Source organism: uncultured Pseudoflavonifractor sp. (assembly GCF_944387275.1).
Classification (GTDB): Bacteria; Bacillota; Clostridia; order Oscillospirales; family Oscillospiraceae; genus Pseudoflavonifractor; species Pseudoflavonifractor intestinihominis.
In genome coordinates this window covers 1-114,641 of sequence record NZ_CALXEG010000002.1, presented here as the reverse complement: position 1 = coordinate 114,641, position 114,641 = coordinate 1, and the positions used below count along the sequence as shown (strand labels likewise).

Annotated in this window: 101 protein-coding genes, 4 tRNA genes, 1 pseudogene and 1 riboswitch (1 of these 107 running past the window's edge); of the genes and pseudogenes, 35 read left to right on the top strand and 71 right to left on the bottom strand. The window is 62.6% G+C overall.

Going from position 1 to position 114,641, the window contains the following annotated elements; all coding sequences use genetic code 11:
- Nucleotides 1-330 carry the beginning of a glutamate synthase large subunit gene (gene gltB / locus Q0K23_RS01245; protein ID WP_294516881.1) on the bottom strand. Its footprint begins 4,221 nt before the window's first position, so 330 of the gene's 4,551 nt are visible here — the first part of the coding sequence; it begins with the start codon at nt 328-330; its stop codon lies off the left edge, out of view.
- A 703-nt stretch (nt 331-1,033) separates the two neighbouring features.
- On the opposite strand from gltB, the gene Q0K23_RS01240 reads away from it, so the two are divergent.
- Nucleotides 1,034-1,564: a GNAT family N-acetyltransferase gene (locus tag Q0K23_RS01240; RefSeq protein ID WP_294516879.1), complete on the top strand. Its 531-nt coding sequence runs from the start codon at nt 1,034-1,036 to the stop codon at nt 1,562-1,564.
- A gap of 172 nt (nt 1,565-1,736) precedes the next feature.
- Entirely contained in the window at nt 1,737-2,372 is a 636-nt protein-coding gene (locus Q0K23_RS01235; RefSeq protein ID WP_294516877.1) for a DJ-1/PfpI family protein, read from the top strand.
- A gap of 125 nt (nt 2,373-2,497) precedes the next feature.
- On the opposite strand, the gene Q0K23_RS01230 is transcribed toward Q0K23_RS01235, so the two are convergent.
- The 3 genes from Q0K23_RS01230 to Q0K23_RS01220 form a co-directional block, all read right to left on the bottom strand.
- A complete protein-coding gene (locus Q0K23_RS01230) occupies nt 2,498-3,325 on the bottom strand; it encodes an HAD family hydrolase (RefSeq protein WP_294516875.1) in 828 nt (275 codons plus the stop codon).
- 91 nt (nt 3,326-3,416) lie between these two features.
- Entirely contained in the window at nt 3,417-4,367 is a 951-nt protein-coding gene (locus Q0K23_RS01225; protein ID WP_294516872.1) for a transketolase family protein, read from the bottom strand.
- 1 nt (nt 4,368) lies between these two features.
- Nucleotides 4,369-5,220 (bottom strand): transketolase, encoded by an 852-nt coding sequence (locus Q0K23_RS01220; RefSeq protein ID WP_294516870.1) that lies wholly within the window; start codon nt 5,218-5,220, stop codon nt 4,369-4,371.
- A 239-nt stretch (nt 5,221-5,459) separates the two neighbouring features.
- Between Q0K23_RS01220 and Q0K23_RS01215 the strand changes: the two genes are divergently transcribed.
- Nucleotides 5,460-5,738 (top strand): hypothetical protein, encoded by a 279-nt coding sequence (locus Q0K23_RS01215; protein WP_294516868.1) that lies wholly within the window; start codon nt 5,460-5,462, stop codon nt 5,736-5,738.
- Between the two features lie 48 nt (nt 5,739-5,786).
- On the opposite strand, the gene argS is transcribed toward Q0K23_RS01215, so the two are convergent.
- The 3 genes from argS to murI all read right to left on the bottom strand — a co-directional run bounded on the left by argS (nt 5,787) and on the right by murI (nt 8,932).
- Complete coding sequence (gene argS / locus Q0K23_RS01210; protein ID WP_294516866.1) at nt 5,787-7,535, bottom strand: arginine--tRNA ligase; 1,749 nt, start codon at nt 7,533-7,535, stop codon at nt 5,787-5,789.
- 53 nt (nt 7,536-7,588) lie between these two features.
- On the bottom strand, nt 7,589-8,032 hold the full coding sequence (locus tag Q0K23_RS01205; RefSeq protein ID WP_294516864.1) for a DUF1934 domain-containing protein: 444 nt from the start codon (nt 8,030-8,032) through the stop codon (nt 7,589-7,591).
- Between the two features lie 84 nt (nt 8,033-8,116).
- Nucleotides 8,117-8,932, bottom strand: a complete 816-nt coding sequence (gene murI / locus Q0K23_RS01200) for a glutamate racemase (RefSeq protein WP_294516862.1) — start codon at nt 8,930-8,932, stop codon at nt 8,117-8,119.
- A 219-nt stretch (nt 8,933-9,151) separates the two neighbouring features.
- Here murI and Q0K23_RS01195 point away from each other — a divergent pair, with 219 nt between their 5' ends.
- Together Q0K23_RS01195 and Q0K23_RS01190 are read left to right on the top strand one after the other, a co-directional pair.
- Entirely contained in the window at nt 9,152-9,568 is a 417-nt protein-coding gene (locus Q0K23_RS01195; protein WP_294516860.1) for a hypothetical protein, read from the top strand.
- Between the two features lie 79 nt (nt 9,569-9,647).
- Nucleotides 9,648-10,136 carry a phosphatase PAP2 family protein gene (locus Q0K23_RS01190; RefSeq protein ID WP_294516857.1) on the top strand — a complete coding sequence of 163 codons (489 nt, stop codon included), beginning with the start codon at nt 9,648-9,650 and terminating at the stop codon, nt 10,134-10,136.
- A gap of 47 nt (nt 10,137-10,183) precedes the next feature.
- Here the strand turns inward: Q0K23_RS01190 and Q0K23_RS01185 are convergent, their stop codons facing one another.
- Nucleotides 10,184-11,944, bottom strand: a complete 1,761-nt coding sequence (locus Q0K23_RS01185) for a copper amine oxidase N-terminal domain-containing protein (RefSeq protein ID WP_294516855.1) — start codon at nt 11,942-11,944, stop codon at nt 10,184-10,186.
- Nucleotides 11,945-12,261: 317 nt separating this feature from the next.
- Between Q0K23_RS01185 and selA the strand changes: the two genes are divergently transcribed.
- The 3 genes from selA (at nt 12,262) to Q0K23_RS01170 (ending at nt 15,666) form a co-directional block, all read left to right on the top strand.
- Nucleotides 12,262-13,659, top strand: a complete 1,398-nt coding sequence (selA, locus tag Q0K23_RS01180; protein ID WP_294516853.1) for an L-seryl-tRNA(Sec) selenium transferase — start codon at nt 12,262-12,264, stop codon at nt 13,657-13,659.
- Nucleotides 13,656-15,545, top strand: a complete 1,890-nt coding sequence (selB, locus tag Q0K23_RS01175; RefSeq protein ID WP_294516851.1) for a selenocysteine-specific translation elongation factor — start codon at nt 13,656-13,658, stop codon at nt 15,543-15,545. The genes selA and selB overlap by 4 nt, the downstream gene beginning before the upstream one ends.
- Before the next feature lie 25 nt (nt 15,546-15,570).
- Nucleotides 15,571-15,666, top strand: a tRNA-Sec gene (locus tag Q0K23_RS01170).
- A gap of 44 nt (nt 15,667-15,710) precedes the next feature.
- Here the strand turns inward: Q0K23_RS01170 and Q0K23_RS01165 are convergent.
- The 8 genes from Q0K23_RS01165 to Q0K23_RS01130 form a co-directional block, all read right to left on the bottom strand.
- Nucleotides 15,711-17,078 carry an MATE family efflux transporter gene (locus Q0K23_RS01165; RefSeq protein ID WP_294516849.1) on the bottom strand — a complete coding sequence of 456 codons (1,368 nt, stop codon included), beginning with the start codon at nt 17,076-17,078 and terminating at the stop codon, nt 15,711-15,713.
- Between the two features lie 117 nt (nt 17,079-17,195).
- Complete coding sequence (locus Q0K23_RS01160; protein WP_294516846.1) at nt 17,196-17,609, bottom strand: hypothetical protein; 414 nt, start codon at nt 17,607-17,609, stop codon at nt 17,196-17,198.
- Between the two features lie 398 nt (nt 17,610-18,007).
- Nucleotides 18,008-19,342 carry a glucose-6-phosphate isomerase gene (locus Q0K23_RS01155; RefSeq protein ID WP_294516844.1) on the bottom strand — a complete coding sequence of 445 codons (1,335 nt, stop codon included), beginning with the start codon at nt 19,340-19,342 and terminating at the stop codon, nt 18,008-18,010.
- A 1-nt stretch (nt 19,343) separates the two neighbouring features.
- Complete coding sequence (locus tag Q0K23_RS01150; protein WP_294516842.1) at nt 19,344-19,622, bottom strand: hypothetical protein; 279 nt, start codon at nt 19,620-19,622, stop codon at nt 19,344-19,346.
- 76 nt (nt 19,623-19,698) lie between these two features.
- A complete protein-coding gene (locus Q0K23_RS01145) occupies nt 19,699-21,057 on the bottom strand; it encodes a PFL family protein (protein ID WP_294516840.1) in 1,359 nt (452 codons plus the stop codon).
- 10 nt (nt 21,058-21,067) lie between these two features.
- Entirely contained in the window at nt 21,068-21,337 is a 270-nt protein-coding gene (locus Q0K23_RS01140; protein WP_006575283.1) for an ACT domain-containing protein, read from the bottom strand.
- 21 nt (nt 21,338-21,358) lie between these two features.
- Nucleotides 21,359-21,937, bottom strand: coding sequence for a 5'-deoxynucleotidase (yfbR, locus tag Q0K23_RS01135; RefSeq protein WP_294516838.1), 579 nt, complete (start codon nt 21,935-21,937; stop codon nt 21,359-21,361).
- 126 nt (nt 21,938-22,063) lie between these two features.
- A complete protein-coding gene (locus Q0K23_RS01130) occupies nt 22,064-22,309 on the bottom strand; it encodes an HPr family phosphocarrier protein (RefSeq protein WP_294516836.1) in 246 nt (81 codons plus the stop codon).
- A gap of 207 nt (nt 22,310-22,516) precedes the next feature.
- Between Q0K23_RS01130 and mtaB the strand changes: the two genes are divergently transcribed.
- Nucleotides 22,517-23,821 (top strand): tRNA (N(6)-L-threonylcarbamoyladenosine(37)-C(2))-methylthiotransferase MtaB, encoded by a 1,305-nt coding sequence (gene mtaB, locus Q0K23_RS01125; RefSeq protein WP_294516834.1) that lies wholly within the window; start codon nt 22,517-22,519, stop codon nt 23,819-23,821.
- Nucleotides 23,822-23,913: 92 nt separating this feature from the next.
- On the opposite strand, the gene Q0K23_RS01120 is transcribed toward mtaB, so the two are convergent.
- The 10 genes from Q0K23_RS01120 to rplM all read right to left on the bottom strand — a co-directional run bounded on the left by Q0K23_RS01120 (nt 23,914) and on the right by rplM (nt 36,535).
- On the bottom strand, nt 23,914-24,768 hold the full coding sequence (locus Q0K23_RS01120) for an EamA family transporter (protein WP_294516832.1): 855 nt from the start codon (nt 24,766-24,768) through the stop codon (nt 23,914-23,916).
- A gap of 178 nt (nt 24,769-24,946) precedes the next feature.
- Nucleotides 24,947-27,937, bottom strand: a complete 2,991-nt coding sequence (locus Q0K23_RS01115; RefSeq protein ID WP_294516830.1) for a glycoside hydrolase family 3 C-terminal domain-containing protein — start codon at nt 27,935-27,937, stop codon at nt 24,947-24,949.
- A 30-nt stretch (nt 27,938-27,967) separates the two neighbouring features.
- The gene (locus Q0K23_RS01110) at nt 27,968-28,813 is read right to left on the bottom strand and encodes a hypothetical protein (protein ID WP_294516828.1); all 846 of its coding nucleotides are present in this window, start codon (nt 28,811-28,813) and stop codon (nt 27,968-27,970) included.
- A gap of 118 nt (nt 28,814-28,931) precedes the next feature.
- On the bottom strand, nt 28,932-30,200 hold the full coding sequence (locus Q0K23_RS01105) for a putative Ig domain-containing protein (RefSeq protein ID WP_294516826.1): 1,269 nt from the start codon (nt 30,198-30,200) through the stop codon (nt 28,932-28,934).
- Entirely contained in the window at nt 30,170-32,671 is a 2,502-nt protein-coding gene (locus Q0K23_RS01100) for a glycoside hydrolase family 3 C-terminal domain-containing protein (RefSeq protein WP_294516823.1), read from the bottom strand. The genes Q0K23_RS01105 and Q0K23_RS01100 overlap by 31 nt, the downstream gene beginning before the upstream one ends.
- 319 nt (nt 32,672-32,990) lie before the next feature.
- Nucleotides 32,991-34,298, bottom strand: a complete 1,308-nt coding sequence (locus Q0K23_RS01095; protein ID WP_294516821.1) for an ATP-binding protein — start codon at nt 34,296-34,298, stop codon at nt 32,991-32,993.
- Nucleotides 34,298-34,561 carry a LytTR family transcriptional regulator DNA-binding domain-containing protein gene (locus Q0K23_RS01090; protein ID WP_294516908.1) on the bottom strand — a complete coding sequence of 88 codons (264 nt, stop codon included), beginning with the start codon at nt 34,559-34,561 and terminating at the stop codon, nt 34,298-34,300. Before Q0K23_RS01090 ends, Q0K23_RS01095 begins: the two co-directional genes overlap by 1 nt.
- Nucleotides 34,512-35,012, bottom strand: coding sequence for a LytTR family DNA-binding domain-containing protein (locus Q0K23_RS01085; protein ID WP_294516818.1), 501 nt, complete (start codon nt 35,010-35,012; stop codon nt 34,512-34,514). Before Q0K23_RS01085 ends, Q0K23_RS01090 begins: the two co-directional genes overlap by 50 nt.
- A 670-nt stretch (nt 35,013-35,682) precedes the next feature.
- Nucleotides 35,683-36,087 (bottom strand): 30S ribosomal protein S9, encoded by a 405-nt coding sequence (gene rpsI / locus Q0K23_RS01080; protein WP_006570737.1) that lies wholly within the window; start codon nt 36,085-36,087, stop codon nt 35,683-35,685.
- Nucleotides 36,088-36,103: 16 nt separating this feature from the next.
- Complete coding sequence (rplM, locus tag Q0K23_RS01075) at nt 36,104-36,535, bottom strand: 50S ribosomal protein L13 (protein WP_294516811.1); 432 nt, start codon at nt 36,533-36,535, stop codon at nt 36,104-36,106.
- Nucleotides 36,536-36,773: 238 nt separating this feature from the next.
- Here rplM and Q0K23_RS01070 point away from each other — a divergent pair, with 238 nt between their 5' ends.
- Entirely contained in the window at nt 36,774-37,547 is a 774-nt protein-coding gene (locus Q0K23_RS01070; RefSeq protein ID WP_294516807.1) for an ATP-binding protein, read from the top strand.
- Nucleotides 37,544-38,071 carry a DNA topology modulation protein FlaR gene (locus Q0K23_RS01065; RefSeq protein WP_294516805.1) on the top strand — a complete coding sequence of 176 codons (528 nt, stop codon included), beginning with the start codon at nt 37,544-37,546 and terminating at the stop codon, nt 38,069-38,071. Before Q0K23_RS01070 ends, Q0K23_RS01065 begins: the two co-directional genes overlap by 4 nt.
- A gap of 59 nt (nt 38,072-38,130) precedes the next feature.
- Here Q0K23_RS01065 and Q0K23_RS01060 read toward each other — a convergent pair whose 3' ends face one another.
- Nucleotides 38,131-39,222 (bottom strand): glycerol dehydrogenase, encoded by a 1,092-nt coding sequence (locus Q0K23_RS01060; RefSeq protein ID WP_294516803.1) that lies wholly within the window; start codon nt 39,220-39,222, stop codon nt 38,131-38,133.
- 208 nt (nt 39,223-39,430) lie between these two features.
- On the opposite strand from Q0K23_RS01060, the gene Q0K23_RS01055 reads away from it, so the two are divergent.
- Nucleotides 39,431-40,630 carry an ATP-binding protein gene (locus Q0K23_RS01055; protein ID WP_294516801.1) on the top strand — a complete coding sequence of 400 codons (1,200 nt, stop codon included), beginning with the start codon at nt 39,431-39,433 and terminating at the stop codon, nt 40,628-40,630.
- A 150-nt stretch (nt 40,631-40,780) separates the two neighbouring features.
- Nucleotides 40,781-42,694 carry a molecular chaperone HtpG gene (htpG, locus tag Q0K23_RS01050; RefSeq protein WP_294516798.1) on the top strand — a complete coding sequence of 638 codons (1,914 nt, stop codon included), beginning with the start codon at nt 40,781-40,783 and terminating at the stop codon, nt 42,692-42,694.
- Between the two features lie 62 nt (nt 42,695-42,756).
- On the opposite strand, the gene Q0K23_RS01045 is transcribed toward htpG, so the two are convergent.
- The 15 genes from Q0K23_RS01045 to Q0K23_RS00975 all read right to left on the bottom strand — a co-directional run bounded on the left by Q0K23_RS01045 (nt 42,757) and on the right by Q0K23_RS00975 (nt 61,701).
- A complete protein-coding gene (locus Q0K23_RS01045) occupies nt 42,757-43,968 on the bottom strand; it encodes a hypothetical protein (RefSeq protein ID WP_294516796.1) in 1,212 nt (403 codons plus the stop codon).
- Nucleotides 43,969-44,148: 180 nt separating this feature from the next.
- Nucleotides 44,149-45,621, bottom strand: a complete 1,473-nt coding sequence (locus Q0K23_RS01040; protein ID WP_294516794.1) for a polysaccharide biosynthesis tyrosine autokinase — start codon at nt 45,619-45,621, stop codon at nt 44,149-44,151.
- Nucleotides 45,614-47,104: a CpsD/CapB family tyrosine-protein kinase gene (locus tag Q0K23_RS01035; protein ID WP_294516792.1), complete on the bottom strand. Its 1,491-nt coding sequence runs from the start codon at nt 47,102-47,104 to the stop codon at nt 45,614-45,616. Before Q0K23_RS01035 ends, Q0K23_RS01040 begins: the two co-directional genes overlap by 8 nt.
- A 24-nt stretch (nt 47,105-47,128) precedes the next feature.
- Nucleotides 47,129-47,935, bottom strand: coding sequence for an immunoglobulin-like domain-containing protein (locus Q0K23_RS01030; RefSeq protein WP_294516790.1), 807 nt, complete (start codon nt 47,933-47,935; stop codon nt 47,129-47,131).
- A gap of 122 nt (nt 47,936-48,057) precedes the next feature.
- Nucleotides 48,058-48,819 (bottom strand): tyrosine-protein phosphatase, encoded by a 762-nt coding sequence (locus Q0K23_RS01025; RefSeq protein ID WP_294516788.1) that lies wholly within the window; start codon nt 48,817-48,819, stop codon nt 48,058-48,060.
- A gap of 22 nt (nt 48,820-48,841) precedes the next feature.
- Complete coding sequence (locus tag Q0K23_RS01020; RefSeq protein WP_294516785.1) at nt 48,842-49,597, bottom strand: hypothetical protein; 756 nt, start codon at nt 49,595-49,597, stop codon at nt 48,842-48,844.
- Nucleotides 49,598-49,619: 22 nt separating this feature from the next.
- Nucleotides 49,620-51,572: a nucleoside-diphosphate sugar epimerase/dehydratase gene (locus Q0K23_RS01015; protein ID WP_294516783.1), complete on the bottom strand. Its 1,953-nt coding sequence runs from the start codon at nt 51,570-51,572 to the stop codon at nt 49,620-49,622.
- Nucleotides 51,573-51,751: 179 nt separating this feature from the next.
- Complete coding sequence (locus tag Q0K23_RS01010; protein WP_294516781.1) at nt 51,752-52,243, bottom strand: S24/S26 family peptidase; 492 nt, start codon at nt 52,241-52,243, stop codon at nt 51,752-51,754.
- On the bottom strand, nt 52,240-53,481 hold the full coding sequence (locus Q0K23_RS01005) for a nucleotidyltransferase family protein (protein WP_294516779.1): 1,242 nt from the start codon (nt 53,479-53,481) through the stop codon (nt 52,240-52,242). The genes Q0K23_RS01010 and Q0K23_RS01005 overlap by 4 nt, the downstream gene beginning before the upstream one ends.
- Before the next feature lie 15 nt (nt 53,482-53,496).
- Nucleotides 53,497-54,363, bottom strand: a complete 867-nt coding sequence (locus Q0K23_RS01000) for a metallophosphoesterase (protein WP_294516777.1) — start codon at nt 54,361-54,363, stop codon at nt 53,497-53,499.
- On the bottom strand, nt 54,364-54,624 hold the full coding sequence (locus tag Q0K23_RS00995) for a PqqD family protein (protein WP_294516775.1): 261 nt from the start codon (nt 54,622-54,624) through the stop codon (nt 54,364-54,366). It abuts the gene before it with no gap.
- Nucleotides 54,625-54,633: 9 nt separating this feature from the next.
- Nucleotides 54,634-55,755, bottom strand: coding sequence for a radical SAM protein (locus Q0K23_RS00990; protein ID WP_294516772.1), 1,122 nt, complete (start codon nt 55,753-55,755; stop codon nt 54,634-54,636).
- Nucleotides 55,743-56,603: a hypothetical protein gene (locus Q0K23_RS00985; protein ID WP_294516771.1), complete on the bottom strand. Its 861-nt coding sequence runs from the start codon at nt 56,601-56,603 to the stop codon at nt 55,743-55,745. Before Q0K23_RS00985 ends, Q0K23_RS00990 begins: the two co-directional genes overlap by 13 nt.
- Before the next feature lie 63 nt (nt 56,604-56,666).
- Entirely contained in the window at nt 56,667-56,915 is a 249-nt protein-coding gene (locus tag Q0K23_RS00980) for a hypothetical protein (RefSeq protein WP_294516769.1), read from the bottom strand.
- A 16-nt stretch (nt 56,916-56,931) separates the two neighbouring features.
- Entirely contained in the window at nt 56,932-61,701 is a 4,770-nt protein-coding gene (locus tag Q0K23_RS00975) for a family 20 glycosylhydrolase (protein ID WP_367179027.1), read from the bottom strand.
- A 606-nt stretch (nt 61,702-62,307) separates the two neighbouring features.
- On the opposite strand from Q0K23_RS00975, the gene Q0K23_RS00965 reads away from it, so the two are divergent.
- Nucleotides 62,308-64,602, top strand: a complete 2,295-nt coding sequence (locus Q0K23_RS00965) for an S-layer homology domain-containing protein (protein ID WP_294516767.1) — start codon at nt 62,308-62,310, stop codon at nt 64,600-64,602.
- 81 nt (nt 64,603-64,683) lie between these two features.
- On the opposite strand, the gene Q0K23_RS00960 is transcribed toward Q0K23_RS00965, so the two are convergent.
- The 6 genes from Q0K23_RS00960 to Q0K23_RS00935 all read right to left on the bottom strand — a co-directional run bounded on the left by Q0K23_RS00960 (nt 64,684) and on the right by Q0K23_RS00935 (nt 72,307).
- A complete protein-coding gene (locus tag Q0K23_RS00960; protein ID WP_294516765.1) occupies nt 64,684-66,471 on the bottom strand; it encodes an ABC transporter ATP-binding protein in 1,788 nt (595 codons plus the stop codon).
- Between the two features lie 167 nt (nt 66,472-66,638).
- Entirely contained in the window at nt 66,639-68,075 is a 1,437-nt protein-coding gene (locus Q0K23_RS00955) for a hypothetical protein (RefSeq protein ID WP_294516763.1), read from the bottom strand.
- Nucleotides 68,076-68,087: 12 nt separating this feature from the next.
- Nucleotides 68,088-69,515 (bottom strand): MBOAT family protein, encoded by a 1,428-nt coding sequence (locus Q0K23_RS00950; RefSeq protein ID WP_294516761.1) that lies wholly within the window; start codon nt 69,513-69,515, stop codon nt 68,088-68,090.
- On the bottom strand, nt 69,512-69,757 hold the full coding sequence (locus Q0K23_RS00945) for a hypothetical protein (protein ID WP_294516759.1): 246 nt from the start codon (nt 69,755-69,757) through the stop codon (nt 69,512-69,514). The genes Q0K23_RS00950 and Q0K23_RS00945 overlap by 4 nt, the downstream gene beginning before the upstream one ends.
- Nucleotides 69,754-71,541, bottom strand: coding sequence for a hypothetical protein (locus tag Q0K23_RS00940; RefSeq protein WP_294516757.1), 1,788 nt, complete (start codon nt 71,539-71,541; stop codon nt 69,754-69,756). Before Q0K23_RS00940 ends, Q0K23_RS00945 begins: the two co-directional genes overlap by 4 nt.
- A gap of 22 nt (nt 71,542-71,563) precedes the next feature.
- On the bottom strand, nt 71,564-72,307 hold the full coding sequence (locus Q0K23_RS00935) for a DeoR/GlpR family DNA-binding transcription regulator (protein ID WP_294516755.1): 744 nt from the start codon (nt 72,305-72,307) through the stop codon (nt 71,564-71,566).
- Nucleotides 72,308-72,594: 287 nt separating this feature from the next.
- Here Q0K23_RS00935 and Q0K23_RS00930 point away from each other — a divergent pair, with 287 nt between their 5' ends.
- The 8 genes from Q0K23_RS00930 (at nt 72,595) to rhaD (ending at nt 85,024) form a co-directional block, all read left to right on the top strand.
- The gene (locus Q0K23_RS00930; protein ID WP_294516752.1) at nt 72,595-75,729 is read left to right on the top strand and encodes a glycoside hydrolase family 3 C-terminal domain-containing protein; all 3,135 of its coding nucleotides are present in this window, start codon (nt 72,595-72,597) and stop codon (nt 75,727-75,729) included.
- A gap of 2 nt (nt 75,730-75,731) precedes the next feature.
- Nucleotides 75,732-76,208, top strand: a complete 477-nt coding sequence (locus Q0K23_RS00925) for a hypothetical protein (RefSeq protein ID WP_294516750.1) — start codon at nt 75,732-75,734, stop codon at nt 76,206-76,208.
- Between the two features lie 146 nt (nt 76,209-76,354).
- Nucleotides 76,355-78,898, top strand: a complete 2,544-nt coding sequence (locus tag Q0K23_RS00920; RefSeq protein ID WP_294516747.1) for a family 78 glycoside hydrolase catalytic domain — start codon at nt 76,355-76,357, stop codon at nt 78,896-78,898.
- 15 nt (nt 78,899-78,913) lie between these two features.
- Entirely contained in the window at nt 78,914-80,377 is a 1,464-nt protein-coding gene (locus Q0K23_RS00915) for an MFS transporter (RefSeq protein ID WP_294516745.1), read from the top strand.
- Nucleotides 80,378-80,413: 36 nt separating this feature from the next.
- On the top strand, nt 80,414-81,730 hold the full coding sequence (locus Q0K23_RS00910) for a rhamnulokinase family protein (RefSeq protein ID WP_294516743.1): 1,317 nt from the start codon (nt 80,414-80,416) through the stop codon (nt 81,728-81,730).
- On the top strand, nt 81,723-82,979 hold the full coding sequence (locus Q0K23_RS00905) for an L-rhamnose isomerase (RefSeq protein WP_294516742.1): 1,257 nt from the start codon (nt 81,723-81,725) through the stop codon (nt 82,977-82,979). The genes Q0K23_RS00910 and Q0K23_RS00905 overlap by 8 nt, the downstream gene beginning before the upstream one ends.
- Before the next feature lie 42 nt (nt 82,980-83,021).
- Complete coding sequence (gene fucO / locus Q0K23_RS00900; protein WP_294516740.1) at nt 83,022-84,164, top strand: lactaldehyde reductase; 1,143 nt, start codon at nt 83,022-83,024, stop codon at nt 84,162-84,164.
- A 47-nt stretch (nt 84,165-84,211) separates the two neighbouring features.
- Nucleotides 84,212-85,024 (top strand): rhamnulose-1-phosphate aldolase, encoded by an 813-nt coding sequence (gene rhaD, locus Q0K23_RS00895; RefSeq protein WP_294516739.1) that lies wholly within the window; start codon nt 84,212-84,214, stop codon nt 85,022-85,024.
- Nucleotides 85,025-85,097: 73 nt separating this feature from the next.
- Here rhaD and Q0K23_RS00890 read toward each other — a convergent pair whose 3' ends face one another.
- The 4 genes from Q0K23_RS00890 to Q0K23_RS00875 form a co-directional block, all read right to left on the bottom strand.
- Nucleotides 85,098-85,427, bottom strand: a complete 330-nt coding sequence (locus tag Q0K23_RS00890) for an MGMT family protein (RefSeq protein ID WP_294516736.1) — start codon at nt 85,425-85,427, stop codon at nt 85,098-85,100.
- A gap of 157 nt (nt 85,428-85,584) precedes the next feature.
- Nucleotides 85,585-86,364: a hypothetical protein gene (locus Q0K23_RS00885; RefSeq protein WP_294516735.1), complete on the bottom strand. Its 780-nt coding sequence runs from the start codon at nt 86,362-86,364 to the stop codon at nt 85,585-85,587.
- A gap of 258 nt (nt 86,365-86,622) precedes the next feature.
- A tRNA-Arg gene (locus Q0K23_RS00880) sits at nt 86,623-86,699 on the bottom strand.
- A gap of 110 nt (nt 86,700-86,809) precedes the next feature.
- On the bottom strand, nt 86,810-87,328 hold the full coding sequence (locus Q0K23_RS00875) for a DUF6512 family protein (RefSeq protein ID WP_294516733.1): 519 nt from the start codon (nt 87,326-87,328) through the stop codon (nt 86,810-86,812).
- A 168-nt stretch (nt 87,329-87,496) separates the two neighbouring features.
- Between Q0K23_RS00875 and Q0K23_RS00870 the strand changes: the two genes are divergently transcribed.
- A complete protein-coding gene (locus tag Q0K23_RS00870) occupies nt 87,497-88,588 on the top strand; it encodes a ComEC/Rec2 family competence protein (RefSeq protein WP_294516731.1) in 1,092 nt (363 codons plus the stop codon).
- A gap of 74 nt (nt 88,589-88,662) precedes the next feature.
- Complete coding sequence (locus Q0K23_RS00865) at nt 88,663-89,223, top strand: rhomboid family intramembrane serine protease (protein ID WP_294516729.1); 561 nt, start codon at nt 88,663-88,665, stop codon at nt 89,221-89,223.
- Between the two features lie 47 nt (nt 89,224-89,270).
- Here Q0K23_RS00865 and Q0K23_RS00860 read toward each other — a convergent pair whose 3' ends face one another.
- The 3 genes from Q0K23_RS00860 to Q0K23_RS00850 form a co-directional block, all read right to left on the bottom strand.
- A complete protein-coding gene (locus Q0K23_RS00860; protein ID WP_294516727.1) occupies nt 89,271-90,062 on the bottom strand; it encodes a ZIP family metal transporter in 792 nt (263 codons plus the stop codon).
- Nucleotides 90,063-90,244: 182 nt separating this feature from the next.
- Nucleotides 90,245-91,168 carry a pseudouridine-5'-phosphate glycosidase gene (locus Q0K23_RS00855; RefSeq protein ID WP_294516724.1) on the bottom strand — a complete coding sequence of 308 codons (924 nt, stop codon included), beginning with the start codon at nt 91,166-91,168 and terminating at the stop codon, nt 90,245-90,247.
- A gap of 68 nt (nt 91,169-91,236) precedes the next feature.
- Nucleotides 91,237-92,316 carry a PfkB family carbohydrate kinase gene (locus tag Q0K23_RS00850; protein WP_294516722.1) on the bottom strand — a complete coding sequence of 360 codons (1,080 nt, stop codon included), beginning with the start codon at nt 92,314-92,316 and terminating at the stop codon, nt 91,237-91,239.
- 145 nt (nt 92,317-92,461) lie between these two features.
- On the opposite strand from Q0K23_RS00850, the gene Q0K23_RS00845 reads away from it, so the two are divergent.
- From Q0K23_RS00845 to asnS, 6 genes are all read left to right on the top strand, one after another.
- Nucleotides 92,462-93,211: a hypothetical protein gene (locus Q0K23_RS00845; protein WP_294516720.1), complete on the top strand. Its 750-nt coding sequence runs from the start codon at nt 92,462-92,464 to the stop codon at nt 93,209-93,211.
- Nucleotides 93,212-93,314: 103 nt separating this feature from the next.
- Complete coding sequence (locus Q0K23_RS00840) at nt 93,315-93,749, top strand: LytTR family DNA-binding domain-containing protein (RefSeq protein ID WP_294516718.1); 435 nt, start codon at nt 93,315-93,317, stop codon at nt 93,747-93,749.
- A 15-nt stretch (nt 93,750-93,764) separates the two neighbouring features.
- Nucleotides 93,765-94,616, top strand: coding sequence for a DUF3021 family protein (locus tag Q0K23_RS00835; protein ID WP_294516716.1), 852 nt, complete (start codon nt 93,765-93,767; stop codon nt 94,614-94,616).
- Nucleotides 94,613-95,137 carry a hypothetical protein gene (locus tag Q0K23_RS00830; protein WP_294516714.1) on the top strand — a complete coding sequence of 175 codons (525 nt, stop codon included), beginning with the start codon at nt 94,613-94,615 and terminating at the stop codon, nt 95,135-95,137. Before Q0K23_RS00835 ends, Q0K23_RS00830 begins: the two co-directional genes overlap by 4 nt.
- A 25-nt stretch (nt 95,138-95,162) precedes the next feature.
- The gene (locus Q0K23_RS00825; RefSeq protein ID WP_294516712.1) at nt 95,163-95,552 is read left to right on the top strand and encodes a hypothetical protein; all 390 of its coding nucleotides are present in this window, start codon (nt 95,163-95,165) and stop codon (nt 95,550-95,552) included.
- 129 nt (nt 95,553-95,681) lie between these two features.
- Complete coding sequence (gene asnS / locus Q0K23_RS00820) at nt 95,682-97,076, top strand: asparagine--tRNA ligase (RefSeq protein WP_294516709.1); 1,395 nt, start codon at nt 95,682-95,684, stop codon at nt 97,074-97,076.
- A gap of 55 nt (nt 97,077-97,131) precedes the next feature.
- Here asnS and Q0K23_RS00815 read toward each other — a convergent pair whose 3' ends face one another.
- From Q0K23_RS00815 to Q0K23_RS00805, 3 genes are all read right to left on the bottom strand, one after another.
- Complete coding sequence (locus tag Q0K23_RS00815; RefSeq protein ID WP_294516707.1) at nt 97,132-97,911, bottom strand: amino acid ABC transporter ATP-binding protein; 780 nt, start codon at nt 97,909-97,911, stop codon at nt 97,132-97,134.
- Nucleotides 97,912-97,924: 13 nt separating this feature from the next.
- On the bottom strand, nt 97,925-98,563 hold the full coding sequence (locus tag Q0K23_RS00810; RefSeq protein ID WP_294516705.1) for an amino acid ABC transporter permease: 639 nt from the start codon (nt 98,561-98,563) through the stop codon (nt 97,925-97,927).
- 75 nt (nt 98,564-98,638) lie between these two features.
- Nucleotides 98,639-99,496: a transporter substrate-binding domain-containing protein gene (locus tag Q0K23_RS00805; RefSeq protein ID WP_294516703.1), complete on the bottom strand. Its 858-nt coding sequence runs from the start codon at nt 99,494-99,496 to the stop codon at nt 98,639-98,641.
- A gap of 186 nt (nt 99,497-99,682) precedes the next feature.
- A riboswitch (Lysine riboswitch) is annotated at nt 99,683-99,852 on the top strand.
- A gap of 130 nt (nt 99,853-99,982) precedes the next feature.
- Here Q0K23_RS00805 and Q0K23_RS00800 point away from each other — a divergent pair.
- On the top strand, nt 99,983-101,710 hold the full coding sequence (locus Q0K23_RS00800) for a Na+/H+ antiporter NhaC family protein (RefSeq protein ID WP_294516701.1): 1,728 nt from the start codon (nt 99,983-99,985) through the stop codon (nt 101,708-101,710).
- 65 nt (nt 101,711-101,775) lie between these two features.
- On the opposite strand, the gene Q0K23_RS00795 is transcribed toward Q0K23_RS00800, so the two are convergent.
- The 6 genes from Q0K23_RS00795 to Q0K23_RS00770 all read right to left on the bottom strand — a co-directional run bounded on the left by Q0K23_RS00795 (nt 101,776) and on the right by Q0K23_RS00770 (nt 104,535).
- Nucleotides 101,776-101,910 carry a hypothetical protein gene (locus Q0K23_RS00795; RefSeq protein ID WP_294516699.1) on the bottom strand — a complete coding sequence of 45 codons (135 nt, stop codon included), beginning with the start codon at nt 101,908-101,910 and terminating at the stop codon, nt 101,776-101,778.
- A gap of 68 nt (nt 101,911-101,978) precedes the next feature.
- On the bottom strand, nt 101,979-102,620 hold the full coding sequence (locus Q0K23_RS00790) for an ABC-2 transporter permease (protein ID WP_294516697.1): 642 nt from the start codon (nt 102,618-102,620) through the stop codon (nt 101,979-101,981).
- On the bottom strand, nt 102,617-103,480 hold the full coding sequence (locus Q0K23_RS00785) for an ABC transporter ATP-binding protein (RefSeq protein ID WP_294516695.1): 864 nt from the start codon (nt 103,478-103,480) through the stop codon (nt 102,617-102,619). The genes Q0K23_RS00790 and Q0K23_RS00785 overlap by 4 nt, the downstream gene beginning before the upstream one ends.
- 1 nt (nt 103,481) lies before the next feature.
- Nucleotides 103,482-103,856, bottom strand: a complete 375-nt coding sequence (locus Q0K23_RS00780; protein WP_294516692.1) for a GntR family transcriptional regulator — start codon at nt 103,854-103,856, stop codon at nt 103,482-103,484.
- Nucleotides 103,857-103,997: 141 nt separating this feature from the next.
- The gene (locus tag Q0K23_RS00775) at nt 103,998-104,321 is read right to left on the bottom strand and encodes a sigma-70 family RNA polymerase sigma factor (protein WP_294516690.1); all 324 of its coding nucleotides are present in this window, start codon (nt 104,319-104,321) and stop codon (nt 103,998-104,000) included.
- On the bottom strand, nt 104,302-104,535 hold the full coding sequence (locus Q0K23_RS00770; protein WP_294516688.1) for a hypothetical protein: 234 nt from the start codon (nt 104,533-104,535) through the stop codon (nt 104,302-104,304). The genes Q0K23_RS00775 and Q0K23_RS00770 overlap by 20 nt, the downstream gene beginning before the upstream one ends.
- 311 nt (nt 104,536-104,846) lie before the next feature.
- Between Q0K23_RS00770 and Q0K23_RS00765 the strand changes: the two genes are divergently transcribed.
- The 3 genes from Q0K23_RS00765 (at nt 104,847) to Q0K23_RS00755 (ending at nt 105,924) form a co-directional block, all read left to right on the top strand.
- Nucleotides 104,847-104,922 (top strand) — tRNA-Thr (locus Q0K23_RS00765).
- 12 nt (nt 104,923-104,934) lie between these two features.
- Nucleotides 104,935-105,019, top strand: a tRNA-Tyr gene (locus Q0K23_RS00760).
- Nucleotides 105,020-105,558: 539 nt separating this feature from the next.
- Entirely contained in the window at nt 105,559-105,924 is a 366-nt protein-coding gene (locus Q0K23_RS00755) for a DUF6483 family protein (protein ID WP_294516686.1), read from the top strand.
- 70 nt (nt 105,925-105,994) lie between these two features.
- Here the strand turns inward: Q0K23_RS00755 and Q0K23_RS00750 are convergent, their stop codons facing one another.
- A complete protein-coding gene (locus Q0K23_RS00750; RefSeq protein WP_294516684.1) occupies nt 105,995-107,263 on the bottom strand; it encodes a 5-bromo-4-chloroindolyl phosphate hydrolysis family protein in 1,269 nt (422 codons plus the stop codon).
- Nucleotides 107,264-107,677: 414 nt separating this feature from the next.
- Between Q0K23_RS00750 and Q0K23_RS00745 the strand changes: the two genes are divergently transcribed.
- A complete protein-coding gene (locus Q0K23_RS00745; protein WP_294516682.1) occupies nt 107,678-109,603 on the top strand; it encodes a VanW family protein in 1,926 nt (641 codons plus the stop codon).
- A 220-nt stretch (nt 109,604-109,823) separates the two neighbouring features.
- Here Q0K23_RS00745 and Q0K23_RS00740 read toward each other — a convergent pair whose 3' ends face one another.
- The 6 genes and pseudogenes from Q0K23_RS00740 to Q0K23_RS00715 form a co-directional block, all read right to left on the bottom strand.
- On the bottom strand, nt 109,824-110,405 hold the full coding sequence (locus Q0K23_RS00740) for a dipicolinate synthase subunit B (RefSeq protein ID WP_294516680.1): 582 nt from the start codon (nt 110,403-110,405) through the stop codon (nt 109,824-109,826).
- 2 nt (nt 110,406-110,407) lie between these two features.
- Nucleotides 110,408-110,548: pseudogene (locus Q0K23_RS00735) on the bottom strand (dipicolinate synthase); the annotation flags it as partial.
- Between the two features lie 80 nt (nt 110,549-110,628).
- On the bottom strand, nt 110,629-111,831 hold the full coding sequence (locus Q0K23_RS00730) for a class I SAM-dependent rRNA methyltransferase (protein ID WP_294516678.1): 1,203 nt from the start codon (nt 111,829-111,831) through the stop codon (nt 110,629-110,631).
- 31 nt (nt 111,832-111,862) lie between these two features.
- Nucleotides 111,863-112,336 carry a methylglyoxal synthase gene (locus Q0K23_RS00725; protein WP_349231815.1) on the bottom strand — a complete coding sequence of 158 codons (474 nt, stop codon included), beginning with the start codon at nt 112,334-112,336 and terminating at the stop codon, nt 111,863-111,865.
- Between the two features lie 123 nt (nt 112,337-112,459).
- The gene (locus tag Q0K23_RS00720) at nt 112,460-113,908 is read right to left on the bottom strand and encodes a recombinase family protein (protein ID WP_294516674.1); all 1,449 of its coding nucleotides are present in this window, start codon (nt 113,906-113,908) and stop codon (nt 112,460-112,462) included.
- 186 nt (nt 113,909-114,094) lie between these two features.
- A complete protein-coding gene (locus tag Q0K23_RS00715; RefSeq protein WP_294516672.1) occupies nt 114,095-114,427 on the bottom strand; it encodes an NAD(P)-dependent oxidoreductase in 333 nt (110 codons plus the stop codon).
- Nucleotides 114,428-114,641: the final 214 nt, after the last annotated feature.

Here is a 114,641-nt window from a genome sequence, read left to right as displayed (position 1 = left end):
CTGATTGCGGCGCAGTTCTTCCTGCGGGAAAAAGAACATGCCCACGCCGTACTCCCGCTCTCCGCCCAGAGTGATGCCGGCTTCCGCCGCCACCTTGGTGAAGAACTTGTGGCCGATCTGCAACAGAATGCCCACGCCGTCGCCGGTTTTGCCCTCGGCGTCCTTACCGGCGCGGTGTTCCAGATGTTCCACGATCTGCAGCGCATCGTCGATGGTCTTGTGGCTCTTGCGGCCCTTGATGTCCACCACGGCGCCGATACCGCAGTTATCATGCTCAAATCTCGGATCATACAGCCCTGCGGGCTGCTTCCTTGTGGTAAAGTCTTGCACTGCTACTTCTCCTTCCCGGCGTAAAACGTCACGCTGCGGCGGCCTTTTGGGCCGGCACCGCAACAAAAAAGACGCTCGCATGCGGAGGCATACTCCCTCCGCAAACGAACGTCTTTGTTCTTCTTTACACTATATCATACTAAAGCCCGCTTGGCAATCGAAAAGCAAAAGAATCTTATAAAATTAAAGTCAAACCCTTTTCAAATTCAAAAACGCGCCATGGAACTCAATTTAATTTTGCACTTCCGGCGGTATTTTGTCCCTTGACCTCGTCCAGAAACTTCTTGGACGTCTCCGGTCCCTGCTGCGCATCCAGTTTTTCCCGTACAGGCACGGCAGCCTCCCGGTGTCACTTCAAGCAGGGTAACCATAGCCTCGGCAGCGCCGGCCAGATGATCCCCGGCGAAGGCCGCGATCATGAGCGCCCCCAAAAGCGCCGCACCTGCCGGAAGCGTACGGTTCATAAGTAGCGGATTGGACAACTGGTGTTGGAAAGGGCCAAGTCCATTGTGATGCGCGGCGCGACAATTGACTTTATCGCGGAAAAACCCTATAATACTGCCATTGCGCTGGGTTGCGATCTGGGTTTGGGCGCGGACTTGAACATGGGGCAAGGTTCGCATTGATCCGACACTGTTATACGCACGCACAAATGCGCCATCCCCCTTCCCTGCTCTTACATGGAATTTTTAACGGAGGAAAGATGATGGAAACGATTCAATACGAAAATTTAACCATCCGACAAGCCGAAGCCGCCGATGCAAAGCAGCTCGCCGCCTGGTGGAACGACGGTGCTGTGATGGCGCACGCAGGCTTCCCCAATGGCGTGGGGACGACTGAGGACGAGGTCATCAAAGGACTTAACAAGGGTTGCATCATCATTCAGGAAGACGATCGTCTGATCGGTGAGTGCAGTTATAGTAATGCAGGCGTGGGTGTGGCCGAAGTCGGCATCAAGCTCTGTGAAACCGATTGTCAAAATCGTGGTGTGGGCAGAAAAGTCCTGAGTCTGCTGATTGGCTGGCTGTTCAGAAACGGCTATTCCAAAATCATTCTCGACACGAATGTGAAGAACACACGGGCACAACATGTCTATGAATCCCTTGGTTTCCGCAAGGTGAGAACGAACGTGGATGCTTGGAAAGATCAGCTTGGCCGCCTTCAGTCTTCTATTGATTATGAATTGGTTGAGAAGGATTTTATAAGCTACGTAAAGGACGCATTTCAGTCTTAAGATCCCCTGCGCTTACACCGCAGCACCGCAAAAAGCCCGTGTGTTGTCCGTTCTGCTATCCTATTTTCCAAAGAGAGACGTGCTGAAAAGCCCGTCTCTCTTTTTGCTTTATTGTAAATTTCAGACGTCCATGCTAGAATAAATTTACATTATAATTTATAGAGGTGCTCCGATGAGAAAATTTTCCGTGCTATTATATCCCGACTTTTCCCTGCAAGAGATTACCTGTCTGACCTCTGCCCTGACGGTCTGGTTCGGCGAAACAGTCGATTATATTGCAAGCGAGAACAGAGAATACCGCAGCGAAGAAGGCCTGCGTGTTTTCCCTACCAAAACAACAGCAGACGTGACTATCACGGATTATGACTGCGTCATTCTCCCTGGAACCATCAATCCGATGCCCGCTTTGTTTGATGAAACGCTGATCGATTTTCTCAAAGGCGGAGTTAATACCCCCGTTGTCTTTGCGGCAATCTCGTCCTCTCCAGCCCTATTGTCAAAGGCAGGTATTTTAAACGGTAAGAAATTCACCGCAGGGTATTTTATGCAGTTTGCAGATACCTTCTCCTTTATCCAAAAAGAAAACTTTATACACAAGCCCATCATGGAAGACGGCAATGTCATCACTGGAATCGGAATGTTTTTCCGCGAATTTGCAGAAGCTGTGCTGAAAAGATTTGATTACGATATTGGCAGCAACTTTATGCGAGACACTCCGGCGGAGTACACGGAAGACGAATTGACATTTTATTGGTCTGAAGAAAACTATCAGGAATTTTTGAACGAACTAAAGGAATATCCCGTGTAGCCGCTCCTCCCTTTTTAAATCTGAAGTCTGACAGATCCGCAATATCTGTACATCGAAATTTACACACGGATTTACACATGAAAACAGCCATCCCTGGAGGGATGGCTGTTTTTCTTTTCCGGTGTTCAGTTCTGCTGTGCCAGCGCCCAGCGCTCTACGCCCTGGGCCACGCCGGAGTCGGAGTTGGTACCGGTTAGCCCTTTGGCGGCCGCCTTGGCCTTGTCCGTACCGTTTGCCATGGCAAAGGAGCAGCCCGCCCAGGCCAGCATCCCCAGGTCGTTGTCCGCGTCGCCGAAGGCCATGACCTCCGAAGCATCAATGTCCAGCTTCCGGCACAGCTCCTTCAGCGCCTCTCCCTTGTCCACGCCGGGAGCCGTGATCTCCATGTTGGACTCATAGGCGCAGGCGGACTCATAGGGGCCCACAGCTCTGAGCTCCTCCTCGATCCGCCCCTGGGTGCCCGGCTCCACATGGAATACATAGAGCTTCTCCACCAGCTTCTTCTCGATCACCGGCCGCAGGTCGTCCACGATCATGGCCTGCCGGCGGAACATGGCCCCATACGCAGCGGAGGGTGCCTCCTTCATGACAAGCGCCTCATACCGCCGGTCGACGTAGTTCTGGCCCTCGCAGAAGAGCTCAAAGCCCGCGCCGTACCGGAGCAGGATCTCCACGAATTTCAGCGCCTGCTCCTTGGGCATGCCCTTCTGGAGCACCCACTCCCCGGTCTGCCGGTCCAGCACGGCCGCGCCGTTGGACATGACCACATAGCGCACCACGCCCAGCTGGTCCGCGATCTCCTTCAGCAGGCTCCAGGTCCGCCCGCTGGAGATGACCACCTCAATGCCCTGCTCCGCCGCCCTGCGGAGGGCGTCCACGTTGCGCTGGGACACCATCGCGTGGTCATCATTCAACAATGTGCCGTCCATGTCAGTGGCAATCAGTTTGATCACAGCACATTCTCCTTTCTTACCGCCCGCTCGGGCATTGAAAGCGGCAGGCCGCAGCTGCGGCCTGCCGCTGGTTTTGGCATCGTCTCTGTTCTTACCGGTTCTTCAGGCTGACAGCCAGCCGCACCTTCTTGGCCAGGCCCTCGGCGTTGAGGCCGTAGGCGGCCAGCACCTTCTTGGCGGGGCCGGAGCGGCCGAAGCAGTCCTCCACGCCGTGGCGCACCACGGGCACAGGGCAGGCCTGGGACAGGTACTCGCACACGGCGGCACCCAGGCCTCCCACGATATTGTGCTCCTCGCTGGTGACAATGGCGCCGGTCTCCTTGGCGGCCTGGAGCACCAGCTCCTCGTCCAGGGGCTTGATGGTGTGCATGTCGATGACCCGGACGGAGATGCCCTCGCCGGCCAGGGTCTCGGCGGCCTTGAGGGCCTCCTGGACCATGAGGCCGCAGGCGATGACGGTCACGTCGCTGCCGTCGCGCATGGTGACGCCCTTGCCCAGCTCGAACTTGTAGCCGGGCAGCTCGTCGGTGACGTTGTCCACCGCCATGCGGCCCAGACGCAGGTAGGCGGGGGCATTCAGGTTCAGCAGGGCCTCAGTGGCAAAGGTCATCTCGTTGCCGTCGCAGGGCACCACCACGGTCATGCCGGGGATGACCCGCATGTTGCTCAGGTCCTCGATGCACTGGTGGGTGGCGCCGTCCTCGCCCACGGAGAGGCCGCCGTGGGAGCCCACCACGGTGACGGGCAGGCCGGGATAGGCGATGGAGTTGCGCACCTGCTCCCAGGCCCGGCCGGTGGCGAAAATGGCGAAGGTGTTGATAAAGGGGTGCTTGCCGCAGGTGGCCAGACCGGCGGCCACGCCGGTCATGTTGCCCTCGGCAATGCCCATGTCAAAGTGGCGGTCGGGATACTCCTGGGCGAACTTGCTGGTGTTGACGGCCTGGGCCAGGTCCGCGTCCAGGACCAGCAGCTCCGGGTGGGTCTTGGCCAGCTCAATCAGGGCCGCGCCGTAGGCGGCTCTCGTCGCGATGCTTCCTGCCATCTTACTTCCCCTCCTCTTCCAGCTGCTTGAGATGTGCTTCCAGCTCGGCCTTGGCCTGGGCGTACTGCTCGTCGTTGGGGGCCTTTCCGTGCCAGGTGTACACGCCCTCCATGAAGGACACGCCCTTGCCCTTGACGGTGTGGGCCAGAACCACGGTGGGCTTGCCCTTCACAGTCTTGGCCTGCTCAAAGGCGTCGGCCAGGGCGGCGTAGTCGTGGCCGTCGGTCTCGATCACGTTCCAGCCGAAGGCGGCCCACTTGGCGGACAGGTCGCCCAGGGGCATCACATCGTCGGTGGTGCCGTCGATCTGCATTCTGTTATAGTCCACCACGGCGCACAGGTTGTCCAGGCTGTACTTGGCGGCCGACATGGCGGCCTCCCACACCTGGCCCTCGTCCAGCTCGCCGTCGCCCAGAATGGCGTACACCCGGTAGTCCTTCTTGTCGATCTTGCCCGCCAGGGCCATGCCCACGGCGGCGGAGATCCCCTGGCCCAGAGAGCCGGTGGACATATCCACGCCCTTTACGTGGACCATATCGGGGTGGCCGGAGTAGTGGCCGTCAATGCTGCGGAAGAGCTGCATGTCCTCCACGGGGAAGAATCCCCGCAGGGCCAGTACCGAGTACAGAGCGGGGGTGCAGTGGCCCTTGCTCAGCACCAGGCGGTCCCGGTCAGGGTCCCTGGGCTGGTCGGGGTTCACCTTCATCTCATGGAAATAGAGGACGGTGAGGATGTCCATCACGGACAGGGAGCCGCCGGTGTGGCCGGAGGCGGCGCGGTAGATGGCCGACAGGCCCAAAAGCCGGCCCTTGGTGGCGGTGATTGCCAGCTCCTGGATCTCTTTGGGTTCCATGGAATCCTTCCTTTCTTCATTTTCCCTTTTTCTTCAGACGTCAGGGAAAGTAAAATACAGTCCAGCTGCGGACGGGTAATATTGCGTCAAAGTTCCGGCACAATATGCCAATTCACATCCATTTTAGATTATATCATGGCGCAGAGCACCGGTCAAACAGAATATACGCCGTTCCTCCTCACATGCCCGCCGCCGGGGCGCATATACTGGTGATACAGGCGCGGAAGGAGGCGGCGGTGATGGAGCGGAAGGAGAACAAGCGGGACACGGCGGTGCGGCTGGCGTGCTGCGCGGTCATTGCCCTGATCATCTGCTACGGCGCGGAGAAGCTGGGTGAGGGCCTCAGGCTCCCCCTGTGGGAGGAGTACGGCCATCTGCTGAAGGAGAACAAGGTGCAGGCGGTGGCGATTCTGGCGGCGCTGCTCTTCGGGGCGTCCCTGGCCCTGTTCCCGCCCCAGGACGAGGAGGGCCATGAGGCCTGCGGCGCAGAGGCGTACACCCAGGTGGAGTGCGAGTGACAAAACAATCCCCCGCTCAGATGAGCGGGGGATTGTTGTAAGGCAAAATTACATTTTCTCGGGGGCGGTGACGCCGATGAGGGCCATGCCGTTGGCCAGCACGGACCGAACAGTGTCCGCCAGCTTGAGCCGGGCGGCCAGCACGTGCTTCTCCTCGCCCTTGATGCGGCAGGAATTGTAGAACCGGTGGAAATCGCCGGCCAGGGTGAGCAGGTAGCGGTTGATGTGGGAGGGGTCGTAGTCCCGGCTGGCCAGGCGGATCTCCTCAGGGAAGAGGGAGAGGGTCTTGACCAGGGAGAGCTCCTCGGGGGTGGTGAACACAGAGGCGTCGATGTCGGCGGCAGCGGACACGCCGGCCCCCTCCTCCTTCATCCGGGCCACCAGGGAGCAGATCCGGGCGTGGGCGTACTGGACGTAGTACACCGGGTTGTCCGAGTCCTCCTTGACGGCCAGGTCCAGGTCAAAGTCCAGGGGGCTGGTGAAGGAGCGGGAGTTGAAGAAGTAGCGGCAGGCATCCACGCTCACCTCGTCCAGCAGGTCGTGGAGGGCGATGGCCTTGCCGGAGCGCTTGCTCATCCGGACGGGCTTGCCGTCCTGGAGCAGGTTCACCAGCTGCATGAGCACCACCACCAGGCGGTGGGAGCCGTCCAGGCCCAGGCCGTCCAGAGCCGCCTGGAGCCGGGCCACGTGGCCGTGGTGGTCGGCGCCCCAGATGTTGATGGCGGTCTGGAAGCCCCGCTTCTCCAGCTTGTTGCGGTGGTAAGCGATGTCGGCGGCAAAGTAGGTGTAGAACCCGTTGGCCCGGCGGAGCACGTCGTCCTTCAGGTCCAGCTTGTCCACCTGCTCCCGGGTCTTGCCCTCCCGCATGTACTTCTCCTTGAGCAGCTCAATGGTATTGAGCCACAGGGCGCCGTCCTTCTCGTAGGTCCAGCCCTTGTCGGTGAGCAGGCCCACGGTCTCGGCCACATAGCCGCTGTTGTGGAGAGAAGACTCCAGGAACCACTCGTCGTACTCGATCTTGTACCGGCGCAGGTCCTCCTGCATCTTGGGGATATTGCGCTTGAGGCCGAAGTTGGCCATGGCCTCCTGGCGCTCCTCCTCGCTCTTGTCCATCCAGCTGTCGCCCTGCTCCGCCCGGAAGGCGGCGGCCAGCTCTCTGATGTCGTCGCCCTTATAGCCGTCCTCGGGGAAGGGCACGTTCTCCTCCCCCAGGATGAGCTGGCGGTACCGGGCGTCAATGGACATGGCGAACTTGTGGATCTGGTTGCCGGCGTCGTTGACGTAGAACTCACGCCACACGTTGTAGCCCGCCCGCTCCAGCACGCTGGCCAAGCTGTCGCCCAGCACGCCGCCCCGGGCGTTGCCGATGTGCATGGGACCGGTGGGGTTGGCGGAGACGAACTCCACCATCACCTTCTCGCCGTGGCCCTCGTCCACGGCGCCGTAGGCGGCGCCCTCCCGCTCGATGTCCGCGATGACCTCGCCGTACCAGCGGCTGCCCAGGCGGAAGTTCAGGAAGCCGGGGCCGGCGATCTCGGCGCTCTGGAAGTAGGTCCCCTCCAGCTCCAGGTGGTCCAGAATGATCTGGGCGATGGCTCTGGGGGCCATGTGGAGGGCCTTGGCCCCGGCCATGGCAAAGGAGGAGGCGTAGTCCCCGTGGGACACGTCCTTGGGAATCTCAATGGTGGCCTTTACCTGGGCGCCGGCGGGCAGGAGCCCATCGGCGGCGGCCTTCTCGTAGGCCGCCTGGGTCAGGGACGCCACCTGGTCCTTGGCGGACTGGATCATGTTGGACATCTCAAATCACCTCATCAATATCTGGTAAAGGGCGGCCCCTGCCGCCCGTGAACTTACTGCCGGAGCACCGGGGGCTTCTCCCGGACCTGGATCTGGAACAGGTTCTGCCCCGCCACGGCATGCTCGATCTCAATGGCGTAGTTGATCTCAATGCTGCCGCCGTGCTCGTCCATGCGGCAGTCCATGTGGTGGGTCTTGATGCCCACGGCCAGGGCCCCGTAGGGGGTGTTGTACATGGACAGGTGGCGGCGGCCCTCCTCGAACACCATCTGGGAGTTGACCTCCCCGTGGCGCATGAGGGTGATGCGGCCGTCCTCGATCTGGAAGGTGGTCAGGGTGCCCTCCAGGCCGGTGAGTTCGCTCTCCTGGTAGCTGAGGGTGTACTCCCCCTCGCCCTCCTTGGCCAGCAGGCCCTCGGTGACCAGCTCGATGGTCTCGTCCTCCACGTTCTCGTAGGACTGCCTGCCCTTGATGGAAATAATGACGCTCTTATCCATTCTCTCGACCTCTGATGTGAACCAAAATGCAAGGTATTATATCCCAAATTGAGGGAAAAGTAAAGGACCGGTGCCCGTTTCTCCTCAATATTTTGTAATATCCACCTGCTCCACCGCGCCGGTGATGTCCCGGCCCAGGAAGATGGAGGCCAGAGAGGCGAAGTCGGCGGCGCTGTCGCTGGCGAAGTAGCGGCGGGTGCCCACGTGGTCGGGACTGTTGAGGCCGTCCCGCTTCTTCAGCATGGCCGATACCTGCCGGGCGCAGGCCGCGCCGGTGTTGATGAGCGTCACGTCCGGGCCCATGAAGTTGCCGATGACCTGGGACAGGAGGGGGTAGTGGGTGCAGCCCAGCACCAGGGTGTCCACCCCGGCCTCCTTCAGGGGGGTGAGGTACTCCTCGGCCACCATCTCGGTGACCCTGTCCCCGGGGCGGAAGCGGCCGTTCTCCACCAGGGGCACAAAGAGGGGGCAGGCCCGGGCGGTGACCTGGGCGTCGGGCAGCAGCTTGGCGATGTACCGCTCATAGGCCCCGGTGCGGATGGTGGCCTGGGTGCCGATGAGGCCGATCTTCCCGCTGCGGGTGGCGGCGGCGGCCTCCGCCACAGCGGGCCGCACCACGCCCAGCACCGGGATGGGGTTCTCCTGCTCCAGCACCTCCAGCGCCGTGGTGGACACGGTGCCGCAGGCGATGACAATGGCCTTCAGATCAAAGGTGTTGAGAAAGGCCACGTCCTGCCGGGCGTACTTGATGATGGTGTCCCGGGAGCGGCTGCCGTAGGGCACCCGGCCGGTGTCGCCGAAGTAGACGATGTCCTCTTCCGGCATCAGATGGATCAGCTCCCGGACAGCGGTCAGGCCGCCCATGCCCGAGTCAAACACGCCGATTGGCCGACGGTCCACAGCAACAACCTCCAGACAAAACAATTGCGGGGCGGAATTCCTCCGCCTGCCGCTTCCTCTATACTATATGCGAAACTCCGGCGGAACACAAGGGGAAATTTCACCGGATTTCTCCTTTCGCCGGGTTTGACTTTTCCCTATCTTGTTAATATAATATGTGCAAGCGGAGCAGCTCAGCCCCATGCTCCGCAATGTCACGACAGCGAGGAGGTTTCGCGCATGAAGCTGGAACTGACAAAGAAGCAGTACCGCCGGCTGCTTGACATGGTCTATATCGGGAACTGGATCCTCAATTCCACCCGGGGCGACGACCGCTTCGCCGACTACGACGAGGTGGAGAGCCTGCTCTTCTCCAAGGCGGCGGAGGAGGGGATGCCCAGTCTGGCCGAGCTGTGGCAGGGCGAGGTGGTGCCCTCCCGGGCCTTTGTGGACGGCGGCATACACGAGGCCATTATGGAGTACGAAAACAACGTGTTTTTCGAGATTCTCGCCGAGGATCTGGCCCGCCGGGACATGGACGATCCCCCCATCGACGAGACCAACTATGATGAGCTCAACCGCCGCATCGACGGCTATATGGCCGAGTTTGAGGAGCACGGCACGGACAATATCCTCATTGACGCCGACCTGCCCTGATATCAGCCCGCACCATCTGCCGCACCCGCCCGACGGGCGGGTGCGGTTTTGTATCCATCCATTCCCTCAGGAGGTTCCCATGACAGCTTCTCTCTACGCCCGCCTGTCCGCCCCCTTCCGCCCCTACGCCGGAGCCGTCCGGGCGGTGAACAAGGTGCTGACCCTGTCGGTCTACATCGCCTACCCCGCCCTGCTCCTGTTCCTGCTCCTCACCCGGGACCACCGGCTGCTGCGGGCGGTCATCACGCCGGGGGTGTCCTTTATAGCCCTCAGCTTTTTCCGCAAGTGGTGCAACGCCCCCAGGCCCTACGAGGTGCTGGACATCACCCCCCTCATCCCCAAGGACACCAAGGGCAACTCCTTCCCCAGCCGCCACGTGTTCTCGGTCTTTGTCATCGACATGGCCTTCTGGTGGGTGTGCCCGCCCCTGGGCGGGGTATTCCTGGCTATCGGGGTGCTCATCGCCCTCATCCGGGTCATCGGCGGCGTCCACTTCCCCCGGGACGTGCTGGCCGGCGCCGTCATGGGCGCGGCCTGCGGCGCGGTTGGCTTCTGGCTGATCCCCTAAATCCATAAAAAATCCACCTTCCCCGGCGGAAAGGTGGATTTTTTGCGTTATCGGATGATGCCGGCCAGGCTCTCCAGCCCGCCGGGATACACTGTACCGGTGCCCAGCGCGTCGGCGGTGCGGACCGCCGCGCCCTCAGGAGGCGTGGTGACAGGCATGTCGCCGGTCTCTTCCACAAGGATCTCCATCTTCATCTCCAGCTTTCCGCCGTAGGCGGCCTTGGCTGTCAGAGTACACTCAAAATTGGTGCTGTCCCCGCTGGCGGAGAAGCTGATATCCATAGGCGTACTGCTCACGGCAAGGGCAGGCACCTTCACCGTCATATCCAGCTCCATATCCACCATCTGGTTATCCCGCACCCGGAAGGTACCATTGCAGTCCACCTTCAGGCCGCCGCTCAGGTAGCTCAGCAGCAGGTACAGCTCCGGGGTTCCCTTCTCTTCTGTCAAGGCAGTAACCTTGTCAGTCAATCCAAGGGTATCCACCTTCAGGGTGTAGGTGGTGGTGCTGCCTGCGGTGGAGACGGTGAAGCAGTCATCCCCCAGGATGAGGGCCAGCATCTCCGCCGTGTCCAGGGCGCTGACGCAGGGCGGCATTCCGTCTCCGCTGACGCCGCTCTCCTTTACTCCGGCGGTCAGCAGGCTGCCCATCGTGACAGCCTCCTCCATCTGGGTGTCCCCGCCTTCGGTGGGGTCCAGGGCCACCCACTCGCCGCTGGCCAGGGTGCTGCCAGGCAGCTCCCCCAGCTTGTTTCCGGTCATATAGAGTGTCCCCTGGTCCAGGTCGCCCCGCACCTCCATCTCAAAGTCGGACAGCAGGTCCAGCAGTGCCTCCTCCTGGGGCATACCGGCGACGACCATCTCGCGCAGGCCGCCCAGATCCATGTCCACCCCCAGATCCAGATCCACCTGGCCGCCCCGGACCAGGCCGTTCAGGGTCACGGTCTGGGTGGAGGTGTCGTTCTCCGCCTCGGTCTCGCCGTAGAGTGTCACAATCTGGGATGCCAGCCCCGTTACCCGGTAGGTCTGCTCCGGGTCCAGCTCACCCTGATCCAGGGACATCAAGGTGTTGAGGGTGGCAAACTTCTCGTCAATCTGCTCCGCAATCCTGTCCCAATCGGTGAAATGGGCCGCCTGATAGTCCCCGTCCCACTCCACGGCCATGCCCACCGCCTCGCCGGCAAAGCGGGCGGGAATGTAGGTCCGGTTGGCCACTGCGGTCAGGGGCACGTCCATCTCGATCTTGTCAATCTTATCCCCGGACACCCTGGTCATGGTGGTGCTCCCACCGGTCAGCTCTAGGGTGACCCCGTCGGCCAGCACGGCGGTGACCACGTTGTCCGCGTAGTCCACCTTGGCACCCAGGGCCTCCAGGAAGGGACGCACCGGCACCATGGTGCGGCCGTCCAGGGCCCAGGGCTCCAGCCCGTCCAGGTCCAGCCAGGTCCCGTTAACCGAGACATTGATGCCGTCCGGGTAGGGCATGCCCAGGGCTTCCTTCACACTCCGAAGATAGGCCTCCCAGTCCTCCGCCCACACATCGCCGTAGAAGGCCTGGTTCCAGGCATCCATGTCCGCGTAGTACTGCTCGTCCTCGGCGCCGCTCTGGACGAAATAGGCGTCCCAGTACTCATACCAGAAGTCCTCGCTCCATTCCGCTGTTGCCGCGTCCTTCTGTTCCTGGGTCCAGGTGCACCAGGGCCCGTACTGCTCATAGGCCTCCGCTCCGGTGAGCGCCGTCTCCGCGGCCGAGGCGGGCACGCAGGAGATGAGCAGAAGCACTGCCAATACGACTGCCAGTTTCTTCATGGGTGTTCCTCCTTTTTTTCCCGGGTTTTGGGTATCCTGAATCCAGTGTACCGCATTTCCTCCCATTTGTCTATTTTTATTTGTATATCCTGTTCAGTTTTCTTGGGACTCCCATAGCGTTACTCGGCGATATTACCAAGAAAACAATCCATCTCTGGCACATTGGAAGGCCAGCACAGCTGGCCGCCGCCCTGAACACCTCGCCTCTCGCCCTGCTGGATGAGGACAAATCCTGGCCCATCGGGGACACATCTGTGCTATAATGATAGCTGCTGAACCGACCCGCTGTGCAAAAATTTCCCCCGGAGGTGCTGTCCATGTGTGAAAATCCGCTCCGCGCCCTGCCCAAAATGGACGTTCTGCTGTCCCACCCCACCCTGCTCGCCGCCCGGAAGGTCCTGCCCTACGCCCTCATCCGCCAGGCCGCCCGGGGCAGACTGGAGGAGGTCCGGCGGTCTGTTGTGAACGGGGCCGCCGTACCGCCTGTGGACGTTCTGGCCGGAGAGATCGCCGCGGCGGCCGGGGCCCTGTGCCGCCCGGGCCTGCGGAAGGTCATCAACGCCACCGGCGTGGTGCTCCACACCAACCTGGGCCGGGCGCCCCTGGCCCACCGGGCGGCGGAGGCGGTCCGGGAGGCGGCAGAGGGCTACTCCAACCTGGAGTACGACCTGGACAACGCCTGCCGGGGCAGCCGCCACAGCCATGTGGAATCCCTCCTCTGCTCCCTTACCGGGGCGGAGGCGGCCATGGCGGTGAACAACAACGCCGCCGCCGTGTTTCTCATGCTCTCCGCCCTGGCGGCAGGCAAGGGGGTGGCCGTGTCCCGTGGGGAGCTGGTGGAGATCGGCGGCGCCTTCCGGGTGCCCGAGATCATGGCGGCCAGCGGCGCGCTCCTCCGGGAGGTGGGCACCACCAACAAGACCCGCTCGTCCGACTATGAGCGGGTCCTGCTCTCCCAGGAGGCCCAGGCCCTGCTGAAGGTCCACACCAGCAATTACCAGATCGTGGGCTTCACCGAGGACACCCCCCTGTCCCAGCTCGCCGGACTGGCGGCGGCCCACAGCGTGCCCCTGCTGTGCGACCTGGGCAGCTGTGTTCTCTCTTCCCAGAGTCTTCCCGCCCTCCCCGCCGCCCCCAGCGCGGCGGCGGCTCTGGCCGACGGGGCGGATGTGGTGTGCTTCTCCGGGGACAAGCTGCTGGGCGGCCCTCAGGCGGGCATCGTGCTGGGGAAAAAGCAGTACATCGACGCCATGAAGCGCCACCCCCTGGCCCGGGTGGTGCGCATCGACAAGCTGTCCCTGGCCGCCCTGGAGGCCACCCTGCTCCTGCTCCGAGACCCGGAGGGGGCCCGTGAGGCCCTGCCCGTGCTGTCCATGCTCAACGCCCCGCCGGACGACCTCCACCGACGGGCGGAGGAGCTGGCCGCCGGGCTGGGGCGCGCCCTGGGGACGGCGTACACCGTGTCCGTCCTTCCCTGCGCCGGACAGGTGGGGGGCGGCTCCATGCCCAACGAGGAATTGCCCGGCTTCTGCGCCGCCGTCACCGCCGGACCCGGCGTGCCCGAGGGGCTGGAGGCCCATTTCCGCCGCCATGCGGTGCCCATCCTCTGCCGCATCCACCGCGGCGCCCTTCTGCTGGACGTGCGCACCCTGACAGAGGAAGATGCGGCTGAGATCCTCCGGGCGGCGGAGGCGGTAAGGGGGACACACCGGTGAATCACCTGATTCTGGCCGTGGCGGGCCACGTGGACCACGGAAAGACCGCCCTGGTCAAGGCCCTCACCGGTACGGACACCGACACCCTGGCCGAGGAGAAGCGGCGCGGCCTGACCATTGAGCCGGGCTTTGCCGTCCTTTCCCTGCCTGGCGGCGGTGAGGCCGACCTGGTGGACGTGCCCGGCCATGAGAAATTTATCCGCAACATGCTCTCCGGGGCGGCGGGGGCGGACGGGGTGCTCCTCACCGTGGCCGCCGTTGAGGGCGTCATGCCCCAGACCAGGGAGCACCTGGCCCTGTGCGCCCTGCTGGGCATGGAGGCGGGTGTGGTGGCCGTCACCAAAGCGGATCTGGCGGATGAAAGCCGCCTGACCCAGGTGAAAGCGGCTGTCGCCGCCCTGACGGCGGGCACCTTTCTGGAGGGCGCCCCCGTCGTCCCTGTGTCGTCCAGGACCGGGCTGGGACTGGACGAGCTGCGGGCGGCTGTGGCCTCCCTCTCCCCCCGCAGGCGGCGGACAGACCTGCCCTTCCGGCTGGAGGTGGACCGGCTCTTCTCTCTCCAGGGCCGGGGGACCGTGGCGGCGGGCACTGTGGCCGCCGGGCAGGTGGCCGCCGGCGACACATTAGCGCTGTACCCCGGACATGGGACGGTGCGGGTGCGGGGGCTCCAGCGCCACGGTGCGGAGGCGGAACGGCTGGAGGCCGGGAGCCGGGCCGCCCTGCTGCTCTCCGGCGAGACGGATTCCATCCGCAAGGGGGACACCCTGGCCGCCCCCGGCTCCATGGCCCTCACCGACCGGGCGGACGTAACGCTGACCCTGCTGGCCGACGCCCCCTTCTCCGTCAAACACGGCGCCCAGCTCCACCTCCACCACGGCGCCGCCGCCTTGCTCTGCCGGTGCGTGTTCTTCGACCGGACCGAGCTGCTGCCCGGTCAGACCTGCTTTGCCCAGCTCCGGCTGTCCGCCCCCATGGCCGCCCGGGTGGGGGACCGCTTTGTGGTCCGCTTTTTCTCCCCGGTGGCCACAATAGGCGGCGGCGTGCTGCTGGACCTGTCCCCTCACCACAAAAAAAAGGACCCAGGCCTGGCGGATCGGCTGGCCGCCCTGGCCTCTCCCGACCCGCTCCGCCGTATGGCGGCGGCGCTGGCTGGACAGGCTGTCCCCAGCGCCCCGGAGGCCCTGGCCATGGCTGCCGGGCTGTCTCAGGCGGAGGGGCTGGCAGCCCTGGAGGCCCTGGCCCGGGAAGAGAAGGCCATCCCCCTGGGCACGGCCTGGCTGTCTGCCCAGGCCCTGGAGGCCCTGGCCGGCCGGGCTGCGGCTCTTCTGGACGGCTGGCATGCCGCCCGGCCCCTGGAGCCCGGCATGGTGGAGCAGCTTCTGTGCGCCCGACTGCTGCCTGACGGCGGCGCCCCGTCTGAAGCCCTGGCGGCCGCGCTGGAGGGACAGGGCGTGCTCCGGCGGCGGAACGGCCTGGTATTTCGCCCCGGGTTCCGCCCCAGATACACCCCGGAGCTGGCCAAAGTCCGGGACCGGCTGGAGGTCCTGTACCGCAGGGCCGGGCTGGAGGCCCCGGAGGACGCCGCCGTGGAGGCCGCCTTCGGCCCTGACGCCTCCGCCTGCCGCCAGGTAATGACCGCCATGACCCGGCAGGGCATCCTGGTGCCTCTGGGGGAGGGCTGCCGCATCCACCGCCGCCCCCTGGAGCGCGCCCGTGCTCTGCTGCTGGATCTGTTTCAGGACTCCCCCGCCCTCACCCTGGCCCGGTTCCGGGACAGGCTGGGCGTCAGCCGGAAATACGCCCTGCTGCTGCTGGAGCACTGGGATTCGGAGGGGCTTACCCGCCGGGAGGGAAATTACAGGGTTCTCCGGCGGGAAAATCTGTGATATAATTAGGTTTTGACAGCCCGATGGGGGCAGAAGGGTATCTGGTGAGCCCCGCGGTCTTCAAAACCGTTGGGGGCGGCGGTCCCGCCCCGGTGAGTTCGATCCTCACCTGCCCCCGCCACATTGGAATGGACTGTGCTCCATTTACAGCAAAAGACCGTCCCCTCACACGGGGACGGTCTTTTGCTGTGTTTTCAGCTGTTCCAGCTGTTTTCGTTCTCTCAGCCGGTAGAAGCCCAGGCCCACGGCGTCGGCCAGCACCCAGCCAATGGGAATGGCCCACCAGATACCGGGCAGACCGATGGCGGGAATGGGGGCCAGCAGATAGGCCAGGGCCACCCGTGTACCCAGGGAGATCACGGTGAGCACCACCGACATGCCGGGACGGCCCAGGGCCCGGTAGAGGCCGTAGAGCAGAAAGAGGCAGCCGATACCGCAGTAGCAGGCCCCCTCGATGCGCAGGTACTCCACGCCGATGGCGATGATACCGGTCTCCTCCGGCGCCACGAAGATGGTCATCAGGGGCCCGGCAAAGGCGAACACCAGCACCGAGATGACCACACAGAAGGCCAGGGCGGTGGCTACGGCGGAGCGGATACCCGCCCGAATGCGGTCCACTCTGCCCGCGCCGTAGTTCTGGGCGATGAAGGTGGAGAAGGCGTTGCCGAAGTCCTGGACCGGCATGTAGGCGAAGGAGTCGATCTTCACCGCGGCGGCAAAGGCGGCCATCACGTCCACGCCGAAGCTGTTGACCAGGCCCTGGATCATCAGGATGCCGAAGTTCATCACCGACTGCTGCACGCAGGTGAGGAAGGAGTAGGAAAAGATCTTGCCCACGGTCTCCCGCCGCAGCCGTATCTCGGACCGGCGCGGGCGGAGCTGAGGCGCCTTGCAGAAGGCGTACAGGGCGATGCAGGCCGCCGAGACCGCCTGGGAGATGACCGTGGCCTCTGCCGCGCCGGCCACTCCCCGTTTCAGCACCAGCACGAACACCAGGTCCAGCCCGATGTTCAGCACCGCGCTCACCCCCAGAAACACCAGGGGCACCACCGAGTTGCCGATGGCACGGAGGAGAGACGCAAAGTAATTATAGAGGAAGGTAAAGGGAATGCCCAGAAAGACCACCCGCACATAGGCCCGGGTCATGTCGTACACCTGGACCTGAATCTGCAGCGCCCGGAGGATGGGGTCTGTCAGCGCCATGACCACCCCGTTGAGCAGGGCAGCGGCAATGGCGATGACCACAAAGGACACAAAAATGCTCTCCCGCAGCTTCTCCTCCTCCCGACTGCCAAAGAGCATGGAGAAGTATACCCCGCTGCCCATACACAGCCCCAACAGGATGGAGGTAAGAAAGGTCATCAAGGAGTAGGAGGAGCCCACCGCCGCCAGGGCGTCCGGTCCCAGGCAGCGGCCCACGATCAGGGTGTCGGCCACGTTATAGAGCTGCTGGAGCAGGTTGCCCAGGATCATGGGCAGGGCAAAGAGCAGCATGGATCGGGTGACTCTCCCCCGGGTCAGGTCTTGCTGCATGGTATTCTCCCCTTTCCGGCCCCTTGGGATAGGGCCTGTCCTCCCCGCCCCTGTCCCAAAGGGCGTGGAAAAACCCCCGGAGGGAGATCCCTCCGGGGGCACGGGCATACGTTGTGCTCAGAAGTACTTCTTCACACCCTCAGTGGCCAGGCTGGCGTCAGCGCTGATGGTGACGGTGAACTTGATGTTGTTCTTCTCGCTGAAGGTGTTGAGCCAATCCAGGAAGTCCTCCACAGCGGCGTCGCCGGGCTCGGAGGGGACGATCTTGGTCAGGCTGTCGATGAAGATGTGGGTGATATCGTAGTCGCCGGCGTAGAGGCCGCTGATGAAGCCCTTCATGAACTCAAAAGACTTCATCTCGTAGTGGGACGCCTCCACCAGGCGGATCTTATAATGAATATCGTAGGTCAGCTTGGGGCCGCGCTCAATGCAGACCACGTTTCCGTTCTCGCTATGCACGGCAGAGTTAATGAGCTCGATCATCTGCTTGGTCTTGCCGGTGCCCTTGACACCCATGATCACTCTCACCATATTAATCACTCCTTACATTGTACGCCGGGACGCTCCCGACCTTGTGCCTCTATGTTACCATTTATCCAACCGGATTGCAACCGCTTTGCACAAGTTCACTAAAATTTCATGTTTCCAGGGGGCCCCATTGGCACGCTTAACCAATACTGCCCGGGCGGAGGAAAATCCGTCCGGGCAGTATGATTTTGGACACAATTTTTTCCTTTTAACCCTTGTTCAGGCGTCTTGCACTCAGCCGTTCAGCCGGGCCTCCAGCTCGGCCCCACGGAATCCCTGATTCCGCGGGGACCCCGTTTCCTTAATCTGCGGGGCGGAGTGAATCCGCCCTCGCATCAAGGTTTTGCTCCGCAAAACCCTTGGGACGCCGCATCCGCGGCGCACGCAAGGCCGGAGATGGCTCAGCCGTTCAGCCGGGCCTCCAGCTCGGCCTTGCGGTCCTCATAGCCGGGCTTGCCCAGCAGGGCGAACATGTTCTTCTTGTAGGCCTCCACGCCGGGCTGGTTGAAGGGGTTGACCTTCAGCAGGTGGCCGGACAGGCCGCAGGAGTACTCGAAGAAGTAGATCAGCTGGCCCACGGCGTTGGCGGTACGCTTGGGCACGGTGACGGACAGGTTGGGCACGCCGCCGTCCACATGGGCCAGCACCACGCCCTGGAAGGCCTTCTCGGCCACAAAGGACAGGGGCTTGCCGGAGAGGAAGTTCAGGCCGTCCACATTGTCGGGGTCGTTGGGGATGATGATCTGGCCGTCGCACTCGGCAAAGCGGACCACGGTCTCGAACAGGTGGCGCTCGCCCTCCTGGATATACTGGCCCATGGAGTGCAGGTCAGCGGTGAACTCCACGCTGGCGGGGAAGATACCCTTGCCCTCCTTGCCCTCGCTCTCGCCGTAGAGCTGCTTCCACCACTCGGCGAAGAAACGGAAGGAAGGCTCGTAGCAGGCCAGCAGCTCGATCTTCTTGCCGCCGTCATACAGGCCGTTGCGGGCGGCGGCGTACTGCCAGGCGGGGTTGTCCATGCCGGGCTTGGCCAGGGTCTCCATGGCCTCATGGGCGCCGGCCATCAGGGCGTCGATGTCGATGCCGGCGGCGGCGATGGGCAGCAGGCCCACAGCGGTGAGGACGGAGTAGCGGCCGCCCACGTCGTCGGGCACCACGAACTCCTCATAGCCCTCGGCGTCGGCCAGGCCCTTCAGGGCGCCCTTGTGGGCGTCGGTGGTGGCGTAGATGCGGCCCTTGGCGCCCTCCTTGCCGTACTTCTCCTCCAGCATGGCCTTGAAGATACGGAAGGCCACAGCGGGCTCGGTGGTGGTGCCGGACTTGGAGATGACGTTGATGGACCAGTCCTTGCCCTTGAGCTGCTCCATCACTTCCAGCATGGCGTCGGTGGACAGGCCGTTGCCCACGAAGTAGATCTCAGGGCCGTCCTTCTTGCACAGGTTGTAGTTGGGGGAGCCCAGCAGCTCGATGACGGCGCGGGCGCCCAGGTAGGAGCCGCCGATGCCGATGACCACCAGGGCCTGGGAGTCGGAGCGGATCTTGGCCGCGGCGGCCTTGATGCGGGCGTACTCCTCCTTGTCGTAGTTCTCGGGCAGGTGGACCCAGCCCAGGAAATCAGAGCCGGGGCCGCGGCCCTCCTGGAGCATGGCATGGGCCTCGGTCAGGTCGGCCTCACGGCCGGTCAGCCAGTTTTCGGGCAGGAAATTCAGCGCATTGGATGCGTCAACCTTGGGCATATCAAACAGCCTCCTCATCAGTATAACAGGGGATATCCCAGTGGCAAAAGTATACACCAAACCGGCCCGTTTTCCTAGAGGAAAATGAGCCGAAAATAGCACTCCGGCGCGGAGCATTTTCAGCGCCGCGCCGGAGCTTATCCCGCTCCTGCGGGACGTTTTTCAGTTCTTCAGGCTCTGCATGGGCGCAGGAATCCGGCCACTCCCAGCCGGGCACGCCCGGCTGGGAACCCTGAATTGATTTCACCTGCTCGGCGGAATTAAATTCCGCCTGCGCCAAGGTTTTTCCCTCCGGGAAAAACGCTTGTACGGCGCAAGCGCCGCCCCATCACAGATGGGGCCCCGCGGCGGCCGTCTCAGTTCTTCAGGCTCTGCATGGGGGCCGGAATCCGGCCGCCGCGCTGGACAAATTTCTCCGAGCCGAAGGGGTGCACCGGCATCACCGGCGCGGAGCCCAGCAGGCCGCCGAACTCCACCGTGTCGCCCACCTTGGTGCCGGGACCGGGGATCACGCGCACGGCGGTGGTCTTGGAGTTGACCATGCCGATGGCGGCCTCGTCGGCGATGATGGCGGAGATGGTCTCGGCGGTGGTGTCGCCGGGCACGGCGATCATATCCAGGCCCACAGAGCAGACGCAGGTCATGGCCTCCAGCTTGTCCAGGTGGAGGGCGCCGGAGGCGGCGGCGGCGATCATGCCCTCATCCTCGCTGACGGGGATAAAGGCGCCGCTCAGGCCGCCCACGTGGGAGGAGGCCATGACGCCGCCCTTCTTGACGGCGTCGTTGAGGAGGGCCAGGGCGGCGGTGGTGCCGTGGGTGCCGCAGACCTCCAGGCCCATCTCCTCCAGGATACGGGCCACGGAGTCGCCGATGGCGGGGGTGGGGGCCAGGGACAGGTCCACAATGCCGAAGGGCACGTCCAGCCGGCGGCTGGCCTCCTGGGCCACCAGCTGGCCCATGCGGGTGATACGGAAGGCGGTCTTTTTGATGGTCTCGGCCACCACGTCGAAGGGCTGCCCCTTCACCCCCTGGAGGGCGTGGTACACCACGCCGGGGCCGGAGACCCCCACGTTGATGACCTTCTCCGGCTCGCCCACCCCGTGGAAGGCGCCGGCCATGAAGGGGTTGTCCTCCACCGCGTTGCAGAACACCACCAGCTTGGCGCAGCCGAAGCCGCCCCGGTCGGCGGTGCGCTCCGCCGTGGCCTTGATGATGCGGCCCATCTCAGCCACCGCGTCCATGTTGATGCCCGCCTTGGTGGAGCCCACGTTGACGGAGGAGCAGACGAACTCGGTGGTGGCCAGGGCCTCGGGGATGGAGGCGATGAGCCGCCGGTCGCCGGAGGTGGCGCCCTTCTGCACCAGGGCGGAGAAGCCGCCGATGAAGTTGACCCCCACCGCCTTGGCCGCGTCGTCCATGGCCTTGGCGAAGGGGACAAAGTCCTCGGTCTCGGAGGCTCCGGCCACCAGGGCCATGGGGGTCACCGAGATGCGCTTGTTGACGATGGGGATGCCGAACTCCCGCTCGATGTCCTCGCCGGTGGACACCAGCTTCTCCGCCCGGCGGGTGATCTTGTCGTAGATCTTGCGGCAGGCGGCCTTGGGGTCGGGGTCGGCGCAGTCCAGCAGGGAGATGCCCATGGTGATGGTGCGGATGTCCAGGTGCTGCTGGTCGATCATGTTGATGGTGGACAGAATGTCGTGTTGATTCAGCATGGCAGGCACCTCAAATGGTATGCATGGCGTTGAAGATCTCTTCCCGCTGGGCGTGGATCACCACACCCTTCTCCTTGCCGGCCTGCTCCAGATCGGTGACCAGCTGGGCGAAGGGGACGGTGGTCTGGGAGGCGTCCACCAGCATGATCATGGTGAAGTACCCCTGGAGAATGGTCTGGCTGATGTCCAGGACGTTGACATTGTGCTCGGAGAGCAGGGCGCAGACCGAGGCGATGATGCCCACCTGGTCCTTGCCGATGACAGTGACGATGGCTCGCATTTGCTTCACAACCCCTCTCATTTATTGCAGTTCATCCAGTGTAAGCCCGAACGCGGGCAGAAAATGCTCGATAAAGTAGGCAGCTTCGGGCAAATTCATGGCCTCCACCGCCTCCAGGGTCTGTATGGCGGCCTGGCGGAACTCATTGTTGCCCGCCTTGACCTCCTCCACGCACTTGATGTGGGCGGAGAGCTTGTCCGCCGCCTTCACCAGGGCCCGGAGGGACGGGTCGTACTCCTCCCGCAGCCAGGGCGCGTAGGCGGGGCGCAGCTGGTCGGGCAGCATGGACAGCAGCTTGTCCGCCGACACCGCCTCCACCGCCTTGTAGGCGTCCCGGATCTCCGGGTTGTAGTATTTCACGGGGGTGGGCAGGTCGCCGGTGAAGATCTCCGGCGCGTCGTGGTACAGCGCCGCCACCGCGGCGGCGCCCGGGTCGCAGTCCTCCCCCACCACGTCCCGGCGGATGACAGCCAGGGTGTGGGCCAGCACCGCCACCATGTGGGAGTGCTCCTGGATGTTCTCCTGCACCGAATTGCGCATGAGGCCCCAGCGGCTGATGTACTTCATCCGGGCGATATAGGCGAAAAAGTTGTAGGCCATTCCCCCGCCTCCCTCTCTGTCTCGGTTATCAAAAAGCGGAGTCCCCATTTCGGGGGCTCCGCCCGGTTGACCCAGATCCGCCGTCCTTGTAGGGCGGCAGCGCCGGGCGGCTCCGGAGGTGGGGAATTACTCCCCGTCCTCCGCGATGAGCGCGGCGATGTCCTTGCGGAAGGTCTCGCTCTCAGCGTCGGTACCGTGGAACTCCACCTTCACGGGCTTGGCCAGGTCCAGGGAGAAAAGGCCCATGATGGACTTGGCGTTGATCACATAGCGGCCGGAGAGCACGTCGATCTCAGAGGAGCAGCGGCTGGCCGCATCCACGAACTTCTTCACATCGGAGATGGAAGTGAGGGACACGAAAAAGGTCTGCATGGTAATTTTGCCTCCTGTGGTTTTGGTCTGTACAATCTGCCGCCGGGCTGATAAAATAGTCTGAGCGGCAAATTCTGCTTGTGGAATCCGCTACCATTATAGCACCACACCCGCAAATTACAAACATAAATTCCGCTTCTCCCGCATTTTCGCCGTTTACACCATAGGGGGAAAGTCCGGGGAGGCGGAATCTTGAGAGGGATAACCATGCGATACGCGATCTATACCCTTGGCTGCAAGGTCAATCAGTACGAGACCCAGGCCCTGGAGACCGAGCTGCTCCGCCGGGGCCACACCCTGGTCCCCTTTGAGGAGGAGGCCGACGCCTACATCATCAACACCTGCACCGTCACCGCGGTGAGCGACCGCAAGTCCCGCAACGCCATCCGCCGGGCCAAGAAGCGCAATCCGGCAGCCGTGGTGGCGGTCTGCGGCTGCTACGCCCAGACCGCGCCGGATGACGTGGCCGCCCTGGGGGTGGACCTGGTTTCGGGCACCGGGGACCGCCTGGGCTTCCTCAACGAGGTGGAGCGGCTCTCCGGCCTGGTCAGAGCGGAGGCGGAGCTGGCCCCCGAAGTGCTGGTGGACAACATCATGACCCACCGCAGCTTTGAGCAGCTGCCCGCCGGCGGCCTGGAGGGCCGCACCCGGGCCATGCTCAAGGTGGAGGACGGCTGTGTCAACTTCTGCACCTACTGCATCATCCCCTACGCCCGGGGGCCGGTGCGCTCCCTGCCCCTGGCTGCCGCCGTGGAGCAGGCGGAGAAGCTGGCCGGGGACGGCTACCGGGAGATCGTCCTCACCGGCATCGAGATCTCCTCCTGGGGCCACGAGTTCCGGGACGGCACCAGACTCATCGACCTGGTGGAGGGCATCTGCCGTGCCGTGCCCGATCTGCGGGTGCGGCTGGGCAGCCTGGAGCCCCGCACCATCACCGAGGACTTCTGCCGCCGGGCCGCCGCCCTGCCCAACCTGTGCCCCCATTTCCACCTGTCCATGCAGAGCGGCTGCGACGCCGTTTTGAAGCGGATGAACCGGAGATATGATACCGAACGGTATTATGAGAGTGTTACATTACTCCGCGGATTTTTTGACCGCCCCGCCATCACCACAGATCTGATCGTGGGCTTCCCCGGCGAGACCGAGGAGGAGTTCACCGCCACCCTGGAATTTGTGGAAAAGTGCGCCTTCTCCGCCATGCACATCTTCCCCTACTCCCGCCGCACCGGCACACCGGCGGCCAAGATGGCCGACCAGGTGCCCAACGCCGTCAAGGAGGAGCGGGCCGCCCGGGCCGGTGAACTGGCCGCACGGCTCAAGGCCGCCTATCTGGAGCAGTGGGTGGGTTCCTCCCTCCCCGTCCTCTTCGAGGAGGAGAAAAACGGCCTGTGGCGTGGCCACGCCCCCAACTATGTGGAGGTCATGGCCCGGGGCGAGTCACTACACAACGTAATCAAAGATGTCAATATTACAGATCTTTATGGGGACGGCCTGGTGGGCCAGGTGCTGTAAAGACCGGAGCATCCCTCGCGTTTGTTCTGAAAACCATATATATAAGGAAGACGCCGCCCATTTGGGCGGCGTCTTCTGTCTTCCAGCGCTTGTCACAGCATCATCAGGGTGCCCAGGACGATGCACAGCAGGCCAATGGCTGCCTTTTTCGACAGCCGCTCCCGGAACACCACATAGGAGAAGGCGATGCTCACCAGGATGCTCAGCTTGTCGATGGGCACCACCACGCTGGCCGGGCCGTCCTGAAGGGCCCGGTAGTAGCACAGCCAGGACGCGCCGGTGGCGATGCCCGACAGGAGGATAAACACCAGCTCTTTTCCCGGCACCTGTCTGGCCATACTCTGCTTTCCCTTCACGAACACCACCAGCCAGGCCATCACCAGCACCACGCCGGTGCGCAGGGCGGTGCCCAGGTTGGACTCCACGCCGGTGATGCCGATCTTCCCGAAGATAGAGGTCAGGCTGGCAAAGACGGCGGACAAGACGGCATAGAGCAGCCAGGAGCGTCCCTTTGCCTGTCCGGTGCTCTCCTTCTTCTGGATCATCAGCAGCGTGCCGCCGCCGATGGCCAGCAGGCCGATGAGCTTTTTGGGGCTGATGGGCTCGCCCAGCAAAAGGAAGGCCAGCAGTACGGTCAGCACGGTGCTGCACTTATCAATGGGCACCACTTTGTTGACGTCTCCCATCTGGAGCGCCCGGAAATAGCACAGCCAGGAGGCCCCCGTGGCCAGGCCGGACAGGATCAGAAAGAGCCAGGTGTAGGCCGAGATCTGGGACACCTGGGACGCAGAGCCCACCAAAGCCACCATCAGCCAGGAGAAGATCAGAACAATAATAGTCCGAATAGCGGTGGCCACATCAGAATCCGTCTTTTTTATGCCGCATTTCGCCAAAATTGCCGTGATACCTGCAAAAAACGCGGAGCCGGCCGCAAACAGGATCCACATGGCATATTCCTCCTTATCCGTTTTATCCCGCCAATTATAGTGCAAGGTCCTCGAAAAAACAACCCCGCCCATGGTGATGGGACAGAAATGGTCTCAGGCGCCCGGGCACAAGTCCCGGGCGCCTGAGCTATGGGAAAGGAGGGGGAAACGTAAATTCATGGGGCGTACAGCGGGAGGGTCAGCCGTTTCTCTCCCGTCTGAGCCGCTGTTTGGACGCGCCGGGCGCTTCCTTGCACTTCTCCAGCCCACTGCGGACGGCAAAAAAGCCCCACACAGCCAGGCCCACGCCCAGCAGCACATCCACAGCGATCATCACCACCATCCAGGTGGGCATGATCGCTCTGAATTCTCCGCGCATGGCGTTGCTGTTGGCCACAGTGAAGAGGACATTCTTGGCCGCCGACCGCAGGACGGTCACGTCGGAGGCGTTCCCGGCGTCCGGATTCCACACCATCTGACCCGCGAACTGCAGGTTCAGGTCTCCGCCGGCGTAGAACATATCCTTTTCCACCATGTGGTTACAGGTGTTGAAGTCGCAGATAACGGAGCCTGTAAAGCCCCACTCATTGCGCAGGATCTCGGTAATGAGCCGGTAGTCGCCGCCCGCCCAGCGGGTCCCGATGCGGTTGAAGGAGGACATGACGCCCATGGGCATGATGTGATTATTCTCCTGACCGTAGGCGATGCAGTCCTTGATGGCGATCTCAAAGCTCTTCAGGTAGATCTCCCGCATGGCCTGCTCGGTGGCAAAGGTGAGCACGCCGTTGCTGGCCCGGTGGGTCTCCTGCTCGTTGAGGGCGAAGTGCTTGATGTGGCAGTACACGCCCTTGTCGGCGGCCGCCTTGACCACCGCGGCGGTCATCTTACCGCTGAGGAAGGGGTCCTCCGAGTAGTACTCAAAGTTTCTGCCGCCGAAGGGGCTGCGGTGGATGTTGAGGCCGGGGGCATACCAGCTGCTGTAGGGCAGGCCGCCCCGCTCGGTGTTGCCGATGATGCCCTCGTTTCCGATGGCGTTGCCCATGGCGGCCAGGCAGTCCTCGTTCCAGGTGGAGGAGAAGACCACCTGGCAGCAGTAGGTGGTGCAGCCGCCGAAGGACTCGGCATAGCCGGGCATGAAGTTCACCCAGCCCGCCGGGCCGTCGGAGCTCAGGGTGGAGGGGACGCCGTACTGGGCGATCATCTCGGTGTGGAAGGCGCCCTTGTTGATGAGGTCGGTCATCTGGCCCACGGTGAGCTGGTCCATGAACTTGTCCCACAGGCCCTCTTCATCGTCATAGGCCACCCCCACCAGGTCGCTGAGCATAATGCCGCTGTCCACGCCGGTGACCGGCATAGTGTCCTCCTGAGCGGGCCGGTTGGGGTTGGGCTCCGTGGAGGTCATGGCGCTGATAAAATCCTCGGTATAAGTGGTGTCGTCGTCGATCTGCTTGTCCTCCGCCGGGCGGACCTGGGGCCAGGTGCCGGCAAAGTCGCTCCGGGAGAGCTGGCTCTGAAGCTGCCAGTCGGAATCCAGCGTCTCGTCCTCGTTGCCGGTATAGAGGTTTTTCACCTCATAGCCGGTGGTGGGGTCGGTGTCGTAGATGATGTCGGAGGCGATGGAGGCCGTCACCGTGGCGTTCTCCATGTCCTTGGCGTTGTGGGCGTCGGTGGAGATGGTGAAGGTATAGTCGCCCTTCTCCGCGATGTAGCCCTGGGTGCCGCTTAGGCCGTAGCAGTCATAGGAGGCAAAGGCATAGGGGCTGTCCACGGTGATCTCCACAATCTGGGGCTCCCCCTTTGTGATCACCGGGGTCTTGGCAAAGCCCACCAGGATCTTGGCCGGCTTCTCAATGCCGCCCGGCGTGTAGGGCGGCGTGACATACAGCTGGACCACATCCTTGCCCGGGGTGTCGCTCAGGTTGGATACCTCTATCTGGAAGGTAATAGAGGTGTCCTTATCCAGCGTAGCGGGGATCTCAGAGGCGTTTACCAGCTCCCAGCTGAACTCGGAGTAGCTCAGGCCGTAGCCGAAGGGGTAGACCACCGCCTCGTCGTAGTCAAAGCCGGGATAGTTGCCCGCCTGGGCCTCGGCGTAGGCGGTCTCGTAGTAGCGGTAGCCCACGTACACGCTCTCCTCGTAGTCCACAAAATAGACGTTGCTGTCCACCATGCCTCTGCCGGCGGTGCTGAAGTAGGCGTCGCCGGTGATACCGGCGGTGGGAGAGCCCAGCGCGGCGCCGAAGTTGTTCCAGGTGGGGTCCTTGGTGAAGTCGGCGGCATAGGTGTCCACCGTTCTGCCCGAGGGGTTCACCGCGCCGGTCACCACCTCGCCGAAGGCCATCATGCCCGCCTCGCCGGTGTAGCCGATCCACAAGATGCCGTCCACCTGGTCATCCTCGGCCACGTCCTTGAGCTCCATGGCGGAGGCCGTGTTCAGGACCAGGATGATCTTCTCAAAGCCGTGGCCCTTGACCGCGGCGATCAGGTCCTTCTCGTCCGGCCGCAGCTTGAGCACGTGGTCGTTCTCCGTGCGGGGCAGGTCGGCGCCCTCGCCGCCGATGCGGGTGATGACGATGAAGGCGGCGTCCTTGTAGTCCTCACAGGAGTCCCACAGCGCGTCGTCATAGCTGCTGACGGGCGTCTCGCCCACAAAGCTCTCGGTCAGCGCCACGTTGGAGCCGGAGTCCAGGTCGCTGTTGTTCTTGTCCCTGCCCGCGCCCGACCGGCTGTTGTCGTTGTAGAAGTCCACCAGGGCCTGGTTGTACTCGATTCCCACGGCGGTCAGGCTGTCAAAGATGGTCTTGGGCGTGATGCCCACCGCGCCGCCGGAGCCGGAGCCGCCGAAGGCCATGTTCACCGAGTTCTTGCCGAACACGCTGACTCTGGTCTCGTCGGACTGCAGCGGGAGGGCGCCGTTGTTCTTCAGCAGCACAAAGCCCTCCTCGCAGGCCTGAAGGGTGACCGCGTCTCCGTAGGCCTTGGCGTCCGCCTTGGTGGCGATGCCCTCGTCGGCCTGGTACTGAGAGGTGTTCTCCCCCACGAATTCAGCGGTGTTGCCCTTGAAAAAGGAGTTGATCAGTTCAAACAGGATCCCGGTGGCCAGGATGTTGACCACAATGGCCACAACAAGGACGATGGCCGTGACGATGGTCCACGACAGGGCGTTTTTACTCTTGAAAAACTGTCTCATTGCGCAAGCCCTCCTGATCCAGGCCGGGGGTCAGGCCTTGTCGGCAACGGTCATGCCGGTGGTGCCGCAGCCGTTGTTGTAGGTCACGGCCATCTCCAGCTCAGCGTCGGTGGTCAGCTTGATGCAGTCCACGCAGGGGGCCACGGCGGCGTAGGTGCCCGCCATCTCCACGCCCTGGTTGTTCACCGGGGTGTCGCTGTTGTTGGTGATGAGGGAGATACAGGTATAGCCCGCCTTGAGGCTCAGGGTCTTGGTGATGGTGAAGTCCTCAAAGCCGATAGGGGTGTTGGAGCCGGTGCCGTCCAGGTGGATCTCGCCGCACTCCCACTCGTCGATGGTGTACCGCTCGTGGTTGGGGTCGTCCTTACCCTCGCCGTCGGGGCCGTAGTAGTCCATGAAGAAGGCGTCCCAGTTGCCCACGGCGCCGCCCTCGGTGGTCTCCTTCAGGTCGTCCTCGGTGCAGGAGTCGATCTGGATGGTGTAGTTGGAGGGGTTGAAGTAGTAGTCCATGGACTCAATGCCCAGACGCACGTCCAGCTGCACGTTGTCCACGTCCCGGTCGCTCTTGATGACAAAGTTTACCGACACGCCGTCCTGATACAGATAGGTCACAAAGCCGTGGTCCTCGCCGCTGACGGAGGGGTCGTCAGAGGTGGAGGCCATGGAGGTGCCGCTGGCCTCGCCGGAGGCGCCGGGGCCGCTCTTGCCCCGCAGGTCGGTGTTCTCGGCCTCAAAGGTGTAGACCTTCAGGCCGCCGGAGGCGGAAGCGCCGCTGCCGCCGGCGGGGGCGCCATCGCCGGTGTCGCAGGCGGTCATGGTGGCCGCCAGGCCAACCGCCATCGCCAGAGCCGTCAGCTTTTTCAGTGTCTTTTTCATATCAATTCTCCTTAAAAGCATATCATTTTTATCAGGATGGGGTACAGGACCCCGGCAGCGGCAGGGGAGCCGCTGCCGGAGCCCTGCTCCGTCTGAGCCGTCAGACAGTCTTCCGGCGTCAGGCATTCACTTTCTTCTTGCTGGACACGGTAAACCAGACGACCGCCACGCCCACGACGGCCACACAGGCGATGACCAGGCCCACAATGGCCACGGTGTTGCTCGCGGCCGCGCCCTGAGCGGGGGCGGCCACCGCCAGGTCAATGGTCTGCACGTAGTTGTTGGTGGAGCGCTCCACGGAGTTGCCCTTGCTGCCCGCCACCACGGTGGCGGTGTTGGTGGTCACGTCCAGCTCCAGGGCGCAGTCGTCATAGGCCAGGAGGGTGCCGGTGATCTTGCCGGTCTCGGAGTCATAGGTCAGGCCGTCGGGCAGGTTGCTGATGACCACGGCCACCTCGGTGACGCCGGTGGTGCCCGCCTCGTCCTCGTCCGTGGGGGCCGGAATGATATCCACGTTCTTCACCACCGTGGCGTCAATGGCGGTACCGGTGGTGGCGTTCTCAGGCCAGCCCTCAATGGTGATCAGGGGCTCCACCGTGAACATCACGTCCACGGTCTTCTTGGACCAGCCGTCGGCGGTGATGGTGACCTTGCCGGTGTACTCACCCTCGTTGGCCACCCAGCCGGTGATCATGCCGGTGTCGGGGTTGATGGACAGGCCCTCGGGCAGGTCGGTGGCGGAGTACTTGATATCAGTGGTGCCGTAGGTCTCCGGGTCCACCGCCACAGAGGCGGCCACGCCCAGGCCGGCCTTGGTGCTGAAGTTCTGGCCGGTAAACGCCGCCTTGTTCAGGCCGTTCTCGTTGCAGTTGGACACGGAGCCCACCCACAGGATGCGGGTAACGCTCATGCGGACGGTGTAGTACTGGGTGGGAGAGCCACCCGCGGCGGCGTCATAGGAGCCGTCCACCACGCCGCCCTTGCCGTCCCGGAGGGAGGCGTCCCAGGTGCCGCTGATGGAGTTGTCGCCGCCCTGGGCGGAGAAGCTCAGGGGCAGGTCGCAGCCCACGCGCTGGATCATATTCAGCTTGCCCAGAGTGTTGCGGTAGGCGTCGGTGACGCTCTCGCCGTGGAAGCCCCACTCGTCCCGGAGGATGGTGTACTGCACCATGTAGTTGACCTGGCAGGGCATGGCGCCCACCCGGTTGAAGCCGGTCATGACGGCCTTGGCCTTGCTGTCCTCCTTGCCGTCGTAGAGGCCCTTGGCGGCGTACTCGAACTGCTTGAAGTAGATCTCGCGGATGGCCTGCTCGGAGGCGAAGGTGCCGATGCCGTGGCGGTCGGTCTCCTGGTCGTTCAGGCCGAAGTGCTTGATGAAGGCGTACATGCCCTTGGACTGGACGCCGGGGACTGGACGCCGGCCACAACGGCGGAGCCGATCATACCGCCCTGATAGCCGTCCTGGGAGTAGTACTCATAGTTGCGGCCGCAGAAGGGGCTGCGGTGGGTGTTCAGGCCGTTGGCGTACCAGCCGGGGCAGTCCAGATACAGGCTCTCGTTGCCGAACATGACGCCCTGCTGATAGGCCAGGTCGGTGTTCCAGGTGGAGGCCACATTGGTCTCGCAGACCCAGAAGGTACCGTCAGGCCGGTCGGTGGTGCGGAAGGCGTTCACGGTGGCGGGGCCGTTGACGTCGTCGGCCTGGTCCTTGCCCAGGGCCTCATAGCCCGGGGAGATGAAGCCGCCGTGGTGGAGAGACTGAGCCATCTCCTCCCAGGTGAGCTGGTTGACAAACAGGTCCCACGCCTCGGCCTCGGTCTTGCCCCGGAACTCCTCCACGGGATAGCTGTCGGGGATCACGTCGGTGCTCCAGTAGTCCAGACCCACCATGTCCACCAGCTGGATGGGCGCTTTTCCGTCCACCCGGCCGGCCACAGTGCCGTCGGCGCCGGCCACGGCCTGGGTCCAGGTCTCGGGGATGTCCTCATTGGTCTTGTACCAGGGGTCGGTGGGCTTGTCGTTGTCCGAGTTGAAGTATGTAGTATACCGGGTCTCGTCCTGGGCGGTACCGGCGGTCTGTTCCTCAAAGGTCATGGCCAGCAGCTTGCGCAGGGGCTCGGAATACACCCGCTCGGCCTGGGTGGTGGGGGTGGGGAAAGAGGCCACAAAGCCCTCCGCCCGGTTCATCTGCTTCATCTGGGAGCCGCTGGCGGCCTCGCCGGCGTAGTCCTTCACGTTGAGCAGGGTATCGTACTCGTCGCCGTTGGACAGGGGGGTGTTGTTGTTGGCATCGCTGTCATTGTCCAGCGAGGTGGTCTTGGCGGTCAGCACGCTGGTGATGGCGTCGGACTCGTCGTGGGAGTTGGTGCGCAGGCTGAATTCATAGCTGCCCGCTTCGATCTCCCAGCCCTTGTAGCCGTTGCTGTTGGCATCGTTGTAGTCGAAGGAGGCCAGCTCGCCCATGCGCATCCGCATGGTGACCACCTCGGACTGGCCGGGCTGCAGCAGGCCGGTCTTGGCGAAGGAGGCCAGGGACACAGCGGACTTCTCGATCCCGCCGGCGGTGTAGGGGGCCTCCACGTAGAGCTGCACCACCTGCTTGCCCGCCACGCTGCCGGTGTTGGTGACCCGGGCCTGCACCTCCACCATGTCGTCCAGGCCGGTCTTGGCGTTGATGGCGGCGGCCAGCTCATCGCCGGTGGTCACCAGCTCCTGGGAGAAGGTTGTGTAGGACAGGCCGTAGCCGAAGGGATAGAGCACGGACATGTCGTACCACTGCTCGGCGGTGACGGAGGTGTTGGCAGCGCTGCCGAAGATCTCCTGCTCGGCGGCGGTGAACATCTCGTCCACAGCCCCCTGCTGCCAGTCGGCATATCTGGTCTCGTAGTACTTGTAGCCCAGGTAGATGCCCTCCTCATACTCCACCACGTTGCCGGCGCTGGCGTCGGGCTCCTCATCGGTGGCGGAGGCGTACACGGAGTTGTCCTTCTCCCCCACCTGGGTCATGGTGTGGGCGTTCTGCCAGGTGGGGTCCAGCTTGAAGTTGGTGGGGTAGATGTCCACCAGGCGGCCGGAGGGGTTGACCTGGCCGTTGAGGGCCTGGCCCACTGCCATCAGGCCCGAGTTGCCCGGCTGGCCGATCCACAGGATGGCGTCCACGCCCAGATTGTCGGCGGTCTTGTCCGCCTCCATGGGGGTGCACTCAAAGGCGTTGGCGCTGTTGATGAGCACGATGATCTTGTCAAAGCCCTGGGCCTTCACGTACTGGATCAGGGCCTTCTCGTTGTCGTCCAGGCTCTGGACGTGGTCGGCGGGGTCGCTGTGGGTGGGCACGTCGGAGGTGTAGATGTCGTTGCCCTCACCGGCGGTGCGGCCCAGCGTGATGATGGCCGCGTCCTTGAAGAACTGGTAGGAGCTCTCGGCGGGAGCCAGCCAGCTCACAGGGGGGTCCACTGTGATGGCGCCGGTGGTGCCCATGCCGGCGGGCGCCACGGCGGCGGTGTACTTGTTGTTCTCGTAGATCTCCTGTACGCGGGTGTTGACGTTGAAGCCCGCAGCCTTCAGGCTGTCGGTCAGGGTCACGGGGTCGCCGCTGCCGCCGCCCGAGCCGGTGCCGCCGGTGAAGATCTCGTAGGACCGGGCGCCAAACACCGTCACGTTCTTGACCGAGCTGTCAAGGGGCAGGGTGCCGTTGGCATTTTTCAGCAGGACCATGCTCTCCGCCATCAGCTCAATGTTGAGCTCGGAGGCGTACTGCTGCTCCTCCTCGTAGGACCCGAAGTCTGTGTACCACTTTCCGTCCTCGCCCGACGCCATGGCGCTGGGCGAAGCCGCGCCCAGCATCAGCACTGCTGACATTGCCAGCGCGGCCAGTCTGTTTGCTCTTCTTGCATTTCCAGATCGACGCTCCATACCTTTTCCTCCCATATACGTTTCTATGTTCACGGGCACATTCCCGAAAACATCCCGTTCGTATGGACATCAGTATAGCGGAGCGCACTGGACCTGGGGCATATTCAGCAAAAACTGCTGGCAGACGGTCCTAATCTGCATCCTCCTCTGCAAAAACGGCTGATTTTTCAGCATAATCTGCACAGGCCGCCTGCCGGCGGCCTGGTTTTCTGTGCGACATGACAAAAAGCCGGGAACCTGAGTTCCCGGCTTTTTGTCATACCGTCTATTCCTGGCTCTTCCGGCTCAGCAGGATCTCCAGCCGGAAGAATCCGTCCTCCGTCAGGCCCATCCGCACCGACCCGCCGTATTTCTCGGCGATGTACCGGAGGCTCTTGGTCCCGTAACCGTGGAGGTTTTTGTCCCGCTTGGTGGTGACGGGCAGGCCGTCCTTAAACTCCGGCGCCACCGAGCAGTAGTTGAGCATCTGGATATACAGCAGGTCCCCCTGGGGCGTGGAACGCAGGGAGATCATACGTTTGTCCGTGTCCTCCTCCCCGGTGACGCTCTCGATGGCGTTGTCCAGGGCGTTGAAGAACATGGAGTAGACGTCCTCCAGGACCATGAAATCGTAGTCGGCCCCGTCAATGATGTAGTCGAACCGAATGGCGTTTTTTACGCACCGCCAGCTGATCTCGGTCAGCACCAGGTCAATGGCCGGGTTGCCTGTCTTGGCAACGCTGTCGTAGAGCAGCACCGAGCGCTCCAGCTCCTCGATCATCTCGTTGCGCTCCCGGGCGCTGGCGATCTGCTTGAGGGAACCGATCTGCTTTTTCAGGTCGTGGCATTTGATGTTGATGAAGTCCAGGTTGTCCCCGATGACCCGCTGCTGGTCCTTGGACTGCACCAGAAGATGCTCCATAATCATCTTGTCCCGCTCCAGGGAGTTCTGCCTGAACAGTCCAAACAGTTCAAACAGCACCAGGGTGCAGCAGATCACCGAGTACAGGCGGCACACCACCATGGACACAAAGCTGTCTCCGAACTGGCCGTAGGAGGTCAGCCTGCTGAGGATCACGTTCAGGAAGATGACGATCACCGCCAGAACCACAGCGATGACACTGCGGTTCTCAAAGTTGTTGTAGTCGTTGTTGTGCTTGATGAACAGGTAGTAAAAGGCCACCGAGATGGCAATATAGGGCAGGAAGTACAGAATATCGCTCACCAGCACCGGCATATCTGTGGCATAGTAGCGGACGATGGTGAACACGCCGTAGATCAGGTGCTGGAGGGCGTACCCGCCGATGGCGGCGTGGAGCGCGAAGAAGGGCTTGACCTCAAAGGAGTTCAGAATGCCCAGGAAGCATACGCCCCACGTGGCCTCGAAGACCACAAATCCCATGGCCCACTGGCCCTCCGGCCAGGCCACCCGCAGCAGATAGGCGCCGTAGCTGAAGCCGAAGATGAACACCATGGAGCACAGCGTCCGCAGCCAGAACTGCTTTCTGTGGGGGAACTTGTGGACAAACGCGCTTGTACATATGACCAGCTGCAACGCGAAGGCAAAGCCGGTCTTCATCATCCAGCTTCCCATCAGCGGTTCCTCATGTAGGTCATGAATTTCTCTGTGAACTCGTTCTTCTTGCCCCGGCTCAGGGCCAGCTCCTCGGGAAACTTGGAGATGGAGACCGTCCCCTTGTTGACCGACGTCACATGCTCCAGGTTCACCAGGCAGCCGCTGTTGCACAGGGCAAAGCCGCAGTCCGCCAGGGTTGCCGCGCACTCGGACATGGAGGACCCCTTCTCCTCAAAGGTCCCCCGGCTGGTGTGGTAGACCAGGGTGTGCTTGTCCACCATCACATAGTAGAATCTCGGACACGGAGAGCCGGATCTTCTCCTTGGACACGGTGAGCACGATCTCCCGGCCCTCCCGCTTTCTGACTTTCTCGATCACCCGGGCCAGCTTGACGCTGAACTGGTAGTATTTCAGCGGCTTGACGATAAAATCCAGGGCGTCCACCTCGTAGCCCTTGATGGCATACTGCATCATGTTGGTGACAAACACGATCCCGATGTTCTTATCCATGCTGAAAATGGTCCGCGCCGTATCCAGCCCGTTCAGATGCGGCATCTGGATATCCATAAAGACCAGGTCATAGATGGGCTGGTAGTCCGCCAGGAATTTGACCCCGCTGTCAAAGACTGCCACCTCAAAGTCCACGTTTTTCTCCTGCTCATACCTGGTCAAAAACTCCTGCATGATGTTTATCTGTTCCTGCTCATCCTCCACGATGGCGATCCGAATCATCTGTCCTTCCTCTTCCCCTTGACACACAGCCAATCACACCGAACGCATCTGCGCCGTTTCTCAGGCAGCAAGCCTCTGTCCGGCGGCCGGAGCTGGGTATGGATCCCGGGAGCTCTCCAGCTACTGCGTTCTGCAAGATTTGTGTTTTTGCACAAAATCTCGCCGTTCTCTTTCCCGGTTTTCAATATATCCTATCTCCGTATGGATGTCAAGATGGCTGGTTCTTCCAGTTTGCTCCGTGTATTATACGCTTTTGTTATGAATATTAATAGAATCAGTATTCATCCTTTTACTTGTGCTCCGCTCTTTCCATGTACAATTGCCGATATTCTGTTCCCTGTTCACCCCTGTCTCCATATACCTGGTCCACCACATATTCTCGCCATCACATCTTATCATAAATTAATGTTTATCTATATCAGTTCGCTTTTTTATTGCACTTTTTCTCTTCTATTGGAATTTTATTTCAAATGTTGTTTTGCCTTAGTAGTCTCTCCACTGCGCGCAGAATACTTTCGTACGTTCAGATTGCATCAGTCTTCAATCTTTATATTTATTCAAATAATTATACATTATTCTATCTGCATACTCAAAATAGGTTGCCAGATCAGGACAGCAAAAAACAGCCGGTCCATTCGGACCGGCTGTTTGCTGGCAGTCTGATATAAACTCAGCGTTTGCTGAACTGGGGAGCGCGGCGGGCGGCCTTCAGACCGTACTTCTTACGCTCCTTCATACGAGGATCGCGGGTCAGGAAGCCGGCGGCCTTCAGGGCGGGACGGAACTCGGGGTCCACGTTCAGGAGGGCGCGGGCAATGCCGTGACGGATGGCGCCGGCCTGGCCGGTCACGCCGCCGCCCACGACAGTGGCGACGATATCCACCTTGCCGACAGTGCCGGTGGTGTTCAGGGGCTGACGGACCACCATCTTCAGGGTGTCCAGGCCGAAGTAGTCGTCAATGTCACGGCCGTTGATGGTGATGGCGCCAGTGCCGTTGGGGAACAGGTGCACACGGGCCACGGAGGACTTCCGACGGCCGGTGCCGTAGAGATAAGGCTTCTTGCTCTTATACATAGTTCAGTTTTCCTCCTTATTCCGCGGTCCAGGCCTCGGGCTTCTGGGCGGCCTGGTTGTGCTCAGCGCCGCGATAGATGTGAAGCCGGGTCAGAGAGTCCTTGGTGACGATGTTGCGGGGCATCATGCCGCGGATGGCCACCTTCATGGCCAGCTCGGGCTTCTCCTGCATCAGGATGCGGTACTTGGTCTCCTTGAGGCCGCCGGGATAGCCGGAGTGGGTGCGATAGAACTTCTGCTCGCCCTTCTTGCCGGTCAGGACAGCCTTCTCGGCGTTGATGATGACCACGTAGTCGCCGCAGTCAGCGTGAGGAGTGTACTCGGGCTTGTGCTTGCCGCGCAGCAGGTTGGCGGCGGTGGCAGCGGTCTTGCCCAGGGGCTTACCGGCCGCATCGAGGATGTACCACTTGCGGACGATGTTTCCCTTGTTGGCCATAAAAGTGGACATAGGTGAAACCTCCATTGCTTTTATATCTTCCAAATCTGGACTTAACAGAATCAAAGCTCCACCTGTACAAGTGGAGCGTTTTGTATTATAATGCACTCGTTTCAAACTGTCAACGGCTTTTTTCATGTTTTTAATTTACAAATATGAAATCTCCGTTTTTCTCTCGTTTTCTTCCTTATACTCTCTCATACTAATTTTCATTTTTTAATTTATTTTCGTCAAAAAGTGAGGTTTCCCTATGAACACCAAGCTCCTGAGCTACGTCCGCCGCTGCGTGGAGGACTACGACATGATCAAGCCCGGCGACCGGATCGCCGTGGGCGTGTCCGGCGGAAAGGACTCCGTCACCCTGCTGGCAGCCCTGGCAGGCCTGCGCACCTTCTACCCCGTGCCCTTCACCGTGGAGGCCTTCACCCTGGACATGGGCCATGTGGACGGCGGCGAGGGCATGGACTTCACCCCGGTGGCAGAGTTCTGCAAGACCCTGGACGTGCCGTACACCATCCTGCCCTCGGAGATCCACCACATTATCTTTGACCTGCGGAAGGAGAAGAATCCCTGCTCCATGTGCGCCAAGATGCGGCGGGGCGCCCTCCACAACGCCCTGATGGACCACGGCATCCACAAGATCGCCCTGGGCCACCACTTTGACGACGCAGTGGAGACCTTCTTTCTCTCCCTCTTCTACGAGGGCCGCATCTCCTGCTTCCAGCCGGTGACCTACCTGGACCGGACCGACATCGTGCAGATCCGCCCCCTTCTCTATTTAAGCGAGGCCAGCATCCGCACCATCGCCACAAAGGAGGGCTACCCGGTGGTCCACAACCCCTGCCCCGCCGACGGCTTCACCAAGCGGCAGGAGATCAAGGAGCTGGTCCACAGACTGGACAAGCAGTATCCCGGCCTGAAGCAGCGGGTGCTGGGGGCTATGCAGCGGCTCCCCCTCCCCGAGTGGGGCCCGGTGAATCCCCGCCGCCGTCCCCTGCCCGACGTGGGAGGCGAACAGCCGTGAAAATCGCGGTGATGGGCTACTCGGGCGCGGGGAAATCCACCCTGTCCAGGGTGCTCTCCCAGCGGCTGGACCTGCCCCTGCTCCACCTGGACAAGATGCAGTTCACCGCCAACTGGCAGGAGCGGGACCGGGCGGAGGCCCTGGCCATGGTGGAGGCATTCATGTCCCGGGACAGCTGGGTCATCGACGGCAACTACTCCGGGTTCCTTCAGGAGCGCAGGCTGGAGGAGGCCGACCTCATCCTCTTTCTGGACCTCCCCCGGCTCACCTGCCTGCGCCAGGCCTGGGGGCGATACCGCCAGTTTCGCGGCCAGGTGCGGGAGAGCGCCGCCGACGGATGCTGTGAAAAGTTCGATCTGGAATTTTTCCGCTGGTTGGTGTGGGACGGGCGCAGCAGAAAACGGAGGGCCCGGTACCGGAGCCTCATGGCCCAGTACAGCGCAAAGGCCGTGGTGCTGAAAAACCGGGCCCAGATCCAGGCCTTCCTGGCCCGTTTCCCGGAGTCCGCTCCTACATCCCTCTGAGAAGCACGCCCCCGGCTGTCCTGACGGACGGCCGGGGGCATTTGTATGCTGCATTTCGCTCACTTGTACTGGCGGCCCAGAGCGTCGGCGGTCAGAATGGCGGCGCACACCTTGTCGGCGGTGATCTCCATGGGCATGTTGTAGATGCACCCGCCGGGCACGCAGGCGGCCTCTGCCACGGCCCGGATCGTCTCCATATCGGCGTCGGCCAGGCCCAGGCCGGCCAGGGTGGTGGGCAGGCCCACGCTGTTGCAGAAGCCCAGCACCTCTTCGATCTGATCCATGGGGGCGTTCTGGAGCACCAGCTGGGCCAGGGTGCCGAAGGCCACCTTCTCGCCGTGGTACATGCCCCTGGTCTCGAGGGCCACGGTGAGGCCGTTGTGGATGGCGTGGGCGGCGGCCAGGCCGCCCGACTCAAACCCCAGCCCGGACAGGTAGATATTGGCCTCAATGATGTTCTCCACCGCCCTGGTGCATACACGGCGCTCCACCGCCAGCTTGGCCTTCAGTCCGTCGGCAAGCAGGGTGTCATAGCAGGCCCGGGCCAGCACCAGGGCCGCGTTGGTGGCCTGTCCCCCCGCGTTGCTGACGGCCCGGGCATCCGCCGCCGCCCTGGCCTCGAACCAGGTGGACAGGGCGTCTCCCATGCCGGACACCAGCAGCCGGACCGGCGCCTTGCTCACCACGTCGGTGTCCACCAGCACGATATTGGGGTTGGAGGGCAGCTGCAAATACCGGTCAAAGACCCCGTCGTCGTGGTAGAGCACCGACAGGGACGAGCAGGGCGCGTCGGTGCTGGCGCTTGTGGGGACCACCGCCACCGGCTTGCCGCCGTAATAGGCCAGGGCCTTGGCGGTATCCAGAATCTTGCCGCCCCCCACGCCCACCACCACGTCGGCCTCCAGCCGGGCCATGGCGGCCTTCATGCGCTCGATCTCCGTCCTGGAGCACTCGCCGTCAAAACACTCGAAATGGACCTCGCAGCCGCCGGCCCGGAAGCCCGCCTCCAGCCGCTCCCCCATCCGCTCGTAGCCCGACCGGCCTATGAGCACAAAGGCCCGCTGTCCCAGCGGGCGGATATGGGCGCCGATCCGGTCCAGCTCCCCCTGTCCCTGAATGTACTTTCCCGGTGCAATGATGATGTTGGCCATATGTCAGCGCTCCTCACTGTACGGCGGTCTGGCCGCCGCGCTTTTCTGCTATATCAAAGCACCCTGAGTATATATTTATGATAATTATTTGTCAATCTTTCGCCGGGATTTTTTACAATTTTCCCCTGCTTCCCCGGCGGACAGCCCATTGACAACCGGTGCCGCCGCGCATAAAATGGAAAAAACACACGTCCGGGAGGGACCAGATATGACATTGGAAGCGCTGCGGTACGCCCTGATGGGGATATCCGCTTATCGGAATATGATGGACGAGCCCCTGATGAAGGAGGTCTCCGCCCTGCTGGAGGCCATTGGCGGCGGCCGGGGCGGCGAGGCCCTGGAGCGGTACTCCGGCGTGTTCTACCGCCTGCGGCAGGAGGGGTATGAGACTCTGGGCGGCTGGCTCCACGACAAGCTCCGCTATGAGGACGGGCCCTATCCCCGTCTGGTGGAGCGGGGCGGCGAGGACAGGGAGCTGACCGCCGCAGCGGAGCGGGATGTGGAGGTGCTCAGCCAGCTCTCCGGCCTGAGCGGCGGGCTGATCCTCAGCAAGATCGGCGCCCTGCTGCCCCCCGATGCGGCCACGGTCCCCGCCAAGCTGCCCCGCTGGAGCGGCGGCGTACCCTTTGACTTTGCCTCTCTGACCGAGTTCTACCGCCGCAGCGGCGCGGGCCTCTTTGCCCGCAACCGGGCCTTCCTGTGGGAGGAGGGCGCCCTGCGCCCGGTGGACAACCCGGACTGCACCGACGGCGCGGAGCTCATCGGTTATGAGCGGCAGCGGGACAAGGTCATCGCCAACACCCGGGCCATGATGGAGGGCAACCTGGTCAACAACGTGCTGCTCTACGGCGACCCGGGCACCGGCAAGTCGGTGACCGTCAAGTCCCTGCTCACGGTGCCCGGCTTTGAGGACCTGCGGCTCATCGAGGTGCGGAAGGAGGAGTTGGGCGAGCTCCACGACCTGATCCCCACCCTGGCGGGCCGGCGGCACAAGTTCATCCTCTTTATCGACGACCTGGCCTTTGACCAGGATGATAAGACCTACTCCGTCCTCAAGACCATCCTGGAGGGCGGCCTGGAGCGCCGTCCCGCCAACGTGGCGGTGTACGCCACCTCCAACCGCCGCCACCTGGTGCGCCAGACCTTCTCCGACCGGGCCGGGGACGAGGTGGACCGCACCGAGACCATCGCGGAGAAGACCTCCCTGTCCGAGCGGTTCGGCCTGCGCATCCCCTATCTGGCGGTGGGCAAGCCGGAGTTCCTGGACATGGTGGAGCGGATGGCCGACCTGTACGGCGTCTCCATGGACCGGGACACCCTCCGGGCCGAGGCGGTGAAGTTCGAAATGCACCATCCGGGAAGGACGCCCCGCACCGCCCGGCAGTTCATCGCCAGTCTCAGCATGTAATCTGTCCTCTTCGGGGGCAATTTGTAAATTTTCTTTGAACCCCCTTGAAAATTACAGTACGAAGGATTATCATAGCGTTAGCACTCAGAAGTTCCGAGTGCTAACGCTATGTTGTTGATACGCATCTTTTTATATATGGAGGCAGATATCATGGAAAAGAAACAGTTTCAGGCGGAATCCAAGCGCCTGCTGGACCTGATGATCAACTCTATCTACACCCACAAGGAGATTTTTCTCCGCGAGATCATCTCCAATGCCAGCGACGCCATCGACAAGCTGGCCTACAAGGCCCTCACCGATGACAAGGTGGGCCTGAACCGGTCCGACTTCAAGATTGTCCTCACCCCCGACCAGATCGCCCGCACCCTGACCATCAGCGACAACGGCATCGGCATGACCAAGGAGGAGCTGGAGGAGAACCTGGGCACCATCGCCCGCAGCGGCTCCCTCCAGTTCAAGCAGGACATGGACCAGGACAAGAAGGCCGACGTGGACATCATCGGCCAGTTCGGCGTGGGCTTCTACTCCGCCTTCATGGTGGCCGACAAGGTCACCGTCACCAGCAAGGCCTACGGCTCCGATCAGGCCTGGCGCTGGGAGAGCGAGGGCGCCGAGGGGTACACCATCGAGCCCGCGGAGAAGGCCGGTGTGGGCACCGACATCGTGCTCCACATCAAGGCGGACACCGACGACGAGAAGTACGGCCAGTACCTGGAGCAGTACCGGCTGGACGACCTGGTGAAGAAGTACTCCGACTACATCCACTACCCCATCCAGATGCTCATGCACAAGTCCCGCCAGAAGGAGCGCCCCGCTGACGCCGGCGAGGACTACAAGCCCGAGTGGGAGGACTACGACCAGTGGGAGACCCTCAACTCCATGGTGCCCCTGTGGCAGCGTCCCAAGAGCGAGGTGACCGCCGAGGAGTACAACAACTTCTACAAGGAGCACTACGGCGACTGGGAGGACCCCATGTCCGTCATCCACGTCCACGGCGAGGGCCAGGTGGAGTACAAGGCCATGCTCTACATCCCCGGCCACGCCCCCTATGACTTCTACACCCGCGAGTACGAGAAGGGCCTTCAGCTCTACTCCTCCGGCGTGCTCATCATGGACAAGTGCGCCGACCTGCTGCCCGACCACTTCCGCTTTGTCCGCGGCGTGGTGGACTCCGCCGACTTCTCCCTCAACATCTCCCGTGAGGTGCTCCAGCACACCCAGGTGCTGAAGATCATCGCCACCAACCTGGAGAAGAAGATCAAGGCCGAGCTGCTCAAGCTGCAGAAGGACGAGCGGGCCAAGTATGAGACCTTCTGGGCCGCCTTTGGCCGTCAGATCAAGTACGGCGTGCTGGAGGACTACGGCATCCACAAGGACATGCTCAAGGACCTGCTCCTGTTCCACTCCTCCAAGGACGGCAAGCTGACCACCCTGGCCGAGTACCGCCAGCGGATGCCCGAGGACCAGCAGTATATCTACTACGCCTGCGGCGAGAGCGTGGACCAGATCGCCCGCCTGCCTCAGGCCGAGCGGATCCTGGACAAGGGCTATGAGATCCTCTACCTCACCGAGGAGCCCGACGAGTTCATCATGAACGGCCTGGGCGCCTGGGACGAGAAGTCCTTCAAGCCTGTGACCGACGAGGACGCCCTGCCCCAGACCGACGAGGAGAAGGCCGCCTCCGAGAAGAAGGCGGAGGAGAGCAAGGACGTGCTCACCTTCGTGAAGGAGACCCTGGGCGACAAGATCAAGGAGGCCCGGGTGTCCAAGATCCTGAAGTCGGGCGCGGTGTGCCTCACCGCCGACGGCCCGGTGACCATTGAGATGGAGAAGTACTTCTCCCGCATGGACCCGGAGCGTGCCCAGGGCATGAAGGCCCAGCGGGTGCTGGAGCTCAACCCCGACTCGGGCGCCTTCGCCGCCCTGCGGGAGGCGGTGGACTCCGACCCGGAGAAGGCCAAGAAGTACGCCGAGCTGCTCTACGACCAGGCCCTGCTCATCGCCGGCCTGCCGCTGGAGGACCCTGCCGCTTACACCGAACTGGTGTGCAGCCTGATGAAGTAAATCGGAAAACAGAATGCCGCCCCGGCGCCGATGGCGCCGGGGCGGCGTTTTCTATGCTGTGATTAACCCTCGTAGGGCTTGTCTGTCTCGATGTAGACGCCCATCTCTGCGCTCCAGCTCACGTTGAAACCCAGCGCCTGGCCCAGGTCCCGCAGCTTGTAGTAGGTGTACCCGCCGCCGGCGTCATCGGTGAGCAGGATGGCATCCAGCGCGGCGGCAGAGCCGTTCACATTGGTGGCGGCAGCGGAGTCCTGATAGCTCCGGTTGCCACTGAAGGGGGTGGACATCTCAGAGCCATTGGGAGTGTAGGCCTGACCGGTGACCAGATTTACCGCGCCGTCCCAGCCCACGTTGAACTGGGCGGCGGTGCCGTTGAGGGCGTACGCCACGTCGCGCACCTTCACATAGTTGGTGTCGTTGCCCTTCTCGTCCTTGAGGGCATACATCTGGAACTCCACGGCCACGCCGTCCACCTTCACCGACTGGGTGGAGGCATAGGCGGTCTTGGCGGGGGTGGGGGGCGTGACGCCGCCGCCGGTCCAGACGGCATAGGTCACGTATTCGCCGGCGCTGTCATAGATGCTGGTCAGAGTACCCCAGTCAAAGGTCTCCTGCTTGAGCTGGAGGGGCTTACCGTACTGATCCTTAAACTGGGAGACAAGGGAGCTGGCCGCAGCCGTATCGTCCATATACACCCGGAATCCCTCAAAGGCGGGCTCATCCCGCTCCACCAGGATGCTGCCGCTGTTCAGGGTATAGCTGTCGTTTACAGTCAGGCCGGTGGTGGTGATAGAGCCGCCGGTGAGGGTCAGCTTGAAGCAGGAGAAATAGGTTGAGGTGATGGCGGCGTCGGTCAGCGCCAGGTCGCCCAGCGTGAGCTGATGGCAGGAGAGACTACCCCCGCCCTGGATGGTCACCGTGGGCTGGTCCTCCAGGGTCTTGCCCATCTTATAGATGGAATCCATGGTATTGACGCTGTTGCTCGTGCCGCTGGTCAGCACAAGGGTGAAGGACTTGTCCAGATTACACAGCTGGAAATAGCCGCTGTCGCCATAGGGATTGTCAGGGGTTGCGATGTTAAGCCCGTTGAAGGTCATGGTATAGTTGCCGTCATAGCTCCAGCCGGCGCCGCTGGCAGGGACGTCATAAGAATAAAAGGTTTCGCCGAAGCGGAAGCCCACCCGGGTTTCACCCATGGCATCCGCCAAGGCAGGGACGGACAGCCCCAGGGCCAGAGCCATGGCCAGAAACATGGATAGAAATTTTTTCCTCATAAAAATACCTCCCATTCCCATATCCTGCGGCGTGAGCTGTTCCGCAGGACATAATTTCCTGTATTTTATACTTTTTCTAAATTTAAATCAATAACATAAGTTAATAGAAACTGGAAAGCCGAGAAACATTCGAAATAAAAATTTCCCTTGGAGCGGCTTGCGCTCCAAGGGAAATTTTGTTTATTTTCTCTCTTCTTCCAGCTGGCCGTCCCGGCCGCTCTTGCGGCTGTGCCGCTCATAGCTGCGGTAGCCATATCCATAGCCGTACCCGTAGCCGCCGCCGCTCTCCTTCACGCCGTTGAGCACGCAGCCCATCAGGGGCGTCCGGCTGCTGGAGAGCAGCTGAATGCTGTCCATAATGTGGGGCACCTGGGCTTTGCCCGCACGCACCACATATAGAATTCCGTCGGCCAGAGTGGCCATGGCGGTGCTGTCGCCCAGCAGGCCGTTGGGCGGCGTGTCGATGACCACGTAGTCGGCCTCTTCCCGCAGGGCCTTTATCAGCCCGGACAGCTTGCGGGACTCCAGCTGCCGCCGGGGATTCTCCACCGCCTTGTCCCCGGCCAGCACCCGCACCCGGGTGCCCTTCAGGTCCACCAGCGCCTCCACCGGATTGCTCTCCCGGCTCTGGAGCAGCTCCGCCATGCCCTTGGAGGGCGCGGTCAACCCCAGGGCCTTCTTGACGCTGGGCTTGCGCAGGTCCATGTCCACCAGAATGACACGGGCGCCGTTCTGCCCCAGGGTCAGGGCCAGATTGACCGCCACGGTGGTCTTGCCCTCGCCGGGCACGGTGCTGGACACCAGGAACACCTTGCTCCCCTGCCGCTCCGCCTCCCGCAGGAACCGGATGCGCAGGCTGCGGATGCCCTCCTGGAAGCCGCTGCCCGTCCTCTCGTTCAGGATGGACACCGCGCCCCCGGTCTTGCCGGTGCGCCGCTTGAAGGACACGGTGGGCAGGGTGCCCAGACAGGGCACGTTCATCCATTTCTTCATGTCCTCACGGGTGCGGATGGTCTTGCTGGCCATGGCCAGGACCAGCAGGAACACCACGCCCACGCCAAAGCCCAGCACCGCGCCCTTGATGATGGTGCGGGTGGGCTGGAAGGCGTTATAGGGCTGGCTGGCCACTGCAGGCGGCACCAGCACGGTCAGCTCCGTGCTGCCCACCACGTAATTGGCCACCTGGGGATAGACCGCGATGACTCCGTTGAGGATATCGCAGGCGTCCTGGGCGCTGGTGCTGGTCACCTGCACCGAGAACAGGTTGGTGTTTTCCACGGACTGGGCCGTGATGCTGCCGTTGAGCCAGGTCACCCCCAGCTCCCGCTGGAGGAGCTGCTGCATCAGGTCGGAGGAGAGCAGATAGGGGAAGGTGTTGGCCAGCTGCTCGGCGGCGGCCTTGTCGTAGTAGCTGTCCACGCCGGTGATGTCATACTGGTTGCTCAGCAGCTGGACGGTGAAGGTGGCCTCCGAGCGGTACATGGGCGTATAGCTGCGCCAGCTGCGCAGCCAGAGCAGCCCGCCCGCCAGCACCGCCAGCACCAGCGGCACCCAGAACATGCGGGTGAAGATCCGCAGAAACTCCCACAGCAGGGCGGTCAGATCAATGGGCTCGGGCTCTTCCATATGCTGTTTTGTCTTCTGTTCATCCATTGCCGTTCTCCGTCTCCCGGTTTTCCTCGTCTCCGGTCCGGCTGTGCCGGCGGTGGCCGTAGCCGCCATAGCCGCCATAGCCCCCGTAGCCGTACCCATAGCCATATCCGTACCCGTAGCCGTACCGCCTGGACTCGCTGAAGAAGGGGGTGGTGCGCACGTCGTTCAGGATGCACCCCAGCAGCTCGCTCTTGCAGCCCCGCAGCAGGTCCGCGGCGTCATTGATGCGGGCGGCGGGCACGAAGTCCTGCCGCACCACCAGCAGCGAGGCGTCCGCCTGGTCGGCCAGGTACTCCACGTCGGAGAACAGGGCGATGGGCGGGGAGTCGATGATGACAAAGTCCATCTCCGCCCTGGCCTTTTTCAGCAGCTGTCCCATGCGCTCCGAGGCGATCTGCTCCGCCGCCTGCCTGCTCCCCTGCTTGGACAGCAGCACATACAGCTTGTGGGTCCCCAGGTACTCGGGGGCGTACTCCGCCTTGCCCGCCAGCACGTCGGCCAGCTCCACCCGGGGGTTGTGGCTCAGGATCTTGTACTGGGCCGCCTTGTGCATATCGGCGTCCAGAAGGAGGACTTTTTTCCCCTGCTGGGCCAGGGTCAGGGCCAGGTTGGCGGCCACGGTGGACTTGCCCTCGTTCTCCGCCACGCTGGTGACCAGAATGACCTGGTAGCCGCTGTTCTTGGCGGCATAGCCCAGCTTGACGCCCAGCTTGTACATGGTCTCGGTAAAGCGGAAACTGGCCACCGGCATGGTGACGAGCAGCCCCTTGTTGGTCCGGCGGAGCTTGGTCCGCAGGGTCTTGTTCTTGCTCTCATGGAAGATGACGCCGAACTCCCGGGCGTCCACCTTGTGCCGCAGGCCCGTGGTGTTCTGCACCGTATCCGCCCACAGGGTGAGCAGCACCACCAGGGCTGCCACGGCGCCGGCGCCGCCTATGGCGGTCAGCTTCACCGTCCGGCCCCGGTTCAGGGGGTTGGAGGGGGCGGTGGGCACCCTGGGGCTGTCCAGCTGCTTGAGGATCACGTTCTGGAACATCTGGTCGGACACGCTGTCGTAGTTCTCCAGCACCAGCTTCAGAGTGCGGAAAGCGGTGTCCGGCCGGTCCGCCGTCACGGTGACCACCAGCAGGTTGGTCTCCGGGATCACCACCGCCGACAGCTCCCCGGGCAGGGTGGCCTCCCCCATCAGCTCGGCGGCCAGGCTGTCGAACACGTTGCTCTCAAAGAGGGTGGTAAAGGTCTCCGCGATCTCGGCGGACATGCTCAGGTTGGACAGCACCGAGGAGTAGCTGCTGCTCTTGACCGACACGGCCAGAGTGGTGCTGGCGGTATAGGACGGGTGGTACAGGCCGGTCATGGCCATCCACGCGCACAGCGCGCCGATGAGCCCGCCGGCGATGATGGCCGGGAGCTGGCGCAGCACCCGCCGCACCATGCACAGCGGCTCAATGCCGCCCCAGCTGAACGCTTCCTTTTCTTCCATTGCTTCGGCTCCTCCGTTCCGGCTTTACTCCACCACCACAAAGAGCTCGGTGGTCCCCGTCACGCCGGTGGTCCCGACGCAGGAATAGGTCACCTGATAGCTGCCCGGCGTGCCGGTGTCCACGTTGGACTCCACCGTCACGTTGGCCGCGTCGCCGCCGATGACCTCGTCAAAATAGTCCATGGGCTGGAAGCTGTCCCCCGCCTTCAGATAGACCAGGTACTGCTTCAGCAGCAGGTAGGGCTCGCCGGCCGCCCGGTTCTGGATGCGGATCTCCGCCGTCCAGGTGCTGGTGTCCCCCATGCTGTTGGTCACCTCAAAGGTGACCGGATAGCGGCCCTCCGCCATGGCGTCCAGGCCGGTACTGGTGACCTTCACCTGAGTGGACAGGTCCCCGTCGATCACGTCCCAGGCGGTCACCCGGTCCCGGATCACCACCGGCTCCCCCAGCTCATAGCGCAGTTCCGCGCTCAGGCCGAACCTGGGCGGCGTGTAGTCGGTGTAGCGGACGGTGCGGGTCAGCTTGGTCACATGGTTATCGCTGTCCACCACGGCGTAGGTCACGGTGGTCTCGCTGTCCTGGATGCTCTTCTCGATTCCCTCCACCATGATCTGGCCGGTCAGGTCGCCGTCCTTCTCGTCCCAGGCGGTCACGCCCTCCAGCAGCACGTCCTCGCTGCTCTCCCCCACCTGGATCACCAGCGGAGTATCCGGGCACTCGATGACGGGCAGCGTCTGGTCCGCGGTGCTCCGCTGCCGCACCTCCATCCAGACAAAACCCGCCGCGCTCACAAGCAGGAGCGCGGCGATGATGAAATGAAGCTTTCTCATGGAATCTCCTCGCTAAATCATGACTGGTGTTTTGCCGCCCTGAGCGGGGCAATTTTCACTCCGATCTGTATTTTTTATCTCAAAAATACAGATCGGAATCAAAATAAGCGCAGGCTGCCGCCTCAGAATCCGCCGAACCGGTCGAACAGAGGCTCCGGGGCCGCCACCGGCTGGTCGGCCAGGATACGGCTGGGGTTGTCCTCCAGCAGCAGGTCCGCCAGCTCCTGGGAGGCCGCGCCGCTGATGTACTCGTGGATGTCGGACAGGCGGGTGGTCCGCTGGTAGGGGCTGTGGGCGTCGCTGCCGATCAGGTGGACGCAGCCCTCCCGCAGGCACCAGTGGGCGGTCCTGGCCGCGGCCTCGCCGAACCGGCCGAAGAAGCTGCCCTTGTTGAGCTGGAGCACATACCCCTCCTCCATCCAGCGGAAGAGCCGCTCCGGGTCCCGCTGGACAAAGCGGTACCGCTCCGGGTGGGCCACCACCGGCCGCACCCCCTCCTGCCCCAGGGCGGAGAGCATACGCTCGGCAAAGGCGGGGGCGCACTGGAAGTCGAACTCCGCCAGTAGATACCCGCTGCCCCCCAGGGTCAGCAGCCGCCCCTCCCGCAGCAGGCGGGGGGTGGAGGGGGTCACAAAGACCTCCATCCCCGCGTGGATGCGCAGGGGGAGCTTGGCCTTCTGGACCGCCTGTTCCAGCCGGAGGAACCGCTGGGCCAGGTCCCGGGAGCGGTAGTTGTCAAAGCCGCTCTCCGGGTCGCAGTGGGGGGTGGCCGCAATGGCACGCACGCCGCTGTCCACCGCCAGCCTGGCCATGGCCAGACTCTCCTCCAGAGAGTCCGCGCCGTCGTCCACGCCGGGCAGAATATGACAGTGCAGATCCACCATGCGCCTTCCCCCCTGTCCTGTCTCAGCCCTCCTGGAATGCCCGGATGTAGTAGGCCTTCTTCAGGCTCTTCTCCTCCTCATAGGTCTTCTGAACCTCGTCGGCCAGGCTCTCGCTCTGGCCGGTGGACTTCAGCAGCTCCCGCATCCGGGACACGATATCCGCCACCTTCTGGTCGCACTCCTTCTCCAGCGCGGTGAGGGCCTCATATTTGCTGTACACGATCTTGGTTCGGTTCTCCGAGGTGTGCTCCCCGGCGGTGTACTCGTCGATGGCCTCCTGCACGATGGCCTCCAGCTTGCCCTCATAGGTGGCCTGGAGCACGTACATGGTGGCCACCAGCTGCCGCAGCTCCTCCTCGGCCTCCTGGGTGGAGGTGTCCCCGCCGGGGGCCGTGCTCTGGCTCTGGCTGGCAGACGGACTCTGGCTGGGCGTTCCGCTCTGGGAGGCATCCGGCGTCTCCGCCTCGCTGCCGGTCTCCGCCCCGTCTGTTCCGCTCTCGCCCAGCAGCAGGGCGGCGGCGTCCTCCTCGCTCAGCTCGCCGCTGGCCAGCTGGGCCATCTCCTCCTGGGAGAAGGTATAGGTGGGGATCTTGTAGTCCTCCATGGCCTTCTCCAGGGTCTTGCGGTTCTCCTCCGCCCTGGTGTCCAGGGTGTCGGTGTCCATGGTCATCATGTAGGCCACAGCCTTGATGTTGTTCCACTGCACCGCCACGGTGATGGCCCCTGCCACCAGAACCACGCCCACAACAGCCAGTGCGATCTTTCCCGCTTTTTTCATGTCAGTTCTCCTAAGTGTGTTGTCAGCCGATGCGCTGCAGCGCCCGGGCCTCAAAAGGGAGGGGCTCCTCCGTCTCGGCGGCCTCCTGCTCCCCTTCTTCCCCGCCGGACTGTCTGGCCAGACGGCTCAGCGCCGCCTGGTTGACCTCCTCCGGGTCGTGGAAAGTGGGCACCAGATGGTGGAGGGCCCGGAAGATATCCGCCCGCTTGCCGTGCTCCAGCACGTCGGACAGCTCTGCCAGACGGCGCTCCAGCGCCGCCTCCGGGATGACGGGCTTGAATTCCACAAAGATTTTGTCGTTCTCCGTCCGGGACAGGTTGGCCGACTTGGTCAGCAGCTCCTCGTAGAGCTTCTCACCGGGGCGCAGGCCGATCTCCTGGATCTGGATGTCCTGGTAGGGCGTCAGACCGGACAGGCGGATCAGGTTCTCCGCCAGATCCAGAATCCGCACCGGCTTGCCCATGTCCAGCACGAACACCTCGCCGCTCTGGGCCAGGGACCCAGCCTCCAGCACCAGCTGCACCGCCTCCGGAATCGTCATGAAGTACCGGATGATCCGCTTGTCCGTGATGGTCACCGGGCCGCCGTAGGCGATCTGCTTCTTGAACAGGGGGATCACCGAGCCGTTGGAGCCCAGCACGTTGCCGAACCGGACGGCGGCGAACTTGGTCTCCGCGTTCTCCCGCAGGCCCTGGAGCACCTGCTCGCACAGGTACTTGGTGGCCCCCATGATGTTGGTGGGGTTGACCGCCTTGTCGGTGGAGATGAGCACAAAGGCCTCCGCCTTGTGCTTCCGGGCGGCCAGGGCGGTGTTGTAGGTGCCGAACACGTTGTTCTTGATGGCCTCTTCCGGGCACTGCTCCATCAGGGGCACGTGCTTGTGGGCCGCCGCGTGGAACACCACCTGGGGGTGGTACAGGCGGAACAGCTTGTCCATCTTCTCCCGGTCCCGCACCGATGCGATCTCCACCACAAAGTTCAGCTTGCCCCCGAATCGGTGGAGCAGCTCCTGCTGCAAATCATAGACCGAATTTTCCGAAATGTCCACCGCAATCAGCTGTCTGGGCCCACATTCCGCGATCTGACGGCACAGCTCCGAGCCGATGGAGCCGCCGCCGCCAGTCACCAGCACCGTCTTGCCCTCCAGGAAGGACCGGACGCTGGCCTTGTCCAGCTGGATGGGGTCCCGGCCCAGCAGGTCCTCGATCTGCACCTCGCGGACGTTGGAGGCCATGATGGAGCCCGCGTTGCCCTCCAGCTGCTTGATGGGGTCGGACAGGATATGCAGGCGGCACTTGGTCTTGGAGCACAGCTCCAGGATCTCCGCCTTCCGCTCGGCCTTCAGGGTGGGGATGGCCAGGATGATCTCGGTCACCGGAGTGTCCTGCAGGATGGCGCACAGGTCATTGATGGGGCCTTTCACCGGCACGCCCTGGACCACCTTTCCGATCTTGTCGGGGGCGTCGTCCAGCAGGCAGTAAGGGGCGTAATTCCCGCCGATGTTGTGCATCAGCTCGTAGAGCAGGGACACGCCGGCGGTGCCGGTGCCGATGATGGCCACCTGCCGCTGGCCCTTGTTCTGCATGCCCGCCCTCCGGAACCGGAACAGGCGGTAGGCAAAGCGGTAGGCCAGCATGACCACCAGGGCGATCACCGTGCCGAAAAAGGCGGAGGCTATCCACACACTCTGGGCCCCCAGCAGGACATTCAGCACGGCGTAGAGCACATAGCCCGCCGTCAGCCCGCTGAGCAGGCAGAGGTACTCCCTGCTCTCCGCGTAGCGCCACAGGCTCTCATAGGTCCTGAATACCACCTGGAACACCAGCACACAGGCGGTCAGAAACCCGATGTGCAGGATCAGATTGAGCAGGCGGATGTCATTCCTCAGATAGGCCGGCAGAAATATCAGGATATTGCACGCAAAGATGGTGAACACATCCATGGCCAGCACAATCCACCCGCGAATACGTGCCATGTTCATATCTCTCTTCTCCCCTATATCTGGCTTTATTCGTTCCATTTTATCTCATTTCTTCCTGGAAGTCAAATAAACCAGGTATATATTCGGGAAAATATTGCCTCTTTTCCCACTATGCCCGACAGCCTGGAAAGCCCTGTGGGGACAGCGCTGCAGGCGTTTTGCGGAGGGGCGCATCAGGCCCTCCGGCCCGTCGGCCGCCCGGGTCTCAGCCGGCCGATCCGTCCCAGAACCCGCAGCAGCGCCGGCCGCACCGGCAGCAGCAGCTTCCACAGCCGGCGCAGCAGCGCCCAGTCCCACCGCCGGGCGGGAAAGGGGGGCTTTCCGCTCCGGCTGATCTTCACCACCACGCCCAGCACCTGGTCCGGGCGGATGGTCTCAAACCAGGTCTGGCCGTCGCCGTTGATGACCAGCAGACCGTCCGCCGTGAAGTGGTGCAGCCGGTGGAGGATCCACTGGCCGCTGTCCCGCTTGAAAAACAGGATGTCTCCCGTCCGGACGGGCACAAGATCGGGGGATTTCAGGTACACCTTGTCCCGCCGGTCCCGGAGGAAGGGGACCATGCTGTTTCCCGTCACCACCAGGGGCACCTCCGCCCCCGCCCGGAGCAGCGGCGCCAGCCGCTCCTCCACCTGGTCGTCGTGCAGCAGACGCCGCCCGCTGTTCATGGGATCACCCCGTATTTCTTCAGTAAAGCCACCCGGCGCTCGCCGATGGCCACGCTCTCCCGGGCCGCGCCTGTCCGGCCCAGGTTCTCCCCGGCGTAGTGGGCCAGCCGCTGGACCCAGGCCCCAGGCAGCAGCCAGGGCTTTTTCTTTAAATAAGGATAGCGCCCCTCTAGCTCTCGGGCGGAGGGAAACACCGTCCGCAGTACCGACCGGCCCAGCGTCTGCTCCCCCTCCGCCGCTGCGGCGTTGAGGGTGATGCGGCTGCTGTGGAGCCGCACATCAGAGCTGCTGCCGTACACGCCGGCGGTGAGCAGATCCTCCAGCAGGGCGCCGCAGTCGGTCTCACCCCGGGCGGCCAGGGCCGCCTCCATGGGCAAAGGCCAGCGTCCGGCAAAGCCCAGGTACTCCGCGCCGATGGCAAACAGGTTCCGGGCAAAGCAGTCCGCCCGGAAGGGCTCCAGGGCGGCGAAAAAGCCGTCCCAGTCGATGCGCTCTCCCCAGGCAGCTGCCGCCAGGCAGATGTCGCACACCTGCCGGACGCCAAAGCCCGAGTGGAGAAAGTGCTTGAAGCTGTGGCAGATGAGATAGAGCAGGTGGTCATCCGGCCCCATGGTCCACACCGGGCCATTTGCCCCCTCCAGGCGTATGCCCCGGTCAAAGGACTGCTCAAAGCAGCGGTTCATGCCGCCGTAGGCCCGGGCGTCCTCGGGGAACAGCTTCCGGTGGAGCTCTATGCGCAGGCCGCTCTCCCTGTCCCAATAGGTCACCACCTGGGCCTCGCCCAGCCGGCCGTCCCCCTCCTGCTCCATCCCCATGCGGGTAAACACCCGGTGGATATCTTTCATCTCTTCCTCCCGGGCCAGCAGGTCCTCGTCGGAGGAGGGGCGCAGGTCCGGATTGGGGTAGAGCAGGCGGCAGGCCAGACCCTTGACTAGAAGGGGCCGCAGGCCCTCTGCCTCCAGCGCGCCATAGAGCGCCTCCAGCTTCCGGGTGCGCCGGGTCTGCCCCACAGCGCTCTGGAGCAGCATCTGCCGCAGGGGGCGCAGAGCGTCCGCCTCCGCGCCGGCAGTCCTGGCGGCGGGGATGAGCCGGTCCAGCACCAGGGGGAGGACGTGCTGCTCCTCCGCCAGCGTCAGGAGCCTGTTAAGCTCTTCCTCATCTCCGGGCCACTGGGCGGCCTCCTGCCGGAACAGGGCCGACCGGAGGCACTGTAAAAGCTGCTGCTCATGTTTCTCCACAGGCGGTCTCTCCTCTCAGGCCGACAGATCCAGCACCATGACCTCCGGCGGGTTGTTGAACCGGGGCAGCCGCTCCGGTTGACTGCCCAGGCCGCTGGTGACCGCCAGGACAAGCTTGTCTTTCTCATAGATGCCGTGTACATACTTCGGAAACAGGCCCTGGTCCCCGCCGAACACGCCCCCCAGCAGGGGCAGCACCACCTGTCCCCCGTGGAGGTGGCCGCTGACCACCAGATCCACATTCCAGGTTACGGATGCCTCCCCGAACACAAAGCTGTCCGGCCGGTGGGACAGCATCACCTTATACCGGTCCGTGTCCTGGAAATCCGTCAGGAACTGCCACACCTCCGGCTTCATCCGCGCCGGATCGCAGGAGTTCTTGTCGTCCAGGGCGAAGGCGTAGTCGTACATGCCGCCCAGCCGCAGCTGTGCGCCGTTGACCGTCAGGTCCACATAGTCCAGCTCCAGCACCACCGCCCCCAGGGCCTCGATCTGGGCCCGCAGGTCGGAGGTGTTACAGGAGATGTACTCCCGCTCATGGTTGCCCCAGGCGTAGTAGACCGGCGCGATCTCCACCAGCTGCCCCAGCAGGTCCAGCAGATCCTCCGGCCCCGGCGCGTCGCCGTTGAGCATATCCCCGTCCAGCAGGATCAGATCCGGCTCCTGTTCCGCCACCAGGGCAGCCAGCTCGCCGTTGTGTTCCCCGAACACGCAGCCGTGCAGATCCGACAGCACCGCCAGCCGCACGGGCAGCCCCGCCTCCACCTGCCAGGTCCGGGCCACCGGCCGGTGGGCCGAGCGCCACACTCCCCAGACCACCCAGGCCGCCAGGAGCAGGAGGGCCGCCGCCGCTAACAACAGCCACCGCCGCCGTCTCCTCACTTAGAGGATCTCCATCTGTCGGAGCTGATTCAGGAATTCCGTTACATCCTGCTCCAGCGTCTCCCGGTCCACGTCGTACTCCTCCAGCAGCGTGTCCACCAGCTGCTCCGTACCCTCAGCCTGGGGCAGAAGCTCCCAGATGCGGGCTCCAGTCTCGCTCAAGGAAAACAAACCGTTATTTTTGATTACAGTATCACCTACTGGAATCAGAGCATAGTCCCCTGCGATCTCCCGCAGGACCAACTGTTTCTTCACTTCCATTGTGCGTTCTCACTTTCCGTATTTTTCCCATGTCAGGTGAATCAGGTTTCTGGTCATCTCACAGAGATACTCCGGCTTACAGTCCCACCGGCCGGTCTCCGCTGCGCAGGAGGCAGCACAGGAAGCGCACTGCTGCTGCATAGGGCAGCCCGTGCACTCCTTGGGCAGGCGAATGGCTGCCGCCATCTGTCTGGCCGCCCCCCAGGCTGCGGCAAAGCCCTGCTCCGGCACGGACACGCCCTGGTCCGCCATCATACCGCAGGGGAGCAGACGACCGTCCCAGGTCATCCAGAAGGAGCTGCGGCCCGCCCGGCAGAAGAGGGGCTCGCCCTCGGCGCCACCGGTGCACTCTTCGCCGTCCGGCGGCAGACCGCCGTTCTTCACCGCCTCGCGGAGCTGCTCCTCTGTCATGGTCTGCTCCCGACAGAGCAGCTCGTATTTGGCCGCGTCGGCCGCCGAAAAGCGGTGGTCCGCCTGGCCGGCCGCGCCGCCGTTGATACGAACCGGCGGGAACATATAGGTGGTGGACTTGATGTAGACCCCCAGCTCTCTGCCGATGCGGAAGATATCCGCCACGTCGTCCTTGTTGTCCGGGGTGATGGAGGCGTTTAGCCGCACGGGGATACCCGCCTCCTTCAGGGCCCGGATGTTCTCCACCACCTGGTGGAACATGGGCCGGCCGCACAGCCGCTCATAGGTGGCGTCGCTGCCGCCGTAGAGGGTGATGTTGAATCGGAGCGGCGGGTCCTTTTTCAGCATCTCCAGCACCTCCCCGCGGATCAGGGAGCCATTGGAGTTGATTGACACCAGCAGGCCCAACTGCTTCAGCTCGTGGAGCAGCCGTGGAAACTCCGGGAATACCAGCGGTTCTCCGCCGGTGAGGAGCAGAAAGACCATACCGGCGTCCTTTGCCTGCCGGGCGATATCCAGCCACTGATCGGCGGTGAGCTCCCGTCGGCCGGAGGCGGCGATCTGCTCCGGCGTCTGGTGCACATAGCACATCTTGCAGCTGAAATTGCAGCGGGGTGTCAGCTCAAAGCTGCCGCTGACGGGCAGGCCCAGCATACTTCCCTTCTGGTGGATATATGTGGACCACAGTGGTTCCACATCCCGTTCCATTATCTGTCCCATAGATATTTCTCCAAACTTTTGACTGCACCCTCATCCGGCCGACAGGTCAGATAAAATACAGGCTGTTCGGTCAAAAGCGCCGAAAGGATTTGGGTGGCATTTTTAATTTCCTCTGTATCCCAGGTCCGATAGGAAACCCTGGGGAGCAGCGCGCGAAACGCAGTCAATCCTCCCAGCGGTTCCACCGTATTCTCCGGCCCCTGGGCCAGCAATACCAGCGCTTTCAGAGGGGTACCTACATTTTTGCAGATACCGGATGTACCGCTGTAGCAGACACCATAGGCCCAAAAGGCTCCGTCCGGGCCGCGCCGGATCAGGGTTCGGTCGCCATTTATGACCTCAGCCCCCCTATATTTCTCCCAGAGAGCGGCCTGGGTAGACTTTCCCATTCCACTGGGCCCAGAGAACAAAATCCCCTGGCCCTGATAAGCAACATATGCGGCATGGAGGACGAGTCCACCATATTCCAGCAGGATTCCGAACAGATCGGCCGACATCAGTACGTTCCGCGCGTACAGCATGTCTCGGAAGGCTTCCGACCACAGCATTTCCGTCACATCGCCCTGCCTCCGCCACCAGCAAGCGGGCCGCAGGGGATCCCTGTGGCTGATCTTGTAATTATGAAAGCCGCAGAGTACGCCGTCCTCCCTCCACATTTTTTCCTCCGGCGTATCAAGCGGCGAGTGGCTCGGAGGAGTCGGCAACTGTTCTGCAAATCGGCATTGAATCTGATGGTCTGGTTTTCCACCCGGAACACGGAACCGCTCCAAAAGCGTATCCGTCCGGATGGACACCTCTGCTGTCAGGGCAAAACGCACGCCGCCGAATTGATAATCCTGCCGGTACAACAGGCCTGCCTCCTTTTCTGCAAAAAAGCCCCGCCCCATCGGGGCAGGGCTTTTTGCGTGGTATTACGATGTGAAGAGGATGGTCTTGCCGCTGGGGCCGTGGTAGCAGGGCTTATCATGCTTCTGCAATGTAGCCAGGCCCTGAGCAAGATCATTGCATGTACCATACCAGAAGAGCGTGGGAATACCGGGACTCGTAATCGTACAGCCGTAATCCTGGGACGTCACATGGAAGTAGCAGCCCTTGGCGATGTCGCTGCACAGCTCGAAGCTCTCAAAGCCGATCTCGGGTTTACAATATCTCTTTTTCATACTGCACACCCCTTTCTTAAGAACCGCTTACAAGCTTGAGGTTGGTCAGGGACAGGATTCCATCGCCCGAGGCGGTAATGGTAATCTTTTCGTTAGGCTGTACGCCATCCAGCAGGTAATACATCTCCGCTGCGGAGGTAATCTTGTACGGCTCCTTGCCATTCACAGTGAAGGTCATGCTGTCGCCGGACACCAGCTTGGCGCCGATCTGGACGATGGAGCCGCCCTCAGGCACGGTAAAGGTGATCTGATCGCCGGCCTTCAGATAGACCTCGTTGTTGGGACCCACGTTGGCGTAGTCAGCAGCGCTGTTTGTAGACGCACCAAGCGTATCTACATAAACGCTGTTGCTCTGATCCCACGCTCCGTCATACAGAAGGATGTTGCGGATCTCGCTGTAGGTCACATTACCCTCGTTATCCTGAGTGTAATTGGGATAATCGCCGATGGGCTTGTAGATACGGACGCCGTCCAGGACAAAGGTAGACTCCTTGTCCCCATTCCAGTCAGAGCTGCTCAGGTGCCCCGCTGTAACCGTAACGGTATAGTTGCCCAGCGCAAGGTCATCTACTTTCAGGACAGGCACCTGGTAGAGCGCGCCGCCGTTCGCATAGTAGCAGTCCACAAAGTAGTAGTTATTAATCTCTCCGCCCTCCACGTGGACCGTGATGCAGCCGGAGGTGGCGTCGGTCATGCTGACCAACTGGAAGCCGGTGCCGTGGAAGCTGAAGGAAGCCGTAGCGGTTTCGCCGCTTTTCAGCGTAACCTTGTGGGCGCTGCCGCCGCTGTAAGTAGTATCCGTGGCATAAGCAGCATCATATCCGTAGACAGCCTTATCACCCAGCGCGCTGGTGGTCTGAGTGCGACCGGTAATGGTGGTACCAACAGTCTCCCAGCCCTTGCCATACTCAATGGCTCCGAAGGTATCCTCATAGTACACCGTGGAGGCGGGAATGAAGTCCACAGTGACCTCCTGGGTGTTGGTACCGCCCGACGTGTCCTTATATGTCAGGGTCAGGGGGACAGTGGCTGTGTCGTTCAAAATACCCTTGGGCGTCACAGTCAGCGTTTGACTGGCCAGGTCGGCCGCCACACTCATATCAGCAGTGCCGCCGCTGACCGACTGAAGGCCATTCGTCTCGATGCTCAGCGCCGCAAAATCAATTTCCACCGGCAGGCCGTAGTCCACCACGAACTGATACTGAGAAGCCAGACGGTTATAGTAGAGAGTCAGCGTCTTACCATCCTCAGAAATCTCCGCGCGGACATAATTATATCGTGCCGGCAGGTTTAGGTCGGGAATGGTGGCCAAATTCTTGTTGAAGGTCTGGTGGACGTTAGAGCTGTTGACAATGTAGGCATCGTCACGCAGTTCAATCTTGCCGGGATCATGAGGGAGCTCATCAGAACCGTTCACCAGGCTGTTGAGGAAGGTCACAGGCTCCTCAGCGGTCTCGGAGACCACAACATCGAAGCCATAGAGCAGAGTCTTGGACGCGTCGTCCACTCGATACTCCACCTTCAGGTTGCTCTCTCGCTTCACAGGCTCCAGGTAGATGAGAACCAGCTTGGCAGTGCTCTTGGCGGGCCAGGTGATGTTGCTGACTTTGCCGTTCACCATGGGCGCGCCGCCCATGTCCTCGCTCCAGACCTCTCTCTCGACAAACCGGCCATTCTCTTTATTCCAGGTGATGGTGTCGTCGTCATACCATACGTTCTCGTTTCGATATCCCCCCCATCCTCGGTCATCGCGCTCGCCGTCGACAACCGTGATACGGGTGACGGTATACTCCGAGTTATTGAGGGGGGCGATGATGCCGATGTCCCGGCCCGCCCAGTAGTTGAAAATGGTGGTGGAATTGAGGTAGATGTCCCCCTCTGCGGGGCTGAGGCTGCCGTCGGGATAGACCACAGCCACCGACAGGGCCACCTGGCCTGTCCTGCCCCCATGGCCATCATCCGAAGTATCCGGAGTACCCCCGGGAGTATTGGGATCATAGCCCCAGTCCTTCATAGCGGTGGTAATCTCTTTGGTGATATCCGTGTGCCGCATGTAGTAGGTGACCACCTGGTCGCCACTGACAAACCAGTTCCAGAGGCCGTTCTCGTCCATGTACTGCCAGGCGCCGTTGTGATAGCGCACCCGGGTGATGACGGTGCCGTCGGCGGTCTCATCGTCGCCGCCGTCGCCGGTCTGGTGATTATTGCGGTCGAGACGCATGCTCTGCCAGTAATGCAGCTCCACCCAGCCGTCGTAGTTGGAGTAGGCCGTCTCGGGAGAGACTTCCGTCAGCGCCACGCCGTCGTTGCCGCCGGCTGCGGAGCTGGAGATGGTGGTGGAGCTATTCGCCCCATCGTTAGCCTCCTCGCGCACCATGCTGTTGGTAATCCACCACTCAACCTCGAGGCTGTTGCCACGCAGAGCATTGGACGGCGGATTCTCGGACTGCTTGTATGTAAAGGTCACGGTATTCGGGCCGGAGGGCGTTACAGTGATGGTCTGCTCAGAAGGGGGAACCACGTCATAGCCCTCAACAGAGGGAGCCCCGATGGTGGCAGAGCCCGCGGGATAGTACTCAGTGGAAGGCTCTCCAATCTGTATACCGTCCTCTGTCTCGCAGATGATGGTCACAGGGTAGGTGGGCTCAGCCAGCTTGTAGAGATAGACCTGGCTGTTACCAGAGGTATTTCCCGCGCCGAAACTGTTACCGGAGGTGTCCAGATAGACGTCCGTAGTATGAGTATCGAACCATCCCTCATATTCCAGTTTTTCCGTACCGTGAATATTCCACGCGTTATCGTAGAAGCTGACGTAGAAGCGGTCGACACCATCGCCGACAGCATTCAGAGAGAAATTCCAGCGCAAGCCAAAGCTACCTGTAATACCGAGGGTGCTGCTCCCGTTGGTGATGGCAAAGCCGCTGGAATTGTCGCCGGCGAAGGTCCACAGAAGCCCCTCATTCTGCTCATCCAGAGGAATCATACCGTCCTCATTAGGATAGACCTCCCAAGAGCCGCCATCGGCGGTCATCGCGTAGTAATGGGTAGTAGAGCTACCCCAAGAACGTTCTGTATACTGACGGACAATCAGGTACCGCCCTTCCTCCATCGTACCGGTGAACTGCTCATAGTCCCCGGCGACAGAGGAGGCCGCCAGCGCAGAGGCGTCGTAGACGCCCACGGTGGAGAAATGGGGGGCGGTAAAGGTAAAGTCCGCGCCGCTGCGCTGGCCTTCAACCGGGGTCACGGAACCATCCTGCTCCAGCACAAAGCCCATCAGGGCCTCCGCATTCTCCAGCCCAGTGCCCGCCAGGGGGATGGTGACCTCCGCAGAGCCTGTGTATCCGCCGCCGTTGAGGGTGACATTATAGGCCACATAGGGGACTTCCGCCAGAGCGGGAACTTCCGCCTTCTCCACCGCAATGCCGGTCAGGCCGGGCGCCGTGACCGCCACGCCGGTGGCCTCATCCTTCACCTCAGTGCTGGGCACATCGGTGTTGATGGTACCATCGGCGTTAAAGCCGCCGGGAATCACAGCGGTATCCACGGTGCCCGCGCTCACTTTCTGGTCCTGCATACGGGCCGCCATAATGCGCAGAGGCACACGAACCTTCTCTGCTACCTTCTGCTCAGTCTCATCATTGGGATAATCGCTCCAGATGCAGAACATGGAGCCCACCGGATCGGAGATATTGCTCCCTCCAGCAAATGTGTTGTTATCAAAATCATATCGGTATGTATCGCTGCTGTCCCAACTGTCTTCTTTCCCCAGGACGTAATAATAATCGCCGTGGGTGTTGATGAGCTGATATCCCTTCACCTCCAACGTAGATGCCTCTGCCAAATCATAGGCGTAACCCCACCCAGAGGACCAGTAACAGACCTGGATATCAGTGCTGGGCGCGTAGGCAGTATCATTGTTATAGCAGAAGCTGTCGTTGAAGGCCCGGGGGGTCATGCCAGCTTTTTCTACAATAACCGCCAGATCGTTGATGTACTCGATCAGCTTGCTATAAACCTCTCGTTGATTGTAATAAATATAGTTCAGTCCCATGACAGGACTATATTCCGTACCGAGATCATTGGCAAACTCATCGGCGCCGATGTTGAAGGTCTTGCAGCCCTGCTTTGCAAACCACTCGGCGTAAGCTCTCACCACACCCTCAGCAAAGCGCACCGCCTCGTCGTTTTCAAGATTGATGGTGCTCTCGCTGGTTCTGCCCAGATTATCCATCCACTGGTACTGCGAATACACACTCAAAATAGCGCCCATGTGACCGGGGCTGTTCAGCAGCGGGACGATCTCAATATTCTTACTCTGGGCATAGTCAATGATCTCCGCCATTTCATCTGCGGTGATATATCCATCCTGGCTCAGAGCCTTGGTAAGATCCACGGTCTTGCTGTTATAGACCTGAACTTCCTTGTACTGGGGCTTAGGCTCCGCCTCGCTGCTCCCGGCGGGCTCGGAAGTCTGGGCAGCATCCGCCTCGCCAGTGCCCTCTTCGGGCTGGGCGGCGTCAGAAGCCTGAGGCAGAGCGGATTCCGTCACACCAGTGTCGCCAGCCGCAGCCGCGTCCGTCTCAGAAGACTGCGTCTCCTCGGCTTCCACTTCCATCAGGACGGTCTCATAGCCGCCCACTTCGATCTGCATCTGATCTTCAGGCAGAGAGAACCGGAAGCCCTCATTATTAGAGAAGTCCAGCTCCAGTTCCGTATATCCCAGAGCAGAAATCTCGTTGATGAGTGCCTTGATCCACTCGGGGCTGAAGTACTTCCGGCCCATGTCCAGGTGGACGATACGGTCAAAAGTACTTTCCGTGGTCGTGCTGGCCGAAGCAGCAGCTGAATCTCCAGCCGAAGCGTTGACCATGGGCGCCATGCCGAAGATCATCGCCAGGCTGAGGACCAGAGCAACCGCTTTGGCTGCGCCCTTACGCACTGCTTTCTTCATAATTATTCTCCTCCCTTGCAAAACAGTTGCCCCGCAAGGCCGGCTTCCGGCGTCACCGTCGATACAGGGGTCTGGCTGCAAACCATCAGGCACGTTCCGACGCTTCCGCCGAAAACACACCTATTTTTGGCTAGTATAGCATAGGCGGCCGCTAAATTCAAGAATCTTCCTTTATTCTTTCGGATATTTTTTAACAAGTGGTCCCCCTTTTTTATTTATTCACCCGCATTTTTGCAATGTTTCGCGCATATGTAACCAAAAAGCGTCATATATCACTCACAAACTAATTTTGGAATTTTCCCCTTCCTGTGGGTGATTTTTTATTGCCGTTTCCTTTTAACTATGCTATAATTTGTCGTGTGTTATAGCATGAGGCGCGCAGATTCTCCGGCTGTCTGTCGCGCTGTTTTATGCAAATTGCAAACGGAGGTATGACCTATGCGTATGCGCAAATTCCTGGCCGCGGCGCTGGCTGTCGTCATGCTGATCGGCATGCTCCCCGCCGCCTCTGCCACGGTAACCAACCCGCCTGCCAACACCGAGAACGGCATCACCCTGGGCAAGCAGGCCAGCGAGCTGGCCGGCAGCGACACCACCATCACCCTGGATGTGGTGGCCAACACCAACGCCAACCCCATCGCCATCCAGTTCGTGCTGGACGCCACCCAGAGCCTCTTCCTCAGCGAGGATAACAAGACCTACGTGGAGAACTGGGCCAACGCCCTCAAGTTCATGGCCGACAAGAACATCTACGCCGGCCTGACCATCTTCACCACCACCGCCCAGACCGTGGTGGAGCCCCAGCTGCTGACCAGCAGCTCCGAGGCCGCCCTCTCCGGCGTGGAGGATGAGTGTGCCGCCTTTGTTCTGGCCTCTGACCACGGCACCAACGTCCAGGCCGGTATCCGGGAGGGCCTGAGCGCCCTCAACAGCCTGTCCACCGACACCGTGGCCGCTGACAAGCGCTATCTGGTGCTCATCACCGACGGCGGCAGCTTCTACTGGCTGGACGACAACGGCAGCGCTGTGAACAACTCCTACTACAAGGCCGACGGCACCACCGCCACCATGGCCAACAGCGACGCCGCCGAGGGCGGCTACCAGGCCCTGACCGACCTGGACGACCTGCTGGCCCTGAACCTGTCCGCCGCCCCCAAGACCTACGGCAGCGCCTCCGCCAGCGAGCCTCTGCCCGCCGCTGTCCAGGCCGTCAAGGACGACGCCAACGCCTACACCAACTTCGAGACCGGCGTCTACTTCGCCGCCAAGGAGCTGGACAAGGTGGCGGAGGCCGGCGTGAAACTGGTCACCGTGGGCTATCCTTATTATGAGGACGACGCCAATGTCAGCGCCCTGTCCACGCTGGCCGCTCAGTTCATCGATTACGCCCAGAGCAAGAGCGTGACCGGCGGCGCCTTTGACGCCACCCTGGACAACACCGCCTCCCAGCTGGACAACATCATCAGCGCCATGTACGGCCAGTCCGCCAACGTGGCGGTCCCCGCCGGCAGCGTCATCACCGACGTGCTGGGCTACAGCTCCTCCGACGGCTACAACTTCGATCTGGCCACCGACAAGGCCATCCGTGTCAGCCTGACCAACGCCAACGGCACCAACGAGGGCGGTCTGTACTGGGAGAGCCAGACCCTGGGCGACAAGGACAGCCTGGTCTTCCACACCGACGACGGCGCTGAGTTCCTCACGCTCAATTACACCAAGGCCTCTGACGGCACCGAGCAGTTCACCCTCACCCTGCACCAGGACCTGCTCCGCGGCCAGAAGCTGTCCATCACCTACTCCGCCAGACTGGTGGGCCACATGGGCTTTGCCGGCACCTACATCGCCTACCCCAACGTGGAGGCTTATCTGACCCCCAAGGACAGTGAGTCCAAGCTGTACTTCCCCCGTCCCTCCGTGACCTACACCGTCATCGGCGGTGACGACGGCGAGACCGACATTGACGACCCCGACGTCCCCCTGGGCCCCGGTCCTGACCTGAACACCACCGATCACTTCGCCTACATCATCGGCCGTGACGACGGTCTGGTCCACCCCCTGGCCTCCATCACCCGCGCCGAGGTGGCCACCATCTTCTTCCGCATGCTCACCGACCAGTCCCGCGCCATGCTCTGGAGCACCAACAGCGGCTATGTCGACACTGACAGCAGCGACTGGTTCAACAACGCCGCCGCCACCCTGACCAACGCCGGCATCATCACCGGCAAGCCCGGCGGTCTCTTCGACCCCGACGCCCCCATCACCCGCGCCGAGTTCGCCACCATCGCGGTCCGCTTCTTCGGCGGTACCTATGAGGGCGAGGACATCTTCCCCGACATCGCCGGCCACTGGGCCAACCAGTACATCAACCGCGCCGCCGTCCTGGGCATCATTGAGGGCCGCGGCGACGGCACCTTCGATCCCGACGCCTACATCACCCGTGCCGAGGCCATGACCATCGTCAACCGCACCCTGGGCCGCGCTCCCTCCACGGAGAACATGCTGCCCGGCATGATCACCTGGCCCGACAACATGGATACCAGCGTCTGGTACTATGCGGCCGTTCAGGAGGCCACCAACTCCCACGACTATGAGTTCATCACCGTGGATGGCGCTCAGGTCGAGTCCTGGACCGAACTCCTGCCCGTCCGCGACTGGGCCGCTCTGGAGCGCGCCTGGTCCACCGCCAACTCCGCCCCCGATCCCAACGGCGGCGAGGTCGCCGGCGATCAGTAATAACGCCCAACAGCAAACGGTCCCCTGTGAATCTCGGATTCACAGGGGACCGTTTTTTATATTCTGCCTCCGGAAAATAGATCAGAAATCCATGGCCATGCGGCCCGACTCCTCCCGGCCCAGCTCGGTCACCCGGGTGTCCATCACCCGGTAGACCCGCTGGCACAGGCTGAGCACGCTGGGCCGGTGGGTGGTGACGATACAGGTCTTGCCTCTGCCGCAGCCCGCGATATTGCGCAGCACAGCCCGCTCGGTGGCCACGTCCAGAGCCGAGGTGGCCTCATCCAGCAGGAGGATGGGCGCGTCCCGCAGCATGGCCCGGGCCAGGGCCAGCCGCTGGGCCTGGCCCTCGGACAGGCCCTTTCCCCGCTCCCCCACCGGACTGTTGATCTGCTCCGGCAGCTTCTCCACAAACTCCCAGGCGCAGGCCAGCTTCAGCGCCTCGATGATCTCCTCATCGGTGGCCGTCTCCTTCACCAGGCGCATATTCTCCGCCACCGTACCGGAGAATATGGTGTTGCCCTGGGGCACATAGGCGAAGAGCCGCCGGGTCTCCGCATTGGCAGGCACCTCCCGGCCGTCGCAGTCCCGGAGCACCACGCTCCCCTCTCCCGGGCACACCAGGCCCAGGATCAGGCGGATCAGGGTGGTCTTGCCCTCGCCGGAGGGACCCACCAGGGCCACAATCTCCCCCGGTGCGGCGTGGAAGGCCGAATCGGTGATGACCTGGTCCCCCTCCCGGTAGGAGAAGGTCACATGCTCCATGCGCACCTCAAAGCTCCCGCCGCCGTGGACATCCAGCTTGCCGCTCTCCGGGAGGTGCACCTCCCGGGGCAGCTCCGCCAGCTCCCGGATCCGATGGGCCGAGACCGAGCTGCTGAGAAAGCTGGGAACGATGCCCACCAGATTGGTGAAGGCTGTGGACAGCTCATTGCGCTGCTGGAGGAAGAGGGTCATGGTGCCATATGTAATGCCGCCGCCCCACAGGCGGAACAGGCAGTACCCGAAGGCCACGAACTGGACCACGATCCCCAGCAGCGACATGAGCGCGCCGCTCTTGATGGAGAACAGGTTGTACTTCAGGCTGATGTCCCTGAACCTGGCCTGCCACCAGCGGATCTTGCCGCTGTAGTGGGGGCCAACGCCAAAGGATTTGATGGTGTCGAAGTTGCTGACCGCCTCCACTTCAAAGGCCATCAGGTCGCTGCTGGCCTCCCGCACCTGCCGGTTGTACTCCCGCTGCCGCCGCACCAGCAGCCGCCCCGCCAGCAGCAGGAAGGGCGCGCTGCCCAGGGCGATGAGGGCCATGGCCCAGTCGTAGTAGAACAGCACCAGAAAGGTGGCCACAAACTGGTACACCGCGATGATCACGCTGGGCAGCCACTTGATGGCGTTGCTGCTCACCGTGCTCACATCCCCGTTGAAGCGGTTGAGGATGTCGCCGCTGGTGTACCGGCTCAGGGACAGCCAGTCCGCGTCCATGATCTGGTCAAAGATGTCGGCCCGGATATCGTTGTCAATGTCCAGGGCCAGCCTGGTGGACACCCGGCTGATGACGCTGGTGAACAGCAAACTGATGAGGGTACTGCCCACCATGATGAGGATCACCAGCCACAGCTTGCTGGTCTCATAGCCGGTGATGACATCGATGGCGTACTTTCCCGCCACGCTGCTCACCAGCCCCAGGGACGTGCTGAGGATGCCCATCAGGATATAGAACACGATGGCCCCCTTGTACCGGGCGCTGTACCCGAATATCCACTTCCAGTCCTCCAGGATCTCGGAAAAGGTGCCGTCCTTCCACTTTCTCTTTAAAACATTCAGGGATTCGAAGGGGCTCTCCCCCAAATCCCGCTTTTTTCCCGCCATAGTTTTCCTCCCGGTCTGGTCTGCCGTACAGCGTCCGCAGACTCCGGCGCGGAACGCCTGTTTTTTCAACATTATACTATGTCCCGGCGGGTTGGAAAAGAGAATTCCGGTTTTTTCCTGTCTCAAGGCTGAAAAAGGGCGGGAGCTGTATGCTCCCGCCCTGTCCCTTATCCCTCCGTAGGCTGAATCCAGGGGGCGTATGTCTGCCAGAAGTAGTCCCGGCGGTACCGGTCCAGGGCCCCCTCCGGCACGCAGATGAAAAAGTCCGCCCCGTCCCGCAGGCCGTCCCCTGCCACATAGGCCGCCGGGTCCTCACCGGTGAGAATCAGGCGCTCCAGGGCCGTACAGCCGGAGAACATACCGTCGTACAGAATCCCAATATTGGGCTGAACCGTAATTTCATGGATTCTGGTATTTTCTTCAAGCAATGTTTCGTCCATCCCCACCACCGGCTCTCCCTCATAGCTGCCCGGCAGGGTGAGGGATTGGGCGGCCTGTCCCTCCGCCGTCAGACCGGACAAAATCCAGCCTTCCTCTGTATGCCGGTAGGTGAAGAGGGCGGCATCCGTGCTGTCCGCCGCCAGAGCCGACGCCCCCGCGGCGGGCATGGCTGGCAGGGAAATCTCCGTGGGGGAGGTGTCCTTCAGATAGACCTTCAGGTCCTCAATGAGCAGCTTGGTGAACACCGTGGCGCCGCTGGCGTTGAGGTGGAAGTTGGTGTCGTAGAACCAGCCGCTGTCCAGGATACAGCGGTTTGGGTCCCCCAGGATTGGGAACAGAAGCTGTCCGTCCAGGTAGTCGTAGTAGGTATCCACCGCTGTCTGGTCGGTGTCCGGCTCCAGGGCGGCGGCGTTCATGGGCGGGAAGTGGTAGACCACCTTGGCCCCCTTGGCCACCACCGCCCGGGCGAAGTCGTTGAGGGCGTCGACAAAGTCCTCCGCAATGACGTCCCGGGAGAAGGAGATGAGGTCGTTGGGGTTGTACCCTCCGGACATGATGTTGGCTGTCCGGTCCGGGTAAATGATATCGCCGTACCCGTCAAAGGAGGACCGGGCATACACCCCCTCCGGCTCCGGGGACCCGAATAGGGTATACCACAGCTTTTTCCCCGCAAAGGCGGGGAAGGATGCGGCCAGGGACTCGTACCGGCTGGAGTGGACGGCGGGCAGCAGATCAAAGGCGCCGTCCGCCGCCTGCCAGGCCAGCTCGCCAGAGAAATAGCAGGATAGGGTCTGGGCGCTCTGTTCCGGGGCGATGATGAAGATGTCGCCCGCCCTGGCCTGGGTCTGGGCCCAGTCCAGCATGACCACCGTGCCCATGCCGGCGTACATGCCGAAGTCCACCACCTGATAGCCGGGGAGGTACTCCTCCACCAGGCCGCTCTTCAGAGCGAAGGGCACGCTGCTGCCCCCCACCACGACGATGCGGTGCCCCTCTGTGTCCTCCAGCCGCTCCATCTTGTACTTCATCTCGCCCAGAAAGGTATCCCCGTACTGGGGCGGCAGGGCGAAGCCGAAGAGGAGCAGCAGCCCGGCCAGCAGGCACAGCGCCGCCGCCAGCAGGCCGCAGAGGGCCGCCGGGGAGGGCGTTTTTCGCTGTTTCATGGCATCCTCCCCCTAGAACTGAAAGTAGATGAAGGCAGTTGCCCCGTGCTCTGTCAGCACCAGGCAGCGGCAGGCCACAATGGCGACGGCCAGCAGGAAGTAGAGCAGAGGGACGGCATACCGCCCCTTTGTTCTGTTTTTCTCCACCTCCAGGGCGGGCAGCCGCTCCAGCATGGGCAGCAGGAGCACCAGCAGGCAGGCCAGTATCAGCTCCACCCTGCCCATCCCCAGCCCGGTCAGGGCGTTGGGGAGGCGGAAGTCGGTGAAGATGGCTCGGAGGATGAACACGGCCTGGGACAGGTCGGCCGAGCGGAAAAACACCCACGCAAAGCACACCAGCACCAGGGTCACCGCCCGGTGGAGTCCCCGGCCCAGGGACGAGGTGAGCTGCCGCCGGCCCAGCATCAGGGTCTCCGCCACCAGGAACGCTCCGTGGAGCCCGCCCCACACCACAAAGGTCAGGTTGGCCCCGTGCCACAGGCCGCTGACCAGAAAGACCGCCAGGATGTTGACGCACTGCCGGGCCAGCCCCCGGCGGCTGCCGCCCAGGGGGATGTACAGATAGTCGGTGAACCAGCGGGTCAGGCTGATGTGCCACCGCCGCCAGAAGTCCCGGATCGAGGAGGCGGCGTAGGGCTGCCGGAAGTTCTCGGTGAGCCGGATGCCCATGAGCCGGGCACAGCCCATGGCGATGTCGGAGTAGCCGGAGAAGTCACAGTAAATTTGCAGGGCAAAGAGCACGGTGGCCAGTACCATGGCCCCGCCCCCTGCCCCGGCGGCGTCCCCGTAGGCTGTATCCACGAAGGAAGCCAGGAAGTCGGAGATGAGCACCTTTTTGCCGTACCCCCGCACCAGAAACCGGACGCCCTGGGCGATGTCCTCCTGCTCCAGGGGGTTGGGGGCCTTCAGCTGGGGCAGCAGGTCCCCGGGGCGCTCAATGGGTCCGGCCACCAGCTGGGGGAAGAAGGAGACGAACAGGGCGTAGTATCCCAGGTGGCGCTCCGCCCGGATGGTGCCCCGATAGACGTCAAAGGTGTAGGACATGGTCTGGAACACATAGAAGGAGATGCCCATGGGCAGCAGCAGGTGGAAGCCGGTAAAGCCGCTCTCCACCCCGAACAGGCGCAGCAGGGAGAACGCGCCCCCCAGGGCAAAGTCCAGATATTTGAAGAGAAAGAGAATGCCCAGACACACCGCTGCGTCCAGGGCCACCGCCCGGCGCTTCTGCTTTCTAGTCTCCGCCCTCTCAATGCGCAGGGCGCTGCCGTAGGACACCAGGGTGGTGAGCAAGATCAGGCTGAGCAGCCAGGGGCTGTGGCAGGCGTAGAAGAAATAGGAGGCGGGCAGGAGCACCATCCACCGCTGCCGCCATGGGGTGAGCCGGTAGAGGGCCAGCACCGCCGGGAGAAAGAGGAGAAAGCCGGGGGACACAAAGCTCATTTCTTCTCCCCCCTTGCCACAGTCAGAAAGCAGGTGAGGGCCGGGAGGAGCAGCAGGAGCAGGATCTCCTCATAGGGCACCGAGCAGGCCAGCGCGGCCACCGCCATGGCCCCCACGGACACCGCCGCCAGCGCTGCCGCCGCCCCGCCGCCCCGGCGGAGCAGCCCGGCCAGTGCCGTCAATACCAGGGACAGTGCCAGCAGAATGGGGATCAGGGGGTACTGGAGAAAGACAAGGTTCATGCTCCTCCCTCCAGTGCCCGGCGCAGGTCCTCAATGACCCGGGCGGTGTGGATTTGAGCCCCCTCGGTGCTGAGGTGGTTGTCGGTGGCGTAAAAGTACAGCGGGTCCATGAGGGAGGACTGGATGTCGGAGATGACCGGGGCGTGGAGCTTCTGCCGGAACAGGGCGTCCAGCTCGGTGATGGACACCTCGGTGCTGTCCTCCGAGATGCTGGTGCGGCTGCGGGGGGAGTAGGTGAAGTACACCGACACGCCCTTGGCAGCAAAGCTGTCGTACATGGCGTTGATGCCCTGCCAGTCGGCCTCGGTGATGTGGCTGGCGTTATAGAAGGCCCGCTTGATGCCGAAATTCTCCCCGGACAGGTTGTTCTCCCGGTAGAGGATGTAGTCCCCGTAGCGGTTATAGGTGGCCTGCTCCTGCCGGTTGCCGTCCTCGTCGTACAGGGCGGGGGAATCGGCGTAGGACCGGGGCTCCATGTCCGCCCGGGCGGCCTGGAAGGCCCCGAAGGCCCCCCAAAGGTTCGTAAATTCCCGGCAGTCCAGCAGGGAGAGCAGGTCGTAGTTGGATTCTGTCATGCAGAAGGTCTCCTTGTCCAGGGCGGTGCTGCCGCAGAACTGCTGCCCGATGGCGTCCAGCTCGGGGGAGTGGAGGAGGATATCCCCCTCCTTCATGTAGTGGAGGACGATCCTGGCCTGGGGTAGCATGTTGGCATAGGCGTACACCCCCATGTTCACCACCTCGTAGTCGGGAAATGCCTCAGCGAGCATGGGACTGTCGTACCCGAACCGGGCGGAGGAGCCGCAGAAGAGCACCAGCTTGTCCTCCTCCGCCACCGACCGGAGGTAGTCCGCCTTGTCGGGGAAGGTGTCGAAGTAGGTGCCGCTGTAGACCGGGTCTTTCACCGCGTTGAGGTGGAGACGGGTGATGGTGTAGTCCCCGAAGGAGGCCTTGTCCATCTGCTCCAGGGTATCAAAGAGATAGAGGTGTTCCGCCGTCAGGGCGGAAAAAGCCCCGGGTTCCACGGCGGTCAGGGTGGGCGGCAGGGCCACGGTATCCGCCGTCACGGCCCCAAAGGCCCCGGCGGCGATGGCGGTGACGGGCAGGCCGCCCAGGGTCTCAGGGATGACCAGGTCGCCTTCCCTGCCGTCATAGCCGGTGATGACGGCGCCGCCGTCCCGCTCGGTCCAGGTGAAGGCCTCCTCCGGCGTACAGGGTAGCCACTTGGGATAGAGAGTCAAGGTCTCTTCCCCGTCCTCCCGGGCCCCCCGGCTGCCGAAGCCGATATGGACGCCGCTGCCGTCGGGCGCTGTGTTCCAGCCCACGGCCAGAAAGCCCTCTCTTGAAAATTGTCCCCGCCAGGGCAGGGTATTGGGGGACAGGCGGGGGCTGTCCTCCTGGACGGTGATGGTCTCCCCCTGCCCTTCTCCGGCGGTGTAGACCGTGGTGAGGGCGGGGGATGTGGTCAGCCGCACCACCGCAGGGTAGCGGACGTCGTGGAGGATAAGGTCGTAATAGTCGTAGCTGGCGGAATAGCCGGTCTTGGCGGACACGGTATACCGGTCAAAGCTGACCGTGGCGATCCGGCGGCCGGCGGGCACGCCCACCGTCACCGTCACATCCCCGCCCCGGGGCGTCTCATAGATCTGGTTGTAGAAAAACAGCTCCGGGTCGTCCTCAAAGACCACCGTGCAGGTGGACGCCCCCTCCCCGGCGGACACACAGCCCGACAGGAGGAGCACAGCGGCCACCGCCGCCCACAGCCATGAAAATTTCCTGCCGCCCACGGGAAAGCCCCCTTGCATCCGGTTAATGGTTGATGATCTCCAGCCCTTCCGCCCGGAAAGGGGTCAGCACCTCATCCTCCGCGTCGGTGAAGATACAGTCGTACTTCCGCAGGCCCACAGTGCGGTAGGGGGACCGAAGGCTGAACTTGGTCTTGTCCGTGATGAGGATACACCGGTCGGACAGCTCCATGGCCGTGACCTTCAGCTCCTTCACCGGCAGGGAGTTCTCATAGGTGCCCTCCATGTCGATGGAGGCGCAGGAGCAGAGCATCAGATCGAACCGGAACCCCCGCAGGGTGTTGCAGGCCATGCTGCCGGTAAAACCGGTGTTGGCCTTCAGCTCTCCGCCGGGCATGATGACCTGCACGTCGTCCTGCTGGGCCAGCCAGGTGGCCGCCTGGATGCCGTTGGTCACCGCCACCTTGTGCCGCAGGTTCATGCGCTGCACCAGGGCCAGGCAGGTGGAGGAGTTGTCGATGAAAATGGTGTGGAAGTCGGGCAGGTGGGGCAGGGCGATGGAGGCCGTCACCTCCTTGCCGGTGGCGTTCACCTCCTGCCGGACAAAGATGGACACCTCCTCCGAGCCGTCGGCATACATGGCCCCGCCGTGGGTCCGGCGCAGCAGCCCCAGACGCTGCATCTCATTCAGGTCCCGGCGCACCGTGGCCTCGCTGACATACACCATTTTGCTCAAATCTGCAACTGTTGCGCGTTTGTGCATTTTAAGGTAGTCCAGGATCAGGTCAAAACGTTCGTTCGTATGCATAATTAAGCCCCCTGTATTTGGTCGATATTGTATCATTCGGTCATTTTGTTGTCAACGGGCTCTTGTTTTTGGAATATTATGGATACCGTTACCGGACACAGTGTCTACTTTTCCCCTCCCGTTTTGTTCATTTATGCTCATTTACGTTCAATTGCCTCAAAAAGTATGTTGTTCTTTCTACTTCTTGGATATTATCGCTAAATTGTGGACAAAAGATTACCTCAGTGTTATAATTTCTCACAACAGAACGGCCGTTAATGTTCATGCTACTATGGGGAGGAAAAATGATGAAAGCGAAACGAATTGCACCCGTCATGAGAGGCCTTTCGGCGGTCATGGCCTCCGTGCTTGCCCTGTCCGTCGTGGGCACCGGCATCGCGGAGGGCTATCGTTCAGCGCTGGACGGCTTCCTTGGCACCAGCAGCTACATTACCCTTACCGATGAGGATTCCGCCCGCTTCAAGAGCGACTACGCCACCATCGACGAGATGAAGGCCGCCGCCAAGGACATCGCCATCAAGGAGGGCGAAGAGGGCACCGTTATCATGAAGAACGACAACGATGTGCTGCCCCTGGCCTCCGACGCCACCGTGGCCCTCTTCGGCCTGGCCGCCTACGCTCCCTATCCCTACACCAGCGGCGACCACAAGGCCGGCAACGCCGACGCGGTGGACCTGGTCCAGGCCCTCACCGACGCGGGCGTGCAGATCAACGAGACGGTCAAGGACTTCTACACCAACAACATTCTCAACAAGCACACCGAGGAAGTGCCCAACCAGTGGACCGGCGAGATGGAGACCAGCGTGGCCTATGACCACATCTACGTGGCCTCCCCCGGCGACATGACCACCTATCAGATCGCCGAGGTTCCCCCCACGGAGTACGAGGCCCTGGGCGCTCCCGCCGACTGGAAGAGCCAGGTGGACAAGGACAACACCATCGGCATCTGCGTGTTCGCCCGGGGCGCCGGCGAGGGCAACACCTATATGCCCGGCTCCGCCGTCAACTACGCCGGCGAGGAGACCGGCGAGGACCCCCTGGCCCTGAGCGAGGATGAGCTGGCCGTCATCGACGTGGCCAAGGAGACCTGCTCCAAGGTCATCGTCCTCCTGAACACCGGCAACACCATGGTCATCAAGGATATCGCCGCCGGCGGCGCCCACGAGGTGGACGGCATCGCCTACATCGGCTGCCTCAACGACTACCAGTCCATCGGCGTGGTGAAGGTGCTCACCGGCCAGGTCAACGCCACCGGCGCCCTGCCCGACACCTATGTGGCCGACAACGCCTCCATCCCCGCTGTCATGAACTTCGGCGGCGGCTACTACGCCGACTACGAGATCGTGGGCAGCGACGGCGACGACCCCCGCTATCCCGGCGTGGAGATCGCCAACACCACTGCCGGCTCCTTCGGCGGCAGCGACACCTACAACGGCGGCTACTACATCGTGGAGGCCGAGGGCATCTACGTGGGCTACAAGTACTACGAGACCCGGTACTACGACTCCATTATGAACCCCGAGTCCGGCGCCAACTCCGGCGCGGGCGCCACCCAGGACAGCACCTGGGACTACAATAAGGAAGTTATCTACTCCTTCGGCCACGGTCTGAGCTATCTGGACTACACCCAGACCCTGAAGAGCGTGGACGTGGACCGCACCCCCGACGGCAACATCACCGCCGTGGTGGAGATCAAGAACAACAGCGACCAGGATGGCTATTTCCTGGCTCAGCTCTATGTCCAGCAGCCCTACACCGACTACGACAAGCAGAACAATGTGGAGAAGTCCGCGGTGATGTTCCTCAACTCCGCCAAGACCGAGGTGGCCGCCAACAGCACTGCCGAAGTCACCATCACCATCCCCACCAAGTACCTGGCCAGCTATGACTACACCAATGCCAAGACCTACATCCTGGACGCCGGTGACTACTACTTCACCGCCGCTGCCGGCGCCCACGAGGCCGTGAACAACATTCTGGCCGCCCAGGGCAAGACCACCGCCGACGGCATGGATGCCGAGGCCACCGGCAACACCCAGGTGTGGAGCCTGGGCGAGCTGGACAAGACCACCTTTGCCGTTGAGAACGGCGTGGCCGTCACCAACGTGGCCGACGACGCCGACCTGAACTACTGGACCGGCGAGGACACTGTCACCTACCTGTCCCGCAGCGACTGGGAGGGCACCTATCCCATCAACTACAACGAGGTGGCCATCACCATCGGCGACAGCCCCAAGGCCGACGAGTGGCTCGCCGAGCTCCGCGGCCAGACCTACACCATCCAGACCGACAGCCCCGCCACCGAGGGCGGCGACAAGGGCGTCCGCTTTGACACCACCAACATCCAGTACGACCAGCTGAGCGATATCAACGACCCCTTCTGGGATACCCTGGTGTCCTCCATCACCATCGACGAGGCCGTGGGCGCCGTCATCCACGGCGGCAGCCAGTCCGACGTACTGACCAACGTGGACAACCCCGTGGTCATCCAGAACGAGGGCGTCAGCGGCTTCACCGCCACCTACACCGACGAGACCACCGGTGAGACCTACCGCTTCAACGTCCACTCCCAGACCCTGCTGGGCTCCTCCTTCAACCCCGACCTGGCCTATGAGTGGGGCCGCATTGAGGGCAACTCCGGCCTGTGGCTCAAGCGCTACCACCTGTGGGGCGTGGGCCTGACCCAGCGCCGCACCCCCTACAACGGCCGTAACTACGAGTACATCTCCGAGGATCCCATGCTCACCAACCGGATGGGCTACGGCGTGCTCCAGGGCTGCGCCGACATGGGCATCATCAACGGTCCCAAGCACATGGGCTTCAACGACCAGGAGCACAACCGCGGCGGCATCTCCGCCTACATGAACGAGCAGAAGTTCCGCGAGACCGACCTGCGCTGCTTCCAGGGCGGCCTGGAGGACGCTGACGGCATGGGCGTCATGATCGCCTTCAACCGTATCGGCGCCACCAACGCCTCCCACCACGTGGGCATGCTCCAGACCATTCTCCGGGGCGAGTGGGGCTACACCGGCCTCATCTCCACCGATATGATGAACAACAAGTACTACTTTAACGCCGAGTCCATGGTCATGGCCGGTATCACCCAGGTGGCCGACTTCGCCACCGAGGACAACCACATCAACCTGGGCGAGGGCGGCGTGGACGCCACCTGGCCCTACATCTCCGTGGATACCGTCAAGAACGACTCCACTCTGGTGGAGCAGGCCAGAGAGAACCTGAAGTACCAGCTCTACACCTTCGCCAACAGCGCCATCATGAACGTGTCCACCGAGAAGGTCAACACCTGGTGGGACAACGCCCTGGCCGCCATCACCTACACCAGCGGCGCGCTGGCCGTGATCACCGGCGTGGCCTGGCTGGCCCTGACCCTGGTGCCTGAGAAGAAGAAGGAGGAGGTATAACCATGAACATCAAGAAACAGTCCGCTGGCGTTTGGGTTAACCTGATCGTCGCCATCCTGGCGCTGGCCTCTCTCATCGTCTACGGCGTGAACATCTCCAGCGCGGGCTACTTCCAGAACGCCGCCGTCAGCAGCATGACCACCTACGGCATCCCCGCCATCATCCTGCTGGTGCTGGTCATCATCCTGGCCCAGCTCAAGCTCTCCGGCGCCGCCGCCACCGTGGTGGAGATCATCTCCGGCGCCATGCGCATCGTCATCCCCGTGCTCCTCACCCTCTGCCTCATCAACCTGATCTCCGCCAGAGCCGAGGGCCTGGGCTACATCTACTTCTCCAACGCCGACGTCGCCCTGGAGGTTCAGACCCCCGAGAACCTGTCCTCCGCCACCGGCACCATCGCCAACATGATCTGCCTGGCGGTGGCCGCTGTGGCCGCCATGGTGGCCGCCTTCTTCCGCCTCAACAAGAAGGCGGACTGAGCAAAACCTACAGGCAAGCGTTGAAGGCCTGAGCAGGGTTTGAATTGCTGTGCCTGGGGAACGCACCCTGGGCACAGCAATTTCTTTGCCCGGCAAGGGCGGGAAAATGAAAGAACGTTACGCTGCACGAGAAAGGCCGGTTACATATGCTTACCATCAGAACATTTACCTGTGAACATCAGCGGGAACACTGCGTGACCGACGCGGCCGCCCCCCGGTTCGGTTTCTCCCTGGACAGCGACCGGGCCGGCGCGGCGCTGGCCAAAGCCGTTCTGACGGTCAACGGCTGGACGGTGGAGACGGACCGGCAGGTCGCCATCCCCTACGGCGGCCCGGCCCTCAAGCCCTTTACCCGTTACCGGGCGGAGCTGACGGCGGTGGACGACGCCGGGGAGACCGCCCGGGCTTCCCTGGAATTCGAGACTGGGCGGCTGGACACCCCCTGGGCCGCCCAGTGGATCAGCGACGGGGCCTACTCCTTCACGGAGAAGCGGGTGTCCCCCGTGCCCATGACCTTCCGCAAGGCCTTCGCCCTCCGGGGCAAGGTGAAGGAGGCCAAGATCAGGGCCACCGCCATGGGCATCTACCAGCTGGCCCTCAACGGCGCAGCCGTGGGCCACGACTACTTTGCCCCCGGCTTTACCTCCTACAAGACCAACCTGCAATACCAGACCTACGACGTGACCGGCCTGCTCCAGGGGGACAACACCCTGACGGCGGTGGTGGCCGGCGGCTGGGCGGTGGGCTCCTTTGTGTTCACCCGGAAGAACCGGGTCACTGCCGACCGTCAGGCCCTGCTGCTGGAGCTGCGGGTCACCTATGAGGACGGCTCGGAGGAGATCGTGGGCACCGACACCTCCTGGCAGGTCACCGAGGAGGGCCCCCTCCGGGAGGCCGACCTGTACGACGGCGAGGTGTACGATGCCACCGCACAGACCGGCGGCTGGCGGAATGCAGTGATAGAGCAGCTGCGGGTCAGCCCGGCCATCCGGGCGGCCTACGGCCTGGCGGTCACCGCCCACGAGGAATTTTCCCCCATCTCCTGCACCAAAGTGGAAAACTGCCTGGTCTATGACTTCGGCCAGAACTTCGCCGGTGTGGTCAGGCTGAAGCTCCGGGGCAGGAAGGGCCAGAAGATCGTGGTGCGCCACGCCGAGATCCTCAACCCGGACGGCACCCTGAACACCGCGTTCCTCCGCTCCGCCAAGGCCCGCATCGCGTACACCTGCACCGACGGCGAACAGACCTACTCCCCCCGGTTCACCTACATGGGCTTCCGGTATGTGGGCGTGGAGGGCATCGCGGCGGAGGACATCGACGTGAAAGCCGTGGCCCTCTACTCCGACCTGGCCGACAACGGCGGCTTCTCCTGCTCCAACGAGATGCTCAACCAGCTCCAGTCCAACATCCGGTGGGGCGCCAAGTCCAACTTTGTGGACATCCCCACCGACTGCCCCCAGCGGGACGAGCGCATGGGCTGGACCGGCGACATCGCCGTGTTCTCCCCCACCGCCTGCTACAACTTCGACATGAGCCGCTTCCTGGAGAAGTGGATGCTGGACGTGCAGGCCGAGCAGCTCAGGGGCGGCGGCATCCCCAACACCGTCCCCGCCCAGGGATACGGCTTCCCGGCCACCATGCCCGCCATGGCGGTGGACTGGTGGGGCGACGCCTGCGTGCTGGTGCCCTGGGCGGAGTACATGGCCCGGGGCGACCTGTCCATCCTGAAGAAGTTCTACCCGGTGATGAAAAAATACGTGAAGGCCTGCAAATTCTGGGCGGGACTGCTCAGCTTCGGCAAGAAGAAGTACATCTGGAGCACCCCCTCCGTGCTCCACTTCGGGGACTGGGTGGCCCCCGACGTGCCCAAGATGCAGCAGTGGCAGGCACGCAGCAAGTGGACCGCCACCGCCAGCCTGTGCCACACCAGCGCCGTCACCGCCCAGGTGGCAGAGCTGCTGGGGGAGCAGGAGGATGCCGCCTATTACAAGGACCTGAGCGCCAAGGTGGCCGACGCCTACTGCGCCGTTTTTACCGATGGACAGGGCAGGCTCCTCAACGAGTTCCAGACCGCCTATGTGCTGCCCCTCCAGTTCGGCATGTTCCCGCCGGAGGCGCGGACCAAGGCGGCGGACAATCTGGCCCGGCTGGTGGAGAAAAACGACTTCTGCATCGGCACCGGCTTCCCCGGCACGCCCTACATCCTCTTCGCCCTGGCCGACAACGGCCACGCCGACACGGCCTGGAAGATGCTTCTGAACACCAAGTGCCCCTCCTGGCTCTACGAGGTGAAGGCGGGAGCCACCACCATCTGGGAGCGGTGGGACGGCCTGGACGAGAACGGCCAGTGTCCCATCGGGGACGACGGCACCGACACCATGATCTCCTACAACCACTACGCCTCCGGCGCGGTGGGCGACTTCCTCTACCGGCGGGTAGCGGGCATCGAGCCCCTGGAGGCGGGCTACAAGCGCTTTGCCGTCAAGCCCCTGGTGGGCGGCGGCCTCACCTGGGCCAGCGCCTGGGTGGAGACCCCCTACGGCCGGGCCGCAGTGGACTGGAAGGCGGAAAACGGCGCACTGACCGTGACCGTGGCGGTGCCTGTGGGTGCAAGTTGTGAGTTGACGCTGCCTGACGGATGTCATACAATTTATGGCAGCGGAACCTACACCTGTTCCTGCAAGCTGTAAGAAAGGATATGGACTATGAACGACAAAAAGAATGACTTCTGGAGCACGCCCCTGACCAGATCCCTCATCCGTTCCCCGGAAGTCCGGCTCCCCGAGATGCTGCTGGGCTACTTCATCGGCCCCTTCGGCGCCCTGCTCTCCTCGGGCATCTTCACCAGCTTCCTCAACAAGTACTTCACCGACGTGCTGGCCCTGGACGAGGCCTTCCTCTCCGTGCTGCAGGTGGTATCCACCATCCTGATCGTGGCGGCCAACCTGATTGTGGGCCAGCTCATCGAGCGCACCCGGTGCCTGGCGGGCAAGGCCCGGCCCTGGGTACTGCTGTCCGCCCTGACGCTGTCGGTGGCCAGCGTGCTTATGTTCATCGTCCCCTTTGAGGGGACGGCCAAGATGGTGTGGATCGCCATCGCCTACAACCTGTACTACGCTGTGGCCTACCCCATCTACAACACCGCCAACTCCACCCTGATCCCCGTGTCCACCCGCAACAGCCAGCAGCGGGGCGCCCTGGCCTCCTTCACCAATGTGGCCGGCCTGGGCGTCATGGGCGTGGGCTCCATGGTGTTCCCCATCCTGGTCAGCCAGGTGATGAAGAACGACCAGAACATGTGGTTCATGGTCATGCTGGCCGTGGCCATCTTCTCCGCCCTGACCATCTTCCTCCAGTACAAGTTCACCCGTGAGCGGGTCACCGAGGAGGCCATGACCTCCGGCAGCGCCCAGGAGACCAAGGCCAAGGCCGCCTCCCTGGGCGAGCAGCTGGGGGCCGTCACCAGCGAGAAGTGGTGGTGGATCGTCATCCTCTTCTACCTGGGCTTCCAGTGGGCCGGCGCCATGAAGAACGGCTCCATGAGCTACTTCTGCGAGTGGGTCATCGGCGCCACCGGCACCATCGACTGGGGCCTGGCCCAGACCGTTCTGTCTGTCCTGGGCGCCATCCCCATGGCGGTGGCCGCCCTGTTCGTGGTGCCCCTGGCCAACAAGTTCTCCAAGCGCACCGTGTGCATGGCGGGCATGCTGGTGGGCGCTGTGGGCGGCGTCATCGCTGGTCTGGGCAGCCACAACTTCGTGCTGGTGGCCATCGGCGTGGCCCTCAAGTGCCTGGGCTCCGCCCCCGCCTGCTACCTGATCCTGGCCATGCTGGCCGACGTCATCGACCACATCGAGTTCAAGAGCGGCATCCGCACCGACGGCCTGACCATGAGCATCTACTCCTCCCTGATGGTGGCCGCCACCCCCATCATGAACGCCGTGTTCATGGCCATGCTGGGCGCGGTCAACTACCAGAAGCCCACCGGCGGGGCTGAGACCATTGTTCAGACCGCCGCTGTCCAGAGCACCATCACCGTGGGCTACATCTGGGTGGAGACCATCGCCTATGTGGTGTGCGCCGCCCTGATCTTCTTCTTCACCGTGGAGAAGAACCTGCCCCAGGAGCAGGCCGCCATTGCTGCCCGTCACAAGCAGCAGGAGGACTGAACCCTGCAAAACCCCAGAAAAGAGAGGGTATCGGAAATGATACACTTAGCCATTGACATCGGCGCGTCCTCCGGGCGGCACATCGCCGCCTGGCGGGAAAACGGCGCGCTGCAAATGAAAGAGGTCTACCGTTTCCCCAACCTGCCCCAGGAGCAGGACGGCCACCTGGTCTGGGACCTGGACCGGCTGTGCCGGGAGGTGGTCAGCGGCCTGAAGGCCTGCAAGGAGCAGGGCATTGTGCCCGACAGCGTGGGCATCGACACCTGGGCGGTGGACTATGTGCTGCTGGACGACGCGGACAAGCCCATTCTGCCCCTGTACTGCTACCGGGACGGCCGGGGCGCCCAGGCCGCGGAGCTGGTCCACAAGGTACTCCCCTTTGACAAGCTCTACGAGAAAACCGGCATTCAGTTCCAGCCCTTCAACACCATCTACCAGCTCTATTGGGACAAGGTGAACGGCCGGCTGGACGGCGCGGCGGACTTTCTTATGCTGCCCGAGTACCTGAGCTTCTACCTCTCCGGCGTCAAGGCCCACGAGTACACCAACGCCAGCTCCACCGGCCTGCTGGACGCCAGGCGCAGGACCTGGGACATGGAGATCGTCACCGCCCTGGGCCTGCCGGAACGGCTCTTCGCCGCCCAGCCCCAGAAGCCGCCTGTGAAGCTGGGGCAGTTGAAGACGGACATTGCGCAGCAGGTGGGCTTTGACTGCGACGTGGTCCTCCCCGCCACCCACGACACCGCCTCCGCCATCGCCGCCCTGCCCCAGAAGGGCACGGCCTACATCTCCAGCGGCACCTGGTCCCTGCTGGGCGCCGAGCTGGAGCAGCCCGTCACCACCCCGGAGGCCATGAAGGCCAACTTCACCAACGAGGGCGGCGTGGGCACCATCCGGTTTTTGAAGAACATCATGGGCTTGTGGCTGGTCCAGTGCCTCAAGCGGGAGCTGAAGGACCAGTACTCCTTCGCCCAGCTGGCCCAGATGGCCCAGGCGGAGGCCGATTTCGACTACCACCTGGACGTAAACAGCGCCCGTTACCTGGCCCCCAAGTCGGTCATGGCGGAGATCGACGCCGAGTGCGCCGGTCACGGATGGCCCGTACCCCAGACCCCCGGCCAGTACGCCCACGCCATCTACCAGAGCCTGGCCCACGCCTACGCTGCCGCGCTGGACCAGCTGGAGTCCATCACCGGCGAGAAGTTCAACGTGCTGTGCATTGTGGGCGGTGGCGTCAACAACACCTACCTCAACCACCTCACCTGGCAGGCCATCGGCCGGCCGGTGATCACCGGCTCCCCCGAGGCCACGGCCCTGGGAAATATTCTGCTGCAGGAGGCTGCATATGTATAACGAAGCGAAAGAGAAATACGCCGCGCTGGGCGTGGACACCGAGCAGGCCATGGCGCGGCTGATGAAGGCGCCCGTCTCCCTCCACTGCTGGCAGGGCGACGACGTCCGCGGCTTTGATACCGACCCCACCAAGCCCCTCACCGGCGGCATCCAGACCACCGGCAACTACCCCGGCCGGGCCCGCACCCCCGAGGAGCTGATGGCCGACATCGACATGGTCCTCAAGCTGTGCCCCGGCATGAAGAAGCTGAACCTCCACGCCAACTACGCCATCTTTGACGACGCCAACGGCGGCTGGGTGGACCGGGACAAGCTGGAGCCCAAGCACTTCAAGAAGTGGGTGGACTTCTGCAAGGAGCGGGGCCTGGGCTGCGACTTCAACCCCACCTTCTTCTCCCACCCCAAGTGCGACCCCCTCACCCTGTCCTCCCCCAACGAGGAGACCCGCCGCTTCTGGATCGACCACGGCAAGGCCTGCATCCGCATCAGCCAGTACCTGGCCGAGGAGCTGGGTCAGCCCTGCGTCATGAACATCTGGACCGGCGACGGCTTCAAGGACATCCCCGCCGACCGCATGGGCCCCCGGATGCGCTACAAGGAGTCCATCGATGAGATCCTGTCCGAGCCCTTTGACTTCGACAAGGTCAAGCCCTGTGTGGAGTCCAAGGTCTTCGGCATCGGCGTGGAGGCCTATACCGTGGGCAGCGCCGAGTTCTCCCTGAGCTACGCCGCCGCCAACCCGGGCAAGTGCATCCCCCTCATGGACAACGGCCACTACCACCCCACCGAGGTGGTGAGCGACAAGATCCCCGCCCTGCTGGTGTTCTTCCCCGAGATCGCCCTCCACATCACCCGCCCCGTCCGCTGGGACAGCGACCACGTGGTCCTCTTTGACGACGAGACCCGGGAGATGGCCAAGGAGATCATCCGCTGCGGCGGCCTGGACGGCCGGGTGAAGATGGCCCTGGACTACTTCGACGCCTCGGTCAACCGGGTGGCCGCCTGGACTCTGGGCTTCCGCAACTGGCAGAAGGCCCTGCTCAACGCCCTGCTCACCCCCAGCGACAGCCTGAAGGCCGACCAGGACGCCGGCGACTTCACCGCCGTGCTGGTGCGGCAGGACGAGCTGAAGACCCTGCCCTTCGGTGCGGTGTGGGACGAGTACTGCCGCCGGTGCGGCGCGCCCCTGGACGGCACCTGGCTGGACACTGTCCGCCAGTATGAAAAAGAGGTTCTCTCCCAGCGCTGAATGCGCCGTCTGAAACTATTACATAACAGGAGGAGTATTATCATGGTCAATCGTTTTGTGCTTAACGCCATCTCTTATCACGGAAAGGGCGCCATCAAGGAGATCCCCGGCCTGGTGGCCGCCAAGGGCTTCAAGAAGGCCTTCATCGCCTCCGACCCCGACCTGGTCAAGTTCAACGTCACCAAGAAGGTCACCGACCTGCTGGACGAGGCCGGCATGGCCTATGAGATCTACTCCGACATCAAGCCCAACCCCACCATTGAGAACGTCCAGTCCGGCGTGGAGGCCTACAAGAAGTCGGGCGCCGACTACATGATCACCATCGGCGGCGGCTCCTCCATGGACACCGGCAAGGCCATCGGCATCATCATCAACAACCCCGAGTTCGCCGACGTCCGCTCCCTGGAGGGCGTGGCCCCCACCAAGAACCGCACCGTGTTCACCATCGCCGTGCCCACCACCGCCGGCACCGCCGCCGAGGCCACCATCAACTACGTCATCACCGACGTTGAGCGCAAGCGCAAGTTCGTCTGCGTGGACACCAACGACATCCCCGACATCGCCGTGGTGGACCCCGACATGATGTCCACCATGCCCAAGGGCCTCACCGCCTCCACCGGTATGGACGCCCTGACCCACGCCATCGAGGGCTACACCACCAAGGCCGCCTGGACCCTGGCCGACTGCCTGAACCTGGAGGCCATCCGCCTCATCTCCAAGAACCTGCGCAGCGCCGTGAACAACGAGCCCGACGGCCGCGAGGGCATGGCCCTGGGCCAGTTCGTCACCGGCATGGCCTTCTCCAACGTGGGCCTGGGCATCGCCCACTCCATGGCCCACACCCTGGGCGCCGTGTACGACACCCCCCACGGCGTGGCCTGCGCCATGATGCTGCCCATCGTGATGGAGTTCAACCAGGAGTACACCGGCGAGAAGTTCAAGGCCATCGCCGAGGCCATGGGCGTGGACACCACCGGCATGGACCAGGCCGCCTACCGCAAGGCCGCCATCGACGCGGTGCGCCAGCTGTCCCAGGATGTGGGCATCCCCACCAAGCTGCCCGCCATGAAGGAGGAGGACCTGGACTTCCTGGCCCAGTCCGCCGCCGCCGACGCCTGCGCCCCCGGCAACCCCAGAGAGGCCACTGTGGAGGACTTCAAGACGCTGTTCCGCAAGCTGATGTGAGAGCAGCATTTCATCCATCGGATATGAGATAGGAGAGAAAAGACGTCATGAAAGATATTCTGACCGCTCCCTTTGTGGAGGAGATGAAGAGCACTACCGCCAACATGTACCGCATGGGCTGGGATGAGCGCAACGGCGGCAACATCAGCTACCTGCTCAGCGAGGCCGAGGTGGCCGAGTACCTGGATCTGAACAAGGTCATCCGCACCATCCCCACCGGCTTCGACGCCACCCCCCTCATCGGCAAGTACTTCATCGTCACCGGCACCGGCAAGTACTTCAAGAACGTGGAGAAGGACCCGGAGACCAACCTGGGCGTCATCCGCATCGCCCAGGACGGCACCACCGCCGAGCTGCTGTGGGGCTATAAGGACGGCGGCAAGTTCACCTCTGAGCTGCCCGCCCACCTGATGAGCCACATGGCCCGCCTGAAGGTGGACCCGGAGAACCGGGTGGTTATGCACAGCCACCCCACCTACACCCTGGCCATGAACTACGTCCACGAGCTGGATGAGAAGAAGTTCACCCACACCCTGTGGGAGATGTGCACCGAGTGCATTGTGGTCTTCCCCGACGGCGTGGGCGTGCTGCCCTGGATGCTCTGCGGCACCAACTCCATCGGTGAGGCCACTGCCAAGAAGATGGAGGAGTTCCGCCTGGTGGTGTGGGGCATGCACGGCATCTACGGCGCCGGCAAGACCCTGGACGAGACCTTCGGCCTCATCGAGACCGTGGAGAAGGCCGCCCAGATCTACATGCTCACCGCCCACCTGCCCCGGAAGAACACCATCCTGGACAGCCAGATGAGAGAGCTGGCAGAATACTTCGGCGTCAACTACCGGAAAGACTTCCTGGACTGACCTCTTTCTCCCCAGGTCTGTCCGCCATCAAAAGCATGAGGCCCCACCCAGCCGGGTGAGGCCTCATGCTTTTCTATCCTGTTTCTCCCGGCGCTCCGCCATCCCACCGGAACCGTTTTATATCCACACAGCCGTCGGAGCGGAATCCCACGCCCTCCCCCTCCAGAAGGGCGCGCTGCTCCGGCCACCCCGGTGCCGGACGTCCGGCATGGTTCACCACCCGGTGGCACGGGTAGTCGCCATAATAGGACGCGTCACTGAGCACCCTCCCCACCAGCCTGGCGTTTTTCTCCCTGCCGATGAGCCGGGCGATCTGGCCGTAGGTGGCCACTCTGCCCGCAGGAATTTCCTCCACCACAGATAAAATCTCATAGATCAACCGCTCGTCCATAACCTGTCCCATTTCACCACCCTGCTGCCTTTTTTACAGCATAGCACACCGAGCTTGAAAGTTCCAGACAGGATATTCAGACCACCCGAATCCACATGACAGGGCTCAGGCTGTAGTCTACGCAGAAAGACCGACTTTCCGCTCTGCTACCCCCCGTTTGGCGTGGGCTTTAATATTCCGCCGCTCCAAAAAACAGTATTGCAAGATACAAAAAACCGCAAACATAAGTAAAGCATTTTTTTGCAAAAATTCGCTTCTCTATTTTTCTCATATTCCGCGCCAAGTATTCAATGTATTTTCCAAGCGTTTCCCTTTTTATTGCTGCTTCTCTGGTCTCCCCATACTCGCTCTTATTTTCCTCAAAATAGTTGCATATATCTTTATATTTTTCATATTCTACCTTAAATTCCTCAAGTTTAAATTTCTTTTCATATATTCTGTTTTCCACAAAATAGACAACAATTTGAGCCAGAACGGAAACAAAAAATGCTGCTGTCATCGGCTTTATAAAGTCCAATTTTCCCAATCCAGCAGAGAATACAAACAGGCCGGGAAAAGCTCCCACTATAAGCAACAATAATCCACTTGAATCGTCCGCTTCTTTTATCTTCTCCGCTTTGTCCAAATAGTAATAGTATGGACAAACAATTCTCTTTACATACCGATTTATATTATCTATATTTCTGTCCTCCAGATTGTAAACACTCGGAGGTTCAAGTTTTACACCTCCGGGCGGGTCATTCCAGTAGCATCCCGTATCCTGCGTATAAAAAAACATGAACGGAAATAAAAGCATTAAAAATAAACCACCAATTATATATATCACAAAATTTACCACCTTTTTATATTTTACAAAACCGTATGGAATATGCCCTAAAAAAACTTTGCGCTCTCTGAGACATGGCTGACATACTGGACCGTCTGAACCAGGCGTAATTAGTCTTATCAAGAGCACGCTCATTGGTATGGGCTTAGTTGAACCGCAGCGTCGAGAATCTACCAAAGTGTTTGGGGTGATCTAGAAAAGAGCGCTCTGGAATCAAGTGCTACATTCAAGTTAAAAACATCCTGAGAGCGGTGATAGTTCCACCACCATTTCCACCATCAATTTACTCAAAACCGTCCAGTTTTAGCCCTTAAAGTCTGAATACAAAAAAATAAAAGACCACTGGAGTCCTTGAAATGCAAGGTTTCCAGTGGTCTTAAATGGTACGCCCGAAGGGACTCGAACCCCCAGCCTTCAGAACCGGAATCTGACGCTCTATCCAATTGCGCTACGGGCGCATACAACGCCTCAACCAAGGCGCTCAATTATTATAGCAAGGATTTTCCGATTTGTAAAGGGGGTTCTCACTCTTTTTTTGCGGGCTTCCGGATTTGCGGCAGGCGGGCAGTCAGTAGGGGATGACCTGCCAGGTGTTGGCGCCGGACAGGTCCGTGAAGAGGACATGGTCGGGCGGCAGGAAGGTAAACAGGATCATGGCTCCGCCCAGAGCGATGGTGAGCAGCAGGAGCAAATCCGTCCGCTGCCGGACGGCCGGGCGGTTGAACACCGCCGCCAGCAGGAAGCCCGCCCCCATCAGCAGGACATACAGCCCCACGTCAAAGGCCACGGAGTCCCCGCCAGCTGTCACATGGTAGAGATATCCCGCCGCCAGCATGGCGCCGCAGATAGCCAGCAGGGCCAACAGCCAGGGCCCCAGGCAGTCCCGCCCGCCCCGCCGGCAGAGGAGCAGCACCCCCGCCAGGAAGGGCCAGTAGATGATCTTCAGGTGCTCCCATATGCTCTCGTTCACCGGCGCGATGAGGCCCACAGCGGGATTGGGAAAGAAATCGTGGACAAAATGGAGACAGGCCCCCGCCAGCGTGACGGCCACAAAGGCGGTCAGAAGCTTCCAGGACAGTCGCGGCACGGCTGTTCCCCCCTTTCTCCCTAGAGGATATGCGCTGTCGTCCCCTTTTATTTCCCTTTCCTGGAAAACTGCTCTTTCCTCTGATCCACGCCCCTCTTTCTTTTTTCGCCGCTGTGGTTTATACTGATATCTGCACATTATGTATACCAACGTGGAAAAGGAGATCCCATGAAACGACGTATCGCGCCCCTGCTCACCCTGCTCTGCCTGCTGGTCTCTCTGGCTGGCTGCGACCTGCTCTCTGCCGCTCCGCCGGACTCCGGCACTCCCTCCGCCGCCCCTGTGACCGACGGCTCCACTCTGGCCGTCCACTTCATCGACGTGGGACAGGCCGACTCCGCCCTGCTGGTGTGCGGAGATGACGCCATGCTCATCGACGGCGGCAACGTGGCCGACAGTAGTCTGGTGGTGTCCTATCTGGACCAACAGGGCATCGACCAGCTGGACTATGTGGTCTGCACCCACGCCCACGAGGACCACGTGGGCGGCCTGTCCGGCCCCCTGAACACCTGCACCGTCAGCCACGTCCTCTCCCCTGTCACCCAGTACGACTCCAAGGCCTTTGAAAACTTTGTCAAGTACACCGAGGCCCAGGGCCTGGAGCCGGAGATCCCCAACCCCGGCGACACCTTCGACCTCGGCGAAGCCCAGGTGACCATTCTGGGCCCTGTGGCCGAGTACAGCGAGACCAACAACACCTCCATCGTGCTGCGGGTGGACTTCGGCGCCACCTCCTTCCTCTTCACCGGCGACATGGAGACCAAGGCGGAGAAGGACCTGCTGGACCAGGGGGCAGACCTGTCCGCCACGGTCCTCAAGGTGGGCCACCACGGCAGCGACACCTCCACCAGCTACTCCTTCCTGCGGGAGGTCATGCCCGAGTACGCCGTCATCTCCGTGGGGCTGGACAACGACTACGGCCACCCCTCTGACGATGTGCTCAGCCGCCTGCGGGATGCGGGCGCCACCGTGTACCGCACCGATCAGCAGGGCACCATCGTGGCGGTGAGCGACGGCACCACCGTCACCTTCACCACCGAGAAGGACACCGCCCCCACCCCCGGCCGGGACGGCCAGACGTCTCCCCAGCCCAGCCAGTCCGAGAGCGCCCAGGAGACCTACATCGGCAACCTGAACTCCAAGGTGTTCCACCGGGAGGACTGCCCCAACCTGCCCGCCGAGCAGAACCGGATCATCTTCTCCAGCCGTGAGGAGGCCGTGGAGGCGGGGTACACCCCCTGCGGCAACTGCAAGCCCTGATTGGGCTTGTACTCCAGTCGCCCGTACACGGGCGGCACTGCGCAGAGCCCTATTTTACTTCTGAGGTGATATGGATGAGACGGCTCCAGTACAATTCCCCGGTGATCCTCACGTTCTTCTTTCTCTCCCTGGCGGCCCTGCTGTTGGACCGCCTGACCGGAGGGTGGACCAACTCCTATCTCTTCTCGGTCTACCGTTCCCCCATCTCCCCGCTCTTCTTCGTGCGCCTGCTGGGCCACGTGCTGGGCCACGCCGGCTGGGACCACTTCCTGGGCAACATGCTCCTGCTGCTGGTGGTGGGCCCGCCGCTGGAGGAGAAGTACGGCAGCGGCACCCTGCTGGCGGGCATCGTGCTCACCGCCGCCGTGTCCGGCCTGCTCCAGTGCCTCTTCTTCCCTGGAGTGGCCCTGCTGGGGGCCAGCGGTATCGTGTTCATGCTCATCATGCTCTCCTCCCTGGCGGGCATGAAGTCCGGGTCCATCCCCGTCACCCTGATCCTGGTGGCCGTGCTCTACCTGGGCCAGGAGGTGTACTCCATCCTCTTCGTCCAGGACAACGTGGCCAATTTCATGCACCTGGTGGGCGGCGCCTGCGGCACGGCCTTCGGCTTTTGGGCCGCCAGAAAGAAGCTCTAATTACAAAGGACTGGGGCGGAAACAGAAGTTTCCGCCCCAGTCCTTTTTTATCCCAGAGCCACGTCCAGGATCATCATGATGAGGAAGCCGCCCATGACTCCCAGGGTGCCCACGTTGGAGTGCTCCCCCAGATGGGCCTCGGGGATCAGCTCCTCCACCACCACATAGATCATGGCGCCCGCCGCGAAGGAGAGCAGCCAGGGCATCAGCGGGGCGATCTGGCCCGCCAGCAGCACGGTGAGGATGCCGAAGACAGGCTCCACAAAGCCGGACAGGCTGCCGCACAGGAAGGATCTGACCGGCCCCATCCCCTCCTGCCGCAGGGGTAGGGAGATGGCCGCCCCCTCGGGGAAGTTCTGGATGCCGATGCCGATGGCCAGGGCCATGGCGGCGGCGTAGAGGGCCGGGTCGTCCCCGTGCTGGGCTGCCAGGGCAAAGGACAGGCCCACCGCCATGCCCTCGGGGATGTTGTGTAAGGTGACCGCAAAGACCAGCATGGTGGTGCGCTTCAGGTGGGCCTTCACGCCCTCCGGCTCCCGGGAGCCGGGGTGCAGGTGGGGCAGCAGGCCGTCCAGGCCGATCATCAGCCCCACCCCCAGGACAAAGCCCCCCGCCGCCGGAATCCAGCCGATCATACCGACCGCCTCCGCCTCCTCAATGGCGGGGATCAGCAGGGACCAGACCGAGGCGGCGATCATCACCCCGGCGGCAAACCCCAGGAAAATCCGCTGGGCCAGGGCGGTGACCTGCTTTCGGAACAAAAACACCATGGCCGCGCCCAGGGTGGTCATCAGAAAGGTAAATCCGGTGCCGCCGGCGGCCCAGAGCAGTGCTGTCATAGGGTTCTCCCCCTTTCAAAGGTTCTGTGGTTCTAATAATTAGTTTTAGCTAACCAAATAATATCACACGCTCCCTCCGCCGTCAATCCCCAGTTGTATACTGGGAAATAAATTTTTTACCGCAAAAAACAGCACCCCGGGAATCATCCCGGGGTGCTGTAGATATGTTTGTCAGGCTGCGCTTACTTCAGGGCGCAGATGGCAGCGGCGGTCTTGGCGGCCAGCTTGGCGTTGTTGTACACCAGGTGGATGTTGGAGTCCAGGGAGTCGCCGCCGGTCAGATCCTTGATCTTGGCCAGCAGGAAGGGGGTGGTGGCCTTGCCGTGGATGCCCTGCTCCTTGGCCTCCTCCACAGCCTCGTCGATGGCCTTGTTGATGACGTCGGCGTCCATGGAGAACTCCTCGGGGATGGGGTTGGTCACCAGCATGCCGCCCTTGAACTCCAGCTCACGCTGGGCATGGAAGGCAGCGGCCAGCTCCTCGGGGGTGTCGATCTCATAGTCCACGCTGAAGCCGCTCTTGCGGGTGTAGAAGGCGGGCAGCTCCTTGGTGCCGTAGCCGATGACGGGCACGCCGTGGGTCTCCAGGTACTCCAGGGTCAGGCCCAGGTCCAGGATGGACTTGGCGCCGGCGCACACCACCATCACGGGGGTCTGGGCCAGCTCCTCCAGGTCGGCGGAGATGTCCATGGTGGTCTCGGCGCCGCGGTGGACGCCGCCGATGCCGCCGGTGGCGAAGACCTGGATGCCCGCCATGTGGGCGATGATCATCGTGGTGGTGACGGTAGTGGCGCCGTCCTCACCACGGGCCACCAGCACGGGCAGATCCCGGCGGCTGGCCTTGGTCACCTCCAGGCCCTTCTTGCCCAGGTACTCGATCTCCTCCTTGGTGCAGCCGGCCTTCAGGCGGCCGCCGATGACGGCGATGGTGGCGGGCACGGCGCCGTTCTCGCGGATGATCTTCTCCACGTTGAGGGCGGTCTCCACGTTCTGGGGATAGGGCATGCCGTGGGAGATGATGGTGGACTCCAGGGCCACCACGGGCTTACCGGCGGCAATGGCCTCGGCGACTTCAGGGGCAACGTCCAGATACTTGTTCAGGCTCATTTTCAATTACCTCCAGAATAATATTTTATGTATATTACAAATTGTAGTGGTTTTTTCCTGTTTCCGGCTCACGCGCCCATGCGCTCTTTCAGCAGGCGGGCGCTCATGCTGGGGTTGATGGTCTCGGCGCTCTCCATGGCGATGGCGCCCGCCGCCATTGCGGCACGGGCGGTGCCCTCCAGGTCGGTGCCCTCCAGATAGGCCCAGGCGATGGCCGCCATGCCCGCGTCGCCGCAGCCGGTGGTGTTGACCATGTCGCCGGGACAGCAGGGCACATGACAGCGGCCGTTATGGTCGGCGGCCAGCACTCCGTCCCCGCCCAGGCTGATGAACACCCGGCGCAGGCCGGTGGAGAGCAGGGCGTCCGCCGCCGCGTTGAGGCTGGCCTCGTCAGTAATGGATACGCCGGAGAGCAGCTCGGCCTCCAGCCGGTTGGGCTTGAGGGTGTGGAGCCTGCCCAGCACCGGCCGGAGCTTCTCTGCCTTGGCGGTGGACACCGGGTCGGCAAAGATGGGCAGCTTGATGTTCTCCGCCAGCCAGGCGATGGACTCGGCGGGGATGTTAGTGTCCACCACGATGAGCTGGGCGTTCTGGAGCAGCCGGACACGGCTGGAGAGAAACGCGGGGGTCACGTTCTTGTAGATCTCCATGTCGCTCACCGCCACGGCCATGTCCCCCCGCTCATCGGTGATGAACAGGTAAGTGGAGGTGGCCCCGCCGGGCACGGTCAGGCACTGGCTCACGTCGATGCCCAGCTCGCCGCAGCTGGCCGCGATGCGCTGGGCGTTTATGTCGTCGCCAAAGGCGGTGAGGAGGCGCACATCCATGCCCAGCAGGCTCATATTGTGGGCGATGTTCCGCCCCACGCCGCCCAGGCTCATGCGCACGGAGCCCGGGTTGGAGTCGGCGGGCACCAGCTTGTGGGCCGGATGGCCGCCGATGTCCATGTTCACGCCGCCCACCACCACCGCGTATGGCGCGGTGCGGACGATGTACCCCCGGCCAGCGATGTGCCCCTGCTTCATCAGGTTGGAGATGTGCACCGCCGCCGAGGAGCGGGTGATGCCCGCCTTCTCCGCCAGCTCCTGCTGGGAGATGAGGGGGTTCTCCTCAATCCACTTGAGAATCTGTCGTTCCCGCTGGGTCATGGCCTCTCCTCCTAAGCAAAAGTTTGTTTTATAATCACGTGCTTATTATACATCTTTTCTCTCCTCTGTCAAGGGACAAACGGAACTTTTTCTCCAAAAAAACGTCTGAAAAGCAGAACCAAACCTGGAAGGAGGAGGAAGCGCAATGAAAATTCGGCTCCTGGCACTGGCCATGACAGGGCTGCTTGTCCTGACCGCCTGCGCACGAAAGCAGGCCACCTTGACCGTGCGCATTGTGGACGGGGCGGAGACGGGCGCCCTGATGGTGGCCGACCTGGATGGGGGCAGCGGCATCTACCGCCTGGGTGCGGATGATGGCCCCGTCACCATAGACGGACACCCGGCCACGGCGGACGACCTGGCAGACGGCATGAAAATCACCATCACTTTTGACGGGATGTTTCTGTACAGTTGCCCCGCGGGCCTTGGCAAGGTCTACGCCCTGGATGGGGACGGAAGCAGCGTGGACGACCGCTGCGGCCTCTACCTCCAGGTGCTCAACGACCTGTGGGCGGCAGAGCCCGGCCTGAACGAGGGCGCCACCCAGCTGGCTGTGGACCTGTCCGGCCTGACCGACCTGACCCCGGGCGAGAAGGCGGGCCTGGCCTGGCGCTTTGGCGAGGACTGCGGCCTGGCGCCCCCTATGGAGGTCCCCCTGGAGGTGCTCTGGCAGGAGGGCTATCTCACCCCCATGGCAGAGGGCGGTGAGGAGGACCCCAACCTCTGCGCCTGGGAGGACGGCTGTCTGTTCTCCATCACGGGGGACGCGGAGACCGGCTTTGAGGCCCGGAAGTGGCGCTCGGGCACAGAGAGCTATGCCTTTTCCAACTGTACCGCCCAGATGGCGGAGGACGGCTCCTGGACCTACACGGTGGGGGAAGCGGGCGCTCCCTGAGCCGTCCGCAACCGAATATTCCGGCGGAGAGACCGTCTGTCCCGATGGCATGGACAGACGGTCTCTTTTTGGTTATAGTTAGGGTGGAAAGGGGGCGGAAGCCATGAAGGTGACGATACGCATTGACCCGGGCTGCGGTGCGCCCTCCGTGACCATCACGGCCCCCGCCCTCACCGACGAGGTGAAGGCCCTGGCCGCCCGGCTGGAGAGCGGGGACCGGCTCATCGGCTGGCGGGACGGCTCCGCCTTCCCCATCCCGCCGGAGAAGTTGCTCCGGTGCTACGGGGAGGACAAGGGGGTCAAGGCCCAGACCTCCGACGGGGTGTTCGACCTGAAGGAGCGGCTCTACGAGCTGGAGGCCCGGCTGGACCGGCACACCTTTGTGCGCATCTCCCAGTCGGAGATCGTCAACCTGGGCAAGGTTACCGCCCTGGATCTGACCCTGACGGGCACCATCAAGATGACCCTGGCGGGGGACACGGTGTGCTACGTGTCCCGCCGGTATGTGAAAAAGATCAAGGAAGCCCTTGGACTGTGATAGGAGGGAATCGCTATGACGGACAGACAGAAACAGTGGCTCATCCGCATCCTCCTGGGCGGACTCATCGGCATTGCCGTCCTCATCCCCCTGGGCGGCCTCTTTAACGACCTGGTGAGCGGCGGCCTTCTCTCCAGCCGCACCTCCTTCCGGCTGGTGAGCTATGACCTGGCGTATCTCACCGGCTCCGTCCCCCTGGCCTTTGCCATTGAGCTGGGGCTCTACTTCCTGATGGGGGCGGTGGTGGGGGTGTCCACCCTGCCCTTCGCCGACGACGGCCCCACCCTGGTGCGCCGTTCCCTGGTCCACTTCGCCGCCACCGCCGCCGCACTCACCCTGCTGGTTGTGCTGTGCGGGTGGAACTGGGGCGAGTTTTGGCCCCTTGTCCTCTACCTGGGGCTGCTGGCGGCGGTCTACCTGCTCATCTGGCTGGGCCGCTGGGTAGGGTGGTATGTGGAGATAGCCGCCATCCGGCAGAAGCTGGGCCTCTCCCCCGGGCCCTCCCCCCTGAAATGGCGGGAGAGCCTGCCCTATCTCCCCTTTGCCGCCCTCATGTGCCTGGTGCTGCCCATGGCGGTGCGGCTCACCCTGGACGCTCCCATCCCACTCTTCACCGCCATCTACGCCATGCTCATCCTGCCGGTGGGCGGCTTCTTCTCCGGGCTCTTTCTGGGCAGGCGGCAGGGCTTCTGCCCCCTGTACCCCGTGATGTGCGCCCTGCTGACCCTCTGCTTCGTGCTGCTGGCCAACCTGGTTTCCAACGTGGCCGATGGGGTGATGATCCCCATTGCCCTGTGCGCCGCGCTGCTGGGCAACGCCATCGGCGCCCTGCTGCGCACCGTGAGAGAGAGGAGAATGAAAAAATGAAACGGGAACACCGGTTCTACAACATCATCCTCCCCATATGGCTGCTGATCCTCTTCCCCGAGATCTGGTTGATCCTGCTGCCGGGCAATCTGATTATCGACTGTCTGGTGCTCTTCCTCACCCTGCTGGCTTTAAAACATCAGGGCAAGGGCGGCGTGATGAAGAAATTATGGTGGAAATTCTGGCTGCTGGGCTTTGCCGCCGACGCGGTGGGCGTGGCGTGGATGTTCCTGGGCCTGCTGCCCGCGTGGATCGCCGGTTCCGGGCAAGTAGGGGAGCTGCCTGCCATCGTGGCCGCCTGGGAGGACTCGGTGGGCCACATCACCCACAGCGCCTTTGCCCACCCTGCCGCCTTCGCCTGGACCCTGATTGGCGTGGCCCTGGCCGGGGCGTGCATCTACTTCTTCGATCAAAAAGCCATGGGCAGGTGTGAGCTGCTCACCCCCCGCGAGAAGCATATCATTGCCCTGACCATGGCCGTGATCACCGCCCCCTGGCTCTTCTTCATCCCCATGTACTGAACGGCTTTAGAAATGAGGTGTTGTTATGGCTCCCATGCGTGAAACGGCAAACCGCGTCCTGCTGTCCCTCACCCTGATCTCCTTTGCCGCCTACGCCGCCATTTTCGCCACGGCCTTTGCCGACCTCCCCCTGGATATCCCCCCGTGGCATCAGCTCCTGCTGCTGTACGCCCACTTTATCCCCATGTTCTTCCTGGAGCTGCTCCTGTGCCGGACGGCGAAGTTGCGGTGGCGCATCCTCCTGCCCGCCGCCCTGCTGGCCGTCCCCGGGCTGTGGTTTGTGGCCTCCGCCGAGTGGTATGTCCTGGCATGGGTCCTGGCGGGCTGGTGGTGCGTGTCCCCGGTGCTGGGCTGCCTGGCCGCCTGGGTAGTGTGGGCAATCTCACGGCGGGTGAACCGGCCCAAGCCTATATGAGTACAGGCCGCCCCGGGCTTCACCGTCCGGAGCGGCTTTTTTCTCCTCCAATCCCCTCGGAGTGGTTGCAAATTCTGAGGAAAACGGCTATACTTAGAGGCAACTGCAAAGAATCGAGGAGGATTCGCTTTGGAACGCACGACCATTTCTCAGATTTTCGCCGACCAGGAGCAGTTCGGCGGGCAGACGGTCACCGTCTGCGGCTGGGCCCGCACCATCCGGGACATGAAGACCTTCGGCTTCATCGAGCTCAACGACGGCTCCTGCTTCCGCAACCTTCAGATCGTCATGGACGCCAACGTGCTGGGCAATTATAAGGAGATCGCCGGCCAGAACGTGGGCGCCGCCCTCATCGTCACCGGCAAGGTGGTCCTCACCCCTGAGGCCAAGCAGCCCCTGGAGGTCAAGGCCGACACCATCGCCGTGGAGGGCCCCTCCACCCCCGACTACCCCCTCCAGAAGAAGCGCCACAGTGTGGAGTACCTACGCACCATCCAGCACCTGCGGCCCCGCACCAACCTGTTCTCCGCCGCCTTCCGGGTGCGCAGCGTGGCGGCCTACGCCATCCACACCTTCTTCCAGAACCGGGGCTTTGTGTACGTCCACACCCCCATCATCACCGCCAGCGACTGCGAGGGCGCCGGCGAGATGTTCCGGGTGACCACTCTGGACCTGGAGAACCTGCCCAAGAAGGACGACGGCACTGTGGACTACAGCCAGGACTTCTTCGGTAAGAGCGCCAACCTGACCGTGTCCGGCCAGCTCAACGCCGAGAACTTCGCCATGGCCTTCGGCAATGTGTACACCTTCGGCCCCACCTTCCGGGCGGAGAAGTCCAACACCACCCGCCACGCCGCCGAGTTCTGGATGATCGAGCCTGAGATGGCCTTCTGCGATCTGGCCGGCGACATGGACGTGGCCGAGGCCATGATCAAGTTCATCATCAACACCGTGATGGAGAAGTGCCCCGACGAGATGAACTTCTTCAACTCCTTTGTGGACAAAGGCCTGAAGGAGCGTCTGGAGCACGTGGCCACCTCCGACTTCGGCCGGGTGACCTACACCGAGGCGGTGGAGCTGCTCAAGCAGAACAACGACAAGTTCGACTACAAGGTGGAGTGGGGCTGCGACCTGCAGACCGAGCACGAGCGCTATCTCACCGAGCAGATCTTCAAGAAGCCCGTCTTTGTCACCGATTACCCCCGGGAGATCAAGGCCTTCTACATGCGCCTCAACGACGACGGCAAGACCGTGGCCGCCGCCGACTGCCTGGTGCCCGGCATCGGCGAGATCATCGGCGGCTCCCAGCGTGAGGAGCGGCTGGACGTGCTGGAGAACCGCATCAAGGAGCTGGGCATGAAGCCCGAGGACTACTGGTGGTACCTGGACCTGCGGCGCTACGGCGGCTGCCGTCACGCCGGCTTCGGCCTGGGCTTCGAGCGGATGGTCATGTACCTCACCGGCATCGGCAACATCCGCGACGTCCTGCCTCATCCCAGAACCGTGGGCAACGCGGACTTCTAAGAAAATCCATAAAAACGGCGCTCTCCCGTTGGGAGAGCGCCGTTTTTGCTGTCTTTTAGTGGTATCTGGAGAGGAACTGCTTGGTCCGCTCCTCCCGGGGGTTCTCGATGACCTGCCGGGCGGCTCCCTGCTCCACGATAAGGCCGCCGTCCATGAATATCACCTGATCCGCCACGTCCCGAGCAAAGGCCATCTCATGGGTGACGATGATCATGGTGGTGTGCTGGTCGGCCAGGCCCCGGATGACCTTGAGCACCTCGCCGGTCAGCTCCGGGTCCAGGGCGGAGGTGGGCTCGTCAAAGCAGAGGATGTCCGGCTTGAGGGCCAGGGCCCGGGCGATGGCCACCCGCTGCTGCTGGCCGCCTGAGAGCTGGTGGGGGTAGTGCCCCGCCCGCTCGGCCAGGCCCATCCGCTCCAGCAGCGCCTGCCCCTCCCGCTCGATGTCGGCAAAGATCTGCTTCTTGTTCTGCTTGAAGTCGGGCCGCTCCCGCGCCAGCAGCTGGCTGGCCAGCGTCACGTTCTGGAGGGCCGTGTACTGTGGGAACAGGTTGAAGGACTGGAACACCAGTCCGAAGTGGAGCCGCTTCTTGCGCACCTCGTTCTCCCGCTGGGTGGCCGGGTCGGCGGCGTCAAACAGGGTCTCCCCGTTGACCAGGATCTTCCCCTTGTTGGGGGTCTCCAGGAAATTCAGGCAGCGCAGCAGGGTGGTCTTGCCGCTGCCCGAGGAGCCGATGATGGCCAGGGCCTGGCCCTGGTCCAGGGAAAAGCTGATGTCCTCCAGCACCCGGGTGGCCCCAAAGTGCTTTTCAATGTGCTGTACTTCCAAAACCGGCATGGGGCGCACCTCCTTACTTGAAGTAGTCCATCTTCTTCTCGAACCAGTTCAGCAGCAGGGTAAGGATGCCGCTGATGGCCAGATAGAACACGGCGGTGTAGAACAGGGGCCAGATCATGCCCTTTTTGATGTAGGACTCGCCCATCCAGATGATCTCATACACCGAGATGACCCGCACCAGGGCGGTGTCCTTCACCAGGGTGATGAACTCGTTGCCCATGGGGGGGACGATGCGCTTGATGACCTGGAGCAGGGTGACCTTGAAGAAGATCTGGCTGCGGGTCATGCCCAGCACCAGACCGGCCTCCCGCTGGCCCGCCGGCACACCCTGGATGCCGCCCCGGTAGATCTCGGAGAAATAGCAGGCGTAGTTGATGGTGAAGGTCACCACCGCGGCGGTGAACCGGGGCAGCAGGGGCAGGCCGAACATCAGCCCCGGCCCGTAGAACACGATCATGATCTGGAGCATCAGGGGGGTGCCCCGGATGATCCAGACCACGGTCTTGACCACCGCCCGCAGGGGGGTGAACCGGCTCATGGAGCCCAGGGAGATGATGAGGCCCAGGGGCAGCGCGAACAGAAGGGTGAGGGCGAACAGCTCCAGGGTGACCACCAGGCCATCCAGCAGCGTGAGGGATACAGACAGAAGCATAGGCTTTTTCCTCTCTATGACCGGGGAAAGGCAGAGGGCCGTAACGGCCCTCTGCCCTGTTCCCTCAGCGTGATGTTACTTCTCGATGACGGACTCCTGTACGCCGTAGGTGGTGGCCGTCTCCATGACGGTGCCGGCGTCATAGGCCTCCTTCCAGAAGGTGTTGAAGGCCTCGGTCAGGTCGGAGCCCTGGCGGAATGCCACGCCGTACTCCTCGTCGTTGAGCTGCACGGTATAGGTCAGGTCGGGATAGCTGGTGCCCTCGCCGATCATGGCGCCCGCCATCAGCAGGTCGATGACGCAGGCGTCGGAGGCGCCGGAGGCCACCTCCATCAGGGCGTCGGCCTGGGTGCTCTTGGCCACGTAGCTCAGGCCCAGGGCGTCCAGCTGCTCGGCGCCGGCGGAGCCGTTCTCCACGGCGAAGTTCAGCCCGCTCAGGCTCTCCTGGGTCTGGTAGTCCTCCGCCTTGTCCACGGGCACCACCACCACCTGGCCGTTGCGGCAGTAGGGCTCGGAGACGGAGGCGCCGGCCTCCACCTCGTCGTTGATGGTCATGCCGTTCCAGATGACGTCAATGCCCTTGGTGTCCAGCTCCATCAGCTTGTTGTCCCAGTTGATCTCCAGGAACTCCACTTCCACGCCCAGGCTCTCGGCAAAGGCCTTGGCCATGTCGGCGTCAAAGCCGATCCACTCGCCGTTCTCGTCCTTATAGTCCATGGGGGCGAAGTCGGTCATGCCCACCACCAGGGTGCCCTTGTCCTTCACATACTGCATATCGCTCTCCGCCACGGCCTGAGAGCCGCTGGGAGCGGGAGACCCGGAGGGCGTGCCGGCATCTCCGCCGGTATCGCCGCCCGTGGGAGTGGAGCAGGCGGTCAGGGTCGCTGCGGTCGCCAGCGCCAGAGCAAGGGCCAGCCATCTTTTCAGCTTCATGATATATCCTCCTTCTGTCAGGCGCCGGTGATTCGCCTTCTTGCTTTAGTATACTACCATGATAAATTATTGGTGTAAAGATGTATTTCAAAAATCGTCATATCGCACAAAGCCTTACCGCGCAAAAAGGCGGATTCAGCCTTGACAATCCCTGGAACCCATGATAGGATACTTACGCTTCTTTAATAAGAGGATAGAGGCGCGGTACGCATGCGTACTCCGGGACAAGGCCAGGCAGCCGTCCCGCGGGGAGAGGGCGCACCGCCGAAGGTCGCTTCGCCTGCCTGGGCGGCGCGGCCTGGGCCGTACGGGAACACCGTCCGGACTGTCACAGCATGTGGAGCGCTATCCTGAGGTCCCCGTTTTTTTCTATGTGCGGGGACCCCTGGTTTTTGCCATGGGCGCTTCCATCAGCGCCCATGGCTTTTTTCGTTGGCGCAACAGGGGCATGTGTGCGCCCCGGCAACATTTTATGGAGGGAAAAATATGAGAGCAAGAAGAACCTGGCTCGCCAGGGCTGCGCTGCTGCTGATGCTGCTCTTCGCCCTGACGACCACCGCCTTCGCCGCCGGTGACCCCACCGACGAGACAGGCACCAAGATGATCGAGTGCACCGACTGCGGCACTCTGGGCGTGGTCCTCAACGACGCGGGCGAGGCCGTCACCTGTGAGACTTGCGGCGGCACCGGCTATGTCCAATCCCCCAGCAATTTCTTCAACACCATCTGGTCCCTGCTGCCCCCGGTCATTGCCATCGCCCTGGCCTTGATCACCAAGGAGGTCTACTCCTCACTCTTTATCGGTATTGTGGTGGGCGGCCTGCTCTACTCCAATTTCTCCTTTGAGGGCACCCTGACCCACGTATTCAGCGACGGCATCGTGTCCGTCCTGTCCGACAGCTACAACGTGGGCATCCTCATCTTCCTGGTCATCCTGGGCACCATGGTGGCCCTGATGAACAAGGCCGGCGCCTCCGCCGCCTTCGGCCGCTGGGCCCAGAAGAACATCAAGACCCGCGCCGGCGCCCAGCTGGCCTCCATCGTCCTGGGCTGCCTCATCTTCATCGACGACTATTTCAACTGCCTCACCGTGGGCTCCGTCATGCGGCCCATCACCGACAAGCACCAGGTCTCCCGCGCCAAGCTGGCCTACATCATCGACGCCACCGCCGCCCCTGTGTGCATCATCGCCCCCATCTCCTCCTGGGCCGCCGCCGTGGCCAGCTTCGCTGAGGAGGGCCAGGGCCTGAACCTGTTCATCCGCGCCATCCCCTACAACTTCTACGCCCTGTTCACCATCGTGATGATGCTGGGCCTGGTGTTCATGAAGGTGGACTTCGGCCCCATGGCCAAGTTCGAGAAGAACGCCATTGAGAAGGGCGACCTGTTCTCCGGTTCCAACCCCTACGCCATGCTGGACGAGGACATCGAGGAGGGCAAGGGCCGGGTCATCGACCTGGTGCTGCCCATCCTGGTGCTGGTGGTGTGCTGCGTCATCGGCATGATCTACTCCGGCGGCTTCTTCTCCGGCTCCAACTTCGTGGAGGCCTTTTCCAACTCCGACGCCTCCGTGGGCCTGATGCTGGGCTCCGCCTTCGGCCTGCTCTTCACCCTGGTCTACTACGCCGCCCGCCGCGCCATGTCCTTCAAGGACATGATGGGCAGCATCCCCGAGGGCTTCAAGGCCATGGTCCCCGCCATCCTCATCCTCACCTTCGCCTGGAGCCTGAAGGGCATGACCGACTCCCTGGGCGCCAAGTACTTTGTCCGTGACTTCGTCCGCAGCGCCGAGCACCTGCAGATGTTCCTGCCCGTCATCGTGTTCGTCATCGGCTGCCTGCTGGCCTTCGCCACCGGCACCAGCTGGGGCACCTTCGGCATCCTGATCCCCATCGTGCAGAACGTGTTCTCCATGAACGACCCCCTGGCCATCATCTGCATCTCCGCCTGCATGGCCGGCGCCGTGTGCGGCGACCACTGCTCCCCCATCTCCGACACCACCATCATGGCCTCCGCAGGCGCCCAGTGCGACCACGTCAACCACGTGTCGACACAGTTGCCCTACGCCATCTCCTGCGCGGCCATAGCGGGCATCTCCTACCTGCTGGCCGGCCTGCTGGCCGCCAACGGTGCCCCCGGCATCATCGCCCTGCCTGTGGGCGCTGTGCTCATGCTGCTCTTCCTGGCCTTTATGAAGAAGCGCCAGACCGCCTGAGCCTGACCTGTAAAAAAAGGCCGCCTCATCGTCTGATGAGGCGGCCTTTTTGTCGGACAGGGGCTTTACTCCTTCTCCGCTTTCTCCCGCGCTTCCTTCTCCTGGATGGCCCGGATGGCGTAATCCACGGCGGCGAGAGAACGGGGGGTGCAGTACTGCTGGATCTTCAGCAGCTCCTGGATGGCTTCGTGTGCAGTCATGATCCCCACGCTCCTTCCCTTTTTCTTCCTCCAGTTTACCACAGGGCAGGGCATGGGCGCAAGAGGCCTTACAGCTCCTTCTTCTCAAAAATCCCACGGGCGATAAAGTAGGAGATGATATAGCCTCCGATGGTCAGCAGAACCAGCAGACCGGGCAGGGCCAGGAAGAACCACTCGGGGATGACAATGCCGTCCATCGTCTCGGCCAGCTGGCCCAGCAGCAGGATTCCGCCGAAGATAGCGACAAAGATGATGATGCTGATGACACGGCTCTTCTCCGCGCCGAACTTGATGAACACAGGGAGAATCACGGCGTCAATGAGGATGGAGATAAGCGTGCAGATCAGCAGCCCGATGAGCATCTCGTCCACAGCCCCCAGCTCCGGCTTCAACATGAGTACGGCCACCACCAGCACAGCGGAGAAGGCCGCCGCCAGCAGCACAGCGAGCAGGGAAAAGACGTACTTGCCTGCCACAACGCCGCGACGTCCGGCAGGGGTGGCGGCGGCGTACTTGTTCCACCGGGCCAGGTCGTCGTAGGCAAAGGTGGACATGGGCACCAGCATGCCGATGAGCACGGTCATGGTGTACATGATGGCCGTGGGCATGATTTCCATTACAGCCAGTACTGTATACATGATAAAAAACGCAATGTAATATCCCAGCTGCTTGCGCTGGACCAGAAAATCCTTATAAACCATTCCCATCATGACGCTACATCCCCCTTCGCGGTAAAGACCATGATCTCGTCCAGGGTCACCCGGTCCACGGTCAGCGCCGGGTAGAGCCGGACAAACTTCTCCCGGTCCCGTACCAGGGCCTCACAGCTGAACTGGCTCTCCCGCACGCCCACCAGGAAGGCCCGGTCCACCTTGTCCAGGTCGGCTCTGCCGCACACCAGGCGGCCGTACTCCTCCAGCAGCTCGTCCTTGGCCCCCTGGAGGGCCACCTTGCCCTTGTGGAGGTAGACCACGTAGTCCGCCGCCTTCTCTAGGTCGGTGGTGATGTGGCTGGAGATGAGGATGGCGTGGTCCTCGTCCCGGACAAAGTCCAGGAACTGGTCCAGGATCTCGTCCCGCACCACCGGGTCCAGGCCGCCGGTGGCCTCGTCCAGAATGAGCAGCCGGGGCCTGGCCGACAGGGCCGCCGCAATGGACAGCTTCATCTTCATGCCCCGGGAGTAGTCCTTCAGGAGCTTTTTCTCCGGCAGGTCGAACTTCTTCAGCAGCTGTTCAAAGAACCGCTGGTCCCAGTTCTTATAGATCCGGCGGAGGATTTTCCCCACATCGCCGGAGCGCAGGGTGTCGTGGAAGGTGGACTCGTCCAGCACCACCCCGATCTCCTCCTTGGCCGCCCGCTCGTCGGCGATGTTGTCCCGGCCCAGCAGCACAATCTCCCCGCCGTCCCGGCGGATCAGGTTCAGAATGCACTTGATGGTGGTGGATTTTCCGGCGCCGTTCTCGCCGATCAGGCCCACAACCGTGCCCATGGGCACGTCGAAGGACACGTCGTCCAGCTTGAAGCTGCCGTAATCTTTGGTGAGATGGCGGATTTCAATGGCGTTTTCCATATTATTCGTCTCCATACAGGATGTTGAGGGTGTCGGTCATCTCCTCCAGGGTGATGCCGCCCACTTTGGCGGCCTCCACAGCCCTGGTCAGGTGCTCCTCCACCCGGCGGAGGGTCTCCTCACGGGCCAGCGCCGGGTCCTGGGGCGCCACAAAGCATCCCTTCCCCGGGACCGTGGTAATGAACCCCTCACGCTCCAGCTCTTCATAGGCTCGTTTCGTGGTGATGACGGAAATGCGCAGCTCCCTGGCCAGCAGCCGCATGGAGGGGAGGGCCTCCCCCTCCTTCAGCTCACCCCGCAGGATCAGGCCCTTGATCTGCCGGGTGATCTGGTCGTAGATGGGCACCCCGCCGGCATTGCTGATGATAATATCCATTCGGTGCACCTCGTTTTACTGTGTATACTCATCATATACAGTATAAACACAGATAACAGCCGCTGTCAATAGGGAGACGTAAAATTTCTATTCCGCCGAAAACGCAGATGGCCGCGCCCAATGGCGCGGCCATCTGTCAATTCAGTTCTCCTCTTGGGCGTTGAGCAGGCTGGCGGCCCCGTACCGCAGGCAGCGGCGCAGGCGGCGCTCGCCCCGCTTGATGGTGCGGGAGACGGTGGACTTGTCCACCCCCAGCCGCTCCCCGATCTCCCGCATGTTGAGGCCCTCGGCATAGTAGAGCAGCAGGGCCCGCCGCTGATGGGGGGTCACGTCCTCCTGAAGGGCCCGGATCAGGTTGCGCCGCAGCCGGGAACGCTGGGCCCGGTTGTCCTCCGCCATAGTCCTGGCGTACACCGCCATGTCCGCGGCGTAGGCGCCGCCCCTCTTATATCGCGTATTTGACATTGCGCCAATACCCCCTGTCGTAATATCGCTCCGTGACCACGGCCAGATCCCTGGCCTCCCGCCACATTGTCTCCAAAATTCTGATGCGGTCCTCCAGAACCAGCCGCTCGGTGGCGTCCGGCTCATTGGCGCGGCGCAGCTCCAGCTCGCTGATCCGCCGCCGCAGGACCTGGGCCTGGGCCCGGTATTCCACTGACATCTCCAGTAACGTCATGTATCTCCTTGCTTCGCTCCATTCCCTCTCGTTTTTCCTCCGCCCGGCACTGGGGACACAGGTCCTCCCCCTCCGCCAGCTCCCAGGCGTAGATCTCCTGCCGGCAGCGCCTGCACCAGGCCGCCGCCGGTTCCCGCTGCACATCCCGCAGCGGATCGGTAAAAATCCTCCCGTTCGTGCTTCCTCTCCTGTCCTTTGGACGCCCATTCCGCCCTCTCAAAATTTTTTGAAATTTTTTTGCTTTTCCTGTTGACAACCCTCCCTTTGCCTGATATAATAAGCAACGTTGTGGACGAGCTGAGAGCTGAAACGCTGGTGTAGCTCAGTTGGTAGAGCAGCTGATTTGTAATCAGCAGGTCGGGGGTTCGAGTCCGTCCACCAGCTCCAATAATTTCATATGGAGGAGTTCCCGAGTGGCCAAAGGGGGCAGACTGTAAATCTGTTGCGTCTCGCTTCGGTGGTTCGAATCCACCCTCCTCCACCACGTCAGAGCAAGCGTCATATCGCTTGCTCTGATTTTTTATCAAAATCAGAGCGCGCTCATTCTGCTGCTCTTCCTTCCCAAACCGAACCCGCTCCGCTGGGCTCCGGTTTGGTGCCGCCTCCGGCGGCGTCCTCCTTGGTGACCTCATTGAGGTTGCCGTTTTTCTTTTGTCCGGTGGATCCGAACCGGCTCCTGGCTGTGTTCGCCTCTTGTGTCTCAGGAAAACGGAAATTTACTTTTCACCGGAAGTGTGGTACACTGATGAAAATTTTTCCCCTGCAACGCGGTCGAACCTGTCCACTGCTCGTGCCGCACCAGCGCTGCTTCCCTGTCCGGCTCCGCCCATCCTCCCGCCGGACGTTATGCATCCCCCCTTCCCTGCTGTATGTTCCCCGGGGTAAATAGAACTTGTGTTCTAGTTCTCGTCTATCTTACCACCTGCCGTCCTCGGCGTCAATACAACTTTCTTATGTTAATCAAACTAGTGTTCTATAAAAGTCCCCCTATTGGGATAATTCTCCGGAGAGGAGCCCTCTGTTATGCTGACTCAGGACTGGATGATGCGCCAGATCGAGACCTTGACCCTGGCCATTGCCAAAATTATGTTCCACAAAGACACGGCAGAGTACGAGAACCACGGCGGGCGGGAGACCCTGACCGCCGCCGACAGCCTTCACGCCTCCCTCAACGCCCTGCTGCGGGAGGGCCGCATTGCCGACGGAGAGGACCTGCTCTTCTCCGCCCTGGATGAGGATGACCCCGCTCTTCTGGAGGTGGCGGTGGACTTCTACTTCCGCCTGAACCTGCTCTCCGACCAGGAGCTGGAGGAGGGCAATTTCTCCCGCCAGGAGATCGAGGAGGGCCTCCACGACGTGATGGACCAGTACGGCGTGGTGCTGCCCTGACAGCGCAAAAAAATCCCGTGGGGCGGCCTGCATGCCGTCTCACGGGATTTCTGCTTGATGTCAGGTTCTGCTATATCCCCATCTGGAAGCCGTCGCCCTTGCCGGAGAGGCCGTCCTTGTCCAGCATCCGCTCCAGCACCTCCACGTCGGTGGTGATGTCCATGGCGTCGTCCTGGAAGAGCTTGTCAAGCTGCTTCTCAAAGCCCTCCACCACCTTGTCCATCATGCCCTCAATCCGCTCTTTGGCGGCGGAGATGTTCTCCCCCTCGATGCCCTGGGCCTCCATCTGGGCGTAGGCCTTCAGGATCTTCAGGGTGGTGGGCAGGTAGTAGTTGAGGAAGCTGCGCAGCTGGCTGTTCTTGTTGGGGTTCTTCCTCTGGTAGTCCAGGATCTTGCCGGTGATCTCGCCGATGCGGTCGATCTTCTCGCTCATCACCGGGTCCTCAATGGCGTCGTTCACCTGGCGGATCTCCCGGAGGATGGCGTCGTCGTCCTCCGGCGGCGCGGGCTGCTCCTCCTCCTCAGGCTCGGGCTCCTCCTGGAGCCCCTCGTCGGACAGGATCAGGCGGCCGCTGGCCATGTCCAGGTAGCCGGTGGGGATATACCCCTCGTCCAGCATCTCCTGGATGTCATCACAGGCGGTGTGGTAGGACACGGGCATGGCCTGGGCCAGGGAGCCGATGGAGATGCTCTCCCGCTTGCCGATGAGGGCTAAGTACTTGCGGAAGCGCTTGGCCTTCTTGTTCCGCTGGGTGCCGCACACCAGCAGCACCAGGCCCGCGCCCAGCACACCCAGAGGGAAGCCGATGCTCTGAAGCATGTAGATAAAGCCCATGCCCATGGTGTCGAAGAACTCCACAAAGGAGATGAAACCGCCCAAGATGGCCAGGATCGTGCCCCAGACCATCATGCCCTTGCCCTTGTTCAGATCCACAGGCCGGCGCTTGGGCATAAACCGTCCCTTCTTGTCCCGGGGCTGGTCGCTGACGCCCTGCATCCCAGGCTGGGTGGTCCTCTGTGCATTCTGGCTGGTCTGTGTATTCTGGGTGGTCTGGCCGCCCTGGCGGGGTGCGCTCTGGCCCTGATAGCGGTACTCGTACTTATAGCCCGAGCTCTGGCCCCAGGACTGGCTGCCCGAAGCGCGGTAGGGCCCGGTGGGGCTGGAGCCGTAGGAACTGCCGTTGTTCCGCCTGCTGCCGAAGGACCGGCCCGTCAGCTTCATGAACAGCAGCACCAGGCCCACAGGCCAGAAGATCACCAGCGCGGCCACCACCACAATCCAGGATATCAAGTCCCCGTTGTTGCTGCCGCCGCTGTTGTTGTTGTAGCTGTACGCCATGGGTAGCGCCTCCTATATTCCGCTCCGGCGGACCGGCCGCCGTCTCCTGCTGGATCATATAATATCATATCTGTGGAAAAAATAGATTGATTTTTTCTTTAAAATCTTTAAAATTTATGTTCTTTCCCGCCCACGGTCCATAAAATGTGATACAATGGCCAGGACGGGCCGCCCGCTCCGGGCCGGAATGCCCACGGTACAGCCGTGGGTATGGATGGAGATATGATACAACGAAAGCACTTTCTTGTAAAGAGGGGCGGGGTTCCCATCCGGTTTCCCTCCGGCGGCGGCCCGGACCGGTCCGCCCGGTACAGCCGGGCAAATGTGTAACCGTTCTGTAATTGCTTTCCCCGGCACCGGGCCCTATAATGTATACTGATTTCGTAGATTCTGCGGGATATTGGAGTGATTATCATGGGAAACAGCGCGGACGGCAAGCGCGTCATGCCAAAAAAAAGCAAATCCGGCGGCGCTAAGGTTGCCGTCATCGTGATCGTCGTACTTCTGGTCCTCCTGGCCGGGGCCTACGTGGCCCTGTGCGCCTGGGTGAGCACCGGGCGGATCCTGCCCAACACCACCCTGACGGTGGAGGACCACACCCTGGACCTGTCCGGTATGACCCAGGAGCAGGCCTCCCAGACCATCAGTCAGGAGGCTGAGGGCTGGTACCCCACCTCCTTCCAGCTGACCAGCAGCGAGTACCCCCAGCTGGACCGGGATGTCACCGGCAGCGGCCCCCTGTTTCAGCTGGACGCGGCGTCCCTGTCGGCTGACGCCTGGTCCCACGGCCGGGAGCAGGGCTTTCTGGGCGGCGGCATCGCCTGGCTGAAGGCCACCTTCGGCGGCGGCTACGCCATTACCGCCCAGCCCCAGCCCTCCGCGGAGCTGGAGCAGCTGCTCACCGCCCTGCCCGGCGAGCTGACCAAGGCGCTGGACTCCGGCCTCACCGAGAGCACCTATGAGGTGACCGACACCGCCCTGGTCATCCACAAGGGCGTCTCCGGCCTGAGCGTCAACGCCGCCGACTTCCGGGACCTGGTTATCGACAGCCTGCTCACCGGCCGCACCTCCATCGAAGTGGCCCCCCACGTCACGCCCCCTGAGGCGCTGGACTTTGAGGCCATCTACCGGGAGGTGTACAAGGAGCCGGTGGACGCCTATCTGGACAAGGAGACCAGCGAGATCGTCCCGTCGGTCACCGGCGTCAGCTTCGGCATCTCCACCGCCCAGGCCCTGATGGAGCGCACCGAGGAGGGGGCGGAGTGCGAGGTGCCCCTCACCCTGACCGAGCCGGACATGACCACCGAAAAGCTGGAGTCCAGCCTGTTCAAGGACGTGCTGGGCAAGAGCAGCACCAAGACCTCCGGTCCCTCCAACCGCTGGCACAACGTGGAGACCGCCTGTGAGCGGGTCAACGGCACCATCCTGCTGCCCGGCGAGGTGTTCTCCTACAACGAGCTGTGCGGACCCTACTCCCAGGCCGGCGGCTACCTGAAGGCGGGCGCCTACGTCAGCGGCACCACCCAGGACACCTGGGCAGGCGGCGTGTGCCAGCTCTCCTCCACCATCTACTACACCACACTGAAGGCCAACCTGGAGACCGTGGAGCGCACCAAGCACAAGTACGACGTGGGCTACCTGCCCTCCGGCATGGACGCCACCGTGTACAGCGATACCCTTGACTTCAAGTTCAAGAACAACACCGACTACCCCATCAAGGTCGTCGCCACCCTGACCAAGGACAGCAACGGTACCCGCTGGTGCAACGTGACCATCTACGGCACCAACACCACCGGCATCTACGGCGACCCCTACTCCGTGCTGCTGGAGACCATCCCCTATGAGACCTACTACGAGGCCAAGGACTCGGTGCCCCAGGGCAGCCAGCCCCAGAAGGACTCCACCCGCACCGGCTACACCGGCAAGAAGGTGGAGGTCCACCAGCGCCTGCGGGATGCCGACGGCAACGTCATCAGCGACACCGTCATTCACACCGACACCTTCTCTGTCCGCAACGCCTACTACTTCTACAACCCGGCCGACGCCGCCGCTCTGGGTATCGACCCGGCCACCGGCCTGCGGAATCTGACGCCGGTGACCAGCCCCTCGCCCTCTCCCTCGGAGAGCACCGCGCCTTCGGCCTCTCCCTCCCCGTCGCCGTCCCAGTCGGTGACGCCCTCCCCCTCGGAGAGCACGCCGCCCTCCCAGTCCCCCTCCCCGTCGCCGTCGGACACGCCCTCTGAGTCCCCGTCGTCCTCCCCCTCCGCCACCCCGGACGCCGACGGCAACACCCCGCCGGAGGGAATCCCCATCGTCAATCCCTCCGAACCGGCCAACTGAACCAGACGGAGCGCTCCCTCTTTGGGGAGCGCTCCGTTTTTTATTTTTTCTGATGATTTAAATCTTTTGTAATACTTTTTGTTTTCTTTGTTTACAATTTTACCGTAGGATAAGAATCAGCGAGAGACAGCATCTTCTTCATTTCATGTATCCCTCTTTCCTTCCTTTGCATGAACAGCCCGCGCCGGTACCGGCGCGGGCTGTCTGCGTTTTCTCCTGTTCAGAGGCTGCCCAGCAGCACGGGCTGGACCTGCCTGCCCGCCATGGCCGCCTCCACCGTCTCGGGGATGCGGTCAAAGTCCGCCACCAGGGAGGTGGGCTTGCCCTCCGGGTCGTCCTGGCGGAAGGGGACAAAGTACACGTTTTTCTTGTCCAGCAGCGCGCCGATGTTCTTCGCGCTGGAGGCCAGGCCGTCGTTGGTGGCCACAGCGATGACCAGGGGCCGGCCGTTGCGCAGGTGGGCCTTGGCCGCCATGGTCACCGAGGAGTCGGTGATGCCGGCGGCCAGCTTGGCCAGGGTGTTGCCCGTGCAGGGGCAGATGACCAGCACATCCAACAGCTTCTTGGGGCCGATGGGCTCGGCGGCCCGGATGGAGTCGATGGGCCGCCTGTCGCAGATGCGCTGCATCTCCCGCATAAAGTCGTGGGCGTTGCCGAAGCGGGTGTCCGTGGCGGCGCTGCGCTCGGAGATGATGGGGGTCACGTCCGGCCACCGCCGGTGGACTTCCTCCAGGGCCGCCATGGCTTTGTCGTATGTACAGAAGGAGCCGCAAAAGGCAAAGCCTACCTTCCAGTCTTCCATGCTCACACTCCTAACTCGCTCAACATGTTGTAGATGGTGTTTTTGATGCTCTCCCCGGCGGTCACCGGCGCCGTCTTGCCCGGCAGGGACAGGGCCCAGATGACCCGCACCCCCAGCCGGGCGGCCGCCTCAAAATCCACCCCCGCGGCGTTGCCGGTTGGATAAGCGCGGACATAAAAACATCGGGCTCCCGTTCCAATGCGGGAGCCCGATGTCCTTGTATTCACATGTCGTCGCAGACCTGGAAGATATAGAACTTCAGGTAGTAGGACTCGTCCGCCCCCCACAGAATGGGGTGGTCGGCCGACTGGGTGCGGTACTCCACCTGCCGCAGGCGGCGGTGGGCGTCCCGGGCCGCCTGGGCGATGGTGTTGGTGAAGAGTTCGGGCGTCATGAAGTGGGAGCAGGAGCAGGTGGCCAGATAGCCCCCGTTCTCCACCAGGCGGATGCCCCGCAGATTGATCTCCCGGTATCCCCGCACCGCCTTTTTCACCGAATCCCGGGACTTGGTGAAGGCCGGCGGGTCCAGAATGACCACGTCGAACCGCTCCCCCGCCCGGTCCAGCTCGGGCAGCAGGTCGAACACGTCCCGGCACAGGAACTTCACCCGGTCCTCCACGCCGTTGAGCCGGGCGTTCTCCTCCGCCTGGCGCACGCCGGTCTCCGACGCGTCCACGCCCACGACCTCCCGTGCCCCCGCCACAGCGGCGTTGAGGGCAAAGGCGCCGGTGTGGGTGAAGCAGTCCAGCACCCGCTTGCCCCGGCACAGGGGCTGGATGGCCCGGCGGTTGTACTTCTGGTCCAGGAAGTAGCCGGTCTTCTGGCCCTCCTCCACGTCCACCAGATAGCGCACGCCGTTCTCCGAAATTTCCACCTTGGTGTCAAAAGGTGTGGACAAAAATCCCTTGACCCGCTCCATGCCCTCCTTCAGCCGCACCTTGGCGTCGCTGCGCTCATAGATGCCCCGGACGGTGATCCCGTCCTCCGCCAGCACCTTCACCAGGGCCTTGAGAATGGTGTCCTTGAGCCGGTCGATGCCCAGGGCCAGGGACTCCACCACCAGCACGTCGGAGAACTTATCCACCACCAGGCCGGGGAGGAAGTCCGCCTCGCCGAAGATCACCCGGCAGCTGTCGGTCTCCACCGTGTCCTTCCGGTACTGCCAGGCCGCCCGCACACGGGCCTCCAGAAAGGCCTCGTCGATGACCGCGTCCGCCTTCCGGGACAGGACCCGCACTGCGATGGTGGATTTCCGGTTGAGAAAGCCCCAGCCCAGCACATAGCCGTTGTAATCCTCGATGCGGACGATGCCGCCGTCCTCACAGCCGGGGGTGATCTCCCCGATCTCGTTGTCGTAAATCCAGGGGCCGCCGGCCTTGAAGGACCGGCCCTCCCCCCGCTTGAGCCGAATTGCTGCCTGCTCCATAGTTACCTCTCTCTTTTGTGGAATCGCGCCCTTACAGGGTGGCCGCCCGCTTGGACACCGCCTGTTTGAAGTCGGTGACATAGTGGGTATAGGTGGTACTCATCAGGGGCGAGCTGATGAGGAAGTCGGCGGTGGCCCGGTTGTTGGCAATGGGGATGTCATAGACCTGGGCGATGCGCAGCAGGGCCTTCACATCCGGGTCGTGGGGCTGGGCGGTGAGAGGGTCGGAGAAGAAGATCACCAGGTCGATTTTTCCCTCCACGATCTGGGCGCCCACCTGCTGGTCGCCGCCCAGCGGGCCGCTGTTGTAGCCGTAGACCGGCAGGCCGGTGCGGTCGGCGATCATCCGGGCCGTGGTGCCCGTGCCGCACAGGAAATGGCCGCTCAGGACCTCCTTGTTCTTCTGGCACCAGTCGATGATCTCCGGCTTCATATTGTCGTGGGCAATGAGGGCAATCCGCTTCTGGGCGGGCAGCACCTGCTCGATAAAGGTCTCGTCTCTCATGGAACTCATCCTCTCAACTGATTTCCCGCCCAGCAGCTCCCGCACGCGGCGGTGCGCCCCCCAGGGGGTTGGCCATACGGTTTAAATTCTAATATAAATCCGCCCGGAATACAAGAGGTTCCCTCAGCCTGCCTCCGGCCTGCGGAAGCGGAACACCACCTCCAGGTTTTTGTCTTGGTGCACCACCACCCGCTCCACCAGGGCGGTCAGGGTGTCCCGGTCCAGCCGCTCCAGGGCCTCCGCCTGCCGGGCTGCCTCACGGGCCACGCTGGCCTGATGCCGGCAAAATTCCGCCGCCTCACGGGCTCTGCGCGCCGCTCCCAGCAGGGCGCGGAACTCCTCCTCGGTCAGCAGTCCTGCCGCCCGGTCCCGGTACAGCAGTCCCGCCGCTTCCGTCCAGCGGTCTATGGCTCTGCTCTCCCCCTCCCCACGAGACTGCTCCTGCGGCGGCTCCGCCTGCCGGCTGATCCCCGCTGCCAGTTCCGCCAGCTGGCGGCGGATGGTCTCGATGACGGCGTCCTCCCGCATACAGTGAGAGGACGGACAGCCCCCTCTCCGGCTGCCCTGGCAGACCATGTAGCAGCTGCCGCCCCTGCCTCTGACATAGGTCATGGGGGAGCCGCAGCCGCCGCAGAAGGCCAGCCCGGTCAGCAGATGGCTGCTCCCGGTCCGGGGCGCGTAGCTCCGCACGGCCAGCAGCTCCTGCGCCCGGTCAAAGACCTGCTGGCTCACCAGGGGCTGGTGGGTGTTGGGCACAACGATCCAGTCCTCTCTGGGCAGTGTCACCCGTTTTTCCACCTTGTATCCCACTTTTCTGGCTCGGTTCTGGGTCAGGTGCCCCGCGTAGGTGGGGTTGGTGAGGACACGCCGCACCATGGTGCCGCTCCACAGCCCCGGGAAGCGGCTCTGCGGCCCTTTTTTATACTGGGAAGGGGTGGGGATACCCCCTGCCGTCAGGGCCCTGGCTGTGCCGCTGACGGAGCCGCAGGAGAGGAAGGTGCGGAACAGCAGCCCGATCACCGGGCCGGTCTCCGGGTCGGGGATGAGCCGCCCCGGGGTTTCCGGGTCCTTCCGGTAGCCCATGGGCGGCTGAGCGCCGATGAAGCGGCCGCTCCTCTTCCGTACCTCCAGGGCCGTGCGCACCTTGCGGGAGATGTCGGCGGTGTAGAAGTCGTTGGCCGCCGCCAGAAAGGGCAGTATCAGCTCCCCGCTGCCCCCCACGCCGGTGTCAATGCCCTCGCTGACGGCGATATACCGCACCCTCCGCTGGGGGAAGTAGATCTGGTAGTAGTACATGGTGCCGATCTGGTCCCTGCCCAGCCGGGACAGGTCCTTGGTGAGCACGGTGTTGATCCTTCCGGCCTCCACGTCTGCCAGCAGCCGCAGGAAGCCCGGCCGGTCAAAGTTGGTGCCGGTGTAGCCGTCGTCGGTGTAGATGGCCGCTACGGACCACCCCCGGGCCGATGCGTACTGCCGGAGGTACTCCCGCTGGTTGGCAATGCTCTGGGACTCGCCCTTCTCCTCGTCCTCACGGGAGAGGCGGAGGTACAGCCCCACCCTTGGTTCCGTCAAGCCGTCCCGCCTCCCTTCGCTCCCGTGACAGCGCTGCCAGTAGCTGTTCCAGAGTAGGCCCTGCTTCCGTATAGCGGCAGGTCACAGGATAGATCTCCGCCCGTTTCACGCCAGCCGCCCCCTTTCCGGCCCATATTGGGGCCCACTGCCATTCTATCGGGGCGTCCCTGTCTCTATGTCAGCTTTTTATCCAACCGCCTCCTCCGCCCCCCCGGGCTTTGAGGCAAGATCAATGACCAGGCAGCCCGGCTTCAGGTCCCCCAGCTCCGCCTCGCCCAGCACCCGGACGGGCACGGTATTGATCACAAGGTCGTAGCCGCACAGCCAGCCCAGAAGGTGGCCGGTCTGCTCCACACCCATGCCAAGGCTCTCCGCCCAGGCCAGATCTGCATATTTCCGTGCGGCCACGCTTACCCTGGCCCCCAGCGCCTGGAACCGCTGGGCCGTCATGCGGCCCACCCGGCCATAGCCGATCACCAGCACCCGGGCGCCGTGGATGGTAATGGGCAGCTCCTCCATGGCGATCTGGATGGCACCCTCCGCAGTAGGTACCGCATGGGGGATTTCACATCACTTGGCCAGACTAAAAAAGCCGTTTCCGGTGGGTACGGAAACGGCAAAAAAGAAGCGGCAGACATCCGTCTGCCGCTTCTAACTCTTTGTGTTGGCGTTACCTATCTTTCCGGGCCGTCTCCAGCCAAGTATTTTCGGCGCAGGTGAGCTTAACTGCCGT

Coding starts and splice junctions, on each gene's coding strand:
- Q0K23_RS01240 (WP_294516879.1), top strand. CDS start 1,034: ATGATGGAAACGATTCAATACGAAAATTTAACCATCCGACAAGCCGAA.
- Q0K23_RS01235 (WP_294516877.1), top strand. CDS start 1,737: ATGAGAAAATTTTCCGTGCTATTATATCCCGACTTTTCCCTGCAAGAG.
- Q0K23_RS01225 (WP_294516872.1), bottom strand. CDS start 4,367: ATGGCAGGAAGCATCGCGACGAGAGCCGCCTACGGCGCGGCCCTGATT.
- Q0K23_RS01220 (WP_294516870.1), bottom strand. CDS start 5,220: ATGGAACCCAAAGAGATCCAGGAGCTGGCAATCACCGCCACCAAGGGC.
- Q0K23_RS01215 (WP_294516868.1), top strand. CDS start 5,460: ATGGAGCGGAAGGAGAACAAGCGGGACACGGCGGTGCGGCTGGCGTGC.
- argS (WP_294516866.1), bottom strand. CDS start 7,535: ATGTCCAACATGATCCAGTCCGCCAAGGACCAGGTGGCGTCCCTGACC.
- Q0K23_RS01205 (WP_294516864.1), bottom strand. CDS start 8,032: ATGGATAAGAGCGTCATTATTTCCATCAAGGGCAGGCAGTCCTACGAG.
- Q0K23_RS01195 (WP_294516860.1), top strand. CDS start 9,152: ATGAAGCTGGAACTGACAAAGAAGCAGTACCGCCGGCTGCTTGACATG.
- Q0K23_RS01190 (WP_294516857.1), top strand. CDS start 9,648: ATGACAGCTTCTCTCTACGCCCGCCTGTCCGCCCCCTTCCGCCCCTAC.
- Q0K23_RS01185 (WP_294516855.1), bottom strand. CDS start 11,944: ATGAAGAAACTGGCAGTCGTATTGGCAGTGCTTCTGCTCATCTCCTGC.
- selA (WP_294516853.1), top strand. CDS start 12,262: ATGTGTGAAAATCCGCTCCGCGCCCTGCCCAAAATGGACGTTCTGCTG.
- Q0K23_RS01165 (WP_294516849.1), bottom strand. CDS start 17,078: ATGCAGCAAGACCTGACCCGGGGGAGAGTCACCCGATCCATGCTGCTC.
- Q0K23_RS01160 (WP_294516846.1), bottom strand. CDS start 17,609: ATGGTGAGAGTGATCATGGGTGTCAAGGGCACCGGCAAGACCAAGCAG.
- Q0K23_RS01155 (WP_294516844.1), bottom strand. CDS start 19,342: ATGCCCAAGGTTGACGCATCCAATGCGCTGAATTTCCTGCCCGAAAAC.
- Q0K23_RS01145 (WP_294516840.1), bottom strand. CDS start 21,057: ATGCTGAATCAACACGACATTCTGTCCACCATCAACATGATCGACCAG.
- Q0K23_RS01140 (WP_006575283.1), bottom strand. CDS start 21,337: ATGCGAGCCATCGTCACTGTCATCGGCAAGGACCAGGTGGGCATCATC.
- yfbR (WP_294516838.1), bottom strand. CDS start 21,937: ATGGCCTACAACTTTTTCGCCTATATCGCCCGGATGAAGTACATCAGC.
- Q0K23_RS01130 (WP_294516836.1), bottom strand. CDS start 22,309: ATGCAGACCTTTTTCGTGTCCCTCACTTCCATCTCCGATGTGAAGAAG.
- mtaB (WP_294516834.1), top strand. CDS start 22,517: ATGCGATACGCGATCTATACCCTTGGCTGCAAGGTCAATCAGTACGAG.
- Q0K23_RS01120 (WP_294516832.1), bottom strand. CDS start 24,768: ATGTGGATCCTGTTTGCGGCCGGCTCCGCGTTTTTTGCAGGTATCACG.
- Q0K23_RS01115 (WP_294516830.1), bottom strand. CDS start 27,937: ATGAGACAGTTTTTCAAGAGTAAAAACGCCCTGTCGTGGACCATCGTC.
- Q0K23_RS01110 (WP_294516828.1), bottom strand. CDS start 28,813: ATGAAAAAGACACTGAAAAAGCTGACGGCTCTGGCGATGGCGGTTGGC.
- Q0K23_RS01105 (WP_294516826.1), bottom strand. CDS start 30,200: ATGTACGCCTTCATCAAGCACTTCGGCCTGAACGACCAGGAGACCGAC.
- Q0K23_RS01100 (WP_294516823.1), bottom strand. CDS start 32,671: ATGTCAGCAGTGCTGATGCTGGGCGCGGCTTCGCCCAGCGCCATGGCG.
- Q0K23_RS01095 (WP_294516821.1), bottom strand. CDS start 34,298: ATGGGAAGCTGGATGATGAAGACCGGCTTTGCCTTCGCGTTGCAGCTG.
- Q0K23_RS01090 (WP_294516908.1), bottom strand. CDS start 34,561: ATGGTGGACAAGCACACCCTGGTCTACCACACCAGCCGGGGGACCTTT.
- Q0K23_RS01085 (WP_294516818.1), bottom strand. CDS start 35,012: ATGATTCGGATCGCCATCGTGGAGGATGAGCAGGAACAGATAAACATC.
- rpsI (WP_006570737.1), bottom strand. CDS start 36,087: ATGTATAAGAGCAAGAAGCCTTATCTCTACGGCACCGGCCGTCGGAAG.
- rplM (WP_294516811.1), bottom strand. CDS start 36,535: ATGTCCACTTTTATGGCCAACAAGGGAAACATCGTCCGCAAGTGGTAC.
- Q0K23_RS01070 (WP_294516807.1), top strand. CDS start 36,774: ATGAACACCAAGCTCCTGAGCTACGTCCGCCGCTGCGTGGAGGACTAC.
- Q0K23_RS01060 (WP_294516803.1), bottom strand. CDS start 39,222: ATGGCCAACATCATCATTGCACCGGGAAAGTACATTCAGGGACAGGGG.
- Q0K23_RS01055 (WP_294516801.1), top strand. CDS start 39,431: ATGACATTGGAAGCGCTGCGGTACGCCCTGATGGGGATATCCGCTTAT.
- htpG (WP_294516798.1), top strand. CDS start 40,781: ATGGAAAAGAAACAGTTTCAGGCGGAATCCAAGCGCCTGCTGGACCTG.
- Q0K23_RS01045 (WP_294516796.1), bottom strand. CDS start 43,968: ATGAGGAAAAAATTTCTATCCATGTTTCTGGCCATGGCTCTGGCCCTG.
- Q0K23_RS01040 (WP_294516794.1), bottom strand. CDS start 45,621: ATGGATGAACAGAAGACAAAACAGCATATGGAAGAGCCCGAGCCCATT.
- Q0K23_RS01035 (WP_294516792.1), bottom strand. CDS start 47,104: ATGGAAGAAAAGGAAGCGTTCAGCTGGGGCGGCATTGAGCCGCTGTGC.
- Q0K23_RS01030 (WP_294516790.1), bottom strand. CDS start 47,935: ATGAGAAAGCTTCATTTCATCATCGCCGCGCTCCTGCTTGTGAGCGCG.
- Q0K23_RS01025 (WP_294516788.1), bottom strand. CDS start 48,819: ATGGTGGATCTGCACTGTCATATTCTGCCCGGCGTGGACGACGGCGCG.
- Q0K23_RS01020 (WP_294516785.1), bottom strand. CDS start 49,597: ATGAAAAAAGCGGGAAAGATCGCACTGGCTGTTGTGGGCGTGGTTCTG.
- Q0K23_RS01015 (WP_294516783.1), bottom strand. CDS start 51,572: ATGGCACGTATTCGCGGGTGGATTGTGCTGGCCATGGATGTGTTCACC.
- Q0K23_RS01010 (WP_294516781.1), bottom strand. CDS start 52,243: ATGAACAGCGGGCGGCGTCTGCTGCACGACGACCAGGTGGAGGAGCGG.
- Q0K23_RS00995 (WP_294516775.1), bottom strand. CDS start 54,624: ATGGAAGTGAAGAAACAGTTGGTCCTGCGGGAGATCGCAGGGGACTAT.
- Q0K23_RS00990 (WP_294516772.1), bottom strand. CDS start 55,755: ATGGGACAGATAATGGAACGGGATGTGGAACCACTGTGGTCCACATAT.
- Q0K23_RS00980 (WP_294516769.1), bottom strand. CDS start 56,915: ATGAAAAAGAGATATTGTAAACCCGAGATCGGCTTTGAGAGCTTCGAG.
- Q0K23_RS00975 (WP_367179027.1), bottom strand. CDS start 61,701: ATGGGCCGGAAGTACTTCAGCCCCGAGTGGATCAAGGCACTCATCAAC.
- Q0K23_RS00965 (WP_294516767.1), top strand. CDS start 62,308: ATGCGTATGCGCAAATTCCTGGCCGCGGCGCTGGCTGTCGTCATGCTG.
- Q0K23_RS00960 (WP_294516765.1), bottom strand. CDS start 66,471: ATGGCGGGAAAAAAGCGGGATTTGGGGGAGAGCCCCTTCGAATCCCTG.
- Q0K23_RS00955 (WP_294516763.1), bottom strand. CDS start 68,075: ATGAAACAGCGAAAAACGCCCTCCCCGGCGGCCCTCTGCGGCCTGCTG.
- Q0K23_RS00950 (WP_294516761.1), bottom strand. CDS start 69,515: ATGAGCTTTGTGTCCCCCGGCTTTCTCCTCTTTCTCCCGGCGGTGCTG.
- Q0K23_RS00945 (WP_294516759.1), bottom strand. CDS start 69,757: ATGAACCTTGTCTTTCTCCAGTACCCCCTGATCCCCATTCTGCTGGCA.
- Q0K23_RS00935 (WP_294516755.1), bottom strand. CDS start 72,307: ATGCATACGAACGAACGTTTTGACCTGATCCTGGACTACCTTAAAATG.
- Q0K23_RS00930 (WP_294516752.1), top strand. CDS start 72,595: ATGAAAGCGAAACGAATTGCACCCGTCATGAGAGGCCTTTCGGCGGTC.
- Q0K23_RS00925 (WP_294516750.1), top strand. CDS start 75,732: ATGAACATCAAGAAACAGTCCGCTGGCGTTTGGGTTAACCTGATCGTC.
- Q0K23_RS00920 (WP_294516747.1), top strand. CDS start 76,355: ATGCTTACCATCAGAACATTTACCTGTGAACATCAGCGGGAACACTGC.
- Q0K23_RS00915 (WP_294516745.1), top strand. CDS start 78,914: ATGAACGACAAAAAGAATGACTTCTGGAGCACGCCCCTGACCAGATCC.
- Q0K23_RS00910 (WP_294516743.1), top strand. CDS start 80,414: ATGATACACTTAGCCATTGACATCGGCGCGTCCTCCGGGCGGCACATC.
- Q0K23_RS00905 (WP_294516742.1), top strand. CDS start 81,723: ATGTATAACGAAGCGAAAGAGAAATACGCCGCGCTGGGCGTGGACACC.
- fucO (WP_294516740.1), top strand. CDS start 83,022: ATGGTCAATCGTTTTGTGCTTAACGCCATCTCTTATCACGGAAAGGGC.
- rhaD (WP_294516739.1), top strand. CDS start 84,212: ATGAAAGATATTCTGACCGCTCCCTTTGTGGAGGAGATGAAGAGCACT.
- Q0K23_RS00890 (WP_294516736.1), bottom strand. CDS start 85,427: ATGGGACAGGTTATGGACGAGCGGTTGATCTATGAGATTTTATCTGTG.
- Q0K23_RS00870 (WP_294516731.1), top strand. CDS start 87,497: ATGAAACGACGTATCGCGCCCCTGCTCACCCTGCTCTGCCTGCTGGTC.
- Q0K23_RS00865 (WP_294516729.1), top strand. CDS start 88,663: ATGAGACGGCTCCAGTACAATTCCCCGGTGATCCTCACGTTCTTCTTT.
- Q0K23_RS00860 (WP_294516727.1), bottom strand. CDS start 90,062: ATGACAGCACTGCTCTGGGCCGCCGGCGGCACCGGATTTACCTTTCTG.
- Q0K23_RS00855 (WP_294516724.1), bottom strand. CDS start 91,168: ATGAGCCTGAACAAGTATCTGGACGTTGCCCCTGAAGTCGCCGAGGCC.
- Q0K23_RS00850 (WP_294516722.1), bottom strand. CDS start 92,316: ATGACCCAGCGGGAACGACAGATTCTCAAGTGGATTGAGGAGAACCCC.
- Q0K23_RS00845 (WP_294516720.1), top strand. CDS start 92,462: ATGAAAATTCGGCTCCTGGCACTGGCCATGACAGGGCTGCTTGTCCTG.
- Q0K23_RS00840 (WP_294516718.1), top strand. CDS start 93,315: ATGAAGGTGACGATACGCATTGACCCGGGCTGCGGTGCGCCCTCCGTG.
- Q0K23_RS00835 (WP_294516716.1), top strand. CDS start 93,765: ATGACGGACAGACAGAAACAGTGGCTCATCCGCATCCTCCTGGGCGGA.
- Q0K23_RS00830 (WP_294516714.1), top strand. CDS start 94,613: ATGAAACGGGAACACCGGTTCTACAACATCATCCTCCCCATATGGCTG.
- Q0K23_RS00825 (WP_294516712.1), top strand. CDS start 95,163: ATGGCTCCCATGCGTGAAACGGCAAACCGCGTCCTGCTGTCCCTCACC.
- Q0K23_RS00815 (WP_294516707.1), bottom strand. CDS start 97,911: ATGCCGGTTTTGGAAGTACAGCACATTGAAAAGCACTTTGGGGCCACC.
- Q0K23_RS00810 (WP_294516705.1), bottom strand. CDS start 98,563: ATGCTTCTGTCTGTATCCCTCACGCTGCTGGATGGCCTGGTGGTCACC.
- Q0K23_RS00805 (WP_294516703.1), bottom strand. CDS start 99,496: ATGAAGCTGAAAAGATGGCTGGCCCTTGCTCTGGCGCTGGCGACCGCA.
- Q0K23_RS00800 (WP_294516701.1), top strand. CDS start 99,983: ATGAGAGCAAGAAGAACCTGGCTCGCCAGGGCTGCGCTGCTGCTGATG.
- Q0K23_RS00795 (WP_294516699.1), bottom strand. CDS start 101,910: ATGACTGCACACGAAGCCATCCAGGAGCTGCTGAAGATCCAGCAGTAC.
- Q0K23_RS00790 (WP_294516697.1), bottom strand. CDS start 102,620: ATGATGGGAATGGTTTATAAGGATTTTCTGGTCCAGCGCAAGCAGCTG.
- Q0K23_RS00785 (WP_294516695.1), bottom strand. CDS start 103,480: ATGGAAAACGCCATTGAAATCCGCCATCTCACCAAAGATTACGGCAGC.
- Q0K23_RS00780 (WP_294516692.1), bottom strand. CDS start 103,856: ATGGATATTATCATCAGCAATGCCGGCGGGGTGCCCATCTACGACCAG.
- Q0K23_RS00775 (WP_294516690.1), bottom strand. CDS start 104,321: ATGTCAAATACGCGATATAAGAGGGGCGGCGCCTACGCCGCGGACATG.
- Q0K23_RS00770 (WP_294516688.1), bottom strand. CDS start 104,535: ATGACGTTACTGGAGATGTCAGTGGAATACCGGGCCCAGGCCCAGGTC.
- Q0K23_RS00755 (WP_294516686.1), top strand. CDS start 105,559: ATGCTGACTCAGGACTGGATGATGCGCCAGATCGAGACCTTGACCCTG.
- Q0K23_RS00750 (WP_294516684.1), bottom strand. CDS start 107,263: ATGGCGTACAGCTACAACAACAACAGCGGCGGCAGCAACAACGGGGAC.
- Q0K23_RS00745 (WP_294516682.1), top strand. CDS start 107,678: ATGGGAAACAGCGCGGACGGCAAGCGCGTCATGCCAAAAAAAAGCAAA.
- Q0K23_RS00740 (WP_294516680.1), bottom strand. CDS start 110,405: ATGGAAGACTGGAAGGTAGGCTTTGCCTTTTGCGGCTCCTTCTGTACA.
- Q0K23_RS00730 (WP_294516678.1), bottom strand. CDS start 111,831: ATGGAGCAGGCAGCAATTCGGCTCAAGCGGGGGGAGGGCCGGTCCTTC.
- Q0K23_RS00725 (WP_349231815.1), bottom strand. CDS start 112,336: ATGAGAGACGAGACCTTTATCGAGCAGGTGCTGCCCGCCCAGAAGCGG.
- Q0K23_RS00715 (WP_294516672.1), bottom strand. CDS start 114,427: ATGGAGGAGCTGCCCATTACCATCCACGGCGCCCGGGTGCTGGTGATC.